Below are 112,813 nucleotides of genomic sequence, written 5' to 3' on the forward strand. Positions count from 1 at the left end.
AAAACAAGCAGCAGATGGAGGGACAACTGCGCCATCTGCTGGTTCATCAGGTACAACAGTCTGCCTTGGCCAAATTGGATTTGGAGCGCCACGAGGGCCAGGTGCTCAAGCAATTTGGTCGGGTCAAAGGATTGGAGTTGCTGCTGGATAAGCGTGACCTGACCCTGCGTCAGCAGCAGGAGTCACGGGATCAGCGACAGCTGGATGAGTTATCCAGTCTGCGTCATCAGAGGGATAAGGGTTAGTCCGGGAAGCGTTCCAGTTGGCCATAGGGCTGTTCTTGTCCCAATAGCGTGTTGATTGTTTCGATCTGCCCTGCCAGCAGGCGCCCATTGAGTTCGTTTTGGCGCAAGCATTGCTGTAACAACTGTTCAAGCTGTTGCCATTGGCTGGCAACGTTTTTTTGCAAACTGGCTGGCAGTTTTGCGATCAGTGTCGCCATCCCTTTTTCGTCCGGTTTCAATCCCAACGCGAGCAGATGTTGACAGCGTTGTTGTGCCTGCTGTTGAACCACAACCATCAGTTGGGTCTGCAGCTGATTGTGTTCAGCCAGCCCGTCAACATCGTGAGCGGCCAGCAGGCTGTGTTGGCGTAGCAGCAGCTGTTGCAGCTCGGCGTAGCGACCACAATCTTGCTGGATACCGATGATCAGTTGCTTGACCCGTAGCTTGGGATCCAGGCTCATCGGCGATGCATATCCAGAATGGCTTGGCTCAGCGCATCCATATCGAGTTCGAGCTTGCCGTCGCTGATGGCTTGGCGGATCTGGTTCACCTTCTCCATATCCACATCCGATGTAGTTGCCAGTTGCGATCTTGCCTGGTTTACAAACTGCGCCGTGGTGCTTATCTGGGCATCAGCCTGGCTGGCGCGTGCTTGTGGCTGTGCAGTCGCAGACTCCGGCTTGCGCTGCAGCTGGGTTTGAACATAGAGCGGGTCGGTGCGTGTGATTTTCATAACGTCAATTCCTGATGGTCTATCTCTGAAAAGCGACCCAAGGCCGGCCTAACTTAAATCAAACCCGCCCTTTGGGTTAAAAACGGGTTTCGACTTCACCTTTCTCGATCACCCAGGCCTGAATCTCTTTGCCTGAGCTGATATTTCTTACCTTAATGCCGTCGCCAATGGCGCCGTTTGCCAATGCTTTACCGCGGGTGGTTGCGGAAAAACTGTCGAGACCGGCTCTTATCAGCACCCCTTCCCCTTCCCGAACGGCCCAGGCCTTCTGCAAATCCAGCTCACCAATCAACTGACCCATTCTGAGATTCCGATTGCTCTTGCTCCCCACAAGGGATTCGGAGCTTGGAACAAACCCGCGTTGCAATCGACTGATATCAAGAGATTTCTCGACGAGATCTCCGGCACGAATGGTTTGGCCTTTCTGGATTTCTTGTGCCGTGACCCACACTGGCAACATGAGCGTCACTTCGACACGAGTCCTTAGTTGCCATGCAGGTTCCGTGCATTCAGCCAGATAGGGACGTCGCCCCCAAGGTTGCCGATATTGCCCTCCTGCTTGCAGACGAATGGCTTGGTGGCAGGGGGGCAAATGGGCCACTGCGGGAGAGAGCCAGACTTGGTAGTCGACTTCAGGTGCTGACCAGCCTTGTTGCTGCAAATAGGTATTCAGCGCTTCACTAGCATCCTCTTTCAGCTGGGTCTCCAAATGCCGCGACAAGTCTGTTGGTGCGGCTTGCAGCGGGTATGACAGCATCAGCAGGCACAACAGGCCTATGCGCTTCCATACGGGAAACAACACTTCCCCTTTTATCAGTGTTATCAGCCACTGCTGAAGCGGTAACCAGCGGGAATAAAGGATATTCATCATTGGCATGAGTCTTGATAAAGAATGCACCGGTCTGACAGATTCATAGAAGGATGAAGCATGAGTATCTCATTTGACAGCGCTCTTGGTGTACACCCTTATGCCCTCGATGTGCGAGCGGATCGGGCGCGTATTCTGGCAGGGAATCTGGCCAATGTGGATACCCCTGGCTATCTGGCCCGAGATGTCGATTATAAGACGATTCTGGGGCGTGTCGCGCAGCAAGTGGCGACGGGAGATGCGAGTGCAGCCATCAGTCAGGGCGTCATGGCCAATGATATGCAACATCCTCTGTATCGTATTCCCTATCAGGTTTCCATGGATGGCAATACTGCCGAGCTCAGCGTTGAACAAAGCAAGTTTGCCAATAATGCCACCGACTTTCAGACCAGTCTCACCTTCCTGAATATGAAAATCACCGGGATCGCCAAAGCGATCGAGGGCCGTTAATCATGTCGTTTAATCGAATCTATGACATTGCAGGCAGTGCCATGCGCGCGCAAACCGTACGCCTGGATACGGTGGCCTCCAATCTGGCAAACGTGGACAGTGCCGCAGGCAGTGAAGAGGCAGCTTTTCGTGCCATCAAGCCGGTGTTCTCCACCCTGTATCAACGAGTACAGGATGCTGACTCGCTGGGGGCGGCTCAGGTACAGATCGCAGGAATCGTGCAGTCTGATCGCCAAGTAGAGAAGCGCCTCGAGCCGACCAACCCCTTGGCCGATCAGGATGGCTTCGTCTATTACTCCAACGTCAACGCAGTTGAAGAGATGGCCGACATGATGAGCGCCTCGCGCGGTTTTGAAACCTCGGTCGAAGTGATCAATCGCATCAATAGCATGCAGCAGGGTTTGCTGCGCCTGGGCCAAGGAGTGTAAGCCATGAGCCTGCCTCAGGTGAGTAGCCTGGATACTGCGCGTAGCACCAGCCAGCGTACAGCAACACCGGATATAGCCCCCAATAGTGCGGCAGCGGGCCAGAACCCCCAAGGTGGCATGCAATTACGTAACGAATTCTTGCAGATGATGGTTGCCCAGATCCAGAACCAGGACCCGACCAATCCACTGGATGGTGCCCAATACGTCACCCAGCTGGCTCAGTTCAGCATGGTGGAAGGGGTTGAGAGCCTCAAAGTCCTGCAGCAAAAGTCGATCAACATGATGGATACCCAGCAGGTATTGCAGAGTACGGCTCTGATCGACAAGGAAGTAATGGTTCCCAGCAAGACACTGACCCAGAGCGCTGAAAAGACGATTCGTGGGCAGATTGAGCTGGCCGGCGCTGCGGATCAGGTTGAGCTCAAGGTATATGACGAACATGGCACCCTGGTTGCGACCAAAAATTGGGGTGATAGCAAGGCTGGGGGACTCGATTATGAATTGCCTCCCTTGCCTGCCGGTGAATATAGCTTCGAGGTAAAAGCCTCGCTCGATGGTGTGGCGACCACATCCAAGAATTTTGTGGCCAGCAAGGTGGAGCGTGTCACCTTGCCAGGCACAGGCGAGATCATGTTACAGGTGGCTGGAGTGGGTGATGTGCCTCTCTTCAGTGCCATCCAGTTTGGTAAATCGGCGTAATCAGATAGGAGCGAAACTGTGTCTTTCAGTATCGGATTGAGCGGCCTGCGCGCCGTGAACCAGGAATTGAGTGTTATCAGCAACAACGTGGCTAATGCCAGTACGGCTGGTTTCAAATCGAGCCGTGCCGAATTCGCCGCTATCTATGGTGGTGGACAGGCTGGTGGTGTTGAGATGAACAACGTCTCCCAGAACTTTGACCGTAATGGCGATGTGATGCGTACCGGTAAGGGACTGGATCTCGCCATCTCCGGCAGTGGTTTTTTTGTGTTGAAAGACAGCAATGGCCAGACTTCTTATACCCGTGCGGGTATGTTTCAACGGGATGCCAGCAACTATCTGACCACAGCCAATGGTACTCGCCTGCAAGGCTATACCACCAATGATGCGGGTGAGCTGCAATCCGGCGTGATTGGCGATATTCAGGTCAAGGCGGGCAGCTTGCCAGCCAAGGCATCTGACAAGCTGGAATTCGTAGCCAACCTCAAGGCGGATGCCAGTGTGATCGATCAGACTGCCCATCCGTTCGATCCTGCCAAATCTGACAGTTTTAGCTATTCACAATCCAGCAAGGTTTATGACTCGCTGGGGGTTGAACACACAGTGACCCAGTATTTTGTCAAAACGGCGGACAATACCTGGCAGGTCAACTACGCCTTCAATGGCACCAAGACGGGTTCGCCGGTCACCATGGAGTTCAATACCAACGGTACGCTGAAATCCCCGACCACTTCCCCTGTGCTGAATTTGACGCCCCCAGGCGCCGAGAAAATTGCTCTCAGTGTTGATGTCGCACGTGTCAGTCAGTATGCCTCCGACTTCAACGCAACCCGCAACCAGTCAAATGGTTATGCGGCCGGCGATCTGACCGGGGTCAAGGTCGATGCCGATGGTGGTGTGTATGCAACCTTCACCAATGGTCAGAGTTTGCTGCAGGGGCAAGTGGTGATGGCCAATTTCACCAACCCGAATGGCCTGATGCAAACCAACAACACCACCTGGCAACAATCCTTCAGCTCAGGTCAGCCTGTGTTGGGCGCCCCAGGAACCGGGACCATGGGTTCACTCACTGCGGGGGCTTATGAAAGCTCCAACGTGGACTTGACCGGTGAGCTGGTCAGCCTGATGACTTCCCAGCGTAACTATCAGGCCAACGCCAAAACCATCAGTTCAGCTGACAAGATGACTCAGGTCCTCTTCAACTCCTTCTAAGGCTTGATGCGTGGAAAAGCTTATCTATACCGCTATGTCGGGGGCGCAACATACCCTGATGGCCCAGCAAATTCGGGCGAATAACTTGGCCAACGTCAATACCGCCGGTTTTCGGGCTGATTTTGAGCGGGTTTCCGCTTATGCACTGACCGGTGATGGTTATCCAAGCCGGGTCATGGCGCGCGAAGAGATGGCCGGCACGGATTTTAAGGCGGGTGCTCTGATGCAAACGGGTCGCAAACTGGATGTGGCGGTGCGTGGTGAAGGTTTTATCACGGTGCAAACTGCCGATGGCAAAGAGGCCTATACCCGGGCAGGTAACCTGGAAGTGGATGCTGAAGGGCTATTAACCCTCAATGGTCGCCCTGTGCTGGGAGATGGTGGGGAAATGGTACTGCCTGCTTATCGCGACTTGAGCTTCGGCAAGGATGGTTCCCTCAGCATCACGCCACCGGGTGGTGGTGCCCGCTTGGATGTGGGTCGCCTCAAGCTGGTCAACCCGGATCCGGTCGAACTGGTAAAAGGTCCAGATGGCCTCTTCCGCTTACGTCAGGGGGGGGATGCCGAGACCAGCGAGCAGGTGGTACTGGCCTCAGGTTTTCTTGAGGGCGCCAATGTGAATGCGGTCGACGAGCTGATCAGCAGTATGTCATTGACCCGCAATTTCGAGCTTCAGGTCAAATTGATGAAAACCGCAGATGATCAGGCCCGGCAAGGGGCCAGACTTATTTCCGGCCAGGGCTAGCAGGTTCGCTCGTTAGAGCCACAAGACCCTTGATGGATGCGCGATAGCGCCCCGAATGAATTAGGTGGAGAAGCAAAGATGCATGCAGCACTTTGGGTGAGTAAAACGGGTCTGTCGGCACAAGATGCCAAGATGGCCAGCATTTCCAACAACCTGGCCAACGTGAATACGGTTGGTTTCAAGCGCGATCGCGTGGCCTTTGAAGACTTGTTCTATCAGGTACAGCGCCAGCCTGGCGCTCAGCAGGATCAGCAAAACCTGTCACCCATCGGCATTCAGATGGGTAATGGTGTGCGTGTGGTTGGAACACAGAAAGTGTTTACCCCTGGGCAGTTTCAGAATACCAACCAGGAATTGGATATGGCTGTTGTCGGTGCCGGTTTCTTTGGTGTCGAACGCCCTGATGGGGAAACGGCCTATACCCGTAATGGTCAGTGGCATCGCAATGCTGAAGGTTTGTTGGTGAATTCGGATGGGCTGCCCATGTTGCCGCAGATCCAGATCCCCGACAATGCGACCAAGGTTTCCATCGGTACAGATGGGACCGTAAGCGCAACGCTGCCAGGCCAGCAAGAAAATGTGGAGCTGGGGCGTATTACCTTGACCAATTTCACGAACCCCGCTGGGTTGGAAGCGCTTGGGGGCAACCTCTACCGTGCGACTGGTGCCTCCGGTGAAGCTATCGAAGGGGTACCGGGTGAGGAGGCAATGGGTGCCATCAAGCAGTTCACGCTGGAAAGTTCCAATGTCAACGTGGTGGAGGAGATGGTCGACATGATCACCACTCAGCGTGCCTATGAGATGAATGCCAAGGTAGTATCCGCCGCAGATCAGATGCTCAAGTTCGTCACTCAGGCGCTGTGATGATGAAGGCGATGTGGCGTTATCTTTGGGTGGTATTGCTGCTGGGTGGCTGTGCCACTTATGAGCTCAAGGCTCCTGAGCCAGGTGACGAAAAGTGGGCTCCTTCCCGGCCCAAGTTATCTGTCTCGGCTCGGGGAGAAGACGGTAGTCTTTATCGTGGCGACTACATGATGACTCTGTTTCAGGATCGTCGTGCCTATCGTATCGGCGATATTCTGACCGTGGTACTGGAAGAACGTACCCAGTCGAGCAAGAAAGCCAACACCAGCATGAGCAAGAACAGCAGCATGAACGTACCAGCACCCTCTATTGGTGGAAAAGTGCGTTCCGACTGGGGCGCCAGCCTGAGTGCTGATCGTGACTTTGATGGTGGCGCTACCTCCAGCCAGCAAAATACGTTAGCCGGCTCCATTACGGTAACGGTTGCCGAAGTGATGCCAAACGGGGTGCTGGGGATCCGGGGGGAGAAGTGGATCCGACTCAATCAAGGAGACGAATATATCCGTCTGGGTGGCATGGTGAGAGTGGAAGATATCGATCAGAGCAACCGTATTTCCTCTCAGCGAATTGCCGATGCCCGCATTACCTATGCAGGGCGTGGTGCCCTTGCCGACAGTAACCAGATGGGGTGGCTGGGGCGTTTCTTCAGTTCCGCATTCGCACCTTTTTGAGGGTTTACATGAACAAATGGTTTATCACCTTGCTCTGCCTGAGTCTGCCCTGGTGGGCTAATGCTGCGCCCCCTGCCAAGCGGGCCTTGCTGGATATTGCCGATGTGCAGGGAATGCGAACCAACCAGCTGGTGGGCTATGGCCTGGTCGTCGGCCTGTCGGGTACGGGAGATCGCAGCCAGGTCAAATTTACCGGCCAATCCATGGCCAACATGCTCAAACAGTTTGGCGTACAGTTGCCCGATGATCTCGACCCTAAGCTCAAGAACGTCGCGGCCGTATCGGTACAGGCGACGCTGCCGGCCTTGGCAGGCAAGGGGCAGTTGGTGGATGTCACTGTGACCTCAATCGGGGATGCCAAGAGCCTGCGTGGTGGCTCACTACTGTTGACGCCATTACGTGGTATCGATGGGGACGTGTACGCCGTTGCCCAAGGAAATCTGGTGGTCGCCGGGGTCAAGGCTGAGGGGCAATCCGGTTCTTCTGTGACCATCAATGTGCCGACGGCAGGCATCATTCCCAATGGCGCCATCATTGAGCGCGAGGCCGTCAGTAACTTTGCGGATAAACCCGAGGTGACGCTCAACCTGCACCAGCCTAATTTTAAAACGGCCCGCAATGTTGAGCGAGAAATCAACCGCCAGCTGGGTCCAGTTGCCAGAGCTGTGAGTGCAGGGCGGATCCAGGTCACAGCTCCCAAGGATGAGAGTCAGCGGATCTCTTTCATGGCGTTGCTGCAAGACATTCAAGTTGATATGGGCAAGGAGCGGCCCAGAGTTGTGTTCAACAGCCGGACCGGGACTGTGGTGATGGGGCAAGGGGTCAAGGTACACAAGGCTGCGGTTAGCCATGGCAGTCTGACCGTGACCATAGGCGAGAGCCAGAATGTCAGTCAACCCAATGCCTTCTCCAATGGGCAAACGACGACGACACCCAATTCAAAGGTCCAGGTGGATCGCGAACGAAACAACATGTTTGTCTGGCCGGATGGCACTTCGCTGGAGGTGATCGTCAAGGCAGTCAATTCACTCGGGGCAACTCCCGATGATGTCATGGCCATTTTACAAGCTCTCGATGAGGCCGGTGCCCTCGAGGGAGAACTGGTGGTCATCTAAGGATCGCTATGACCAGAATAACGTCAGAGCCTGGTTTTTATCAGGATCTCAATGAATTGCAGCAGATAAAGAGCAATCCGGATCAACGTGCGGCGCTGGATGCCGCGGCGGGCCAATTTGAGGTGAGCTTTTTACAGACTGTGCTCAAGCATATGCGTTCAGCCTCCGACGCCATGCAGGATGAAGATGACAGGATCATTAAAGGAGAAGAGCTATATCGCGACATGTATGACAGTCAACTGGCGATGAGCCTGGTCAAGCGTGGCGGTATGGGGCTGAAAGAGCAGATGGTCAGCCAATTGGCGCCGACATTAAAGAATGCCGAGCCTGTGGTCGCTTCAGAATCACAGACCCTGGCTGCCTTCAGTCAGCCTCTGAATTCGGCAACAATGAGGAAAGTTGACTGATGTCGATGCTCAATATCGGTTTTAGCGGACTTAACGCGGCCCAGATCGCGTTAAATGTCACCGCCCAGAATATCGCCAACGTCAATACCATAGGCTATAGCCGCCAGGAAGCCATGATGGGTAGCCTGTCCGGCTTTGGTCGATTGGACAACGGTATGGGGGTAGAGGTGACCGGTGTTCGCAGGATCACGGATGATTACCTGGTTTCACAGCATTGGCGCAGTCGCTCTTCCACTGGCGCCTCTTATTCCTTTCATCAGTACATCAATACCACCGAGCAGTTGTTGGGTAGCGAGTCGATGAATATCGCCAAGGGACTGGACAGTTTCTTTGCCTCCTTGAGTGCCGCACTCGACAGCCCGGAGACGCCAGCGCAGCGCAGCCAGATCGTTAGTTCTGCTGGAGCCTTGGCCAACCGTTTTGGCCAGTTGAACGAGAGCATGTTGACGCAAGAGAAGCAGATCGATGATCAACTGAACAGCACTGTCTCTCAGGTCAACAGCTATCTGAAACAAGTGGCCGAGTTGAATACCCAGATCGGTGAGCAGGTTTCCAAGGGGGTCAATACCTCGGTACTGGAAGACAGTCGCGAGCAGATCGTACGTGAGTTGTCGACCTTCATGGAAGTTAGGGTCAACCGGCAAAGCGACGGTTCATTTTCGTTAAGTCTGCCTCAGGGACAGCCCCTGGTATTGGCCGGTAGCAACAGTACTCTCTCTTTGGCCGGTGATTCGCTGAGTCTCAGCTTTGGTCCTCAGTCCTTCGATGTCCCCAAGCTGCATGGCGGCAGCCTGGCCGGGGTGATGGAATACAGGACGACAGTATTGCGCCCGCTGCGTGACGAGCTTAATCAGATAGCGAAGAAACTGGCGGATGACTTCAACGCCAAGCAGGCGGGTGGGATCGATCTGAACGGTGATCCGGGCAAGCCGCTGTTCAGCTATGACCCGCTCAATCCGTCCGGTACCCTCAAGGTGGCCAGCGGCTTCACCGGTGATCACCTGGCCTTTGCCAAGTCGGGCGGCGGTAAAGGCGATAACAGTAACTTGCAGGAGTTGTTGACCATCAAAGATAGCCAATATGATGCGTACAGTGCCTTGCTTGGTCGGATGGCGGTACAAAGTGGCCAGGCCAAGGCCACCATGGAGGCGGATGCCAATATGGAGAAGCAGCTGGCCACCAAACTGAGCAGTGTCAGTGGAGTCAACACGGATGAGGAAGGGGTCAAGATCATGGCCTATACCAAGGCCTATCAGGCCAATGCCAAAGTGATCAGTACCTCCGATCAGCTTTTCAATTCCATCCTGAACATGTTCTGACGGAGTGACCATGCGCATTAGCACCAACCAAATACAACTCAGCATGCTCGACAACCTGCAGCATGGTTTCGGTGAATATGCCCGGCTTGATCGCCAGATATCGGCTAACAAACGTATCCTGCAACCCTCGGATGATCCCGTGGGGAGTGTACGTTTGCTCGGGTTGAAGAAAGAGCAGGTGGCAATGGAGCAGTATCAGAAAAATATTGCCAATGCCAAAAGCCAGCTATCGCAAGGTGAGCAGCAGTTGGAAACAATGACCCACATGCTGATGCGGCTGCGCGAACTGACTCAAACTGCGGCAACGGGCTCACTTTCTGAAGGTGACCGTCGCGCGGTGGCCAGTGAAGCTGCTGTTATCAAGGATGGTTTGCTGGATCTGGCCAATGCCCGCAACGAGAGTGGTTCGAGCCTTTTTGCCGGCAGTCAGGTGAACCAGATTGCGATTGTTAAAACCCCTGCTGGTGATTACCAATATCAGGGAGATGCCTTGATAAGAGAGGTTGGGATCGCCAAGGGCGTTACTGTGGGGCTCAACCAGACTGCGGATCTGCTATTTATCCAGAACGGAGACTTCTTCAAGCAGCTGGACACCATGGTGGAAGCCATGGAAAGTGGTGCTCCCGATGCAGCGGATCAAGCCCGGAACATGCTGGATAGAAGCAAGACATTACAGGACGATATCAGCCAGATGGTGAGTTCTATTGGTGCTCGTATTAATTTGCTTGATCAAGTGGATGAAGGGCATGCCGAGAAGGGCGTCTATAGCAAGGAAGTGAGTAATCAGATAGAGTCCCTCGATTATGCCAGTGCCGTCACCCAGCAGGCTCATGTGCTGATGGCCTTGCAAGTGCAACAACAGGCATTTGCCAAGGTCAACGGCTTGAGCTTGTTCAACTACATGCCATAAATTCAGGTTCAGGGAGCCATGATGCAGATCCAACAAACCCGTTTGGGCGGAGTGGCCGAAACACCTGCCCAGCCCCGACTGCGCGGGCGCGTGGCTGCTCAAACTACGTCCCAGTCAGCCAGCAAAACGGAACGTCACCCCAATATTGTCCGACTGGATCGCTGGGCTCTGATCGGCACGGCTCAGCAGCGAATAGCCCATGCCCAGGGAGGGGAGCAAGCCTTGAGCCAGGTATGGGGGGAGCTCAAACGTCTGGAGCAGCAACTCGGCCAAAATCGTGCTGCGAGTGGGGATCTGGTATCGCGCCTGAAATTGTTAGAAGACAAGTTGACCCAACCTAAGGCACCCTTGACCTCCGAGTTGAGACCGCGTCTGCTGGCTTCTGCTACGGATAGCCGCGTTCATTACAGTTCAGAGCGACTCGATTTGCTTACCCCCAAGGCGAGTGCCGAGCGTCTTGTGTTCTCTTTTCCACAAACCAGTAGTGCAGCTGAAGTTATATTGCCTGCTGGAGCCAATGAGGCTGAAGTGGTCTCCAGGCTGGATCGGGCTCTGCGCAAAGAAAATATCCAGGTACGGTTAAACGAACTCGGCAAGCTTGAATTGAGCGTGCCTGATCAGCACAGACGTAAACTTGATGAACCCGTGTTGTTGAGTGGAGAAGGCATCCGGATCCCTGCGGGTAATCCGGTACCAGTTCAATTCAAACCCAAACCGGGGCAACTCACTCAACTGGGTGAGGGCATCGACAAGGGTGAACTCAAGCAGGAACAACAGCGCCTGAAGCGGCTGCTTGGCGAGATTGAACAGTCAGTGCGTGAGCTCAAGCAGTTTCGTCAGAAAATGGTCAAACAGCTCGATCGAGTGAAGGCGCGTAGCCAGAACCTTAAACAGGAAGAGCTCGAGCAGTTGCAAGGCAAGCTCAGCCAGCAGCTCAAGGAGGGTGGCTTCATGGGCACCATGGCCGGCTTGCTGGCTCAGGCAAATGTTTCCCGCCAGAATGTGGTGGCGTTGCTGACCTGAACACATTCTTCTCTTTTCCCGTTCCTTTTCTGCAAGTGACATAACACATCATGATCGACTATTTCCCCCAGCACGCAGAGCTCATCGCCCGCCGTTGGCCTGTTGTCTTGGCATGTCTGCAAGAACAGGATGTCAACAGCGTACCCGCCGAACTGGTTGAAGGGCTCAGCTCGACCCTTGCCATCAACGGTATTCAGCTGACTAGCCGCCATGACCGGATGCGGGAAGCTGAGCGGATTGCTGCCATGGCTCCAACGAAGGTGGCAGAGCTGACCCTGTATGGCACTGGGTTGGGTGATGTGCCGCGGGTGCTGCTGCAGCGAAAACGCCTGCGCCGGCTGAATGTGAAGATCATGAATGCCTCGATCTTTGCTCTGGTCTTGCACTTGACAGAGCAGCTGGACTGGCTGTCCGACCCCAGGGTCAACCTGTTGCTTGCGGAGGAAAATGAGCTGGTCATGACTCCATTTCTGTTTTTGAGTGCAGAACTGGAACTGGCTGACGAACGCAGTGCCAAGATCCGGGACCGGGTACTGATCCAGAGTCGGCTCGAGGCAATCAATGAACAATTCGGGCAAGACTGGGTATCCGAGCGCTTGTCAGGCAATCTGGATCTACTGCGCGAAGATGCCGATGTGGTGGAGCTGTTTGGCTCGTCTAGAGGGCGGGATGCCTATGTGTTGGCCACGGGGCCGACCTTGGCCCATCATCTGGCTACGTTGAAAGTGATTTATGAACGGCCGGACAGGCCCCTTTTCATCTGCGTCGATACGGCTCTTCGTCCTCTGATGGCACAAGGAATCAAGCCCGATATAGTAGTGACGATAGACCGGCATATCCACCTCGGCATCCTGGATCCTCGGCACTCTTTCGACATTGCTCTCGTCTATACCCCCATGGTGGACAACAAGGTGTTATCACAATGGCAAGGGCCACGCTACGGCGCTTATGAGGCGCTGGAGACCTATGCTGGCATGCAGAAAAAGTTGCGGCGTGCAGCGCTCTTTACCGGGGGGAGTGTCATCCATCCTGCCACGGATTTGGCTGTCCGGATGGGGGCACGCAATATCACGCTGTTTGGGGCCGACTTCTCCTTTCCTGAGGGCAGAACCCACACTGGATGGCATGATGGAGAACTGGGCAGCGATGCCCGCTATGGTCGCCGAACAGTACCCAATGGACATGGTCAACCAGTAAAAACCCTGCTCAGTTTTTGTATCTATCTGAACGGCATAGAAGTCTATATTCAGCGCCACCCAGAAGTGAATTTCATGAATAGTAGTCGCGATGGTGCTCGTATCCTGGGTACCCGCTACCACGAGGAATTTGCCGGATGATCGATGTGGCCAGTTTCAAGGCGGGGGCCGATGCGCTGGCAGCTATGCTGCGTGAGGGCAAGGATGAAGAGGCCTGCTTCGAATGCGGACGTATGTTGCAACTGCTGACGCCTCTGATGGTTAACTTGTCCGCCGAGCTGCAATCCTCGTTGCTGCTCCTGGCCACACAGTTGCTGCAATGTCAGGAGCGCCACGACTGGGCCGGGCTGTGCGACTATCTGGAGTTCGATCTGCCAGTCCTGTTGGATGATATCGATAGCGCGCTACGCTGATCTTCTCACTTATGTTTTGCGGGGTTGGCGGTTTGCCAGTCCCGATGTTTGTCTGCTGTTGAACGGGCATGTTTCAGGCAGGAAAAGAAAAATCCCCCTCTCCCGTTCAATTTTTTTCATTCCGTGGTCGTCTTTCTCTTTTGTCTACCTAACAAGCTGCAGTGCAGCGCCTAAATCGAGGAAATAACCATGGGCTTGTCCATTCATACCAACTTTGCTTCCATGACCACCCAGAACCAGCTGAACTCTACCAACAAGATGCTGGGCACCGCCATGCAGCGTCTGGGTACTGGTCTGCGCATCAACTCCGCTGCCGACGATGCTGCCGGTCTGCAAATCGCCACCCGTCTACAGGCTCAGTCCAATGGTCAGAAAGTGGGTATGCGCAATGCTCAGGACGCCATCTCCATGATCCAGACCGCTGAGGGCGCCATGGACGAGATGACCAACATCACCCAGCGCATGAAGGACCTGGCTACCCAGGCTGCCAACGGCACCAACAGTGACAAAGATATCTCCGCTATGGATGCCGAGTTCAAGGAGCTGGGTAAAGAGTTGGGCAACATCCGTGACAACACCACTTTCGGTGGCACCGCTCTGCTGAAATCCGCTGGTAAATTCGAAGCTGGTGCTGTTTCCTTCCAGATCGGTGCCAGTGCCACCGAGAAGCTGGATCTGAATGCATCCACCCAAGTGAAAGCGGTCAACACTGCCATTACTAGTGCCGCAGCGGTAACCCTGAGCTCCGGTAATGCGACTGCCCAGATCACCGCGATGGACGGCATGCTGGAGAAGATCGGTGAAGCCCGTTCTACCTTCGGTGCCAACATCAACCGTCTGGAGCATACCGTCAACAACCTTTCCAACATGAAAGAGAACACCGATATGGCGAATGGTCGCATCATGGATGCCGATTTCGCTCAGGAAAGCACCAATATGACCAAGAACCAGATGTTGATGCAGGCTGGCATGTCCGTTCTGTCCAACTCCAACCAGATGACCGGTATGGTAACTGGTCTGCTGCGTTAATGGATTGTATGGCCGCTCCTGTGGGGCGGCCTTTGTCTGATAAGGGTTTGTCGGTTGGAAAGAGTCGAAACGGTTTTTCCCAACAGGCATGCCAGTTGAGTGAAATGAAGAGGGATTAAGATGCAAATAGATCCGGCCAGTACGGCAATGCAACTGGTAGCTATCGAACGCAAGAACATGGATGCACTGCTGAAGAAGCAGATGGATGGTATCAAGGGTCAGCAGAGTGCGCTCAGCACGCTCAATACCAAGCTGTCGACCTTCCAGACCATGCTCAAAGATCTCAACAAGGCATCCAATTTACAGGCGCAGAAGGCGACCATGTCCCAGGACGGGGTCATGACTGTGACGAGTAACGGCAAGGCTAGCTCGGGGCAGTACAACTTCTTTGTGGAGCAGCTTGCCCAATCCCATCAGATCGGTCTCAGCCTGGATAGTGAAACGGCCCCCCTGCCTGCGGATGGTGTCTTTTCGCTCACCGTCAAGGGGAAGACCATCGACATCGATCTGGCCACCCTGCCGGCAGGCTCAACCGTCAAGGATCTGGTCTCCCACATCAACGATGCCAAAGACAATCCCGGCGTCAAGGCGACCCTGGTCCGAACCGACGGCAAGGTCAACATGGTGCTGACCAGCAAGGATAGCGGGTTGGAGAATGCCATCGCGGTCAATTACCGCGGGGATGCGAGTAATTCACTGGGAGCAGCGATAAGCGGCAAGACAGATATCACCAAAGCTCAGGATGCCAAGTTGCGGATGGGGGGGGACAATCCGTTGACCATCACCTCTGCCAGCAACAAGATTGAAAATGTGGTCGATGGTCTGACGCTGCAGCTGACCAAGGCTCAGAAGAGCGGTGATGCTCCCTTGCTGGTAAACATAGAGCAGGACAAGGAGGCCGTGACCGGCTCGCTCAAGAAGTTTGTCGACAGCTACAACGAACTGATCGATGAGCTGGCCAAGATGACCTCCAGCGATCCCAAGGCTCCTGGTGCGCTTTCTTCCGACAGCGGGGTACGCAGCCTCAAGAGCGTACTTTCCAACAGTGTGCGCGACCTGCCCAATGGCCTGAGTCTCAGCAGTCTCGGGATCAAGACCGACAAGGCAGGCAAGCTCTCTTTCAGTGAAACGGATTTCAACAAGGCGTTGGAGAAGGACCCCGAGTTACTCGGCAAGGCGCTGATGGGGGATGATGGTCTGCTCAAACGGATGAGTGACTCACTGGATCCTTATACCAAACGCGATGGTGCTTTGAAGGGGCGCAAGAGTGGATTGGAGGCCAGTGAAAAGCGTGTAAATGAGCGAATGGAAGCACTGGATCGTCGTATGGATTCCGCGTATAAGCGCTATCTCAACCAGTTCACCACCATGAACCAGATGCTGCAGACGATGGGCTCACTCTAAGCCAGAGTCAGTCCCACCATCCGCTGCGTCTTATCCCGAACAAGCGAGTTGTACATGTTTGAACACCAAGATGGCTACGATGCCTATCAGTTTGCTGCTACTCAGGCCAAGGCAGCCAGTGCCGATCCACATCAGCTGGTGCTGATGCTGATGGATGGTTTGCTTGATGAGATGGCCAGGGCGGAAGGCCATATTCTTGCCAAGCAATTTGAGCGTAAAGGGCAGACTATCAACAAGTGCCTGCAAATCCTGGGGGGACTTGATAGTGCTCTGGACATGGAGAAGGGCGGGGAGCTTGCAGCCAACCTGCATCGCCTTTACGACTACTGTGGGCAGCGTTTGTTTGAGATCAGCGTGTCCAACGATGTCGCCGGGTTTGCCGAGGTTCGTCGTATTCTGCTGGAATTAAAGGAAGGTTGGGAAGCGATGGCACAGCATCCTCGCTAATGCGGAAGCTATCCTTCCCCTGTTTCAACTCGATACCGCAGCCATTATCTGAAATTCCTCAGCTCCATATCTGGCCTGCTCCTTGCTAGTCGGTAAGGTCATCTTAATTAGGGGCCATTATCATGTCGATGACAGAGTCTAAGCCGCTCAGCACAGAACTCGAGACTCGCCAGCGTCAGCTGTTGGGGCTGGGTCGTCTGATCTTGCAACAGGCGCGTGCTGGCCAATGGGATGCTGTGCGTCTGACCGATAGCCGGTTGGCCCAATTCATTCAACACATGCTCAAGCAACCTGATTTGTGGTCATCATTGGAGCCAGCCCGTGCACAGGTGCGCAACTGGCAACAGGAGGCCTTGCTGTTATGTCAGCAAGAAACGGCACAGCGTGAGCAGGAATGGCACGATCTGTCTCGGAAACGGGAGGGGTTGCAGGCTTATGGTGAGGTACAAGAATGGGCATGATCCAGCTTGCCGGTGTCGACAGTTTAGCTAGCCTCGAATCGACCGGGTTCAACCGCCTTGCCCGTCAGCCTGACGAGCAAGGCGAGATGTACCAACCTCTGGACCTTCCGTTTACAGAAGAGCTCATTACTCTGCCGGCAGAGGTTGTTGACGACGCGGATGCGGATACTGATGTGGTCGATGCCGCGCCAGAAGATGCGACCGAACAATTGGAGTCCTTCACCAACATGCCACCCGTCTTCATCCTGAATGATGAAGTCACGAGGTTATCATCTGCACGACTTGCTCAGCCTGATGCGGAGATGAGCAGCGGGAAGGAGGGAGGAACCGTTCACGATCGCGCCCCCTCCATATCGGTGGCATTGCGTTCATTGTCGACCTATGGGCGGTCGGAGACGGCACTACCCCATGGTGTTGAACAGGCCACATTGGGCCAGGATAAACCTGTGCTCTCCAGAACTGATTTCTCCCGAATGATGGTGGGACAGCAAGCTGCCCAGACCGGCGACTTGCCATTGAGCAGCAAGCTGATAGCAAGTTTGCAGCCCTTGCTGGGCGGTGAGGTGCCAGTCGAGCAGGAGCCTGGTGTACCCGAGCTCAAGGGGGTGATGGGAAACCTGTTGTCATCGCCTCTTTCCAGGCCGGCGGAGTATCAATGGGCCCCCGCCAAGTTGGCCGATAACCCGGCGCAGTGGGGCCAGCAACTGGTAGATGTGTTGAAGGACAAGGTTGAGCTCCAGGTCAATCAACAGATCAAACAAGCACATATCCGTCTTGACCCGCCTGAGCTGGGGCGGCTTGAACTGACAGTTCGGGTCGATGGTGACCGTCTCAACGTTCAGCTCAATGTAAGCAATCCTGCTGTGCGAGATGCATTGATCCAGTCAATGGAGCGACTGCGAATGAGCTTGGCCCCCCATCATGCTGGTGGTGTCGAGGTCAATGTTGGTCAGGGAAGCGAGCAGGGGCAGCAGGAAAAATGGCAGCAACCGCAAATCATGGCCGGCAGGCGGCAGTGGCAAGAGGAGCTCGAGCCAACTGACGGCACTATGCAGGATTGGCTGAATACCCTGGTCTGATTTTTATTATCCGGCAATAGCGAGAGTGATTTCATATTATGCGGCGTGTCATGAAGTGGTTGATGGTGGTCGTGATGGCCCTGTGTCTATTAGCCGTGCTGGCCTATGGCGTTTATCTGAAGCGTGATGTGGTCGCAGTGTGGCTGGGGCTGGCCGAACCCAAGCCAGAGTTGAGTGCGACTCCATTGTTCAAGCCGATGGAGCGCTTTGTCATCAGTCTGGAAGGAGGCGCCGAGTCCCATTACCTCGTGTTGGAATTGGCTCTGGTTACTCACAATCCGGCACAATTGAATACCCTCAATGAGCTGACCCCGCTCATCCGCAATGCGATGGTGCAGTATTTCAGTCATCGTACGCACGATGATGTGAAAAAAGAGCTGCAAAACATCACGGCATTGCAAGGCTCTCTGCTCGGCAAACTGGTGATGACACTGCAGGGCTATGGGTACAAGACCTACCTGGATGAAGTGTTGATCACCAAGGTATTGGTGCAATAACACCGATATGATGAATACCGACTGGGATACGCCGCCTGAGTTTGCCACTTCACCTCCTCGCACGGGTGAGCAGGCAATATTGACTCGTTATCTGCCGTTAGTGAAACGGGCTGCCAGCCACCTTCGCAGTCAGGTCTCTGCCTGCTTCGATCAGGAGGATATGGAACAGGTTGGCATGATGGGGCTGCTGGAGGCCTGGCGTCGTTACGATAGTGAACCGGACCCCCAGTTTGAAAGCTACGCCTTCAAGCGTATCCGTGGTGCCATGCTCGATGAGCTTCGGCGTCTGGATTGGCGGCCTCGTCAACTACGCCAGCAGGTGCACAGCCACAATCAAGCCCAGCGAGAGCTGTATAACCGTTTGGGACGATCACCTACGGAGCAGGAACTGGCTGTGTCTCTGAATTGTACCGTGGAAGAAGTACGCCAATTGGCATATGCCAGTCAGGCTGAAGCGTTGCAGAGCCTGGAAGAGTGGCTGGAAAATGGAGGCAAGGTGCTGGCCACTGAATCTGATGATGTCGATATGGCCATGACCATCAGCAAGGTACTCACCTCATTGGACAAGCGAGAGCAACTGCTGCTCTCACTCTATTACCAGCAAGAGTTGAATATGAAAGAGATCGCGCTGGTGTTGGGCCTGACCGAATCACGAGTCTGCCAATTGCACAAACAGTGCGTCCTTCAGCTCAAGCAGCGTTTGGTCGACTCCATATATTAATGCTTCACCACTTGTGGTGAGGCTCCTTGAATTCTGCGGGAGCGTTCATGCAAAAACAGATTGGTCTTGGCGTCATTTTCATTTGTGTGCTGGGTGGTTTCATGATGGCGGGCGGCAAACCGATCGCCTTGTGGCAGCCCGCTGAGCTGATCATCATCATAGGTGCTGCAGTCGGCTCCATGTTTCTTGGTAACTCGAAAGAGGTGATGCATGAGATGTGGCGCCAGATGAAGCAGTGCTTCAAATCCAACAAGGATGAGAAAGAGATCTACCGCGAGTTGCTGACCTTGATGCACCAATTGCTGGAGGAGACCCGCAATAAGGGCATGAAGGCACTCGATGAACATATTGAGAATCCACAACAGAGCTCAGTATTTTTGATGTATCCCCAGATATCGGAAGATCCTCAACTGCTCGGTTTCATCATCGACAACCTGCGCCTGCTGGGCATGGGCAAGATTACGCCTCATGAGCTGGATACCATGCTGGAGCAGGAAATCATGGCTATTGAGGAGGACATGCTCAAACCGGCACATGCCCTGCACAAGACGGGCGAGGCATGCCCAGGGTTCGGTATTCTGGCTGCGGTGATGGGAATCATCATCACCATGCAGCAGCTGGATGGCCCCTTGAGCAATATCGGCGTCCATGTCGCGGCCGCGTTAGTGGGAACCTTCATCGGCATCTTCCTCTGCTACTGCTTACTGGAGCCCATCAGCAACGCCATGGAGGAGATGGTCAAGCGTCGGATCGGGCTGCTGATGTGTATCAAATCTATCCTGATCGCCCAGCTTCGTGGCAAGACACCGCTCATCTCGGTCGATTCGGGCCGCAAGATGTTGGAGCCTGACGTTAAACCCAGCTTCCTTGAATTGGAAGAGTGGGTGACGAACAGGGCCATGTAATGCGCAATCACGAGCAGATCATCATCAAACGCCAGCAACGGCGTAACAGTGCGCCCAAAGGCGGTGGAGCCTGGAAAGTGGCCTTTGCCGACTTCACCTTGGCGATGATGGCATTTTTCATGGTGTTATGGATCCTGGCTGTCTCAAGTCAGGAGGAGCGTGAGGTCGTCGCCAGTCGCCTACGTGACTACAGCATCATGGACAGTGAAGCTAACCCGTTCGACATCCGCAACAGCCCCTACCCGGTGGATCTGGGAGGCAACCCATCCGTGCTGGAAGAACTCAGTCCCAAGTTTGTCGAGGAAGGGCAGCGGATGCCAAAGCATATGGAGCGAAATCGCAGCATCTTTTCTGATGGGGCCAGCGGCGGTTACGAGAACCTGCTGGTGGGGAAAATTGAAGGCGAGGCACAGATGAAGCAACTGGCCGGGTTCATTGGCTCGCTGGCCGATCAGATGCAAGCCAAGAACAACCTTGAGCTGCAACTGGTACCACAAGGCTTGAGGATCCTCATTCGTGATGATGATGAGCGCGAGATGTACAGCCGTGGCAGTGCCCGGATCAGCCCCTTCTTTCGGCATATGCTGATGGCGTTGGCTCCTATATTTCAGCGAGTTGAAAACCGAGTTATGATCTCGGGCCACACCGATAGCACCCCCTTTGCGGGTGACAACTACAGCAACTGGGAGCTTTCATCCGATCGCGCCATGATGGCAAGGCGAGTCTTGCTTGCCGGAGGCATGCCCCCCGAGCGGGTGGGGCAGGTCGTGGCCATGTCAGATACCATGTTGGAGAATACAGCCGATCCCCGAGGCAGCCAAAACCGCCGTATCGAACTGCTGGTGATGACAAGCCAGGCGGAAAAAAATCTGGAACAATTATTCAGTGCGCAAACACAAGCCGCAGTGAAGCAAGCCAAGGACGACACTTCTCATGGACAACCTTGAAATGGATCTGCCGGGATCGGATACGCTGAGCGATCCTCGGCGTAAGGTCCCCCGCTGGTATCTGCATGACGGCAGTACCCCGCTGGAGTCACAGAGCTGTGGCATTGCTGCCCGTCTCATGGTGTCGGGTCTTCTGTTCGATAAGAGCATCGGCCGGGCTGTGATCAAGGATATAGGGCCGGGGGGGGTTGGTTTTTTGGCTCCTGCACGTTTTATCCTGCCCGAGATTGTCAGCCTGTCACTCTCTCCACGTATTGTGCTGGATTGCCAAATCACCCATCGGCGTTCAATTGGCCAATACCTGAGCTTCTATGGCGCCAGTTGGTCAGATCCAGAATCGGTAGACCTATCACCAGTGCTCAGCCATTGGCGACATTGCTTCATGGTGTCAGGAGGGGTCGCTTCGTCCCCAGTCCCAGTGGATCCGGTAACGACTCCAGTCTGATAGCGCCACGACTCATATCCAGCCCCCTTGCTGCATGCAGCAGCAAGGGATCGTGCAAGCTTTCCAATGAAATGGCTTTTTGAAGGAGGATCTGCCCCTTTTTGGTGACTGGGGTAGGGGATGTTCCACGGCTATAGACGATGGGACAGTTGGTTACCCCGAGTGCGTTGGGTAGCTGCCAGGCAGGGTTCCAGCGGCTGGCCTCATTCATGGCAACCCCTTTTGCCATCGCCCAATCCAGCAATGAGCAGCTATTCGGCTGCCGTATCACCTGCAAATTTTCCCCTTCTTGCCAAGATGGCAAAACAAATTGGTATTGTTCAGCACGAGCCAGCAGTTGAGATAGTGCAATGAAACGGGCCACATATAGCCGCGTTTCTGTCGGGAGCGATAGCTCCCACACATTGCGAGTACCTGCATCGAGCACTGCCTTCAACACCCGCCCTTCTCCCGCGTTGTAAGCCGCCAGAGCCAGTAGCCAGTCTTGACCAAAAAATTGATAGAGCCAACTGAGATAGGCGAGTGCCGCATCGGTTGCGAGTGGTAGTGAGTAGCGTCCATCGAAACCCGACATCATGGGAATGGAGAAGCGCGCCGCCGTCGCTGGCATCAACTGCCAAGGTCCGGCGGCTCCTGCCGCAGATACCACGTCCAGTCGATAACTGCTCTCAATCAAGGGAAGGAAAGCGAGCATGGCAGGTAGTTTGCGTGCCCGAACCTGTTGTTCGACCCACCGGATCATTGGCTGTGACTGAGTGATCCGTTTTTGCAGATGGTCACGTTGCTGCAGTAGAAACTGAGTCTGTTGAGTGACTAGTTCGGCTCCTTTTCCTTGTACAGGGGTAGGAAAACCAGCCTGCCAATGATAGTTATGATAGGAATAACAATAGGGAGAGGTCAGTAACAGAGTACCAACTAGCCAACAGAGTACCCGAGTCATGATTTCAGGGTGATGCAAGGAGGGCTGAACAATAAAAACATGATGTATCTCAACAGTTTTTGACAATTTTTGTCGACTGTTCATGTGGAATCCAGGACGTGATAAGCATGATAACACGAGTAAAAAAGACCCCGACAGCGGGCAAGGCGATCCAGAAATTTTTACTGTATTTGATTCTCGCCAATTTTGTGTTGATGGGCCTCTATGTCATGCATGCTGGGGAGCTGGCTTTTGGTACAAATCTCCTGCTGACATTTCTGCTGATCATCTACAACCTGTTGCTGTGCCAGCTGGTTTGCTTGCGGGCACGGCGAGCAGGGGATGACTACATCATCTACCCCGTGGTAGGCGTCAGCATCATTTTGTGCGCAGTTGTATTGTACCGCTTCATTATTTCTCCCTGATTATGGCGGTTTATACCCCAGTCCCTAATTAATCGATTTTATTTCTGCACAAATAACTTGTGGAAAATCAACTCATTTAATCAGTGCTACCCAAACACTGCGTCAATATGTTCCCCATGCCCGATATCCTCGCTTGAAAAGCCCTCAGCACGTCCTTAAACTTCAAGGTGGGGAAAAGTGGATCAAAGTGGTTTTTATCGGGCGATTTGCCCCCTTAACTCATTTTCAGGGACTGCAATTTGTTGCGTGGTGCTCACGCCATCAGCTTGGACAGCAAAGGGCGGCTGGCGATTCCGACCAAGTACCGTGATTGGCTGCGCGACGAAAGCGAGGGCCAGCTGGTCTGCACCATAGATATTGCTCATCCCTGCCTGCTGCTTTACCCCCTGAACGAATGGGAAGAGATAGAGCGCAAGCTCAAGATGCTCTCCAGCATGAACCCCGTAGAACGCCGCTTGCAGCGGCTGTTGCTCGGCCATGCGACCGAATGCGAGCTGGATGGCAATGGCCGTCTGCTGCTGAGCCAGCCACTGCGTAGCCACGCCGGGCTGGACAAGAAGATCATGCTGGTGGGCCAGCTCAACAAGTTTGAGCTGTGGGATGAAGCCCGCTGGCAACAACAGGTCAATGACGACATTCAGGGCCTGCCCGAGGACGACTGGGCAAGCTCGCCACGACTACAGGATTTTTCTTTATAAATGACCCAAGCCGTTGAACACATCACAGTGCTGTTGCACGAAGCCGTTGAAGGGCTGGCCATCAAGCCGGACGGCATCTACGTCGACGGTACTTTTGGCCGGGGTGGTCACTCTCGTCTCATTCTCCAGAACCTTGGCCCGAACGGCCGGCTGATCGCCATCGACCGGGATCCCCAGGCCATTGCCGAGGCGGCCAAGATCCAGGATCCCCGTTTCGAAATCGTGCACGGCCCCTTCTCCGGCATCACCACCTATCTGGCCGAGCGCGGTCTGCTGGGTAAGGTCGACGGCTTCCTGCTGGATCTGGGGGTTTCTTCCCCCCAGCTTGACGATGCCGAGCGCGGTTTCAGCTTCATGAAAGACGGCCCGCTGGACATGCGGATGGACCCCACCTCAGGCCAGAGCGCCGCACAGTGGCTGGCTCGTGCCGATGTGGATGACATCACCTGGGTATTGAAGACCTTCGGCGAGGAGCGTTTCGCCAAGAAGATTGCCCGCGCCATCGTCCACGATCGGGTTACTGAGCCCTATGTGCGTACTCGCCAGCTGGCGGAGATGATTGCCCGGGTCAATCCGAGCAAGGAGAAGGGCAAACACGCCGCCACCCGCAGCTTCCAGGCCATCCGCATCTATATCAACAGCGAGCTGGACGAGATCGAGACAGCGCTGGACGGTGCCCTGCAGGCGCTGGCTCCCGAGGGGCGTCTCTCCGTCATCAGCTTCCACTCGCTGGAAGACCGGCTGGTGAAGCACTTCATCCGCAAGCACGAGAAAGGCCCCGAGGTGCCGCGCGGCATTCCGTTGACCGAGGCCCAGCTGGCCGGTGGCCGCAAATTGAAGTCGGTCGGCAAGGCGCTCAAGCCTTCCGAGCATGAAGTCACCGAAAACAGCCGATCGCGCAGCTCAGTGCTGCGGGTCGCCCAGCGACTGGCGGAGTAAGTCATGAGCGAGGTGCGTGTTCATCTGGCCAGGGAGATCCTCGGCGATCTCTGGCGGCACAAGCTGCAGGTCGTGCTGGCCGTTGCCGTGCTGATCACCGCCTTTGCCGTGATCCTGGTCACCAACATGACCCGTGGCATGACCGCCAAGCAGAATGACCTGATGGCGGAAGAGGATCGGCTCAACATCGAATGGCGTCACCTCTTGCTGGAACAGGGGACGCTGGCCGAGCACTCCCGTGTCGCGAGTCTGGCCATGGATAAATTGCAGATGGCTCGCCCGCTGGTGACCACCGAGAAGGTAATAACACAACCATGAAACGCAAGGCATCTGCCAAGGCCCCACCCAAGGCGAAAGCACCGTCACTCTATCCGTGGCGCTTTCGCACGCTGGTGTTCTTCATCGGCATTGCGTTTGCTGGCTTGATCCTGCGACTGGCCTGGATCCAGGTGATAGATCCGGATCGGCTGCGTCAGGAAGGGGACATGCGTTCGCTGCGTACCACTGCCACCCAGGCGGTGCGTGGCATGATCACCGACCGCAACGGCGAACAGCTTGCCGTATCTGTGCCGGTGGAAGCCGTCTGGGCTGACCCCAAGACGGTGCACGAATCCGGCGCCATTCATAACGAGCGCGCCTGGCTGGCGCTCTCCGCCGTACTCAAGCTCGACATCAACACCCTCAAGCATCGCATCTCCAACCCGAGCAAGCGTTTCGTCTACCTGCAGCGCCAGGTGACGCCAGCGGTGGCGGAATACATCAAGGGCCTCAAGCTGGGTGGCATCTATCTGCGCCCAGAGGCGCGCCGCTTCTATCCGACCGGCGAGATCAGCGCCCACCTGGTGGGGGTCACCAACATAGATGGCAGCGGCATCGAAGGGATAGAGCGCAGCTACAACGAGTGGTTGACCGCGACCCCGGGCGAGATGCGGGTGCGTAAAGACCGTCAGGGTCGGGTCATCGAGCGGCTTGGCCTGGTCAAGGAGGGCAAGAACGCCAACGATCTGCAACTGAGCATCGACCAGCGGGTCCAGGCGCTGGCCTATCGGGCGCTCAAGCGGGCCACCGACGAGAACAAGGCGACTTCCGGCTCCATGGTGATGCTGGATGTGAAGACCGGCGAAGTGCTCGCCATGGTCAACACCCCCTCCTACAACCCGAACAACCGCGGTCAGTACCAGAGTTTCCGGGTGCGCAACCGGGTCGTGACCGATACCTATGAGCCGGGTTCGACCATCAAGCCCTTGATCCTGTTGAGTGCCCTGCAGGCGGGCGTCACCAGCTGGAAGGACACCATTCCGGGCGGGCCCCTGTATATCGGGGCCAAGCAGATCCGTGACGTGAGCATCCACAAGGCGACCAACCTGTACGACATTCTGCGCTACTCCTCCAATATCGGCATGTCGCGCATCGCGCTGCGGATGCCGGCACAGGAGATGATCAACACCCTCAGCATGGTCGGCTTCGGCATGGATACCGGCAGCGGCCTGATGGGCGAGAGCAGCGGCATGCTGCCCCAGCGTCGTCGCTGGTCCGATATCGAGCGGGCCACCCTCTCGTTCGGTTACGGTCTGCGGGTCACTCCGCTGCAGCTGGCCTCCGCCTATGCCACCCTGGCCAACAAGGGCAAGCGGGTGCCGCTCTCCATCGTCAAGGTGACCGAGCCGCCCAAGGGTGAGCAGGTCATCGACCACAACAACGCCAGCGCCATGCTGCAGGCGCTGGAGTACGTGGTGAGCAATGCCATTCCGAAAGCGCAGATCCCCGGTTACCGGGTCGGCGGCAAGAGTGGTACCGCCAAGGTCGCCGTCGCCGGCGGCTACGGCAAGGATTACATGGCCTGGTTTGCCGGTTTCGCCCCGGCCAGCAACCCCCGTTTCGTCATGGTAGTGGTGATCAACGAGCCCAAGGGCGATGCCTACTACGGTGGTGCCGTTGCGACGCCGCCCTTTGCCGAAGCCATGGGCGGTGTGCTGCAGCTCTTCAATATTCGTCCCGATGCGGTACCGCCTGCAGTACCCGCCAAACTCGCCCGTACGGAGGCCCCCCTTGCACCGCGCACTTGATTCATTACTGCGCCCCTTCGGCATCCGTGCCCCGGCGCTCGCCCTCACCGATATCCAGCTGGACAGCCGGCGGGTCGGGCCCGGTTGTCTCTTCGTGGCCATTCGGGGTCACCAGGTGGATGGCAGACGTTTCATGGAACAGGCGGTGGCTCAGGGAGCGACCGCCATCGTGTTTGAGGAGGACGGGGAATTCGTCGCCCCTCAGCTGGCTGTGCCCTGCATAGGTATCCCAAATCTGCCCGCCAGACTCTCCGAGCTGGCCGGTTACTTCTACCAGCAGCCTGCCAACAGGCTGGAACTGGTCGGCATCACGGGCACCAACGGCAAGAGCACCACTGCGCTGCTGGTCGCCAACTGGCGTACCCTGCTGGGTGGCCGGGCCGGGGTGATGGGCACCATAGGCAATGGCTTGTTCGGTGAGCTGGTGGAAGCCGAAAACACCACCGGCAGCGCGGTGCAGGTGCAGGCCAATCTGGCCGCCCTGCAACAGCAGGGGGCAGATCTGGTGGCGATGGAGGTTTCCAGCCACGGTCTGGTGCAGCATCGTGTGGCGGCCCTGCCGTTCGCGGCGGCCGTGTTCACCAACCTGAGCCGGGATCATCTGGACTACCACGGCACCATGGAAGCCTATGGTGCCGCCAAGGAAGAGCTGCTGAAACTGGTCGACGAGCCCTGCGCCGTCATCAATGCCGACGACCGGCTGGGGCGCCAGTGGCTTGCCGCCTATCCCGCCGCGGTGGCCTTCAGCGTGCACGGCCCGATTGAAAACCATCCGGGGCGACAGTTAACGGCGCAGGATCCCCACTTCCACCAACAAGGTTTTCACACACGCATTAACTCCAGCTGGGGGAATGGTGTATTATCCGCCCCCTTGCTCGGCCGCTTCAACGTCAGCAATGTGCTGGCGGCCATGGGCGCCATGCTGGTGCTCGGTTATGACTTCAACGAGTTGCTGGCAACTGCACCTCAATTGCAGCCGGTGACCGGCCGCATGGAGTGCTTCGGTGGCGGCAATGCGCCGCTCGCCGTGGTCGATTATGCCCATACCCCGGATGCGCTGGAGAAGGCATTGCAGGCCCTGCGGGTGCACTGCGAGGGCCAGCTCTGGTGTCTGGTGGGCTGTGGTGGCGACCGGGATCGTGGCAAGCGTCCCATGATGGCCGCCATGGCAGAGCAACATGCGGATCGCGTGATCCTGACCGACGACAACCCCCGTACCGAGGAGCCGGCCCAGATCATGGCCGACATGGTGGCGGGCCTTCGCGATCCTGCTGCCGTGCAGATCGAGCACGACAGGGTCAAGGCGATCACCCTGGCTCTCGGCCAGGCGAGCAAACAGGACATCATCCTGGTGGCCGGTAAGGGTCACGAGGATTATCAGATCATTGGAACCGACAAGCGGCACTACAGCGACCGGGAAACCGTCGCGGCCGCCTTGCACACATTATTGGAGTCATTCACATGATGACCCTCAGGCTTGCCGACCTGGCGCAGGTACTCGATGCCCGTCTGATCGGTGACGACGGCGAGATCACGGCTGTCAGTACCGACACCCGTACCTTGGGCGCGGGTGCCCTGTTTGTCGCGCTGCGCGGCGAGCGTTTCGACGCCCACGATTTCTGCGCGCAGGCGGTTGCTGCCGGGGCCTCTGCCCTGCTGGTCGAACGGGAATTGCCACTGGCCATTCCCCAGCTGGTTGTCACCGACAGTCTCAAGGGGCTGGGTCGCCTCGGCAAGCTGGTGCGCGAGCGCATCAACCCGAAAGTGCTGGCCATCACCGGCAGCTGTGGCAAGACCACGGTGAAAGAGATGGCGACTGCCATCCTGCGTCATGAAGGCGAGGTGCTGGCCACCGCCGGCAACTTCAACAACGAGGTGGGCGTGCCGCTGACCCTGCTGCGGCTCGAGCCGCAACACAAGTTTGCGGTGATGGAGCTGGGTGCCAACCATCCGGGCGAGATCGCCTGGACCACCTCACTGGCCCAGCCCGATGCCGCCCTCATCAACAACGTGGCGGCGGCTCATCTGGAGGGCTTCGGTTCTCTGGAAGGGGTCTTCCACGCCAAGAGCGAGATTTTTGAGGAGTTGGGCGAGGGCGGCACCGCCATCGTCAATGCCGACAACGAGTTCTGGCCCAAGTGGCAGCAGAAGGGCATTCGTTGCGCCTTCTCCCTCGCAGATCAGAGCCAACCCTTCCATGCCTGCAACATAGTGCTCAATGGGCAGGGCTGCGCCGAATTCGTGATGGTGACGCCGCAGGGTGAAATAAGCCTGACCCTGGCCATTCCAGGTCGCCACAACGTGGCCAATGCCCTGGCGGCCGCCGCCGGTTGTCTGGCGCTCGGTGCCTCGCTCGCCTCCGTCAAGGCGGGGCTGGAGCAGATGGCGCCGGTCAAGGGCCGCTTCTGCGTCCAGCGCTGGGGTGGTCTCACCCTGGTGGATGACACCTACAACGCCAGCGTGGAATCCGTGCTGGCGGGCATCGATGCCCTGACCGCCATGGGCGGCTACAAGGTGCTGGTATTCGGTGACATGAAGGAGTTGGGTGAGGAGTCTGCCGAGCAACACGCCCGGGTTGGACGCCACGCCCGTGAGCGCGGTCTGGATGCCGTGCTGACAGTAGGGGAACAGAGTCGCCACACCGCAGATGCCGCGGCTGGTCGACATTTCGATAACAAGGCGTCGTTGTTTGAAGTGCTTGCGCAAATGATAAATACACATCAAGAAATTTCGATTCTGGTCAAGGGCGCCCGCGGCTCCCGCATGGAAGATATCGTCAAGATGGTCGTTGACCGTCAGGAGTCGGCCACATGCTAGTCTGGCTGGCGGAACTGCTCACCCCGCACTTCACCTTCTTCAACGTCTTCTCCTACCTGACGTTTCGCGCCATCCTGTCGATCATCACGGGTCTGGTGGTGGCACTCTGGATGGGGCCGCGCCTCATCCGCCGCCTGCAGATCATGAAGTTCGGCCAGGTGATCCGCAACGACGGTCCTGAGTCCCACCTCAGCAAGAAAGGCACCCCGACCATGGGCGGCCTGATGATCATTGCCGCCATCTTCACCTCTGTGCTGCTCTGGTGCCGCCTCGACAACCCTTATGTGTGGCTGGTGCTGTTCGTGCTGGGTGCCTACGGTGCCATCGGCTTCGCCGATGACTACCTCAAGGTGGTGCGCAAGAATACCGACGGTCTGATCGCCCGCTGGAAGTACTTCTGGCAGTCGGCGGTCGCGCTGGGCGTGGCCGTGTTCCTCTACACCACGGCTACCCACGATGGTCAGACCCAGCTGGTGGTGCCCTTCCTCAAGGATGTGATGCCGCAGCTCGGCCTGATGTTCATAGTGCTGACCTACTTCGTGATCGTCGGCACCTCCAACGCGGTCAACCTGACCGACGGTCTGGATGGGCTGGCCATCATGCCGACCGTGATGGTGGCGGGGGGCTTCGCCCTGATCGCCTGGGCGACCGGCAACGTCAACTTCGCCAACTACCTGCACATTCCCTATGTGCCTTATACCTCGGAGCTGGTGATCGTCTGTACCGCCATCGTCGGGGCGGGTCTGGGCTTCCTCTGGTTCAACACCTATCCGGCCCAGGTCTTCATGGGGGACGTAGGTTCCCTGGCCCTCGGCGGTGCGCTTGGCACCATAGCCGTGCTGGTGCGTCAGGAGTTCCTGCTGGTGATCATGGGGGGCGTCTTCGTGATGGAGACCGTCTCGGTGATCCTGCAGGTGGGCTCCTATAAGCTGCGCGGCGTGCGGATCTTCCGCATGGCCCCGATCCATCACCATTATGAGAAGAAGGGTTGGCCGGAGCCGCGCGTCATAGTGCGCTTCTGGATCATCACTCTGATGCTGGTGCTGCTCGGCCTCGCCACCCTGAAGGTGAGGTAAGCCATGGTCATCATCATAGGACTCGGCAAAACCGGACTCTCCTGCGTCGATTACTTCCTCGGCCGTGGCGTCACGCCTCTGGTGATGGATACCCGCGCCAACCCGCCGGGCAAGGATCAACTGCCCGCCGAGGTCGAACTGATCCAGGGGCTGGACGGCGATCTGCTCAAGCAGGCCCACATGATAGTGGCGAGCCCGGGCATTGCCCTGGCGACCCCCGAGCTGAAAGCCGCGGCCGAGTTCGGGGTGAGCATAGTCGGCGATATCGAGCTGTTCGTGCGCGAGACCCAGGTGCCTGTCATCGCCATCACCGGCTCCAACGGCAAGAGCACTGTCACCACCCTGGTGGGCGAGATGATTGCCGAGGCGGGCCTCAAGGTCGGGGTCGGTGGCAACATAGGTACCCCGGCGCTGGAGCTGCTCAAGCAGCCGATGGATCTCTGCGTGCTGGAGCTCTCCAGCTTCCAGCTGGAGACCACCCACAGCCTGCGTGCCGCCGCCTCCGTGGTGTTAAACCTCAGTGAAGATCATATGGATCGCTATCAGGGCATGGCTGACTACCGCGCTGCCAAGATGGAGATCCATCAGCATTCCCAGCACATCCTGATCAACCGCGACGATGCCCAGACCCTGCCCGATGTGGGTCAGGTGTGGCAGAGCTTCGGCCTCGACTGCAACGGCTATGGCCGCTGCCTGCTGGAGGGCCGCCACTGGCTGACCCTGCATGGGGAGCCACTGCTCGCCGTGGACGAAATGAAGATTGTCGGTGCCCACAATCAGGCCAACGCGCTGGCGGCCATGGCCCTGTGCGATGCGGTGGGCATTCCCCGCGAGCCGCAACTCGCCGTGCTGCGCCGCTTCGAAGGCCTGCCCCACCGCGCCCGCTTCGTGCGGGAGGTGAACGGGGTGCGCTGGATCAACGACTCCAAGGCTACCAACGTGGGGGCGACCCTGGCCGCCGTGGCCGGTGTGCGTGAATCTGTGAAGGGCCGTCTGCTGCTGCTGGCCGGTGGCCAGGGCAAGGGCCAGGACTTTGGCCCTGTGCAGGCGCTGCTCGGCAGCCAGATCGATCACATGTACTGCTTCGGTCAGGATGCGGACGTGCTGCTCGCCCTCGGGGAGCAGACCGAACGGGTTGCGGATCTTGACGCCGCCGTCGCCAAGGCCGCGGCCGATGCCCGTCCTGGTGACTGGGTGCTGCTGGCGCCGGCCTGCGCCAGCCTGGATCAGTTCAAGTCTTTCGAAGCGCGCGGTGATCGTTTCACCGAGCTGGTGCAGACCTTATGAACGCCCTTGGCGCCATCGCAGGTGTGCTGCAACGCTGGTTGTTACCGGCGCGTCCGGCGGGTCTCTACGATCGGCAACTGGTGGTGCTGGCACTGGCCTTGATGGCGGTGGGTCTGGTGATCGTGGCCTCGGCCTCGATCCCGGAGGGGATCGCCATCAACAACGATCCCTTCATGTTCGTGAAGCGCCACGGTCTCTTCCTGGTGATGGCGCTCGGCATCTCCTGGTTCGTGCTGCAGGTGCCCATGGCCCGCTGGCAGCACTACAACGGCCCCATGCTGGTGCTCGCCATCATAATGCTGGTGCTGGTGCTGCTGGTGGGCCGCAGCGTCAACGGTTCCATCCGCTGGCTGCCGCTCGGCCCCTTCAACCTGCAGCCGGCCGAGTTCGGCAAGCTGGCCCTGTTCGTCTATCTGGCTGGTTACCTGGTGCGCCGTCAGAGCGAGGTACGCGAGCGCTTCATCGGCTTCATGAAGCCGATGGCCGTGCTGTTCGTGGTCGCCATACTGCTGCTGGCCCAGCCCGACCTGGGATCCGTGGTGGTGATGTTTGTGACCTCGCTGGGCATGCTGTTCCTGGCGGGGGCGCGGCTGGTGCAGTTCATCGGCCTCATCCTGGTGGGGGTGAGCGCGGTAGTGACCCTGATCATCGCCGAGCCTTACCGGATGCGGCGGGTGACCTCCTTCCTCGACCCCTGGGCCGATCCGTTCGGCAGCGGCTACCAGCTGACCCAGTCACTGATGGCGTTCGGTCGTGGCAGCTGGTTTGGCGAGGGGCTTGGCAACTCGATCCAGAAGATGGAGTACCTGCCGGAGGCGCACACCGACTTCGTGTTTGCGATCCTGGGCGAAGAGCTGGGCTACGTGGGCGTGCTGGGCGCGCTCTTCCTCATCTTCGCGCTGGCATTCAAGGCACTCAAGCTGGGGCACCAGGCGCTGGTGGCCGAGCGCTTGTATGAAGGCTATCTGGCCATCGGCATCGGCATCTGGTTCAGCTTCCAGACCTTCGTCAACGTCGGTGCCGCCAGCGGTATGATGCCGACCAAGGGTCTGACCCTGCCGCTGGTCAGCTACGGTGGTTCCAGTCTCATCATCATGATGGTGGCGGTGAGCATGTTGATTCGTATCGATTTCGAGTTGCGCCAGGCCAGTGCCCAGGCGCGCGTGCGGGAGGTTTCGTGAGCAAGACTCTGTTGGTGATGGCGGGTGGTACCGGGGGCCATGTGTTCCCCGGCCTGGCCGTGGCCGATCGCCTCAAGGCCCAGGGCTGGACCATTCACTGGCTCGGCACCGCCGACCGGATGGAGGCAGAGCTGGTGCCTGCCCATGGTTACCCCATCTCCTTCATCGACATTCAGGGGGTGCGTGGCAACGGCATCAAGCGTCTGCTGGCGGCCCCCTATCGCATCGTCAAATCCGTGCTGCAGGCGCGCCGTGTGCTCAAGACCATACGGCCCGACGTGGTGCTCGGCATGGGGGGCTTTGCCTCCGGCCCGGGCGGCGTGGCGGCCTGGCTGTCCGGCATTCCGCTGCTGCTGCACGAACAAAATGCCGCCGCCGGCCTGACCAACAAGCTGCTGGCTCGCCTCGCCAAGCGGGTGCTGATGGCGTTCCCGGGGGCGTTTGCACCGAGTCGTCGCACCGCCGTGGTGGGCAATCCGGTGCGCCCCGAAGTGGTGGCCCTGCCGGATCCCCAGCTGCGCAGCAGCGCAGAGCCGCTGCACCTGCTGATCGTCGGTGGCAGCCTGGGTGCCCGGGTGCTCAACGAGCAGGTTCCGCCAGCCGTTGCCGCTGCCGGTGTCCCCATTGCGGTGCGTCATCAGTGCGGCAAGGGCAACCGTGAGGCCGTCGCGCAGGCGTATGCCGGGCAGGGCGTCGAGGCCGAGGTGAGCGAATTTATCAAGGACATGGCCGATGCCTACGCCTGGGCCGATCTGGTGGTGTGTCGCGCGGGGGCCCTGACCGTCTCCGAAGTGGCTGCCGCCGGGGTCGCCGCCATTTTTGTGCCACTGCCCCATGCGGTGGATGATCACCAGACCCGCAATGCCCTGACCCTGGTCGACGGCGGCGGTGCTGAATTCCTGCCCCAATCAGAGCTGACCACGGCCTCGCTGGCCGCACGCCTCAGCTGGCTTGCCGGCCGCAGGGAAACCCTATTGAACATGGCCCAAGCTGCCCGTCGCGTCGCTATTACCGATGCCGCCGAGCGGGTTGCCGATGAGTGTAAACGACTCGCCGCTGGGCAGACTGAGAGAGAACTATGACCAAGGTTGAACTGGCAAAACTGCGTACCGTGATCCCCGAAATGCGTCGCGTGCGTCGCATCCACTTTATCGGCATAGGTGGCGCCGGTATGGGCGGGATCGCCGAGGTGCTTGCCAACGAAGGGTATCAGGTAACCGGCTCGGATCTGGCCCGCAATGCGGTGACCGAGCGGCTGGCGTCGCTGGGGGCCCATATCTTCGTGGGCCACAGCGCCGAGCATGTGAGCGAGGCGAGCGTGGTGGTGGTCTCTACCGCCATCAAGCAGGACAACCCCGAGCTGCTGGCCGCCCGCGAGCTGCGCATCCCCGTGGTGCGCCGCGCCGAGATGCTGGCCGAGCTGATGCGTTTCCGTCACGGCATCGCCATCGCCGGCACCCACGGCAAGACCACCACCACCAGCCTGGTGGCGAGCATCTATGCCGAAGCCGATCGTGATCCGACCTTCGTCATCGGCGGCCTGCTCAACAGCGCCGGCACCAATGCCCGTCTGGGCAGCAGCCGTTATCTGATCGCCGAAGCGGACGAGAGCGACGCCTCCTTCCTGCATCTGCAACCCATGGTCTCCATCGTGACCAACATCGAAGCGGATCACATGGACACCTATGGCGGTGACTTCTCCCGCCTGAAGGCCACCTTCATCGACTTTTTGCACAACCTGCCCTTCTACGGTCTGGCCGTGGTGTGTGTGGACGACCCAGTGATCCGTGGCATGCTGCCGGAGATCGCCCGTCCGACCATCACCTATGGCCTCTGCGATGATGCTGACGTGCAGGTGCTGGACTTCGTGCAGACCAGCAACCGCAGCCGTTTCCGGGTCCGTCGCGCGGGCGCCGGTGAGCTGGAAGTGACCCTGAACCTGCCGGGTATCCACAATGCGCTCAATGCCGCCGCAGCGATTGCGGTCGCTACCGAAGACGGGATCGGCGATGATGCCATCATCCGTGCGCTGGCCAAGTTTGAAGGCGTGGGTCGCCGCTTCCAGCAATATGGCGAATTCGAGACCGGCCGTGGCAAGGCCATGTTGGTGGACGACTACGGTCACCACCCGAGCGAAGTCAAGGTGACCATCAACGCCGCTCGTGCCGGCTGGCCCGAGAAGCGCCTGGTCATGGTATTCCAGCCGCACCGCTACACCCGTACCCGCGATCTCTATGAAGATTTTGCGGACGTGCTCTCCAAGGTGGATGTGCTGGTGATGCTGGAGGTCTATGCCGCCGGTGAAGAGCCCATCCCGGGGGCCGATGGCCGCGCCCTGTGCCGCTCCATCCGCTCCCGTGGCAACCTGGAACCCATCTTTGTCGCTACCCCGGACGACGTACCCGCCGTGCTGGCAGGACTGGTTGGCGAGGGGGATCTGGTGCTGACCCAGGGCGCGGGGAACGTAGGCGCACTGGCACGCCGTCTCGGCGAGATGAAATTGAGCATAGAGAGCATGAAATCCGGCGCCTGAGGGCCCAATGAGTATTTTGACCGCCAAGCCGGGGCCTATATAATGGCGGACCGGTCTGCAAAGGGCCGGCATGGCGCGTTAAACGGGGAAAGATCGGGTGGAGGCAAGGGCACAAGGGCGCACCAAGGGTGGCTTCATTGCAGGGGTGGGATTTTTCATCCTGGTCATGTGGGGCTTCTACCAGACAGCGCTGGATGTTAAAGGTTGGCTGACGGATGCCAATCGGTTGCCCATGAGCGAGCTGTTGCTGCAGGGGCAACACCAGTATTTGCAGACCGACGAGTTGCGTAACGCCGTGCTGGATGGTGCCGAGCTGCGTAACTTCTTCGAGCTGGATGTAAACGAATTGCAGGCGCGATTGAACGCCTTGCCTTGGGTGGCCCAGGTCTCTGTACGCAAGAAGTGGCCCAACAAGATCAAGGTCTATCTCACCGAGCAGGCGGTAGCGGCACGCTGGAATGGCAACCGCTTCGTCAACACCAAGGGTGAGGTGTTCAGTGCGCCGGACAGGGTGAAGAGCCCCCTGATGCAGCTATCCGGGCCGGAAGATCAGGCCGTCAAGGTACTGGAAGCCAGCCGTCAGTACGAGGCGCAGCTGGCGGCCAAGGGATACAAGCTGCTGGGAGTGAATCTGACTCCCCGCCATGCCTGGGAACTGACCCTGGATGGCAACATTCAGCTGTTTTTGGGGCGCTCGGATATAGCGCTTCGACTGCAGCGGTTTATCGATGCTTTTCCGATCATCGAACCCCGTGAGCAGGTTGCTTATGTGGATCTTCGATACGACACCGGAATGGCAGTTGGCTGGAAGAAGAACGAAGAGAAAGTGAATGACCAAAACCGCAGATAGAAATCTGATTGTCGGACTGGATATCGGCACAACCAAGGTGGCGGTTCTGGTTGGCGAAGTGCTGCCAGACGGTGAGCTCAATGTCATCGGCATGGGCAGTCACGCCTCTCGTGGCATGGATAAGGGCGGGGTCAACGATCTCGATTCCGTGGTCAAGTCCCTGCGTCGCGCGGTGGAAGAGGCCGAGATGATGGCCGACTGCCAGATCAGCTCCGTGTATCTGGGGCTGTCCGGCAAGCACATCGATTGCCGCAATGAAACCGGCATGGTGCCCATCTCCGATGAGGAGGTGACTCAGGAGGACGTGGACAACGTCATCCACACCGCCAAATCGGTGCGCTTGTCCGATGAGCTGAGGGTGCTGCACGTGCTGCCCCAGGAGTTTGCCATCGACTATCAGGAAGGCATCAAGAACCCGGTCGGTCTGTCCGGGGTCCGGATGGCCGCCAAGGTGCACCTGATCACCTGCCACAACGACATGGCCCGCAACATTGAGAAATGTGTGGAGAAAGTCGGTCTGCGGGTGGATCAGCTGATCTTCTCCGCGCTGGCTTCCAGCTATGCCGTGCTGACCGAAGACGAGAAAGAGCTGGGTGTCTGCGTGGTGGACATAGGTGGCGGTACCATGGACATGTCGCTGTTTACCGGCGGTGCCCTGCGCCACACCAAGGTGATCCCGTACGCCGGCAGCACTGTGACCAGCGACATCGCCTACGCCTTCGGCACACCGCCGCTGGACGCAGAAGCGATCAAGGTGCGCTACGGCTGCGCCCTCGGCCGTCTGGTCAGCAAGGAAGACAATATTGAAGTACCCAGTGTCGGCGGTCGTCCGGCGCGTAGCCTGCAACGGCAGACACTGGCCGAAGTGATTGAGCCCCGTTACACCGAGTTGCTCTCCATGGTGAATGATGAGCTGGTGCGGGTACAAAGCGAATTGAAAGCGCAGGGGGTCAAGCATCAGCTGGCTGCCGGTGTGGTCTTGACCGGCGGCGCTGCCCAGATCGAAGGCATTGTGGAGTGCGCAGAGCAGATATTCCAGAGCCAGGTCCGGGTAGGAGAGCCCATGAACATACGTGGTTTGAGTGATTACGTGCAGGCGCCTGTGTACTCGACTGCGGTCGGGTTGCTGCAGTATGGCCGCACCCATCAAGCCACTGGTAGCAACAAAGAATATGCCGCCAAGGCAAGCGTCGGTGGCCTGGTCAAACGGGTTAGCAACTGGCTGCGTGGCGAGTTCTAAGAATTTTGCTGAGTCAGGCAAATAAAGCGGAGAGACAACATGTTTGAATTTATGGATAGCCACACTGACGAAGCCGTCATTAAAGTGATTGGTGTGGGTGGCGGCGGCGGTAACGCGGTCGAGCACATGGTTCGTCAAAACATCGAAGGTGTCGAGTTCATTACCGTCAACACCGACGCCCAGGCTCTGCGTAACTCCAGTGCCAACACAACCCTGCAGATCGGCGGTGGCATCACCAAGGGTCTGGGTGCCGGAGCCAATCCGGAAGTGGGTCGTGATGCGGCCATGGAAGACAGGGAAGCGCTGCGTGAGCTGCTGACCGGTTCCGACATGGTGTTCATCGCCGCCGGCATGGGGGGTGGTACAGGTACAGGTGCTGCGCCTATCGTGGCCGAAGTGGCCCGCGAGATGGGCATACTGACAGTTGCTGTCGTAACCAAGCCGTTCTCCTTCGAAGGGAAGAAGCGGATGGGCTTCGCCGCCCACGGCATCGAAGAGTTGTCCAAGAACGTCGACTCCCTGATCACCATCCCCAACGACAAGTTGCTGAAGGTGCTGGGTCGTGGCATCTCCCTGCTGGACGCCTTCAAGGCAGCCAACGATGTGCTGCTGGGTGCGGTACAGGGCATTGCCGAGCTGATCACCCGTCCGGGCTTGATCAACGTCGACTTCGCGGACGTACGTACCGTGATGCGTGAAATGGGTACCGCCATGATGGGTACAGGTTCCGCCTCCGGTGATGACCGTGCCGAAGAAGCGGCCGAGAAAGCCATCTCCAGCCCGCTGCTGGAAGACGTGGATCTGGCCGGTGCCCGTGGCATCCTGGTCAACATCACCGCCGGCATGGACATGACCATCGAAGAGTTCGAAACCGTGGGTAACGCGGTCAAGGCCTTCGCCTCCGAGAACGCCACCGTGGTGGTGGGTACCGTAATCGACCCGGAAATGCACGACGAACTGCGTGTGACCGTGGTTGCCACCGGTATCGGTGCCGAGCGCAAGCCCGACATCACGCTGGTCAAGAACAACATGGTACAAGAGCGTCCGGCCCGTCAGCCCCTGATCAGCGAAGCCCTGCAGTCTCGCGTGATGGAAGAGGCTCCGGCCAAGGTGGTCAACGCCGAGCCGCAAGCTCGTCGCGAACCGGATTACCTCGATATTCCTGCGTTCCTGCGCAAGCAAGCTGACTAAGCCTCTAATGGCACTAGTTTGTTTGTTGCTTAAGGAATGTGCTAAGATGGCCTGCCAACGACCATCTGGTCCGGAATATGAGCTGTTAAGCGGATACGCCCATGATTAGACAAAGAACCTTGAAAACGAGTGTCCAGGCCACCGGTGTGGGCCTGCATTCGGGCCGGAAAGTCACAATGACGTTCCGTCCGGCGCCTGTTAACACAGGGATCGTTTACTTGCGTACCGATCTTGATCCTGTGGTAGCGCTGCCAGCCAATGCCGATCAGGTGCGTGATACCGTGCTTTGTACCGCTTTGGTCAACGAAGCCGGTGTCCGTGTCTCTACCATTGAGCACCTCTCTGCCGCGCTGGCCGGGATGGGGATCGACAACCTCTATGTCGAGGTTGACGCGCCCGAGATCCCGGTGATGGACGGCAGTGCGCACCCCTTTATCTACCTGCTGCAAGAAGTCGGCATCCGTGAGCAAAATGCGGCCAAGCAGTTTGTGCGGATCAAGCAGAGCATCCGGGTTGAAGACGGCGACAAGTGGGCGGAATTCCACCCCTATCGCAACGGCTTCAAAATGGATCTCGAGATCGACTTCCAGCATCCGGTATTTGAAGGACGCAATCAGCGTTGCGTGCTGGATTTCTCCGGTGCCTCTTTCGTGAAAGAGATCAGTCGTGCCCGTACTTTCGGTTTCATGCGTGACATCGAGTACCTGCGTTCCCAGAATCTGGCGCTGGGCGGAAGCCTGGAAAACGCCGTGGTGCTGGATGACTATCGGGTACTGAACGAAGATGGTCTGCGTTATGAAGACGAATTCGTCAAACACAAGATGTTGGATGCGATCGGTGACCTGTACATGTGTAACCGCAGCATCATTGGCGAATTCCGTGCCTACAAGACGGGTCATGCCCTGAACAACAAGCTGCTGCGTGCCTTGCTGGCCAAGCAGGAGGCCTGGGAACTGGTGACCTTCGAGGGTGAGGGCGACAAAGCGCCCATCGCTTACTACGATAACGGTCTGGTTCTGGCCTGATAGCTGTGCAACGGAACGTCGGTCCTCTCTCCGCACCGACGTTCCGTCATTTGTTTACTCCATCCTTTAATACCGATTATCTCCCGGTTTTATTCCCCGTGCTGGCTCCTGGCCTCACCTGACCGAGCAGACTGATTTCTATGAGCATTACCCTGATCCTCAACGGCAAGCAGCGACGCAAGTTGCACTTACCCAAACAACGTCTGGCCTGGGTCGGCGGTATCCTCTTCACTGTATTGGCCCTGGGTGGTGGTTGGCTCTGGCAGAGCTGGCACCAGAAAATGGAGGCGCTGGAAGTCGCGCTGGCCATGGCCGAACAGCAAAAATCCACGCAAGGGGCCGATGAAGCCCGCGAACAGCTTGCCATGCTGGCCGCCCAGGTGGGCACCATGCAGGGGCAGCTGGGTCGTCTCAATGCGCTCGGCGAGCGGCTGACCGAGAAGGCAGACCTGGATCCCGAGGAGTTCAATTTCAAGGAGTTGCCCCCCATGGGCGGCCCTTCCTATGATGCGGATCTGGAAGTCAGCCTCAACGAGCTGCAGGATTCCATGAAGCATCTCAGCCAGCAGCTCAGCAGTCGTGAAGAGCAGCTGTCGGTACTTGAATCTTTCATCATGAATCACCATATAACCGATGCCGGTTTTATTTCCGGTTCGCCGGTCAAGCAGGAGCGAGTTTGGGTCTCCTCTGGCTTCGGTGGTCGGGTTGATCCGTTCAACGGTCGCGCCAAGATGCATAAAGGGGTGGATTTCCGTGGCAAGCCCGGCACTCCCATCCTGGCCACGGGCCCGGGCATCGTCAGCTGGGCAGGCCGTCATCCGGAATTTGGCAACATGGTGGAGATCAACCATGGCAATGGTTTGGTGACCCGCTATGCCCACAACTCCAAGTTGCTGGTCGAAGTGGGCACCCTGGTCGATGAGGGCCAGAAGATTGCCTTGATGGGACGCACCGGTCGCGCGACCGGGGTCCATTTGCATTACGAAGTGTTGAAAGACGGTCGTCAGGTCAACCCCGCACGCTTTCTTAATGCCAGACGGGGTTAGGTTTTTTTCTCCAGGTTCCAGTGACGGAACACTTATATAACCAGAAATAGTTGGTACCCATGATTAGCACACTGCTCACCAAGATTATCGGCAGCCGGAACGACAGAACGCTCAAGGCTTTGCGCAAAATTGTAAAACAGATCAATGCGATGGAGCCTCAGCTCGAGGCCCTGTCCGATCAGGAGTTGCAGGCCAAGACAGCTGAATATCGTCAGCGTCTGGAGCAGGGTGAGACGCTGGAGCAGTTGCTGCCGGAAGCGTTCGCCACCGTGCGTGAAGCCTCCCGCCGGGTGTTTGGCATGCGCCACTTCGACGTGCAGCTGATCGGTGGCATGGTGCTGAACTCCAACCGCATCGCCGAGATGAAGACTGGTGAAGGCAAGACCCTCACCGCGACCCTGCCGGCCTATCTGAACGCCCTGAGCGGTCGCGGCGTGCACGTGGTGACGGTGAACGACTATCTGGCCAAGCGTGATGCCGAGGCGAACCGCCCCCTGTTCACCTTCCTCGGCATGACGGTCGACTGCAACGTGCCTGGCATGGATGCGTCCCAGAAGCGTGACGCCTACGCCGCCGACATCACCTACGGTACCAACAACGAATTCGGTTTCGATTACCTGCGCGACAACATGGCGTTTTCGCCGGAGCAGCGCGTGCAGCGTCCGCTCAACTATGCGCTGGTGGATGAGGTGGATTCCGTGCTCATCGATGAAGCCCGTACCCCGCTCATCATCTCCGGTCCGGCCGAAGACAGCTCAGCCCTCTATATCCAGGTCAACAAGCTGATCCCCGAGCTGATCAAGCAGGACAAGGAAGACACCGAGGAGTACACGGGTGAAGGTCACTACACGGTTGACGAGAAGAACCGTCAGGCCCTGTTGACCGAAAACGGCCAGATCTTCGTGGAAGAGCTGCTCAAGCGAGAGGGCCTGCTGGCAGAAGAGGACTCCCTGTTCTCCGCCACCAACATCAGCCTGCTGCACCACGTCAACGCCGGTCTGCGCGCCCACACCCTGTTTGAGCGCAACGTCGACTACATAGTGCAAAAAGACGAGATCGTCATCGTTGACGAACACACGGGTCGCACCATGCCGGGCCGTCGCTGGTCCGATGGTCTGCACCAGGCTGTCGAGGCGAAGGAAGGGGTCAAGATCCAGAACGAGAACCAGACCCTGGCCTCCATCACCTTCCAGAACTACTTCCGTCTCTATGACAAGCTGGCGGGCATGACGGGTACTGCGGATACCGAAGCCTTTGAATTCCAGCAGATTTATGGCCTGGATACAGTCGTTATCCCGACCAACAAGCCGATGGTGCGCAAAGACATGGGCGATCTGGTCTATCTGACCGCCAATGAGAAATACGCCGCCATCATCGAAGATATTCGTCAGTGCGTGGCCAAGGGCCAGCCGGTACTGGTCGGTACCGTCTCCATCGAGAACTCGGAGCTGCTCTCCGGCATCCTGACCAAGGAAGAGATCCCGCACAAGGTGCTGAACGCCAAGTTCCACGCCATGGAAGCTGAGATAGTCGCTCAGGCGGGTCAACTCGGCGCCGTCACCATAGCGACCAACATGGCCGGTCGTGGTACCGACATAGTGCTGGGTGGCAACTGGCAGGCAGAGATTGCCCAGCTGGAGAATCCGAGCGACAACCAGATCAGCGAAATCAAGGCCGCCTGGCAGATCCGCCACGATGCCGTGCTGGCTGCCGGTGGTCTGCACATCATAGGTACCGAGCGCCACGAATCCCGTCGTATCGACAACCAGCTGCGCGGTCGTTCCGGTCGTCAGGGCGACCCGGGTTCCTCCCGCTTCTATCTCTCCATGGAAGATACCCTGATGCGGATCTTCGCCTCCGATCGTGTCACCGGCATGATGAAGAAGCTGGGGATGGAAGAGGGCGAAGCCATCGAGCACCCCTGGGTGACCAAGGCCATCGAAAACGCCCAGCGCAAGGTGGAGGGTCGCAACTTCGACATCCGCAAGAGCCTGCTCGAGTTTGATGACGTGGCCAATGACCAGCGCAAGGTGGTCTATGAGCAGCGCAACGAGCTGCTGGACACCAACGATATCTCCGACACCATTCACGTCATCCGTGACGACGTCTACGGCGCCGTGATCGACGAGTACATTCCGCCCCAGTCTCTGGAAGAGATGTGGGATGTGCCCGGTCTGGAAGCGCGCCTGAAGGCTGACTTCGCACTGGATCTGCCGCTGCAGCAGTGGCTGGCGGAAGATGACAAGTTGTATGAAGAGAAGCTGCGCGAGCGCATTCTGGAAGAGGCCACCAAGCTCTATGCCCACAAGCAGGAGATGGTCGGTATCGATGTGCTGCGCAACTTCGAGAAAGCCGTGATGCTGCAAACCCTGGATGGCTTGTGGAAGGAGCATCTGGCGGCCATGGATCACCTGCGTCAGGGCATCCATCTGCGCGGTTACGCCCAGAAGAACCCCAAGCAGGAGTACAAGCGCGAATCCTTCGATCTGTTCACCCAGATGCTGGAAACCCTCAAGCGCGACGTGGTCAGCATACTGAGCCGGGTACAGGTGCAGGGTCGTGACGTGGAGGCGCTGGAAGAACAGCAGCGTCAACAGGCTGAAGCCGCTCCCCACACTTATACCCATGCCGCCGCAGAGAGCCAGCTGGCCGATGAAGAGGCCGCTGCCGAAGAGGGTCACACCACCTTCGTGCGGGACGAGCAGAAGGTCGGGCGCAACGATCCCTGCCCCTGCGGCTCCGGCAAGAAATACAAGCACTGCCACGGTCAGTTGACCTGATCGATCCGATGCCATCACAAGGCGGGCCCAGTGCCCGCTTTGTTATTAGTGGCGATGAATACCGTGGCAGCAAGTGACAGAGGTAATAGAGATGGAACAGAAAAAACGGCTCTGGGTGGCGGTTGGCGTCATCGAGAATGAACGGGGCGACATCTTCATCGCCAAGCGCTCTTCAGACCGCCATCAGGGCGATCGCTGGGAGTTTCCGGGTGGCAAGGTGGAGGCGGGGGAAGACCTGCTCACCGCGCTGGACAGGGAGCTGTGGGAAGAGATTGGCATCCGGGTGCTGGATTGTGCCCCCTTCATGGAGCTGCACCACGACTACCCGGAGAAGCAGGTGTTGCTGGATATCTGGAAGGTGACCCGTTTCAGCGGCGAGCCGTTCGGCAAGGAGGGGCAGGAGTGTCTGTGGGTGCCGCTGGTGTCGCTGCATGAATACCGGTTCCCGGATGCCAACGGTCCTATCGTGGCGCGGCTGCAAGCCTCTCTGACCACCTGATGCGGTGTAGCTGAGTCGCGCGGATATGACGACGATTAAAAAAGGGCCTTGCAGGCCCTTTTTTGTGCGCGGCTCATTGCCACTGCTCACCCTCTTCCGGGTAAGGCAGCAGATCCGGATTGATGGGGCCCGGGATGCGTTTCTCCTCGTTGGCCCACTCGCCCAGATCGATCAGCTGGCAGCGTTTGCAACAGAAGGGCCGGAACGGGCTCTGGGGGCCCCACTCCAGCTCGGTTTTACAGGTCGGGCATTTTATCTTGGTGACCATTCTTGCTCCTTAGCAGCAGGCGAGCTGGAAGGGGACATCGCCAATCTGCTGCTCCGTGGTTGGCAGGAAGCGCAGGGCGAAACGGTTCTTGTGGCCGCTCAGCGTCGGATAGCACTGCTGGGCGCCTGGCAGGCGGATCCGGATCAGCTCGGCACTCTCGGCGGTATCCTGGAAGAAACCGTTGGTGGCGATCTGATCGCTGAAATTGCCGGACTCGCGCCACAGCCGCAGCAGCAGGGAGATGGCATTCATCAGCAGGTTGATGTCGCTGAGCCACAGCTGCATCTGCTGATGGCGAGCGACAGCCGGGGTACCGAGCCAGTGGTGCAGCTGCGGCACATCGAATGCGCACAGACCGCCAGGGATGGAGAAGCGCTGGCGGATGGAGCCGAGCAGCCGATCTTCTTTCAATCTGGCACCGGGACGCGGGGCACTGAGCAGGTTGCGAGAGAGTTGGGTGCTCTCCTGCTGCATCTGCTTGATCTGCTCCAGGTCGACATCTGGCAGGCTGGCCCAGTGGCTCAGACGCTGGCCTAGACGTTCCAGATCCTTGATGAGATCGGCACGCAGATCGCCACGTTCCAGCAGCTCCTGCAGATCGAACAGCCCCTTGAAGAAGGCGATGTGTGCCCAGGACTGGTCACTCTCCAGATTGTCGCGGATCTGGGAAAACAGGGACTCCAGACGAAGATAGGTCCGGCTTTTTTCATTGAGGGGGAAATCGTAAATCATGCCTAATCCTGGCCAGCCATAAACCGGCCTAGTGTACTCACACTTGGCTGGCTTGTTGAGAGGCAAATGCCATATATGTCTCGTGCAGCGCTAAAATACGCGGCTTTATGGTCTCGGGTGCGCCATTTTTGTTATCCAGCACGTCATCGGCTGCTGCGAGCCGTTCCGCACGACTCGCCTGGGCGGCCAGAATGGCCTGCGCCTGTGCCCGGCTCACGCCGTCCCGACGGCAGGTTCGCTCAATCTGGGTCGCCTCGTCCACGTCGATCACTAGCACCCGGTTGGCAAGGCCGGTGAGCTTGTTTTCCACCAGCAGCGGCACCACCAGCAGGCAATAGGGGGAGTGAGCGGCGGCGCACCGGCGCAGCATCTCCTGGCGGATCAGGGGGTGGAGCAGGGCATTGAGCCAGGTCTTGGCGTCCGGGTCGCTGAATACCCGCTCCCGCAGGCTGCGTCGATCGAGCTGGCCATCAGCGGCGATAACATCCGGGCCAAAATGGGCCGCGATGGCGGCCAGGGCAGGGGCGCCGGGTTCCACGACTTCGCGAGCGATGACGTCCGCATCCACTACGTCTATGCCCAGCTCGGCAAATTGATTGGCTATGGTGGTTTTACCGCTGCCGATGCCACCTGTGATTGCAACTACATACATGGCTCAGAACACCCTTTTTCTCAGAGGAAATTTGTGAGGTACCAGCGGGTGATGCTATTGCCCCACAGCAGCGCAATCCAGCCCGCGATGGCGAGATAGGGGCCAAAGGGAATGGGTTTGCTCTGATGGTGATTGCGCAGCAGGATCAGGCCTATGCCCATGAAGGCGCCAACCAGGGAGGAGAGCAGCAGCACTATGGGCAGCGCCTGCCAGCCCAGCCAGGCGCCCAGCGCGGCCAGCAGCTTGAAGTCGCCATAACCCATGCCCTCCTTGCCGGTGAGCAACTTGAAGGCCCAATAGAGGCTCCATAGCACCAGATAACCGGCCATGGCGCCGATCACCGCATCGCCAAGCGACACAAAACCGCCCAGCAAGTTGAACAGCAGCCCACCCCACAGCAGGGGCAGGGTGAGCTGGTCCGGCAGCAGCATCTTGTCGAGATCGATGAAGGTGAGTGCCACCAGTACCCAGGTCAGCAGCAGGGCCGCCAACGTGCCCCAGCCGGGTGCGAGTGTCATGGCAACGGCTACCGAGAGCAGCGCCGTCAGCAGCTCGACCAGCGGATAGCGGGCCGATATGGGAGCCTGGCAGCCTCGGCAGCGACCCCTGAGCCAGAGCCAGCTCAGCAGGGGGATGTTTTCCAGTGCCGTGATGGGGTGATTGCAGTGGGGGCAGCAGGAGCGTGGCACCATCAGGTTGTAGGGCGGCTCGTCGACTCCCTCGTCATCAGGGTTGAAGTAGCTGCGATATTCGGCTTGCCATTCCCGTTCCAGCATGATGGGCAGGCGATGGATCACCACGTTGAGAAAACTGCCGATCATCAGGGAAAAGAGAAATACCAGCGAGAGATAGAGCCAAGGCAAGCCGTGTGCCAGCTCGAGGAGAAGTGTCATAACCAACCGTCTGTCATTAAATGGGGGGAAGGGCATGCGTTGTGAGCGCATACCCTCGTGAATCAGCCTACTACGTCTCCCAGCTTGAAGATGGGCAGGTACATGGCCACGACCATGCCACCAACCAGTACCCCCAGCACTACCATGATGAGGGGCTCGAGCAAGCTGGTGAGGCCGTCGACCAAGTCATCAACCTCTTGTTCGAAGATGGTCGCGACCTTGGAGAGCATATCATCGATGGCGCCTGACTCCTCGCCGATCATCACCATCTGGATCACCATGTCGGGGAAGAGATCCACTGTGCGCATGGCCACGTTGATCTGCATGCCGGCGACCACCTCGTTGCGAATGGCCATGACGGCGGTGCGATAGACATAGTTCCCTGAAGCACCGGCGGCCGAGATCAGCGCATCCACCAGGGGGATGCCCGCCGAGAAGGTGGTGGAGAGGGTGCGGGCGAAGCGGGCCATGGCCGCCTTGTGCAGTATCATGCCGACCACGGGTATGGTGAGGATGAACTTGTCGGTGTTGTCTTTGACCTTCTGGGACGCGCGCCATGCCCGTACATAGAGGAAAATGGCGAACGCTGTGCCGCCAAAGATGACATACCACCAATGCTGCATGAAGCGGGAGATGCCGATGACAAACTGGGTGAAGATGGGCAGCTCGGCGCCGAAGCTCTTGAAGATGTCCTCAAACTGCGGGATGACGAACAGCAGCAGTATGGAGGTGACGACGATGGCGACCAGGATGACCATGGCCGGATAGAACATCGCCTTCTTGATCTTGGACTTGAGCGCTTCCGACTTTTCCCGATAGGTGGCGATGCGGTCATAGATGGTCTCCAGCGCACCGGATTGCTCCCCCGCCTCCACCAGATCACAATAGAGCGCATCAAAGTGGCGGGGATGGCGGCGCAGCGCCTCGGACATGGGGGTGCCGGTTTCCACGTCGGCGGCGATCTGCCCCATGAGCTCACGCATCGAGGCTTTTTCGTGGCTGCGGGCTATGATCTGCAGGCTCTGTACCAGGGGGACGCCAGCGGAGAGCATGGTGGTGATTTGACGGGAGACGATGGCAATATCCATCGGCTTGATCTTGGCGCCGCCCTTGGAGAATAACCCCTGGCTCTTCTTGCTCACCTTGGTGACGTTGACGCCCTGCTTGCGCAGTTCAGCCTTGACCGTGTTGATACTGTCGGCCTGCAATTCACCTGAGACCTTCTGGCCCTTGCGGTTCACTCCGCTCCAGCGGAAGGCGAAGACTTTCTTGGGGGCATTCTGTTTCTGCGTTAGCGTTGCCATCACTGCGTCCTGCAATTGGGCTCTGGTATCCCGCTCAATACCTTGCTATGCGGGTTGCCTTGGCCTGATGGAAATCCTCAGGGGCGCCGGCTTGGCGACACCTGGATGAATCAGCTCGATCGATATGCACTGTCAGTTGGTGGTCACCCGATTGATTTCTGCCAGGCTGGTTACTCCAATACGAGCCTTCTCAAGACCGGATATACGCAGAGTGCGCATCCCCTCTTTTTGAGCAATGGCCGCAATTTGCAGAGAGTTGGCACCTTGCATAATCAATTTTGCAATGTTTTCAGACATTAGCATGATTTCGTAGATACCGACCCGCCCTTTGTAGCCGCCCGAGCAATCCTTGCACCCCACGGGTTTGAACAGGCGCAGTCCGGCGGCCAGCTGCTGCTGGGTGAATCCCAGCTCCAGCAGCTCGGCTTCGGGTACCACCTCGGCGGCCTTGCAGTGATCGCACAGCTTGCGGGCGAGCCGCTGGGCCATGATCAGGGTCACTGAGGAGGCGATGTTGAAGGCGGGCACCCCCATGTTCATCATGCGGGTCAGGGTTTCAGCGGCCGAGTTGGTGTGCAGGGTGGAGAGCACCAGATGGCCTGTCTGGGCAGCCTTGATGGCGATCTCGGCGGTTTCCAGATCCCGGATCTCCCCCACCATGACCACGTCGGGATCCTGGCGAAGAAAGGAGCGCAGGGCGCTGGCGAAGGTCAGCCCCGCCTTGGGGTTGACCTGTACCTGATTGACGCCTGGCAGGTTGATCTCCACCGGATCTTCGGCGGTGGAGATGTTCACCTCCGTGGTGTTGAGAATATTGAGACCGGTATAGAGAGAGACCGTCTTGCCCGAGCCGGTGGGGCCTGTTACCAAGATCATCCCCTGCGGCTTGGAGAGGGCGCGCAGATATTGGGCCTTCTGCCGGTCGTCGAAGCCGAGCTGCTCTATGTTGAGCCGCGCCGCCGAGGAATCCAGCAAGCGGATGACGATCTTCTCTCCCCACATGGTGGGCAGGGTGTTGACCCGCATGTCCATGGACTTGTTGCGAGACAGCTTCAGCTTGATGCGGCCATCCTGCGGCAGCCGCCGTTCGGCGATGTCGAGCCGCGCCATGACCTTGAGACGGGCGGAGAAGCGGTTGGCCAGATTGACCGGTGGTGTCGCGATTTCGTGCAATATGCCGTCGATCCGAAAGCGGATGCGGTATTTGGTCTCATAGGGTTCGAAGTGCAGGTCGGATGCGCCACGTTTGATGGCATCCATCATGATTTTATTGATGTATTTGACGATGGGGGCATCGTCATCGGCGGTGTTGACGCTCTCATCGAGTCGCGAGTTTTCGTCCGCGACTTCCAGCTCGGAGATCTCGGACTCGTCGATGTCCTCCATGCCGAGGGCATCCTGATCGCTCTCCAGCAGCTTGCCGATGGCGGTCGTCAGCTTGTTCTCTTCGACCAGCAGCGCCTCGGTATGCAGCCCGAAGCTGAAGCCGAAATCCTCCAGCGCCGAGACGTTGGTCGGATCCGACATGGCAATATAGAGGGTATGGCCCTGGGTATAGATGGGCAGCACATGGTGTTTCTCAATCAGCTTCTGATTGAGGTATTTCTGCGGGATCTCGGCCAGGTCGAAGGCGGCAAGATCCAGCAGAGGTACCCCATACTCCAGCTCGCAGAAATCCGCCAGCGCCTTGCTGTCGAGGATCTCGTTTTCTATCAGAAAGGTCACAAAGGGCTTGCGCTGGGCCTTGGCTTGGCTCAGGTAGCGCTGTGAGTCGGACTCACTGAGCAGGGAAGAAGCGGCCAGGCTTAACGCCAGGCCGCTATTGGGGCTAGAGGTCATTATTTAGCCGGACAGTAGTCGGCAGCACCAGCAGCACAGGTCAAAGCCCAAGTTAATGGATCAGTATTTGTGGGCGCTGAACTGGTTAAAATAGTCGTATCGGTGGTCGCTAAGGGCGCCAACACGGTGCCATCTTTTGGCGCTGAGGTGACGACCCAGGCATTCGTACCGCCACCGGTGACGGCTGTGGTGATATTACCAGCGGTGACTGCCCCACTTTGAATATCAGCAAGGACACATGCAGTACCTTTAGTTTGTACACACACCTCAATGGAGGTTTTGTACTTACCCGTCGCAGATGCAACCTCAGTCATTTTCGCTTTTTTGGTGTAGTTCTGATACGCCGGCAGTGCAATGGCCGCCAGGATGGCGACGATCGCGACCACGATCATCAATTCGATAAGGGTAAAGCCTGATTGTTTCTTCATGTCAAATATCCTTTTGTCCTTGGTTCCTGGGAAGTGCCGGTGGAAAACTATCCACACGTCAATATCTTATCCGAGCTGTCCGGCTTGGCAACAGAGGTTGTGGCCTTTGTTAACCACTTTTCTATCATTTACTGATAACTTGATATAAATCATAGACAAAGAGTCTCTATCGACTCTTTTTAACTGGCGGGACTGGGTCCATCATCACACTCCTTTGCTGAGGGATCCTGCATAAAGAAAAGGCGCCCGTGGCGCCTTTTGCAAGTCCTTCATCTTGTTATATGTCACCGGCGCCATCCTGCGATTGTGACACCTCCCCGACTAGACAAAGCGCATCGAGAGATCCAGCGCCCGCACATGCTTGGTCAGCGCCCCGACCGAGATGAAATCGACGCCGGTGGCGGCATAATCTGCAAGCGTGTCCAGGGTAACATTGCCGGATACCTCCAGCTTGGCACGGCCCCGATTGAGGGCCACGGCGTCGCGCATCATGGGCACATCGAAGTTGTCCAGCATCACTATGTCGGCGCCGGCCAGCAGCGCCTGTTCCAGCTCGGCCAGGGATTCCACCTCCACCTCGACCGGTTTGCCTGGATTGAGGCGGCGCGCTGCGCTGATGGCCTCGCTTATGCCGCCGCAGGCGAGGATATGGTTCTCCTTGATGAGGTAGGCGTCGAACAGGCCGATTCTGTGGTTCTTGCCGCCACCGCAGGTCACGGCATATTTCTGGGCGCTGCGCAGCCCCGGCAGGGTCTTGCGGGTATCGAGCAGGCGGCAGTCGGTGCCCGCCAGCTCGGCCACGTAGCGGGCAGTGAGGGTGGCGACGCCGGAGAGCGTCTGTACGAAGTTCAGTGCGTTGCGCTCGCCGGTCAGCAGCACGCGGGCCGGGCCATGCAGGCGGAACAGCTCCTGATTGGGGGAGAGCAGTTCGCCATCCTGTACCAACCACTCCACTTTTACCTCGCCACCGAGCTGGACGAACACCTCATCCACCCAGGGCTGGCCACAGAATACGCCAGCCTCGCGGGTGATGACCCGGGCGCTGGCCAGGCGATCCGCCGGGATCAGCTGGGCCGTGATATCGGCGCTGGCATCCGGTTGGTCCAGCGTGGTGAGGGCTTGACCTAAGTCTTCGAGTAGTGCGGCGCGCACGGCGCGGCGGATGTCCTGTTGTAACATGCCTGTTATTCCTGCAAGGGTCTGAGAAGCAACTGTCTGTCTTTCTGGCGCAATTCCAGCCGGCCCAGGGCATTCATGCCCACCAGGATCTCGTCCCCGTCGGCCGCCGGATTGATATAGATGGGCAAATCGTACAAGGTCAGCGGACCCATCACCAGCGTTTCAATCTGGCCGGTCTGCACCTGGATAGTGCCTGCTGCCGTGTTGACCAGGCTGTTGCCGTTGGGGCTCAGCCCGATGCGCTCGGCCACCTGACGTGGCACAGTGACCCGGGTTGCCCCTGTGTCCAGCAGCAGTTGCACCGGTTGGCCGTTGATGGCACCCTCCAGTCGATAGTGGCCGCTGGCATCGGCCTTGAGCAGCAGTTCGCCGCTGGCGGTGACTGTGGGTTGCGAGCGGGCGTGAAAATAGAGGGTCAGCAGCCCCATCAGAGAGAGCCAGGCCAGCAACCAGAAGCGGCGTGCCATCGGGTGCATATCCTTTCCAGAGTTGAGCAGAAGATGGTCCAGCCTATCACAGTTGCCTGGGGGGATTGAGACGATTGCGACGAGCCTGAGAGGTGGATCGCTTGGTTGCCCATCCGGCTTTATCCCATGCGTCATTCCATTGCAGATCGAGTAGATGATGACCCAGCCTAAAACAGTTTTTTCCATTGATTCAGACGGTTGGTGTGAGCAGGCCCGCAAGGTCCCGTCACCGCACCACAACGAGCGAGCCAGTTTGGACGATATATCCCTGCTGGTGGTACACGGCATCAGCCTGCCGCCGGGGGAGTTTGGTGGGCCCTGGATCGACGATCTCTTCATGGGACGGCTGGACCCCGAGGCGCACCCTTACTTCGCCGACATTCATCAGTTGCGGGTCTCGGCCCACTGCCTGATCCGGCGCGATGGCGAGCTGGTGCAATACGTGCCGTTTGGCGCACGTGCCTGGCATGCCGGGATATCGAGCTGGGAGGGGAGGGAGGCCTGCAACGATTTCTCCATCGGCATCGAGCTGGAGGGAACCGATGAGCTGCCCTACAGCGATGCGCAATATGAGGTGCTGGCGGGGCTCAGCCGAACCATATCCAGCCATTACCCTGCCATTACGGCACAGCGAATTGTCGGCCATTGTGATATAGCGCCAGGGCGCAAGACGGATCCGGGGGGCAGCTTCGAATGGCAGCGATATCGAAAAGCGCTCAACTTTAAGTAAATATTCTAAAGATAAGTTAGTGTTTTTAAAATCAATGGCTTGCCTTTATGGCAGGCCATTTTTTCCTGCTGTTGATCAAATGTTGCCTGTGAGCCAGCTCAAAAATATTGGTCAGACCAATTTCTATGAGCTAAATCATAAATCCCTCTCTTTACCCCTTTAGTGGCAAGGCTGAACCTTGATTCAGATCATCTTTTGGGTGGACTTTTCCCAACTCCTCTGCTAATTTTCGCCCCATTCATGAAATTGGTAATACCAATTTAACAAAGTAGCCTCATGCCCTATCTCAAGATAACTCAACCCAAGCTGGCCGACGCCATCGTCGCCGAGCTGGAAAGCATGATTCTGGAAGGCAGTTTGCAGCCGGGCCAGAAGTTGCCGCCCGAGCGGGAACTTGCCATCCAGTTTCAGGTATCGCGCCCCTCCCTGCGCGAAGCCATCCAGCGCCTGGAAGCCAGAGGACTCTTGTATCGCCGTCAGGGCGGTGGCACTTACGTACAAAATGCCTTGAGCAAGGGGATCGCAGATCCCCTGTTCGAGCTGCTCAGCACCCACCCCGAAGCCCAGTATGACCTGCTGGAGTTTCGTCACGCGCTGGAAGGCATCTGTGCCTACTATGCTGCGTTGCGGGGGACGGAAGCCGATGCCGAGCGTATTCGTCAGGCGCAGTCCGCCATCGAGGAAGCCGGCCAGCAAGGTTCGCTGGTCACCGAATCCGCCGCCGTGACCCAGTTCTATCTGGCGGTGGCCGAGGCGTCCCACAACGTGGTGCTGCTGCACCTGTTGCGGGCCATGGGCCCCATGCTCGAGCAGAATATTTTACGCAATAACGAAATTTTGAATCGCCGTCCGGGAGTGGTAGCCAAGATCCGTCGTCATCGTGCGCATCTGATCGAGGCTATCCTGTCGGGGGCTCCGGAGCGGGCCAGGGCTGCTTGTCATGAGCACCTGGCCTTTATCGAGGACACCTTGTTGGATATGCAGAGGGAAGACAGCCGGATCCAGCGATCCATGCGTCGGATCCGTCAGCAGGAAAACTAATCCCACAAGGCTTTATTGTCGAATTCTTGCGCATCTTAACCGCCGTGCAATAACAATAGGAACCAGCCATGTCTGATATCCTGAAGAACGATGTGGACCCGATAGAAACGCTGGAGTGGCTTGCCTCTCTGGAATCCCTGCTGCGTGAAGAGGGTCCACAACGCGCTCAGTTCATTCTTGAACAGCTTGCCGAAAAAGCCCGCGTAAGCGGCGTGGACGTGGCTGCCAAGGCGAATCGCGACTACATCAACACCATCCCGTCCAGTGACGAACCGGCTTACCCGGGCGATCTGGAGATGGAACGTCGCATCCGCGCCATCATCCGCTGGAACGCCATGATGATAGTGCTGCGCGCCTCCAAGAAAGACCTGGACCTCGGCGGTCACATGTCTTCCTTCGCTTCTTCCGCGACCATCTACGAAGTCTGCTACAACCACTTCTTCCGCGCTCGCAGCGAGAAGGACGGTGGTGATCTGGTCTACTTCCAGGGTCACATCTCTCCGGGCATCTATGCCCGTGCGTTCGCTGAAGGTCGTCTGACCGCAGATCAGCTGGACAACTTCCGTCAGGAAGTGGACGGCAAGGGTATCCCTTCCTATCCGCACCCGAAACTGATGCCGGACTTCTGGCAGTTCCCGACCGTCTCCATGGGTCTGGGTCCCATCGCCGCCATCTATCAGGCTCGCTTCCTGAAGTACCTGACCGACCGTGGCATCAAGGATTGTTCCGAGCAGACCGTTTACGCCTTCCTGGGTGACGGCGAGATGGACGAGCCGGAAGCCAAGGGCGCCCTGACCGTTGCCGTGCGTGAAAAGCTCGACAACCTGGTGTTCGTGGTCAACTGCAACCTGCAGCGTCTGGACGGTCCGGTCGTGGGTAACGGCAAGGTCATCAACGAGCTGGAAGGTCTGTTTGCAGGCGCCGGCTGGGATGTCACCAAGGTTATCTGGGGTCGCAAGTGGGATGAGCTGCTGAAGAAAGACACGTCCGGCAAGCTGATCCAGCTGATGAACGAAACCGTGGACGGCGACTATCAGACCATGAAGTCCCGCGATGGCGGCTACGTGCGTGAGCACTTCTTCAACCGTTACCCGGAAACCGCCGCGCTGGTCAAAGACATGACCGACGAGGAGATCTTCGCCCTGAACCGCGGTGGTCACGACCCCCGTAAACTGTTCGCCGCCTTCTCCAAAGCCGCAGCGACCAAGGGCAAGCCGACTGTCATCCTGGCCAAGACCATCAAGGGTTACGGCATGGGCGAAGCGGCCGAAGGCAAGAACATCGCTCACCAGGTCAAGAAGATGGATCTGGGCTCGGTGCGTCACCTGCGCGATCGTTTCAACCTGCCGGTCACCGACGAGCAGCTGGAAGCGCTGCCGTACCTGAAGATCGAAGAGGGTACCGAAGAGCACAAGTATCTGCACGCCCGTCGTGCCGCGCTCAAAGGCTATGTACCGACCCGTCTGCGTGAGACCACCACTCAGCTGGAAATCCCGGCGCTGGAGACCTTTGGTCCCCTGCTGGGCGAGCAGGCTCGCGAGATCTCCACCACAATGGCGTTCGTGCGTTCCCTGAATGTGCTGCTGAAAGACAAGTCCATCGGCAAGCGCATAGTACCGATCCTGGCTGACGAAGCCCGTACCTTCGGTATGGAAGGCCTGTTCCGCCAGATCGGCATCTACAGCCCGCACGGTCAGCAGTACACCCCGCAAGACCGCGACATCGTCTCCTACTACAAGGAAGACAAGCAGGGTCAGGTTCTGCAAGACGGTATCAACGAGCTGGGCGCCATGTCCTCCTGGCTGGCTGCTGCGACCTCTTACAGCACCAACGACTGCCCGATGATCCCGTTCTACATCTACTACTCCATGTTCGGCTTCCAGCGAGTCGGCGACATGGCGTGGGCAGCCGGTGACCAGCAAGCCCGTGGCTTCCTGCTGGGCGCGACCTCGGGTCGTACCACCCTCAACGGCGAAGGTCTGCAGCACGAAGATGGTCACAGCCATATCCTGGCGAACACCATCCCGAACTGCGTCTCCTATGACCCGTCCTATGCCTATGAAGTGGCAGTGATCGTGCAGGACGGTCTGCGTCGCATGTACGGTGAGAAGCCGGAGAACGTCTTCTACTACATCACTACCCTGAACGAGAACTACGCCATGCCGGCCATGCCGCAAGGCGCCGAGGAAGGTATCCGCAAGGGTATCTACAAGCTGGAAACCGTGGCCGGCAACAAGGCCAAGGTACAGCTGCTGGGCTGTGGTTCCATCCTGGGTCATGTGCGCACCGCCGCCCAGATCCTGGCGAGCGAATACGGCGTGGGTTCCGACGTGTTCAGCGTCACCTCCTTCAACGAACTGGCCCGTGATGGTCAGGACGTGGATCGCTGGAACATGCTGCACCCGACTGCTGAGGCTCGCGTGCCTTACATCGCCACCGTACTGGGTTCCGATGCCACCATAGCCGCGACCGACTACATGAAGTCCTTCGCCGATCAGGTGCGTGCCTTCGTACCGACCGAGAACTACCGCGTGCTGGGTACCGACGGTTACGGCCGTTCCGACAGCCGTGCCAACCTGCGTCGTCACTTCGAAGTGAACGAATTCTACGTGGTGGTTGCTGCCCTGACCGAACTGGCCAAGCGCGGCGAGATCGACAAGCAGGTTGTGGCCGATGCCATCACCAAGTACGGCATCGATGCCGACAAGGTCAACCCGCTGTACGCGTAAGAGGATCGAGTGCAGTGCCGGGACACATTGCCCGGCACTGCCTTGCAAAGGTTAACGCGACAGACGCGTAAGAGGATAAAGCACTATGTCCAAACAGATTATGGTTCCGGATATCGGCGCCGATGAAGTTGAAGTCACCGAGATCATGGTGGCCGTGGGTGACAAGGTCGAGCTCGACCAGTCCCTGATCGCCGTGGAAGGTGACAAAGCCTCCATGGAAGTCCCGGCTCCGGCTGCCGGTATCGTCAAAGAGATCCTGATCAAGGTGGGCGACAAGGTTGCCACCGGTTCCCAGATCATGATCTTCGAAGCGGAAGGCGCTGCCGCGCCGGCGCCGGTTCAGGCTGCCGCCCCGGTTGCCGCTGCTCCGGCCGCCCCTGTGGCCGCCGCTCGCAAAGACGTCCATGTCCCTGACATAGGTGACGACGAAGTGGATGTGACCGAGATCATGGTTGCCGTGGGCGACATGGTTGAAGCCGACCAGTCCATCATCGCCGTGGAAGGTGACAAGGCCTCCATGGAAGTACCGGCGCCGTTCGCGGGCCGCGTGGTCGAGATCAAGGTTGCCGCCGGCGCCAAGGTTGCGACCGGTTCCCTGGTGATGGTATTTGAAGTGGCCGGTGCCGCTCCTGCCGCCGTTGCCGCGCCGGTTCAGGCTGCCGCTCCCGTGGCTGCTGCACCTGCCGTTGCCGCCGCCAAAGAGGTCAATGTACCCGACATCGGCGGTGACGAAGTCGAAGTGACCGAAATCATGGTCGCCGTGGGTGACAAGGTCGACGCCGACCAGTCCCTGATCGCGGTGGAAGGCGACAAGGCCTCCATGGAAGTGCCAGCACCGTTCGCCGGCATCGTCAAAGAGATCAAGGTGAAGGCGGGTGACAAGGTCTCCACCGGTTCCCTGATCATGGTATTCGAAGTGGCTGGTGCTGCTCCGGCCGCTGCCGCTCCGGTTGCTCAGGCCGCCGCCCCGGTCGCTGCTGCACCTGTTGCCGCGGCTCCGGCTCCGGTTGCCCAGGCTGCAGCCTCCTCCGACTTCGTTGCCAACGACGCCTACGTACACGCCGCCCCGGCCGTACGTCGCCTGGCCCGTGAGTTCGGTATCAACCTGGCCAAGGTGAAAGCCTCAGGTCGCAAGGGTCGCATCGTCAAAGAAGACGTGCAGGCCTATGTGAAGGATGCGGTCAAGCGCGCCGAGTCCGCCCCGGCTGCAGGTACCGGTACTGGCAACGGCATGAGTGTCCTGCCGTGGCCCAAGGTTGACTTCAGCAAGTTCGGCCCGGTCGAAGAGCTGGAACTGACCCGGATCCAGAAGATCTCCGGTCCTGCCCTGCATCGCAACTGGGCCATGATCCCGCACGTTACCCAGTTCGACGAAGCCGATACCACGGATCTGGAAGCGTTCCGCAAAGAGCAGAACCTGCTGGCCGAGAAGCAGAAGCTGGATGTGAAGATCACCCCGCTGGTGTTCATACTGAAAGCCGCCGCCAAGGCCCTGGAAGCACACCCACGCTTCTGCAGCGCCCTGTCCGAAGACGGCAGCAAGCTGATCATGAAGAAGTACATCCACATCGGTGTGGCGGTAGACACCCCAGGGGGCCTGGTGGTGCCTGTGGTGCGTGACGTCAACAAGAAGGGCATCTACGAGCTGTCTCGCGATCTGGCCGAGATCTCCAAGAAGGCACGTGCCGGCAAGCTGACCGCTGCCGACATGCAGGGCGGTTGCTTCACCATCTCCAGCCTGGGTGGCATCGGCGGTACCAGCTTTACCCCGATCGTCAACGCGCCGGAAGTGGCCATCCTGGGCGTATCCAAGTCCGAGATGAAGCCGAAGTGGAATGGCAAGGAGTTCGTGCCGCGCCTGATGCTGCCGCTGGCCCTGAGCTATGACCACCGCGTCATCGATGGTGCCGATGGAGCCCGCTTCATCACCACCATGAGTGGCGTGCTGTCCGACATTCGTCGACTGGTCCTGTAAGTGAGAGGGCGGGCCCAGAGCCTGCCCTTTTTACTTCTCATTTCATTAACAGGATTGTAAACTTGCCCCGTTTTTTCACGGTTGCAGCCGCCTTGTTTGGCATTGAGTTGGCATAAGACTGCGCCGTCCGGGGATATATAAGAACGACAAAGAGGTCATGATGAGTAAAGAAATCAAAACTCAGGTCGTAGTACTGGGTGCTGGCCCTGCCGGTTATTCCGCTGCTTTCCGTGCCGCCGATCTGGGTCTGGATACCATTATCGTCGAGCGTTACTCCACCCTGGGTGGCGTCTGCCTGAACGTGGGTTGTATCCCGTCCAAGGCACTGCTGCACGTAGCCAAAGTCATTGAAGAAGCCAAGGCGCTGTCCGAACACGGCATCATCTTCGGTGCCCCGCAGACCGACATCGACAAGGTGCGCCTGTGGAAAGAGAAGGTCATCAACCAGCTGACCGGCGGTCTGGCCGGCATGGCCAAGATGCGCAAGGTTCAGGTTGTTAACGGCTTTGGCAAGTTTACCGGCCCGAACACGCTCGAAGTGACCGGGGAAGACGGCAAGACGACCGTGACCTTCGACAACGCCATCATAGCGGCCGGCTCCCGTCCGGTGAAACTGCCCTTCATCCCCCATGATGACCCGCGCGTATGGGATTCAACCGATGCGCTGGAGCTGACTTCCGTGCCGGGCAAGCTGCTGGTGATCGGTGGTGGCATCATAGGTCTGGAGATGGGTACAGTGTACTCCTCCCTGGGTTCCGAGATCGACGTGGTGGAATTTGCCGACCAGCTGGTACCGGCTGCCGACAAAGACATCGTCAAGATCTACACCAAGCGCGTTGCCAAGAAATTCAACATCATGCTGGAGACCAAGGTCACCGCAGTTGAAGCCCGTGCAGACGGCCTGTACGTCTCCTACGAAGGCAAGCACGCCCCGACCGAGCCGGTACGTTACGACAACGTGCTGGTGGCGGTAGGTCGTGTGCCGAACGGCAAGCTGATGGATGCCGAGAAGGCCGGCGTTGCCGTGACCGAGCGCGGTTTCATCGAGGTGGACAAGCAGCTGCGTACCAACGTGGCCCATATCCACGCCATCGGTGACATAGTCGGTCAGCCTATGCTGGCCCACAAGGGTGTCCACGAAGGCCACGTCGCGGCCGAAGTGATCGCCGGCAAGAAGCACTACTTCGACCCGAAAGTGATCCCGTCCATCGCCTATACCGAGCCGGAGATGGCCTGGGTTGGCCTGACCGAGAAGGAAGCCAAGCAACAAGGGCTGAACTTCGAAGTCGCCACCTTCCCGTGGGCGGCTTCCGGCCGTGCCATCGCCTCTGATTGCTCCGACGGCATGACCAAGCTGATCTTCGACAAGGAGAGCGGCCGCGTCATCGGTGGTGCCATCGTGGGTACCAACGGTGGTGAACTGCTGGGTGAAATCGGTCTGGCCATCGAAATGGGTGCCGACGCCGAAGATATCGCGCTGACCATACACGCTCACCCGACTCTGCACGAGTCCGTGGGTCTGGCTGCCGAAGTGTTCGAAGGCTCCATCACCGACCTGCCGAACGCCAAGGCCAAGAAGAAGAAATAATCCTCTTCTCGCAGCCAACATTGAAAAAGCCGCTCACTCGAGCGGCTTTTTGTATATGGCTGAGATTTGTTCGGAGCTGGTTGCTATGCTAATGACTTCCATATCACTTGCTGGAGTCCGCCATGCAAACACCGGCCACCCCTGACAACGAGCACCTGCGCCTCGATGCGCTGCGCCGCATCACCATTCTGGATACCTCTGCCGAAGAAAGATTCGACCGGATCACCCGCATGGCCCGCAACATGTTCGATGTGCCCATTTCGCTGGTGTCGCTGGTGGATAAGGATCGGCAGTGGTTCAAATCCTGCTGCGGTTTGCCCGTGCTGGAGACGCCGCGGGACATCTCCTTCTGCGGTCATGCCATTCTTGGTGATGGCCTCTTCGTGGTGGAAGATGCGACCCGGGATCTGCGCTTTGCCGACAACCCGCTGGTATCCGGGGATCCCCACATACGTTTCTATGCGGGCAGCCCGCTGCAGATTGCGGAGGGGTACAAGCTGGGGACCCTGTGCATCATAGATCGCAAGCCGCGCCTGCTGGATGAACGGCAGCGGGACTTGCTGACGGATCTGGCCGGCATGGTGGAGCGCGAACTGGCGGCGATCCAGCTGGCTACCATGGATGAGCTGACCGGTATCACCAACCGGCGCGGTTTCATGCTGCTGGCACACAAGTGTCTGCAGCTCGCTCATCGTCAGGGGCGAGCGGCAACCCTGTTGTTTCTCGATCTCAACCGGTTCAAGGAGATCAACGACCGGCTGGGGCACGACGTCGGTGACGATGCCCTGCAACAGATGGCGTGCCTGATGTGTGGCGTTTTTCGGGATGCGGACATCTTTGCCCGACTGGGTGGGGATGAGTTTGCGGTATTGCTGCCGGGCACGGGGCCGGCAGAGGTGCCACGGGTGCTGGCACGGCTCGATGAGGCCCTGGCCGGGTTCAACCGGGAGAGCGGAAAACCCTATCGACTGACCTGCTCGACCGGGGTGGGGCACTATGATGCGCTTTCGCCACCGGCGCTGGATCTGCTGCTGCAACAGGCGGACAAGCAGATGTACGATTGTAAAAAAGGGCGCTAGCAGCGCCCTTTCTTGGCTTGTCCCGGCGGACAGAAGGTGCCATACCCTCCGCGATCGCCATCACTGACCCGGATCCGGGTATCGTCCACGCTGACATCGGCCCCGTGCACTCGCACAGGCCCGCTGCTGCAGGCGCAGAGCAGACTCCCCAGCAACATAGTCACAACCAGCTTGCCCATAATGCCTCCTGTTATTTCCCTGATTATGGGGCATTTCCAGGCTGGGGCGGAGGCGAGTTTGCGAGTATGCGTCACGGCTTGCCGCTGATATGACAGGGAGCGCGGCTGCGCTCCCTGAGTTGGGGGATAAAGGGCTGGAAAGGGTTACAGCCGGAAATGGCCGACCAGCTTGTCGAGCTCGCCGGAGAGCTGTTGCAGGCCGCGACTGGCGTCGGTCAGCTGGTGGGCTATGTCGGCCGTCTCCATGGTGAGCTGGTTGATGTCCTCCACGTTGCGATTGAGCTCGCCCACCACGCTGGACTGCTCCTCGGTGGCGGTGGCGACCTGGATGTTCATGTCGTTGATCTGGGTGATGTAGGCGGTGATCTGGCCGAGCGCTCCGTTGGCCTCATCGGCCTGGGTTACCACCGCCAGACTCTGGCTGCGGCCCTGGGTCATGGCGCTGACCGCGCGGGCACTCTGCTCCTGCAGCCGATGGATCATGCCCTGGATCTCGGCGGTGGAGGCGGCGGAGCGGTTGGCGAGGTTGCGCACCTCGTCGGCCACCACGGCGAAACCGCGGCCCTGTTCACCGGCGCGGGCCGCCTCGATGGCGGCGTTGAGCGCCAGCAGGTTGGTCTGCTCCGAGATGCTGCGGATGGTCTCCAGAATGCTGCCGATGGAGTCGGTCTGGGTGGCCAGCGACTCTATCACCCCGGCTACCTGCGCGATCTCGTCGGAGAGGCCGACTATGCCGTGGCGGGCCTGAGCCACCACGCCGGCGCCCGTTTCGGCCTGATCGTTGGCCTGCCTGGCCACTTCGGCCGCCTGCGAGGCATTGCCGGCAATCTCGCTCACCGTTGCCCCCATCTCGTGGATGGCGGTGGCCACCTGCACGGTACGATCGCGCTGGGCGGTGCAGTTTTGCAGGGTCAGCTGGGCCTTGTTGGCGACCTCGTCGGCGGTGGCTGCCAGCTGGTGGGAGTTGCGGGCCACCTGCTCGATGGCGCTGTGGATCTTGCCGACGAAGTGATTGAAGCTCACTGTGATCTCCGCCAGTTCGTCGTTGCCGCTCAGCTGGGCACGGGAGTCCAGTGCCAGATGCTCGGCGGCATAGCCTATGTATTGCTGCAGGAAACCGACCCGGCGCTTGAGGTTCATCAGAATGAGTACCGAGACCAGCAGCGAGATGAGGATGGCGCCACTGATGATGGTGATCATCTGCATCCGCCCGCTGGCATAGCTCTGCTCACCCAGCTGGTGGCGCTGCTGGGCCTGCTGGATCAGGCCGTCGAGCAGGGCGTTGGCATCCTTGCGCATGGTGCCATAGGTGACTGTGTAGCGATCCCGATAGATGCCTCTTGCCGCTTCCATGTCCCCCTGCTCCAGCGCCTGCAGCATGGGAGCCAGCTCGTTGCTCGCCATGCCCTCGAACTGGCTCAGCAGTTGCTGTGCATTGGCCCTGGCCGCCGGATCCGTCTGGGCGGTGACCGCCTGCTGCATGGCCTGGCGCATCTCGGGTATGTCCTCCTCCCGGCTCTCCTTGACCCGGGTGATCACCCCTTTCGCATCCTTGAGGGAGGTATCCTGCAACAGCATCATGTCGATGCCGACTCGCATGCGGGGAATGCGCGACACCACCTCAGCCATGGCGCGCATGGGGGTGGCCGTGTTCTGGTAGAGCTCGGTGGATTGCTGCTGGATGGAGCCCATGCTTCGCAGGCTGGCACCCCCCACGAGCAAGAGGGCGAGGCAGGGTACTGTGACAGCCAGGATCAGCTGCAATTTGAGCGTCAGTTTACCTTCTAGCAAGGGAGTGCTCCTTCATGGCTGGCCATGATGTGGTCCAGGTGGTTTGTTGCCAGTATAGATATGAATTGGCCGACTCCCTGGCAAAGGGCAGAACGGCAGAGCGGATAGCGAAAGGGAGCGCCATGGCGCTCCCTTGTTGATGGCTGCCGATGGGTTACAGCCGGAAGTTGCCGACCAGTTTGTCGAGCTCGCCGGAGAGCTGTTGCAGGCTGCGGCTGGACTCGGTCAGCTGGTGGGCTATGTCGGCCGTCTCCATGGTGAGCTGGTTGATGTCCTCCACGTTGCGGTTGATCTCGCCCACCACGCTGGATTGCTCCTCGGTGGCGGTGGCGACCTGGATGTTCATGTCGCTGATCTGGGTGATGTGGGCCGTGATATGGCCGAGGGCGGCATTGGCCTCGTCAGCCTGAGCCACCACGTCCAGACTCTGGCTGCGGCCCTGGGCCATGGCGCTGACGGCGCGGGCGCTCTGCTCCTGCAAGCGGTTGATCATGCCCTGGATCTCGGCGGTGGAGGCGGCGGATCGGCTCGCCAGGTTGCGTACCTCGTCGGCCACCACGGCGAAGCCACGGCCCTGTTCACCGGCGCGGGCGGCCTCGATGGCGGCGTTCAGTGCCAGCAGGTTGGTCTGTTCCGAGATGCTGCGAATGGTGTCGAGTATGCTGCCGATGGAGTCGGTCTGGCTGGCCAGCGACTCGATAACGCCCGCCACCTGCTCTATTTCGCCGGAGAGCCCGACTATGCCGTGGCGGGCCTGGGCTACCACCAGGGCGCCGGCATCGGCCTGATCGTTGGCCTGCCTGGCCACGTCGGCCGCCAGCGAGGCGTTGCCGGCTATCTCGCCGACTGTGGCCCCCATCTCGTGGATGGCGGTCGCCACCTGCACTGTGCGGTCGCGCTGGGCGGTACAGTTGTGCTGGGTCAGCTGCGCCTTGCTGGCCACCTCGTTGGCGGTGGCGGCCAGCTGGCGGGAGTTGCTGGCGACCTGCTCGATGGAGGCGTGGATCTTGGCGACGAAGTTGTTGAAGCCGGTGGCGACCTGGGTCAGTTCATCGCGACCTTCCACCTTGAGACGCTGGGTCAGATCCCCGTCGCCACTGCCCAGTTCACGGAACAGGCGGGCCAGTTCGTTGAGCGGGCGGCTGACCGAGCCGGCCAGCAGCATGCCGAGCAGCCCCATGCCGGCGGCGATGGCCAGACTGACCAGCAGTATGTGCAGCCGCGCCTTGTCCAGCTCGGCATAGATCTCGGCTTCCGGCACCTGGGCCACCAGATACCAGTCGAGCAGGGGGATGTAGCTGGTGGCCAGCACCACGGCCTGGCCATCGACCTCGGCATGGGTGGCGGCGAACGCCTGCTTGCTCAGCAGATTGGTACTGCTGCCGCTGGCCAGCTGGGCCAGCTGGGCCAGGTTGTCCCGGTCGATGCGGGCGGCATCCGGGTGCAGCTTCACCTTGCCGCTGCCATCCGTCATGAACACGAAGCCGCTGTCGCCGATGCGGAAGTTGGCGAGCATGCTGACCATGCTGTCGAGGGACTTGGCGAGCCCCGCCAGCCCACGGCCGTTGAGCTGCTGGAAGTTGACGAACAGCTTCACCTCGCCGTTGGTCTCGCGGAAGATGCTGAGCATCAAGTCTTGCGGGCTCTTGGTATAGCCGTAGAACCAGGCGTCCTGCTCCGGGGTCAGGTTGCGCAGGAAGCCGTCCTGGTTGTAGTAGGCGGCACTCTGCCGGTCGGCGAAGGAGGCGGTGACCAGCCCGTACTGGGTCGTCATGTCCTTGAGCTGATCGATGAGGATGGACTCCTGCTCCTTGGGCATGCCGCGGGCGACCCAGTCCAGCACGAAGCGATCATTGGCCAGCTGCCTGGCGGCGCTCGCGACCGAGGTGAGATCCTTCTCGATCTCCTTGCCGATGCGCTGGGTCAGGTTGGGCAGCTCCTGCTCGAACATGCGGGTTTCGATCAGCTGCTGGGCCGAGCGCTGGCTGAAATAGCCCACCAGCAGGCAGGAGAGCACCACGGCCAGGGTGACTGTGGCCAGAATTTTCTGTTTGAGTGTCAGGCTTGCAAGCATAGGAGTGGCTCAGGAGTGTGGACACGGGATTGAGCCCATATTAGCGGCAGCGCCGGGGTGCCCTTGAGAGGCTTGCCGGTTTTATTGGCAGATTGCGTTTGCGCTCACAGGGCAGTGCCGGATTGTTCAGCCCCATTGGCGGCTCGGCGAGTGCGCCATATCGCTGTCGTGGCGGTTGCGGTTCCTTTTTCGCACCTTATAGTAGGCTTCATTGCTCACTTGGCTCGCACTGGATTCAATGGAAAATCATATGCGCATCTTTCGTCGGGGATGGACCCACCTGCTTCTGGTTTTGCTGGCTTGCCTGCCGTTCATGGCAGCGGCCCAGTCCGATCGGCCCAGGATTGCTCTGGTACTGAGTGGCGGCGGCGCCAAGGGGGCGGCCCATATCGGCATCCTCAAGGTGTTGGAGGAGAAGCGCATTCCGGTCGACATCATAGTGGGCACCAGCATGGGCTCCTACGTGGCGGGCATGTACGCCATGGGGCTCAGCGCCGAGGAGGTGGAGCGCACCACGCTCGCCATCGACTGGAACAAGGGCTATCAGGACAAGGTCGGTCGTGACGAGCTCTCCCTGCGCAAGAAGCAGCAGAGCGAGAAGTACCAGCTGCGCACCGATATTGGCATCAACGGTGACTCGGTCCAGTTCCCGGATGGTTTCTTCCAGGGGCAATCCATGGCCAGCCTGTTGCGCCACGCCACTTCCAACCTGCCGGCGCAGAAGAGCTTCGACGACCTGCCCATTCCCTATCGCGCCGTGGCGACCGACATGGAGACTGTGACCCCCTTCGTGCTGGAGAGCGGCAGCCTCGCCAAGGCGATGCAGGCCTCCATGTCCATTCCCGGCGCCCTCAAGCCGGTGGAGTGGGAGGGGCATATCCTGGCCGACGGCGGCACAGTCAACAACATGCCGGTGGACGTGGCCAAGGCGATGGGGGCCGACGTGGTGATCGCGGTGGATATCAGCGCCAAGCTGCGTACCAGGGAATCCCTCAAGTCCGGCCTCGCCATGATAGATCAGCTCACCACCTACATGACCCAGGTCGGTACCGACAAGCAGAAGGCGCTGCTGGGGCCGAAAGACATACTGCTCACCCCTGAATTCGGCGGCATGGGCATAGCCGATTTTGCCCTGATGCCGGAAGGGATCAAGCGGGGGGAAGCGGTGGCCAATCGCGCCTCCGCCCAGCTCGACGGGCTCTCCCTCTCGCCTTCCGCCTACACCGCCTATCGCAATCAGAAGCTGAGCCGGCGCGCCGAGCGCAGCGGTCAGCCCGCCTACTACATCGACAAGGTGGAGATCCTCAACAAGTCACGCCTCTCCGACGAGACGGTGCGCGCCATGCTGAAGGTGCGACCGGACAAGGTGCAGACCAACGAGAGCCTGGAGGCGGGCATTCGCCGTCTCTACGCGCTGGAGTCGTTCGATCGCATCACCTATGAGGTGGAGGAGCGTGAAGGCGAGAACGTGCTGGTGGTGGATGCCAGCGAGAAGAACTGGGGACCGGGCTACCTCAACTTCCAGTTCGGCTTCTCCGACGATTTCGAGAGCAGCTCCAACTACAACGTCGGCATGTCCTACACCCTCACCAACGTCAATGACTGGGGGGCCGAGTGGCTGACCGAGGCGTCGCTCGGCACTGCCAAGCACCTCAAGACCGACTTCTACACCCCGCTGGAGCCTTCCCAGACCTTCTACGGCGAGGCGAGTCTGGCCTATGACAAGACCCAGCGCCGCATCTTCACTCCCGAGGCGACGAGGACGGAAGATGGGGTGAGCTATATCGATTCCGAATACAGCTTCACCAGCGCCGACTTGGCGGTGGGCTGGAATCGCCAGCCCTGGAGCCGCCTCTCGCTGGGGCTGGAGGGAAAAGTGGGCGCCATCGACATTCGCAACGTGGCGGATGCCAAGGTGGATGCCTCCTCCTGGGGCCCTTATGTCCGCTTCGAGCACGACACCCTGGATAGTCGCTACTTCCCCTATCAGGGGGTCTACTGGGACGTCAAGAGCGGCTACTCCCACGTCAAGATAGAGCCGACCGGCGATCCGACGGAGAACGCCGAGGGGGTCAACTACCACCTGACGATGATCAAGCCCTGGTCCTGGGACAGGCACAGCCTGAACCTGATGCTGGAAGGGGGCGGCTCCACCTCGCAGGAAGAGTACCCGCTGTTCGTGCAGGATCTGGGTGGCTTGTTCCGGCTGTCCGGCTTCCAGCACTACCAGCTCAGCGGTCGCTACAGCCTGTTTGGCGGCCTGCGCTACATCTACCGGGTGGCGGACAACGACTTTGGCGCGCTGCGGGCCCCGCTCTACCTGGGGGGCTCCCTGGAGCAGGGCGGGGTATGGGACAAGGGGGAGGACATCAACATGGAGAGCTCCTTCACCGCCGGCTCCGTCTATGTGGGGGTGGAGAGCTTCCTCGGCCCCATCTTCCTCGGTTACGGCATGGCGGAGGGGGGCAACAACATGTTCTATCTGCAATTGGGCACCACATTCGAATAACGGTCAAATGATGCCTTTTTGTTAACTTATTTCTGGCGCGTCTTTTATATGCTGACAAAACCTGAGCAAGTTTAAATGGTTATGTTGTTTTGATGAATATGTGTACAGGGTTTGGATTTTAATTAGTCGTTAAAACTTATATAGTGGGGGGCACCCTACGGGTGTCCCGCAAGGACGATCGCCGCGAGCGTGGGCGAACCCCAAAAAAAGACCAAAGAGGAATTAGTCGTGCTTGAAACATACCGTAAACACGTCGCAGAACGTGCCGCCGAGGGCGTGGTCGCCAAACCTCTGGATGCAGAGCAGGTCGCCGCCCTGGTTGAGCTTCTCAAGAACCCGCCCGCTGGCGAACAAGACTTTCTGAAAGAGCTGTTGTCCTCCCGTATTCCCCCTGGTGTTGATGAAGCGGCCTATGTCAAAGCCGGTTTCCTCACCGCCATCGCCAAGGGCGAAGCCCACTCTCCCATCCTGACTGCCGCGCAAGCCGTTGAGCTGCTGGGCACCATGCAGGGTGGTTACAACATTCAGCCGCTGATCGATCTGCTGGACCACGACACCCTGGCCCCTCTTGCCGCCAAGGGTCTCTCCCACACCCTACTGATGTTTGACTCCTTCCACGACGTGGAAGAGAAGGCCAAGGCGGGCAATGCTCACGCCAAGCGGGTGATGCAATCCTGGGCCGACGCCGAGTGGTTCCTCTCCCGCCCCGAACTGGCAGAGAAGATCACGGTTACCGTGTTCAAGGTGACCGGCGAAACCAACACGGATGACCTGTCACCGGCGCCGGACGCCTGGTCCCGTCCCGACATTCCGCTCCATGCCCTGGCCATGCTGAAAAACGCCCGTCCCGGCATCACCCCGGACAATGACGGCACCATAGGTCCCATCAAGACCATAGATGCCCTGAAAGAGAAAGGCTTCCCGCTGGCCTATGTGGGCGACGTGGTCGGTACCGGCTCTTCCCGCAAATCCGCCACCAACTCTGTGCTCTGGTTCATGGGCGACGACATTCCGTTCGTGCCGAACAAGCGCGCCGGCGGTGTCTGCCTCGGCGGCAAGATTGCCCCCATCTTCTTCAACACCATGGAAGATGCCGGCGCCCTGCCCATCGAAGTGGATGTCTCTGCGCTTGCGATGGGCGATGTGATCGACATCTACCCCTATGCCGGCAAGATCTGCAAGCACGGCACCGAGCAGGTGCTGGCCCAGTTTGAACTCAAGACAGAGGTGCTGATCGACGAGGTGCGTGCCGGGGGCCGTATTCCGCTGATCATAGGCCGTGGCCTGACCGACAAGGCGCGGGAAGTCATGGGTCTGCCGTTCTCCACCGTGTTCCGCCGTCCTGTGCCCGTGGCCGATACCGGCAAGGGTTACACCCTGGCCCAGAAGATGGTCGGCAAGGCGTGCGGCGTGAAGGGCATTCGCCCCGGCACCTACTGCGAGCCCAGGATGACCACGGTCGGCTCCCAGGACACCACGGGCCCCATGACCCGCGATGAGCTGAAAGACCTGGCCTGCCTCGGCTTCTCCGCCGATCTGACCATGCAGTCCTTCTGCCACACCGCCGCCTATCCCAAGCCCATAGACGTGCAGACCCATCACACCTTGCCGGACTTCATCATGAACCGCGGTGGCGTCTCCCTGCGTCCGGGTGACGGCGTCATCCACTCCTGGCTGAACCGCATGTTGCTGCCGGATACCGTGGGTACCGGTGGTGACTCCCACACCCGTTTCCCCATCGGTATCTCCTTCCCGGCGGGTTCCGGTCTGGTGGCTTTTGCCGCCGCCACCGGCGTCATGCCGCTGGACATGCCGGAGTCCGTGCTGGTGCGCTTCAAGGGCGAACTGCAACCTGGCATCACATTGCGTGATCTGGTTCATGCCATCCCCTACGCCGCCATCCAGAAAGGGCTGCTGACCGTCGAGAAAGCAGGCAAGAAGAACATCTTCTCCGGCCGCATCCTCGAAATCGAAGGCTTGCCGACCCTGAAGGTGGAGCAGGCATTCGAGCTGGCCGATGCCAGCGCAGAGCGCTCCGCCGCCGGTTGCACCATCAAGCTGGATCAGGCGCCGATCATCGAGTATCTGAAGTCCAACATCGTGATGCTGAAATGGATGCTCTCCGAAGGCTACGGCGACCCGCGTACCATCACCCGCCGCATCAAGGGGATGGAAGAGTGGCTGGCCAACCCTGTGCTGATGGAAGCGGACAAGGATGCCGAGTACGCCGAAATCATCGAGATCGATCTGGCCACCATCAAGGAGCCCATCCTGTGCGCGCCGAACGATCCGGATGATGCCCGTCTGCTCAGCACTGTGGCGGGTGACAAGATCGACGAGGTGTTCCTCGGCTCCTGCATGACCAACATCGGCCACTTCCGCGCCGCCGGCAAGCTGCTGGAGAAATTCCAGGGCGAGCTGCCGACCCGCATGTGGATAGCCCCGCCCACCAAGATGGACAAGGATCAGCTGACCGAAGAGGGCTACTACGGCATCTTCGGCCGGGTCGGTGCCCGCATCGAGATCCCGGGTTGTTCCCTGTGCATGGGCAACCAGGCGCGCGTGGCGGAAGGGGCCTCGGTGGTTTCCACCTCCACCCGCAACTTCCCGAACCGTCTGGGCAAGGGTGCCAACGTCTATCTGGCCTCTGCCGAGCTGGCTGCTGTGGCTGCCATCATAGGCAAGATCCCGACCGTGGCCGAGTACCTGCAGTACGCCAAGACGCTGGATGCCACTGCGGCTGACACCTATCGCTACCTCAACTTCAACGAGATCGCCTCCTACACCAAGAAGGCCGATGCGGTGATCCTGCAGCAAGCGGTATAAGGATTGGCGCCGGTATGGCGCAGACAGTCCACTAAAAAGCCCCGGCTCATGCCGGGGCTTTTGTTTGTGACGTTGTGCCGAGAGTCAGGCGGAGAAACCACCGTCTATGGTCAGGCTGGCGCCTGTGATATAGCCCGCTTCGGGCCCGGCCAGGTAGGCGACGAAGCTGGCGATCTCCTCATCCTTGCCGTAACGGGCCAGCGCCATCATCCCCTTGAGCTGTTCTGCAGATTCCCCGTCAGCCGGGTTCATGTCGGTATCGACCGGGCCAGGCTGCACATTGTTCACCGTGATGCCCCTCGGGCCCAAATCCCGTGCCATGCCTTTGGTCAAACCGACCAGGGCCGATTTGCTCATGGCGTAGACGGACCCACCCGCCATGGGGATACGGTCTGCGTTGGTGCTGCCGATGTTGATGATGCGCCCCCCTTTGCCCATATGATGGGCCGCCTCCTGGCAGGCCACGAACACGCTGCGGATGTTGACGGCCAGGGTGCGATCGAGATCGTCTAGGGTCAGCTCTTCAATGTTGCCCCATACCAGCACCCCGGCGTTGTTGACCAGGATGTCCAGTCGACCAAAGGTGGTGACTGTCTGGCGGATGGCGTGCTGCAAAGAGGCGGCATCCGCACTGTCGGCACGGATGGCCAGCGCCTTGCCGCCTGCCGCCGTGATGGTCGCGACTATCTCTTCTGCCTTGATGGCCGAGGAGACATAGGTGAAGGCCACGGCGGCACCGTCACGGGCGAGGCGTTTTACAATGGCGGCGCCAATGCCGCGCGAACCACCTTGTACGAAGGCAACTTGTCCACTGAGGGGGGTAAGGGTCAACATCCAATCTCTCCTGTCTGGTCATGAAGTCGTGTCTGAGCGAGTTGGGAACTCGAGGTCATCCGATCCATCACCTGCAAGATGTGGCGTTGAATGAGCCTGTAAACAGTGTGATTGATTCCTTGAAATTGATTAAGTGGCTATTATTCCAATCTCTATTTCCTTCAGGGACTGAATCCATGGCAGTACAAGACCCTTTCCTGAGTGTCAGGCACTTTGTCGCCGTGGCGCAGTCGGGCAGCTTTACCGTGGCGGCATTGGCGCTGGGGCTGACCGGCTCGGCGTTGAGCAAGAGCATAGTGCGCCTGGAGGCGCGACTGGGGGTCAAGCTGTTGCACAGAACAACCCGCCGGGTGAGTTTGACCCGGGAGGGGGAGGCGTATCTGGCCAGTTGTCTCCAGGCGATCCGGGTGCTGGAGGAGACGGAGCAGAGCTTTGCATCGGGACAACAGAGTCCGTCGGGTCGCGTTCGAATCGATCTTCCCGCTGCGTTCGGCCGCCGGCACGTGCTGCCGATCCTGCTGGATCTGGCTGGCAGCCATCCGCAGCTGGATCTGTCGGTGACCTTCAACGAGCGCAAGGTTGATCTCATTCATGCCAACATCGATCTAGTTGTGCGCATAGGTGCGCTGGAGGATCAGGCCGATCTCGTTGCGCGTCGTCTGGGAGAGCAGAAGCTGGTCATCTGCGGGGCCCCTTCCTATCTGGCCCGACGCGGGGTTCCCCTGACCCCGGATGAGTTGTCACGGCACGACTGCATCATCGACTGGCGATCTGGGCATCGCCATAGCTGGCTGCTCAGGAATGGGGCGGGCCGGACTGAGGCTTACGACATCCCGGTACGCTACGAGATGGGAGATGGTGAGGCCGTACTGGCGGCGGCGCTGGCTGGCCTTGGCCTAGTTCAGGTGCCGACCTGGCTGGCCAACGAGCAGCTGGACTCGGGAGCGCTGGTCAGCGTGCTTCATGACCAGTCCGGTGGCGAGATGCCGATCAATGTCATCTGGGCCAGGAGCCAGCACATGCAGCCCAAGCTGCGCGTCGTGGTCGATGCCTTGTTGCTGGCGGCGCAAAAGAGTGGCAGTGGTTTCCGGGCCCGCTGAATCCGTGTCGTCACTGTCGGGTGGCCACACGCGAGCCAGGGAAGCAGGTTGGGCCCGCGAGGTGTCGTGACCTATTTGCTCAGGGATTGCAGCCAGTTCGCCAGCTTCTCATGGGGGCTGCCGGGAATCGGTGGCGCGGGGGCGAGCAGGTGATAGCCGGTGCCATCCGGGATGAATCCGAGCGGGGCGACCAGCAGGCCGGCGGCGACATCGTCGCACACCAGCCGGTAGGGGCCTATGGCGACGCCAAGGCCCGCCACGGCGGCCTGCAGGCTGAAGTAGAAGTGCTCGAAGGTCTGGGTCGGCGCCTCGTCGCTCGCACCCTGTCCGGCCTGCACCTGCCAGCTTTGCCAGGCGGCGGGACGGGTCCTGGTGTGCAGGCGGGGGGCCGAGGGGCGCAGAGCCGGCAGCTCTCCTTGTTGCTCGAAAAACTGCGCCACCTTGCCCGGCTGACAGACTGGCCCGGTCCGCTCCTCGAACAGCAGCTGGCTGTAAAGGTCATCAGGCCAGTGGAAGTCGTTGCGCCGAATGGCGAGATCTATGCCGTTGCCAAAGCTGAGGGCGCCACCGCCCGCCATCAAATGGACGTCCAGCTCGGGGTGCAGGGCCTGGAAGGCGGGCCAGCGCGGGATCAGCCAGCGCATCAGCAGGGTGGGCTCGCAGGAGATGACCAGCGACTGGGGCTTGCTCTGCTGGCGCAGCGCCTGCGCCGTCTGCCGGATCCTGCCCAGCCCTTCCCTGACGGCCTCATGGAGCCTGCTACCCGCCTCGGTCAGAAAGACCCTGCGCTGGCGGCGTTCGAACAGCGGGATCCCCAGATCCTCCTCCAGCAGGCGCACCGCCCGGCTGATGGCGCCATGGGTGAGGTGCAGCTCATCGGCGGCGCGGCTGAAGTTTTCGGTGCGGGCAGCCACCTCGAAACAGCGCAGGGCCGTCAGGGAGGGGAGGGAGAGGCCTTTCTGTGAGTTATTATCACCATTCATGTCAGAAGTTATCGTTCGTTATTGGTGTTGATGCCAAATAAAATAGCCGATATCTCTCTGCATCAGGACTTTTTTCATGACTGAACTGTTAGCCGTAGTGGCCATTACCTTCTTTGCCGTCATCAGCCCGGGGCCCGATTTTGCCATGGTGTCGCGCAACAGCCTGCTGCTCTCCCGTCGCACCGGCGTGCTGACGGCGCTCGGCATTGCGGCCGGGGTCTGCGTCCATGTGACCTACACCCTGCTGGGGGTCGGCCTGTTGATCCAGCAGTCGCTCTGGCTGTTCAACCTCATCAAGCTGGCGGGGGCCGCCTACCTCATCTTCCTCGGCATCAAGATGCTGCGCGCCAGGCCTGTGACCCATGAGGAGGCGGTCAGCCAGCCAACCCTCTCCAGCCTGGGGGCACTGCGCACCGGGTTTCTGACCAATGTGCTCAACCCCAAGACCACCATCTTCATCGTCAGCCTCTTCATGCAGGTGGTACAGCCGCAGACGCCGCTGGCGGTCCAGCTCGGCTATGGCGCCTTCATAGTGCTGGCCCACGCCCTCTGGTTCAGCGCTGTGGCGATCTTCTTCTCCACCGACTCGGTACGAGCCCGCTTGCTGGCGGTGCGCCACTGGATCGACCGGGTGTTTGGCGGCTTGCTGGTGGGATTCGGCATGCTGCTGGCACTGACCCAGCAATCGCGCTGAGGGAGCGGGGGAGTCATCCCCCTTATCCACCCCCGACTGTAGGGGCTTGTTTTTCATGCCTTGGCGCTCGCTTTTCGGTAGAATTGCCGCTCATTTTGAAGTCAGATGAGGCGCGGTATGACGGTCAAGTTCCAGGCATTTCACAGCATCAAGGCGATCAACAATCGGGAGGTGCTGTTCAACTGGTCCAGGACCAACCCCCTCGGCGCCCTGGATCAGGTGTGGCGCCCGACCCATAGCGACGAGCTGCAAGCGCTGCTGCGCGAACACCCCGAGCGCAAGCTGCGGCTGATCGGCTCAGGCCTCTCCTTCGAACCCATCCACAGCGTCTATGCCGAGGGCAGTCAGGCGCTGCTGGTGGACCTGTACCACCTGCGCGGTCAGCTGGCGAAAACCGCGGATACCGTCACCTATCAGGCGGGCACGCCGCTCGACACCGTCTACGCCGATCTCATCGCCATGGAGCGGATGCTGCCGGCATCCCCCGGCGTCATTGGCATCCAGACCCTGGGCGGTGCGCTCAGCACAGGCACCCACGGCCAGGGGCTGCACCAGTCCGCCCTGTGCGATGCGGTGGAAGCCATGGCTGTGATGCTGGCCAATGGCGACATCATCCGGGTGGATCGCACCGATCCGCGCTTCGGCGCCTTCGTGATGGGCATGGGCATGCTCGGCATACTGCTCGACGTCACCCTGCGCACAGTGCCCAACCGCATCATGCGCTGCACCAAGTTCACCACTGACTATCCCTTCCTGCTGGAACACAACGAGCGGCTCAACCGCGAGCACGGCTTCGTGAAGAGCTGGTGGTTCGCCTGGACCGGCGAGAGCCACATCTGGCTGGTGGATCCCGCCTCCGAGGAGGAGGTGGCCCGCTACCGCGCCGCCGGCAGCGAGCCGCTGCTGCTGGAGGGGGATATTGACGCCCGCATGAACGCCACCATAGATGCCACCCTGCAGAAGATGGCGAAAGACACCAAGGATGAGGCGCTGGCCGGCGAGCACTTCGAGACGGTGCGCCGCTTCAAGGATGCTTCCGATCTGGTGGGCAACGTCTACCAGATCCTCTGCAAGGGGATACCCGCACCCCAGATCAACTGCGAGGTGGCGGTGCCGCTGCATCGCATGAACGAGGCGCTGGCGATCCTGCAGGCCTGGCAGCAGGCCAACCCCGGCGTGCTGCACTATCCCTTCATCCTGCGCTGCACCGGCCCTTCCGAGGCCTGGCTCAGTGCCGCCTATGATCAGTCGGTCTGCTGGGTCGGTTTTCTGGTCTATCTGGCGGCGGACGGCACCTTCGTCAACGGCTCCATGGAGCAGATGCGCGAGCTGCAGCAACTGCTGGTGCCGCTCGGCGGCATTCCCCATTTCGGCAAGCACCTGGCGATGGATCTCTACGACTTCCCGGCCCTGCTGCCGCGCTGGAATGACTTCCTGGCCCTCAAGGGCGAGCTCGATCCCCATGGCCGCTTCGAGAACCGCTGGCTCAGCGATCTGTTCGCCAACCGGTAAGGATTGAACATGACCCATATGCAAGATACCCGCGTACTCATCACCCTGCCGACCAGAGGGGAGTCATCCATATGACAGACATGCAAGACACCCGAATTCCCGTGACCCTGCTGACCGGCTTCCTCGGCAGCGGCAAGACCACACTGCTCAACCACTGGGTCAAGCAGCCGGAGCTTGGCGAGTGCGCCGTGCTGATCAACGAGTTCGGCTCTGTGGGGCTGGATCACCATCTGGTGCAGCAGGTAGACGAGCAGGTGGTGCTGCTCGATTCCGGCTGCATCTGCTGCTCGGTGCAGGGCTCCCTGGTGGAGGCGTTGCAAGGGCTGTTCATGAAGGCCATTCAACGCAAGATCAAGCCGTTCAAGCGGCTCATCATAGAAACAACCGGCCTGGCCGACCCGGCCCCCGTGCTGTTTACCCTGCGTGAAGAGGGCTTTATCGCCCAGCGTTACCGCTTCGACGGTACAGTCACAGTAGTGGATGCCGGCCATATCGAGCAGCAGCTGGCGGCTCAGTATGAAGCGGTGAAACAGGTGGCGCTGGCGGATCTGCTGGTGGTGAGCAAGGGGGATCTGGTGGATGGCGAGCAGCTGGAGCGGGTCGAGGCCCAGCTGGCGGCCCTCAATCCGGCGGCCCCCATCGAGCGGGTCTGCAACGGCGAGCTGTCGCCTGCGGTGCTGGATAAGCTCGGCGCCTACAACGAGGCGGCCGGGCGCGACGTGCGCCAGCTGTTGGCCTGGCTGCGCACCGAATCCCCCAAGCAGGGGCTGGCCTCGCCGATGCAGCCGAAGATGAAGCCGTTCGCCGCCAAGGTGGGCACGGCCACGCCGACTCATTTCGAGCACGGCAACATTGAAAGTTTCTCCCTGCGCATCGGCGAGCCGCTCAAGCCGTCTCGCCTGCTGGCCGCCATCGATGCGGTGCAGGTCCAATATGGCGATGCCCTGCTGCGGCTCAAGGGGATCTTGCAACTGGAGGGGGAGAGCCAGCCCGTGGTGATCCACGGCGTACACGGCCAGCTCTATCCGTTGCAGGCATTGGGAGATTGGCCGGAGGGCAAGGCCCAGTCCCGGCTGGTGTTTATCGTGAAAAGTCAGGACAAGGTGGGGATAGAGCGGCTGTTCCTGGATACGCTCAAGGCTCCCGAGCCCAGTCTGGAAGAGCAGCTCAGAGCCATGCTCGGCCAGCCGGATGCCTGATATCCTGATATGACCCGCTTTCGTGCGGGTCTTTTTTTATCTGAAGAGGAGGTGGCTGCTCATGCCCGATAGCACACACATGGTTACGCCTGCCCAGCGCAAGTGGCTGCCGCCGCTGACGGCGGTCGGCTTCTTCATGCAGACCCTGGATGGCACCATACTCAACACCGCCCTGCCCAGCATGGCCGAGACCCTGGGCGAGAGCCCGCTGCAGATGCAGTCGGTGATCATCGCCTACATGCTGACGGTGGCACTGCTCATTCCGGCTTCCGGCTGGCTGGCGGACCGATTCGGCACCCGCCGCATCTATCTGGCCGCCATACTGCTGTTCACCCTGGGATCGCTGGCCTGCGCCGCCTCCAATACCCTGCCCATGCTGGTGGCTGCCCGTGTGCTGCAAGGCATAGGCGGCGCCCTGCTGATGCCGGTGGGGCGCCTCGCCGTGCTGCGGGTCTACAGCAAGCACGAGCTGTTGCGGGTGATGTCGTTCGTCACCATCCCCGGCCTGGTGGGGCCGCTGATCGGCCCGGCACTGGGCGGCTGGCTGGTGGAGGTGGCGAGCTGGCACTGGGTGTTTCTCATCAATCTGCCGGTGGGCATACTCGGCTTTATCGCCAGCTGGCACTTCATGCCCGACCTGCGCCAGAGCACGGCCAAGTTCGACTGGCAGGGTTTCGTGATGTTCAGCGCCGGCATGGTGCTGGTGTCGGTGGGCTTGCAGGGGCTGGGCGAGCACAGCATCTCCACCGGCTGGGCACTGTTTGCCCTGCTGTTCGGGCTGGCGGCGATGGCGAGTTACTGGCTCTATGCCGCCAATGCCGAGGAGCCGCTGTTCAGTCTGGCGCTGTTCAAGACCAGCACCTTCGCCATCGGCGTCTGGGGCAACCTGTTTGCCCGCCTCGGCAGCGGTGCCATGCCCTTCCTCACTCCGCTGTTCCTCCAGCTGGGGCTCGGCTTCTCGCCGAGCAAGGCGGGTATGACCATGATCCCCACAGTGCTCGGCGCCATGCTGACAAAGACGCTGGTGAACAAGCTCATTCCGAAGGTGGGTTATCGGCGCATCCTGATCGGCAATACCCTGGCGCTGGGGGCCATGATCGCCAGCTTCTACTTCATCGACAACCAGCTGCCCTACGGGGTGCTGCTGGGCTGGCTGATGGTGTTTGGCGCCATCAACTCGCTGCAGTTCTCCGCCATGAACACGCTCACGCTGCAAGACTTGAGCGCCGAGCATGCCAGCAGCGGCAACGGCCTGCTGTCGGTGGTGATGCAGCTCTCCATGAGTCTTGGGGTGGCGATTGCCGCCAGCCTGCTGGGGCTATTCTCGGCCGGTTCGTCGGCGGCGGATGGGCAGTGGCTGGGGGGCTTCCACCTCACCTATCTCTGCATAGGTCTCATGTCCATGCTGGCGGCGCTGATCTTTGCCCAGCTGGCGCGGGACAAGGGGTGAGCGGGGTTGTGCCGTCGGCAGTCAGGCTGATGGCGCAGGCAGGTAGCGGACCTGACAGGGCAGTTGCTCCAGCACCCGGGCCAGATGGGCCGTTTCCAGCAGAAAGGTCTGCTCCGGGTGGCCCGGCGTCCAGGTGAAGGCGTGATGACCCATCAGTTGAGGGTCTACCAGCAGCGGTATATCGGCGCGGGGCAGGAAGGGGCAGACGGCGCCCGGCAGGCAGCCGATCTCGGCCTGCATCTCCTCGGCGGTGCAGATGGAGGGCTTGGCACCGAGTGCGGCCTTGACTGCCTTGTTGTCCAACCGCCCGTCCCTGTGGGTCAGCAGCAGGGCGAAGCGGCCATCCTTGAACTTGAGGAAGAGTGTCTTGCTGAATTCGGCCTGCCAGCACAGGCGGGCCCTGACTCTTTCGTCGGTGGCATAATCCAGAATGGGTTCATGCTGGTAGCGCTGATGGGGCAGCCCGGCCAGCAGCCGGCAGTTGAAGTCGTGAATGGTATCGAGCTGCATGGGGGTCTCCTGTGGCGAGCCTTATCTTGCCAGTCATGGCGGGCCGGGCCCAATCACACTTTCTGATGGCGGATAAGCCGCCTTGCAAGATGCAACAAGGGCACCCTCGGGTGCCCTTGTTGATTCAGTGATGTTGCAGCTCGCACGCTTCCCAGTGAAAGGGGATGGGACAGAGTCGCTGGGAGGCCTTGTCGTAACCCTGCCACAGCTGGCCCAGCGTGCGACCATCGACCGGGTGGCGCAGGCTAGGTGCCAGTTCGGCCAGCGGCCAGAGCACGAAGGCGTTGGTGAGGATCTCGCCGCGGGGCAGAGCGACCGGCGTCTCGCAGACCAGATCGCCATAGAGCAGCAGATCCAGATCCAGAGTGCGCGGAGCGAATTTCTTGGCATCCGGTTCGCGGCCGTGGGCGAACTCCATGGCACGCAGCTGTTGGCACAGGGTTGCCAGCGGCAGGTCTGTGTCGGCACCGACCACCAGGTTGTAGAAGGGGCGGCCATTGAAGCCCACCGCCTCGCTCTCGAATACCCGGGAGACAGCCAGCTCGCCAAACTCCGCCTGCAGGGCATCGAGGCCGGCGCGGATATGGTGCTCCCGCTCTATGTTGGATCCCAGGCTGATATAGATACGGGTCATCAGTTGGCGCTCGTGGCCGGAGTGCGGTGGCGCAGGATCTCGACCCCGACGCCGGCGGCATTGGGCACGGCGCCCGGTTTGGTCAGGGTGACTTTGACCCATTGCACCCGCTCGTCGGCCAGCACCAGCATGGCGACCTGCTCGGCCATGGTTTCGACCAGCTCCACCACCTTGCTGGAGGCGTGATCACAAATCTTGCGCGAGAGGGTGGCGTAATCCAGTGCCAGATTGATATCGTCGGTTGCTGCGGCGGGACGGTTGTCAAAGCCCATTTCGAGGTCGAAACAGAGCTTCTGGCGAATGCCTTTCTCCCACTCATAGACACCAATAGTGGTCAAAACCTCGAGTCCGCGAATAAACACCTTGTCCATGACAGTACTTCTTCTTTACTCTTGATGGGCTGTGATAACAGCGCAGGGATGCAGGCCTGGCAACCAGTTTGCCGCGCGGTCGGTTTGGACGACACGCTTTTGGGCAACGCCAAGCCAGAGAATGTGGCCCGCATCATACCCCATTCATATCGTGGTAAAAACGACCAAGATGACGGCCCTGACGATTTTGATGATTATTCTGGCCTACCTGGGCGGCTCGCTGTCCAGTGCCGTGCTGGTTTCCCGCATCACGGGTCTGCCGGATCCTCGCGATCATGGCTCCCACAATCCGGGTGCGACCAATGTGTTGCGCCTCGGTGGCCGTGTGGCTGCCGTTGTGGTGTTGCTGCTCGACGTGCTCAAGGGCACGGCCCCCGTCTATCTCGCCTGGTATCTGCAAATCAAACCCGTCTACCTCGGCTTCATCGGGGTGGCAGCCTGCCTCGGCCACATGTACCCCATCTTCTTCCACTTCCGGGGCGGCAAGGGGGTGGCGACGGCACTCGGCACCATGATGCCCATCGGCTTCACCATGGGCGGGGCCGTCATCGGTACCTGGCTGGTCGTGCTGCTGGTGAGCGGCTACTCGTCGCTGGCCTCCATCATTACCGTGCTGCTGACACCGCTCTTTACCTACCTGCTCAAACCCGAATACACGCTGCCGGTCTCGTTGCTCTCCTGCCTCATTCTGATCCGCCATCATGAGAACATTGCCCGCCTGCTGAAAGGGGAGGAGCCCAGAGTCTGGGGCCGCCCGGCGCAGCCCGGCCAGGAAGAAGTAGGGGAAATGGATGATGTTGCGCAAAAAAGAGACGAACGAGACAAAAAGTGAAATTTCCCGTTGACCACCTGCCTTAAAATCCGTTTAATAGCGCCCACGCCCAGATAGCTCAGTCGGTAGAGCAGGGGATTGAAAATCCCCGTGTCGGCGGTTCGATTCCGTCTCTGGGCACCAAAATTTGGTGCCATGAAATAAAAATGTGTTCATGCACAGAGGTTTAAAGTGTGCCGGCTTAGCTCAGTAGGTAGAGCAACTGACTTGTAATCAGTAGGTCACCAGTTCGATTCCGGTAGCCGGCACCATTTATATATTGCCCAGATAGCTCAGTCGGTAGAGCAGGGGATTGAAAATCCCCGTGTCGGCGGTTCGATTCCGTCTCTGGGCACCAAGTACAATTCCTCCTTAGTTCAGTCGGTAGAACGGCGGACTGTTAATCCGTATGTCGCTGGTTCAAGTCCAGCAGGAGGAGCCAACACAAAAGCCCAGCAGCAATGCTGGGCTTTTTCTTTGCCTGTTTGCCACGGTCATTGCCACCCAGGCGTTGCGCAATAAGTGTGCGCCTCAGGGGCAAGCTGTCGCATCCATCCCCCTTATTCCTTCCCTGTCAGTGACTTGCCTTCTGTTTCTCGCCTAGTATGGTGACGTGACGGGCGTTTTGCCGCGCCGCTTTTCCTGCGTCTGACCCGCCGTATCCGCCAGGGCTTTGTGCACCATGACTCTCTATCTGGCGAGGGCGGGACATCTTTGTGATCGAGGTAATGTATGAATGCAACCGAGCTTTGGCAGCTTTCTCCCGAGCAGTTCAACGAATGGCGCCGGGAGAATGACTATCCTCTGATTTGGGACCTGCTGGTGGCCTCGCTGCCCTATTTCGGCGATTGGATGACGGAGCAGAAAATAGAGAAAAGCGTCATCTTCCAGATCGGCATAGCTCGTTTCATCAGCTCGCGATCCGTGCTCAGCCTCTGCGTCTACATGAGCGACGACAAGACAAGGCTGTATGAAACCGCCTCGAGCGCGCTGGAGTCCCTGCGCAAGAGCGGCCTCATCCGCTCGGAGGTGCGTTTTGAACCCTACAGCATGTGGTTGGCCGGCAAGCATGGCAAAGATGAGGTGAAGCGGGTGCAGAGCCTGCTATCGGTCTCCGAGAACAACAAGGGGGAGGCGCAGGTGCTGGGCAAGCATCGCCTGCTCAACATCGGCGGCGTCGAGCTGAAGAGCCCCATCATCTCCGGCAGATTGCTCGATTTCACCTGCCTCGACGAGCTCTCGCTGGATGGCGCCGTCAACAATTCCAAGGTCTATCTGTGGCACTGCTCGGCCAAGGGGGTGCGGGTCAATGGCGGCGTGATCGGGCTCGATCTGTTCGATTCCCTGCTGTGGGATCACAGGGCCTGGGCCAAGAAGCGGGAGCTGGCGCTGGAGGACGGGGTGTTTCAGGACTTCACCATAGAGTGCGAGGAGATCCGTTTTCACTCCTCCCGGGCCGTGCTGAAAAACTTCAACGTGCGCGCCAAGAACTTCGACGCCACCATGGAGCACACCAATCTGGACAAGGTGCAGGTGGCCTATAACGAGAACGGCCGGATCGATCACAGCGAGGCCAGCAAGCTCTACCGCAACGCCAAGCGCCTCTTCTCCAGCGTGGGGGATACCGTCGATGCCGGTGAGTGCTATTACCAGGAGAAGCTGCATGAGATGAAGTCCCTGGCCAGCCCGAGGGAGCTGTTCAAGGAGCGCTGGCTGCGCAGCGGCCCGCTGAGAAAGGGGTGGCTCTCCCTGCTCTGTTATTTGAAGTGTGGCTCCAAGTTTGTCAGCTTCATCACCTGGGGCTTTGGCGAGCGGCCTATAAGAAGCCTGCTGATGTCGATGGGGGTCATACTGCTGGCGACCCTGACCTATTTTCTGGCGCCCGCCTCGGTCACCTATCACCACCTGGGACGCTCGCTCTACTTCAGCATCGTGACCTTCGTGACGCTCGGCTATGGGGATATCTCCCAGACCTCTTCCCCGCTGCAACTGCTGTCGGCCATCGAAGCCTTCAGCGGCATGTTTCTGACCGGTCTGTTCCTCGCGGGGTTTGCGTCGAAAACCAAGCAGTATTGATGACGCTGCCGACCTGTCGGTGCTGCCAAGCTCCGACAGGCGGTGCTCCCTCAGCAGCACCGCAGAGGGCTGGATCTTGCCGAGCAAGCCGCCGCAATCGCCCCGTATCGGGCTCACCCCCCCAGGTCAGTCTCTTGTCATCTTGCCGGCGTGATGTCCTGCATCTTCAGCCAGAACGCCTCCTGACAGGGGTTGTGAAACAGCTTGCGTGGCGGTGTGATGGGGATGGGGCTGGTGTCGACCCGATAGCTTATCCAGCATTCGGCGCACAGCTGCGGCGAGGAGACCTGGTCCTGCTCTCTCTGATGACAGATGACGACCCCATTGGCGAACCAATAGCGGGTTTGCTGGTGCTGGATCAGGGTGCCACTCTCGTCATGCTCGCTATAGTGTTCGCTCTGCTGGCGAATGATGGTCGCCGGCCCAGGTTGCCGATGGATGGCCTTGATATAGGTAATGAGCTGATTCATCGCCGTGCTTGCTTGTGATGGGAGCGGCGGCGTTGGGACACCGGCCGCAGATGTCGCGAGCTTAGCGCTCGGCGCCGCTGGCGGCAATCCCGAGCGGGCGGCAGGGTGACAGGCATGAAGGAGGACAGTGATGGGGATCCCCAGCAACAAGGCCGAGCTGCTGCTCGCCATCGACACGCATTTTGGCAAGCTGCTCAAGGCCTTGCAGGCGGTACCCGAGAGCCGGGTGCAGGAGCAGGTCATGGAGGGGCACAGCAAGGGCACCCGCATGAGCGTGGCCAATCTGGTGGCCTATCTCATCGGCTGGAATGAGCTGGTGATCAAGTGGATCGAGCGGGACGCGGCGGGCCTGCCGGTGGATTTTCCCGAGACTGGCTTTAAGTGGAACGAGCTGGGCAGGCTGGCCCAAACGTTCTATCGGGATCATGAGGGGCTGGCCTATCCGGTACTGCTGGCCCGGCTGATGGCGGCCAGGGGCCGCATCGTCGAGCTGATTGCGGAGCGCGGCGATGACCAGCTGTATGGTCGCCCCTGGTATGAGCAGTGGACTCTGGGGCGGATGATCCAGTTCAATACCGCCTCTCCCTACCACAATGCCAACGGCCGGTTGCGCAAGTGGTTGAAGGGGGCGGGTGTGAAGCCGTAGCTCCCGCCTTTGAGCGCCGATGGCGCGTCTGGCCTTGGGGTCAGGCCGACCCGCATTGTTTCACTGACAAGCCCCAGTTGTTATACTGCCGCCCCGTCCTCTCGCCGGGCAGGCCGTGGGCCGGTGCGCCGGCGCGAGACAGGCAGACTGGACAGGATCGTCCGGCAACCCATTTTTTCCTCCCAGCTTCAGCCGGCAGAACGGCGGCCCGTCAATCCGTATGCCACGGGTTCGAGCCCAGCAGGAGGAGCCATTCAAGGAGCCCTTGTCGCGAGACAAGGGCTCCTGCTTTATGGGTGCCATAACAACAATACTCACCACACAGCGACAGACTTCAGGATTGGTATGGAAAATCAAGTAGTTAAAGATTCTCACCAGGGTATCACCTCCCTTCGCAGCTGGCTGGAGCCGGTACTGGTGCTGGCCATTCTGGGCAGCCTGTTCGGCTACCTCGGCAGCCAGATGGGGCTCTCCGCCCTGGTCAACACCCTGTTCAACACCGCCCATCAGCTGCTGCTCAATACAGTGCTCTTCATCATGGGGATTACCGTGCTGTCGGGGGCGCTGAGCCAGCTGCTCAGCGAGTTCGGGGTGATCCGCCTGCTGGAGGTGCTGCTGGCACCCTTGATGAAGCCCATCTTCCGCCTGCCCGGGCGCACCGCCCTGGCGGCCCTGATGACCTTCTTCTCCGACAATCCGGCGGTGATCAGCCTCGCCAAGGACAGCCGTTTTCGCAAGGGCTTCACCCCCTGGCAGCTGGTTTCGCTCACCAACTTCGGTACCGCCTTCGGCATGGGGCTGATAGTGGTGACCTTCATGGCCACCCTGCAACTGCCGAGCGGCGAATCGACCGCCAGTGCGGCCCTGATCGGCCTGCTCGGCGCCCTCATCGGCTCAGTGGTCTCGACCCGGCTGATGCAACGCATGATCCGCCCGCTGGTGGGGGAAACCCTGATTGATGACGAGGTCGTGAGCGTAGGCGCCAAGCCGGGTCTGAGTCAGGAAGCGGCCCCCACCTGGCTGCGGGTGCTCAATGCCCTGCTCGATGGCGGCAAGTCCGGGGTGGAGCTGGGGATGGCGGTGATCCCGGGGGTACTCATCATCAGCACCTTCGTGATGCTGCTGACCTTCGGCCCTGGCGAGCAGGGTTACAGTGGGGAGGCCTTTCAGGGGGTGGCGCTGCTGCCCGTGCTGGCGGCCAAGGTGGGCTGGTTGTTCGAGCTGCTGTTCGGCTTCACCCATGCCGAGCTGGTGGCCTTCCCCGTGACCTCGCTGGGAGCGGTCGGGGCGGCCATGTCGCTGGTGCCGCCCTTCATCGGCAAGGGCTGGATCACCGGCAACGAGGTCGCGGTATTCACCGCCATGGGCATGTGCTGGAGCGGTTTTCTCAGTACCCATACCGCCATGCTGGATGCGCTCGGCTATCGCCATCTCACCTCCCGCGCCATAGTGGCCCACACCATAGGTGGCCTGTGCGCCGGGGTGGCGGCCCATCAGCTCTACCTGCTGCTGGGCTGAGTCGGGTTCTGACAACAAAAGAGGCTCTTCGGAGCCTCTTTGCATTGCTCGTTGCGATCACGCGGACAGCATAGAGACGGCCAGTCCGGCGTTGTGGTCACTCGACATGGCCAATGACGGTTTGTTCTATCACGGCTCCGGGCATCATCTGTTGTATGCCTGCAATCAGCTTGTTCCCGGCTGCTTGCAAAGCTTCCAGGGGCATTTCGGGCAAGCTCTCCAGAATGAACCACATCATGCTCGATTCCACATTGAGCCTGGTCCTGACTCCCTGTCTCCAGTTCCAGCGTCGACATGTCACCCCCTTGTCATCCCGCCATACCACTTCACCGGGTTCTGGAGATTCATGAGCCACTTCGCCGCCCTTCATTGTGTCGAATAGCTCGCTGCCATCGGCAACCACCAACCTCGGCGTCCCTTCATAGGTGGTCAGGTTTTCGCCCCCTACCGGTATGGCGTACTCAATGCTGATGGCGTTATAGAGGTCAACGACAGGATCGATACTCGGCAGGCTGCCATCACGGGCAACCCGTTTTCTCAGGGCTTCGGCGGAGCAGGGAGTGCGCTGTGGTTTGGCGCCAAACTTTCTAAAGAGATCCGCCCAGGCGGAGAGGTGTGCATCGGCCCAGGGTGCATCTTCTCTGGCCATGGCAAGGGAGGCTTGTTCCAGAGCCCGCGTTCCCACTGTGGGGTCTGCAATGGCAGCCGCCTGGACAGTGATGCTCAAGGCCCGGAATCCGGGAGCCATATCGGTTACTTCAGGGGTGATTAACGGCTTGAACAACGGCATAGCGACTCCAGAAAATTCATTGATAGAGACGACATTTGATGTCTCGATAGCGCATGGCATCAGCCACATCAAACTCAATTTGAGAGCCATCTTGCTTGGGCGATGGCAATAAGAAAATTTACAAAATCTTAAGGCCAATAAGGATTTGGAATGACAAGCAGCCTGTCAGTGAAGGATTGGCATGGGAGCTCGAGCCAGAAAGAAGCTCTGCCTTTTCGTTGATCTCTCGCGAAATGGGATGAGCGGCTCAGGAGCGCTATCTCTGATGCTGCTGAAAAACATCAACAACAAGGGCGCCGAGGCGCCCGTTTGTTTGAGTGTCAGGCTGACGGCATTACAGATTGCCAGGTTTGGGGATGGGGATGCCGAGCAGGAAGTTGTCCATCATGCCGACCATGCGTCCCAGCTCGGGTTTGGTGATGGTGTCGTTGGCCCCCAGCTGCAGCGCCTTCTGGCGGTTGTCGTCACTCATCAGCGACGAGAACATGACGATGGGGGTGGTCTTGAAGGCAGGGGTATCCCGCAGCCGTTTGAGCAGGTGCATGCCGTCCATGCGGGGCATCTCGACGTCTGTGATGATGCCGCTGACAAACTCGGCTACCGGGATCTTCTCCTCCTGCGACAGGCGGTCGAACTCCATCAACATCTCCAGCCCGTCGCCCCCATCCTTGGCGGTCACCACGTTGTAGCCCGCGGTGCGCAGCGTGGTCTCTATCATCTTGCGGATGAAGGCGGAGTCGTCGACCACCAGCACCGTCTTGGCCTGGCGCAGTGCCATCATGCGATCGTCTATGAGGACCTTGCGATCCTGGGTCACATCGTACTTCTCCATGCTCAGCTCTGGGTTGATGTCGGCGATGATCTTCTCGAAGTCGAGGATCATGATGAGGTTGCCATCGCGCCTGACCACGGCCACCACGCAATCATTCTCGCCCGCCTCCAGAAACTGGCTGGGGGACTCCACATCCTCCCAGGAGACCCGGTGGATCCTGCTGACACTGTCGATGAGGAAGCCGTTCGCCATCTTGTTGAAGTCGGTGACTATGACCACCTTGTTGTTGGGATCCGGGTTGGTCTTGATGCCAAGCCAACCCGCGAGATCCACCAGCGGGATCAGCCGCTCGCGCAGGGAGAATACACCCACCATGTGGCGCTGGGCGTTGGGGTAGTCTGTGGTGTCAGGTACCCGGATCACCTCGCGCACCTTGGCGACGTTGATGCCGTAATAGGCGATCTTTTCCCTGCCATCGGGTAGCTGCTTCTTGAGGTGAAATTCGATGATCTCGAGCTCGTTGGTACCGCTCTCGGTCAGGATGGATTTACGCTCTTCCCCGTCTTTGGACATCATGGCGACTCTCGTGCTTCTGGTTGCGCTGGCAGCACCGGCTGCGGTTTTCCCTCAGTATAGGAATGGATCCGCCCACACCGGGGAGATCCACACAAGATGGCCCTCATAACTGCTTGATCCGGCAGACAGGAAGGCGCGTAACAGCTTAACAGGGAAAGAAAGAGGTGATGGAGAAGGGCATCACACTCACCGCAAACAGGAGCCGAGCATGAACGAGGGCATAGTGGTGATAGGAGCTGGGGGCGCTATAGGTCAGGCGCTGGTTGCCCACTGGCTGGCGACAGGGGCCGGTTCCGTCATGGCGGTCAGCAGGCAGCCGGCCCCAGTAGGGTGTGAGGATCCCCGCCTGCATTGGCTGGCTTGTGATTACAGCGATCAGCAGATGGCTGACGTGGTGGCCCGTATCACCACTCTGGCCCCGAGACCGCAGCGGCTGGTGATCTGCAATGGCATCCTGCATCAGGGGGAGATCAAGCCGGAAAAGCGGCTGGAAGCACTCGATGTCGAAGCCATGACCCGCCTCTACCAGATCAATGCCTTGCTGCCGCTGCGCTGGATCAAACAGCTGTTCCCGCTGCTTGGCACCACGCCCTGCACCCTGGCGGTGCTCAGTGCACGGGTCGGCAGCATAGGCGACAATCGGGCGGGGGGCTGGTATGGCTATCGCGCCTCCAAGGCGGCCCTCAACATGCTGCTCAAGTGCGCCGCCATCGAGCTTGCCCGGCGAGCCCCGGGCGTCAAGCTGCTGGCGTTTCATCCGGGGACTGTGGATACCCAGCTCTCGCGCCCGTTTCACGCCAATCTGCCGGCCGGCAGCTTGCAGACGCCAGAGCAGGTAGCCCGTCAGCTGGTGAGTCTGATGGCGCGGCTGATGCCCGACGGAGAACTCGGCTATCTCGACTGGCGAGGCGAGCCTATCGAGTGGTAGGGGTATCCAGCAGGCGAGCCAGCAGGGTGCGCAGCGCCTTGATGATGGCCGGCTTGCCCGCCAGTTGCAGCCGATTGGCCAGATGCCCCCAGTCCGCATATTGCCAGATGGTGGCGATCAGCAGCTGACGTTCGGCGGGGGTGAGCGATGTCAGTCGTGGCAGATTGCCGGCCAGCCAGCGCTGCAGGCTGGATTGGCACAGCTCGAACGGCTTGTGGTGGTGAGCGAAGCACACCAGTTCATCGTGCTCAAACTCATCCTGCATCGGCACGGCAGGGCTCCCCTCCAGAGATTGCCACACCAGTTCGGGTTCCAGCTCTTTCAACTCACCTGCTAGCAGGGTTGGCAGCTGGCACGCGAAGCGCTGGTGCCACCGGGCCAGCTCTGCTTCCCACTCGGGTTTCAGCGCCTTGAGCAGCAGGGCGGCATGGCTGCCGCTGGCGGCATCCCGTTGCAGGCCGATGCGCAGCACCCGCAGCCCGGCCCTGCGCCAGAAGGGCAGCAGATCGGCGCTGGCCGAGAAGGCCGAGCCCAGATAGTCGAGCCCTTCCTCCCGGTAGTAGTCCTCCAGCTGGCCGAGCAGTCGCGAGCCGAGCCCGTGGCGATGCAGCGCCGGGTGGATGGCGATGCGCATCACCCGGGCGTAGCTGCGCGCCCCTGCCGTCTTGAAACCGGCGTGGGTCAGCAGGGACTGGGGCAGCAGATGGCCGCGCGGGCGCCGTCGGCCCGCCCAGATCTGCTTGGCCAGCTCGGGAGCTATGTTGCCCTCCCGTGCCACCAGCGCCACCCCGAGCAGGCTCTGCTCCTGCTCCAGCAGGTGGATGTCGAGATCCGGGCTCTCCAGCAAAGACCTGAGATCGCTCGGCGTGGTCTGGTAGTGCGCCAGCACCAGCAGGCCGAACAGCTGATTGAGCAGTCCCTCGTCGTTCACCAGCGCATCCTGCCCGATCAGCCGCCAGCCCGGGCTGGTCGGCGGCAGGGGCGGATCCACCTCGGCATTGAGGCCAAGCAGCCGGAATACCAGCGGCTCCAGCGGATCGCCAGGGCTCCAGCGGATCGGCTCGGCCAGGTGGATCTCCTGCCAATCCGGCGTCTGACGGTCCAGCACTCGCTTGAAACGCAGGTGAAAACCGCGCCCCGTGCCCTCGTAGCCGTGCTCCGTGGTGGCGAAGACGATACGGCTGTGGCGGGCCAGCATGGCCTCCAGCAGCGGCGTGGGGATGGCGGCGGCTTCGTCCACCAGCAACAGATCGGGTTGCAGGGCTTCCTGTACCAGTCGGGCCGGTGAGCAGAACTCGAGGCCAGCCAGCCGTTCCACTTCTGTACCCAGCGACTGTGCCGCGTGGGCAAACAGGGTGGCAACCGTGGCCTGGGAGGGGGCCGTTACCACTATCTTGAGGTCGGGTTGCTGGCGCAGCAGCTCGGCGGCGGCGAGGCCCAGCAGGCTGCTCTTGCCGCGCCCCCGATCGGCGCTCAGCACCAGGGGGCGGCGACGATGGCCGTGCAACACCCTGTGAATGGCGGGCAGGGCGCCGGCCTGATCATGGCTCAGCCGCCGCTGCTCACCGATCGGCTGCCAGGGCTCTGTGCTGGTGGGCGGGAGCAGGGAGAGCGCAGGATCCCCCGCCAGCAGGTGCACCAGTCGGGCGATGAAACCGTGGCCGGCCCGATCAGCCTCTTCTGGCTGGGCGATCAGCCGCACCCTGTCCGGATCCGGATACTCGGGCCATTGCGCTCTGGGGGGGGTCAGCAGCAGCAGCAGGCCGCCCGCCCTCAGTGTGCCCGCCAGCGCGCCGAAGGCGTCGGGATGAAAGCCGCTGAAAGCGTTGAAGACAAGGGTGTCGCACTCCTGACCGAGCCGTTGCAGCGCCTTGGCGGCGGGAACCGGCCCATGGCAGGCCGGACCTTCTCCTAGCCAATAGATGACGCCGCCCAGCAGTGCTTCGGCACGGGCGATGCAATCGGCCTCGTCCCCTTCCAGCCAGACCAGGCGCCGTTCACCTGCACGGGCCAGGGCCTGGCGCAGTGCTTTCACCTCGGCAGGGCTCATGAGGCTGAACTGTCGCCCGCTTTGACGCGGGGTTCAAACATGCGATCCCCCATCTGGTCGATGAAGGTGTGCGCCTTCTGCACCATGAAACGCTCCGCATCGGCCGGATTGGCGAACAGATCGGAGCGGATGAAGATGTGGGTCTGCAGCGCGCCATCCATCTCTTTGGTGATGCGACCCGCCAGCCGGTACTGGCCCCCTTCCGCCATGGGCTCGGGGTAGATGAGATAACCGGCGTACTCGGTGGGAGTCACCTCAACGACAGGGGCTGGCTTGCTTGCGAACAGGGCAGTGAACAGTTTCTTGAGCATGATGTTTTCCTCTGTGACGGGACATTGTCACCAAGGGGTTGATGGCTGGCAAGCAGGGGATCTTATTACTAATTGTTATTTGCACTACGAACCATTCTCATTTAGATTTCATGGCATTCCAGCACGAGGTAAACACTATGTACGTCTGTTTGTGCCGCGGCATCACAGATACCCAGATCCGCAAGGCGGTACAGGCAGGCAAGACCGAGTTCCGTCAGCTCAAGCAGTCGCTGGAGGTGGGGGCCCAGTGTGGCAAGTGTGTGCGCATGACCATGGAGATCATCGCCGCCGAACTCGACAAGGTCGAGCTGGAACAGGCCCCGCTCTACTACGAGGTGGCCTGACCCGGACCGATCTTTTTCTGACTCGACCCGCCAACAGGGTCACCCTTCCTCTCAGGCGAGCTGGCTCGCCAGACCTCTTGTTGTCACTTTTCTGGACTAAGCTCTAACGATCGAGGCCTCAGGCACGAACCAAGGAGCACTGTCGATGAAAGGAGATCCCAAGATCATTGCCCACCTCAACAAGGTGCTGGCCAATGAGCTGATTGCCATCAACCAATACTTCCTGCACGCCCGCATCTACGATGACTGGGGCCTCAAGGCGCTCGGGCACAAGGAATATCACGAGTCCATCGATGAGATGAAACACGCCGACGAACTGGTCAAGCGGGTGCTGTTTCTGGAGGGGCTGCCCAACTTGCAGGACTTGGGCAAGCTGCGCATCGGTGAAACGGTGGAGGAGATGCTGCGCTGCGATCTGTCGCTGGAGATGGACGCCATCCCGGACCTGAAAGTGGCCATCGCCTACGCAGAGTCGGTGCAGGACTACATCAGCCGCGACCTGTTCCAAGACATTCTGGAAGATGAAGAGGAGCACGTGGACTGGCTGGAGACCCAGCTCGATCTCATCGATCGCATCGGGCTGGAGAACTACCAGCAGTCCCAACTGCATCACGGCTCATCCTGAATAGTTATGGCATGAAAAGCCGATTCAAAAACCCGCTCAGGCGGGTTTTTTCATGTCCGGCTGCATAGCTTTTCATCGCTGTCATCTGTATGAAAAACAAGCTTATTTTTGTTAATCAGGTCGCAAAAATGCGGGCGGGAGAGATGCACTATTGGAGCCCCTGATCGGGGGCACACAATAACAACAGGTTAAAGGACTACACCATGCACTTCTTGCCCAACAAGCTGGCGCTTGCCTGCGCCATCGCACTCTCCCTCGCTGCCTGCAACGACAACAGCTCCAACGCGCCGGCGGATCCCGCCGCCACCAAGGCCTCCCTGATGCAAACCATGGACGAGGCCCTGCGCGAGAGTCAGGCGCTGGATCCCTACGGTTTTGCCATCGATGCGTCCAGCATTGCCAAACGCAAGGCGCTCGACAGTGCGCTGCTCAGCCGGCTGGATGCCCTGGACCCGAGCGTGTTGAGCGAGCGGGACCGGTTGTTCTACGACATGATCCGCTGGGATCTGCAGATCAATCTGGCGGGCTACGAGCTGCCCCAGTCCCAGATCCCGATCCACCACTTCCGCAACCAGGTGGTGGAGCTGGCCGATGACGTGGGGATGGCTCCCGCTAGCGGCAAGGCCGCCCGCACCGTCAGCAGCGGCTTCGATTACTTCGAGCAGAGCTCGGCCGAGCGGGTCGCGCCTGGAGATGCCGTCTGGCGGCGGGATCTCGACCGCCCGGCCAAGGCCCCGGCGCTGGCCACTCAGGCCAGGGCAACGACGGCCCCGCTGGCCTGGTATCAGGAGCACCTTGTCTGGCTCAAGGCCTATGACGGCTACCTGGCCGAGGTGAAGCACCAGTTCGAGCTGGGCAGCGCCCAGGGCAACACCCTGCCGGACGAGCTGGTGGACCGGCTGCTGGCCCAGCTCAACAGCAAGCTGGATGGCGAGGCGATCGCCGGTGCCTACCTCGGCTGGCAGCAGTTGCCGGGAGAGGCCGACGAGGCGCTGCGCACCGAGTACAAAGGGGTGCTGGACAGCATCAACGGCCGCTATCTGGCACTGCGGGACTATCTGGATTACCAGCATGGCGGCGCCTATGCGGTGCGCCTTGGCAGTGGCGAGTGTGACGACGGCTTCTGCGGCATGACCAATGGTCGCGACTGGTATCGCTGGCTGCTTAAGAAGCACACCACCACCAATATGACGCCGGAGCAGGTGCATGAGCTGGGGCTGAGCGAGGTGGAGCGGATATTCGGTGCCATGGTCAAGGTGTGCCATACCGTCGGCAAGTGCGACAGCGATGAGGTGGCCCAGAGCAAGCAGAGCGGCCAGATCTATGACTTCTTCCGCTATCTGAACGAGCCGGCCTTCTTCTACCAGAATCCGCTGGCTGTCTGGTCCGCCAATCTCAACCCGGGCAATGCGGCCGGCGCGGCCCTGAGCGAGCCGCAGCAGCAGGCGCTGGCCGAGCATGAGCGGGCGTTGCGGGAGTACAACGGCTTCAAGAGCAAGGCGGCGCTGGTGTTGCCGGACTTCTTCGATGCCGAGCGCACCATTCCCAAGCTGGATTACGAGGTGGTGCCCGTCTCCTATGACGAGGCGCCTTATGGCGGGGTCGCCTGGTATCAGGACGGCAACCCGCAGACCGGCCGTAAAGGGCAGTTCGTCCTCAACACCTACTATCCCTATGGCCTGCAGAGCTGGAACATCAGCACCCTGCTGGCCCACGAGGCGGCGCCGGGCCACCACTTCCAGATCACCATAGCCCAGGAGCTGGCGGCCAAGGATCCCGACTTCCCGCAGTACGTGGCGAATGCTTCCTATACCGCCTATGCGGAGGGCTGGGCGCTCTACACCGAATACCTGGCGGATCACGACATGGGGCTCTATCAGGGGCGCGGCCTCTATGATCCCGCCGTGGGGGATGTGAAGGTAGAGGGCTCGTCCGCCTTCAACAACCAGCTGCAGTACTTCGGCCGCCTCAACGAGGAGATGCTCAGGGCCATGCGGCTGGTGGTGGATACCGGCATTCACTGGTACGGCTGGAGCCATGACAGGGCCGTCGGCTACATGAAGGAGAACTCGGCACTGGGGGCGGGGGACATCAGCTCCGAGGTGCCGCGCTACATGGCCTATACCGGTCAGGCAACCTCCTACAAGGCGGGCCAGCTGGCGCTGATCCGGATGCGGGAGTCTGCCGAGCAGGCCCTTGGCGGTCGCTTTGACCTCAAGGCGTTCCACCACCATGTGCTGGAATACGGCATGTTGCCCATCTCCGTGCTGGAGCAGAAGAACCAGCAGTGGATTGAACAGTCGAAGTGATCACAGTTACGGCGCCCGGCAAGGCAGCGGGCGCCGCTTTCGATTAGGATACGGCTCTCTTCCCATCACAATGCTACGGATGAATTCCATGGAACTGATTGCACGTGAGATGGCGCCCCACAAGCGGGTGGCGCTGGTGGCTCACGACAACATGAAGACCCCTCTGCTGAACTGGGTGATGCGCCGCAAGGAGGAGCTCAAGCTCCACCATCTCTACGCGACCGGCACCACAGGCACCATGCTCGGCAAGAAGGCGCAACTGCCCATCACCTGCCTCTTCTCCGGCCCCATGGGGGGCGACCAGCAGCTCGGTGCCCTGATTGCCGAAGGCAAGATAGACGTGCTGATCTTCTTCTGGGATCCCCTCAATGCGGTGCCCCACGATCCGGACGTGAAAGCGCTGCTGCGCCTGGCGGCCGTGTGGAACATACCGGTTGCCACCAACGAGGCCACCGCGGACTTCATCATGGACAGTCCTCACATGCAGCAGGCGTTCAGCGTGCAGATCCCGGATTATGCCGGCTATTTGAAGGCCAGAACCGAATAAGGTCAGCTCCACCAATCTGCGCCGGTTGCTGGAAAGCCAGAACCGAATAAGAGCATATCCGCCAATCTGCGCCGGTTATTTGAAGGCCAGAACCGAATAAGGGCAGATCCGCCAATCTGCGCCGGTTATTTGAAAGCCAGAACCGAATAACGGCAGATCCGCCGGTCTGCACCGGTTGTCTCAAGGACAGAACCGAATAAAAACAGCCAGATAGCAAAGAGCCGGACACAGTCCGGCTCTTTTATTTGAAGGATGGCAGCAAGTTAGCGCTGGAAGCCCTTCTGGGCGAACTTGGGTCTGGCGCTCATGATCTGCTCCACCTGTTCGTCGCTCATCTTGCCACGGGAGAGGCCCAGCACCTTGTAGGTGAGCAGCGGCCGCGCGGGCAGCGCTATCATCAGCGCCCGGATCTGGTTCTCGTCCTCTTTCTCCCGCACCGGCTTGCCGTAGGCGTAGGTGAGTACGCCGGCGTCCATCAGGTTTTTGACGGCAGGCTCGGTGATCGGCAAGTTTATGACGCTTTTGCGTTGCAGCACGAACTCGCGCAGCACCGCCTTCTCGTTGAAATCGAGGAAGGCGATCATCTGGGCCAGCTGATCCTGCTGGCGACGGGATTGCCATTCGTCACAGGCCCACTCCCAGGCGATCAGGAAGCCCTGGCTGCAGAAGTAGGAGATGGCGATCAGCATGCCGACCCCGAGCCAGGCGGCGTGGGTCGTGGCCCACTGGCTGACGGCTCCCTTCATCAGGCCGGCCGGAAACAGCAATATGATGCTGCAGCAGAGTAGCAACCAGACCATGAGCCAGTTGAGGCGGTTCAGTTGATAGAAATGTTGGATCCACCGTTTCATCGTTCATCCTTCCCAAACTATTGTGGACAGTAGACAACTCATAGCAATCGTTGTGCCAAGGCGCGGATGCCGGGGGAAAGAGTGGGGATCCGGACGGAAAAATCGGGGGTGCTGACCGAGGAGATCGTTACATTCCCTTACAACTTACTGAGTGGATGATCATTAATTTGCCTTGTGAGGCGGCGGTCAACTTGGTAAAAAGCCCGCACTGTCATTGGGGAGTAGCAACCCGCCCGTGATCCGGGCAGGGCTCATGTCAACATTCTTGGATTTTCAGATCCATGGCATGAGCGGCGATAGCATCTATCGCTCTGCAAGACCTTTGGCCTCGATACGCAAGCCAGCCGGGCGAGCCGTATCGGGTCCATCGGTTGTTCTGCTCGCCTGGCGGTTGCCTATTATGTTGATCACCCTGCTGTTATTTCTGCTCTCTGCCGTCACCATCTACCTGGCCTGCGAATATTTCGTCAACGGTATCGAATGGACCGGCCATCACTTCAAGTTCTCCCAGAGTGCCACCGGCTCCCTGCTGGCGGCCCTCGGCACTGCCTTGCCCGAATGTATAGTTACCCTGACCGCGCTGCTGATGGGGGATGCCCCCGCCCAGCAACAGATTGGGATAGGCGCCGCCCTCGGTGGCCCCCTGGTGCTCTCCACCATAGGCTATGCCGCCGTCGGCGTAACCCTGCTGCTGTGCATGAGCCGTGAGCACAGGGTCATAGATGGCGAGGTGCAGCGCGAGATAGGCCGGGATCAGGCCTGGTTTGTCGGTATCTTCCTGGTGGCGGTAGCCCTCGGCATGGTGGCCTTCACCGGCAAAACCTGGCTGGCCCCGCTGTTCGTGCTGGTTTATCTGGTCTATGTGCGGCGCGAGCTGAAACAGACCGACAGCCACGAGGTCGAGTTGCCAGAGCCCCTCAAGCTGGATCCCAAGGCCGAGATCCCGGCGCTCGGCAAGGTGCTGCTGCAGACCCTGGTGGCATTGGTGGTGGTCGCGCTGGCGGCGCAGCTGTTCGTTCATCAACTGGAGAGCATGGGTGAGCTGTTCGGCCTCTCTCCCGTGCTGGCGGCCCTGCTGCTGAGCCCGGTGGCGACCGAAATGCCGGAGCTGATGAACGTACTGATCTGGGTACGTCAGGGCAAGAACCGGCTGGCGCTGGCCAACATCTCCGGTGCCATGATGATCCAGGGCACCATACCCAAGGCATTCTGCCTGTTGTTCACCCCCTGGTTGCTCGACAGCACCATGATGGTCTCCTCGTTGGTGACCCTGCTGGCTGTGGTACTGCTGTGGTGGGGCTTCAGCCGTGGGCGGATGACGGCGGGTAGGCTGGCCTGCGTGGGGCTGGTGTACCTGGGTTTCTGCGGCTGGCTGATGGTGAGCTGACGGCGCGCGCTATGTGAAGATGACGCAACGAACAAGGGCAGGATCCGATCCTGCCCTTTTTTCATGGGTGTATGTTAGCGGGTTGAGCCCCGGGATCAGAACTGCTGGAACCAGCGCTGGATCTGGGCCGGATCCTTGCTCTGGGTCAGGGAGAGCATCAGCAGGATGCGCGCCTTCTGCGGGTTCAGGGTGCCGGCGGCCACGAAGCCGTACTTGGCGTCATCGATCTCGGCATCCAGGGTGGTGGCGCCGGTCGGCACGCGGGCGGAGCGTACCACCCGGATGCCGTCCTTGCTCGCCTTGGCCAGGGTGTCGAACAGTGTGTGGTAGAGGTTGCCGTTGCCCACCCCGGCGCTGACGATGCCGTCAAACTTGGCATCCACCATGGCCTTGGCCGGCAGATCGGTGGCGTTGGCATAGTTGTAGACGATGCCCACTTGCGGCAGCTTGTCGAGCTTGCTCACGTCGAACGGCGTCTTGCTGGTGTGCAGGCGGGCCGGGCTGCGTTGGTAGTCGATCTTGCCGTTGTGGATGTAACCCAGCGGGCCGAAGTTCGGGGCGGCAAAGGTCTGCACCCCTGTGGTGTTGGTCTTGGTGACGTCGCGGGCATCCAGCACGGTATCGTTCATGGCGACCATGACGCCACGGCCCTTGGAGCTGGGGTCGGAGGCGGTAACCACGGCGTTGTAGAGGTTGAGCGGGCCATCGGCACTCATGGCGGTGGAGGGGCGCATGGCGCCGACCAGCACCACCGGCTTGTCGCTCTTGACGGTCAGGTTGAGGAAGTAGGCGGTCTCTTCCATGGTGTCGGTGCCGTGGGTGATGACGATGCCGTCCACGTCATCCTTGGCCAGCAGCTCGTTGACCCGCTTGGCCAACTTGAGCCACACCTCGTCGTTCATGTCCTGGGAGCCGATCTTGACCACCTGCTCCCCCTGCACGTCGGCCACGTTCTTCATCTCGGGCACGGCGGCGATCAGGGTCTCGATGGCCACCTTGCCCGCTTCATAGTTGGATTGGGTGGCGGACTGTCCCGCACCGGCTATGGTGCCACCGGTCGCCAGGATATGAACCTGCGGCAGTGCCATGGCCAGGGGGGAGAGGGTCAGGCCAACGACGGCGGCGAGCAGTGTCTTGCGGATAGGGAGAGTCATGCTGCAAATCCTTCTGAGTGATAAAAATTGCAGCAAGTTTGCGCTTTCTGTTGAGGGGGTCTGTGATGACTCTCACCAAAAAACAGCTGGATACAGAACCTTAACCTGTTTTATACCTCTATAGAGATAATTTAACTTGCCGAGAAGCCCTTGGCTTCAATCAGGGCGATCAGCTCCGCCTTGCTCAGTTCGCTCTCGATGACGGCCTTGCTGCTGGCAAAATCCACCTGGGCCTGGGTTACTGCACTCTGGGCCAGCAGGGCTTTTTGCAGGCTGGCGGCGCAGCCACCACAGGACATGCCGGACACAGTGAGTTCGATGGTCATGGGATATCTCCTCTGTTGATGTGTTGTCAGCCTAAAGCTGCCGCCCGCGGCAAGGTCAAGGGGGTGATGAGGGGATGAGAGGCAGCACGTTTTCTGCTGGCTATCCCATCAGCCCGAGGTAGTTCATCAGAGCGGCACCCAGGCTGGTACTGATCAATGAGCCCTGGGTGGTGGTGGCGATGAGAGTGTGGATGGCCAGCACGCTCCCCACTAGCCCATCAACCCCAGGTAGTTCATCAGGGCGGCGCCCAGGCTGGTGCTGACCAGAGAACCCAGCGTGGTGGTGGCTATGATGTTGGCTGCCAGCACGCTGTCGCCGCCCATGGCGCGGGTCATCACATAGCTGGCGGCGGCGGTGGGGGTGGAGCTGATGAGAAACAGTATGCCGAGGGCCTGCGGGCTGAAGCCGAGCGCCCAGGCCCCCGTTACCAGCAGCACAGGGATAAAGAACAGCCGGTTGGCGGTGGCCCAGCCGGTCAGCATGGCGCCGCCGCGCAGGGCTTTGAGGTTGAGGCTGGCGCCGGTGCAGAGTAGGGCCAGCGGCAGCGTCATGTTGGCGAAGTAGTTGCCCGTTGTGATCACCAACTGGGGCAGCTCGATACCGAGCAGGCCGAACGGCAGGGCGGAAAGAATGGCGATGATCAGCGGGTTTTTGGCGATCCCCTTGAGGATCGGCTTGATCCCCTTGCCGCCTCCCAGACTGCGGGTCAGGGTGATCACGGCGAGTATGTTGTAGAGCACGGTCACCGAGCCCACCAGCAGGGCGGCGGCGCCTATCCCCTCGGCGCCATAGGCGTTTTGCACGTAGGCCAGCCCCATGATCCCCATGTTGCCGCGAAAGCTGCCCTGTACGAAGATGCCGCGCTGATGCCGCTCCGGGATGAAGCGGGCAGCCAGTGCCTCAAGGATCAGAAAGCCGGCTAGGGTGCCGAGCAAGCCGTAGAGGATGAGCCAGGGGCTCGGCATGGTGGAAAAATCGGTGCGCACCATGCTGAGGAACAAGAGGGCCGGCAGTGTGACCTGAAACACCAGACGGGAGGCGGACTCGACGAAGCTGTCGGGCAACAGACCCAGCTGCTTGAGCCAGATGCCGAGCAGCAGCACCACGCAGATGGGGCCCGTGATGGAGAGGGAGAAGTGCAGACTGGCCAAGAGACTCATAATGGATGTCCTGTGCGATAGACGGGGCCGGTGATGGAGAGGAAGAAGATCAGACTGGCCAGCAGACTCATGATGGATGTCCTGTGCGATAGACGGGGCCCGTGACGGAGAGGGATAGAAGCAGACTGACCAACAGACCCATGATGCGCGTCCTGTGCGATGGCGAGCGGCACGACGTTCGCCGGGGCAAAAAAGGCATTCTAACGCCATGGGCTTGTATTCACAGGGCTTAATCACAACAATGTGGGCAATTCCACCGCCGAGCCTCCTGTGAGCCAATTCATGGACAAGAAACTGACCATCCTCGATATCGCCCGCCTCTCGGGCGTCGGCAAGTCGACCGTCTCCCGGGTGCTCAATCAGGATCCCAAGGTGAAACAGGCGACCCGTGAGCGGGTGGAGCAGGTCATCGCCGAACACGGCTTCGTGCCGAGCAAGTCGGCGCGGGCCATGCGCAGCCAGAGCCAGCAGGTGGTGGGGATCATAGTCTCCCGGCTCGACTCCAGTTCCGAGAATCAGGCGGTGCGGGGCATGCTGGAGACCCTCTACCGGCGTGGCTATGACGCCGTGCTGATGGAGAGCAAGTTCTCCCCCGCCAAGGTGCAGGAGCATCTGGCTGTGCTGGATCGGCGCGGGGTGGATGGCATCATACTGTTTGCCTTCAACGATCTGGACTACGACGCCATGGTGCCGCTGAAAGAGAAGCTTGTGCTGGTGGCCCGGGACCATCCCGGGTTCTCCTCTGTCTGTTTCGACGATGCCGGGGCTGTGCGCACCATGCTGGCCGAGCTGGCGACCCGCGGCATTCGCGACATTGCCTATCTGGGGGTGGATACCTCGGATCTCACCACGGGTCAGCGCCGGCTTGATGCCTATCTCGGCTACTGCGCCGAACAGGGATTGACGGCGCGCAGTGCCCTCGGCGATCTCAGCCTGCAGAGCGGCTACCGGCTGGCGGCCGAGCTGCTCACCCCCGCCACCCAGGCGCTGGTCTGCGCCAGCGACACCCTCGCCATAGGTGCTGCAAAATACCTTCAGGAACAAGGGCGTAGCGAGGTGCTGGTAACAGGCCTTGGCAACAACCCCATGTTCAGTTTCCTCTTTCCCAACGCCCTCAGCCTGGATCTTGGCTACAAGGGCGCGGGGGAGCAGGCGGCCCGCCAGCTGCTCGGCCAGATCGAGCAGGATCACCGCCCGCTGGCGACCATAGCCCCCAGCCACACACTGTGAGCCCCATCACTTAGCCCTGCACAAAAAACGCGCCTTTTGTGATGTTGACCACGAAATGGGAACGTTCCCATTTCGATCCGTTCAAATTGGCTGCATGCTAAATGGGAACGATACCAAAAACGCTCAGACCAGCAGACTGGTTCAAAAGGGCGATGCAGACCAATATCAATGGAGTCACAGAGGGAAGACTCATGTCCAAGATCAACGCACAGCAGCTTGCCACCCTGATCGACAAGATCGGCGGCAAGGAGAACATCGCCACCGTCAGTCACTGCCTGACCCGATTGCGCTTCGTCCTGAACGATCCGGCCAAAGCCGACAGCAAGGCCATCGAAACCATACCTGCGGTGAAGGGGAGCTTCACTCAGGGCGGCCAGTTCCAGGTGGTGATCGGCAACGAGGTGGAGCAGTGGTACAAGGCGCTCACCGAGGAGATAGGTGTCAGCGGTGGCAGCAAGGATGCCGCCAAGCTGGCTGCCCGTCAGAACATGAATCCGCTGGAGCGCGGCATCTCCCACCTGGCGGAGATCTTCGTGCCCCTGTTGCCCGCCATCATCACCGGCGGCCTGATCCTGGGCTTTCGCAACGTCATCGGCGACATCAAGATGTTCGACGATGGCACTCATACCCTCACCGAGATCAGCCAGTTCTGGGCTCAGGTCCACGCCTTCCTCTGGCTGCTGGGCGAGGCCATCTTCCACTTCCTGCCGGTTGGCGTCTGCTGGTCTGCGGTGAAGAAGATGGGCGGCTCCGAGATCCTCGGCATAGTACTGGGCATCACGCTGGTGTCGCCGCAACTGATGAACGCCTATGGCATTGGTCAGCAGACCCCAGAGGTGTGGGACTTCGGCCTGTTCGTCATCCAGAAGGTGGGTTATCAGGCCCAGGTCATTCCGGCCCTGCTGGCGGGGGTATTCCTCGCCTGGGTGGAGACCAACCTCAAGCGCATCATTCCGGCCTATCTCTATCTGGTGATTGTGCCCTTCGTCTCGCTGCTGTTGGCGGTGATAGTGGCCCACGCCTTTATCGGCCCGTTCGGTCGCTGGATTGGTGAAGGCGTCGGCTTCGCCGCCAAGGCGGCCATGACGGGTTCCTTCGCTCCCATAGGCGCTGCCCTGTTCGGCTTCTTCTATGCGCCCCTGGTCATCACGGGTATCCACCACACCACCAACGCTGTGGATCTGCAGTTGATGCAGAGCATGGGTGGCACCCCGATCTGGCCGCTGATCGCCCTCTCCAACATAGCGCAAGCGTCGGCTGTGGTGGGCATCATCCTTATCAGCCGCAAGGAGAACGAGCGGGAGATTTCCGTGCCTGCCGCCATCTCCGCCTACCTGGGCGTGACCGAACCGGCCATGTACGGCATCAACCTCAAATACAAGTTCCCCATGCTGTGCGCCATGGTGGGCTCGAGCCTGGCGGCGCTTATCTGCGGCTTCGCCGGTGTGATGGCCAATGGCATAGGGGTGGGTGGCTTGCCGGGCATCCTCTCCATCCAGCCCCAGTATTGGGCCGTTTACTCAGTCGCCATGCTGGTGGCCATAGTAGTGCCAGTGGTGCTAACTCTGCTGGTCTACAAGCGCCAGCAGGCGGCCGGCAAGCTGGCCCAGGCCAGCGCCTGACTCCACGCATCAGGGCGACCCGCAGGGGTCGCCCTCTCCCTTTTCATTCGAGACAAGAGCAAGACCCATGAGCCAAACACCCTGGTGGCAGAGCGCCGTGATTTACCAGATCTATCCCAAGAGCTTTCAGGATTCCGCTGCCCGTGGCACCGGCGATCTCAAGGGGATCATGGCCCGCCTCGACTATCTCAAGACCCTGGGGGTCGATGCCCTCTGGCTGACTCCGGTTTACGTCTCCCCGCAGGTAGACAACGGCTACGACATCGCCGACTACCTTGCCATCGATCCCGCCTACGGCACCATGGCCGATTTCGAGGCGTTGCTGGCTGCCGCCCACGCGCGCGACATCCGCATCGTGATGGACATAGTTGTCAACCACACCTCCACCGAGCACGCCTGGTTCAAGTCGGCGCTGGGGGACAAGAACAGCCCCTACCGCGACTACTACATCTGGCGCGATCCGGTGGATGGCGGCGTGCCCAACAACTGGCAGTCCAAGTTTGGCGGCAGCGCCTGGGAGCTGGATCAGGCCACCGGCCAGTACTATCTGCACCTGTTTGCCCGCGAGCAGGCGGATCTCAACTGGGAAAACCTGGCGGTGCGTGCCGAGGTCAAAAACATCATTCACTTCTGGGCGCAGAAGGGGGTGGACGGTTTCCGCCTCGACGTCATCAACCTCATCTCCAAGGATCAGGCGTTCCCGAACGACGAGATTGGCGATGGCCGTCGCTTCTATACAGACGGGCCGCGTATCCACGAATTCCTGCAAGACGTTAGTCGCGATGTCTTTGCCCCCGTAGGGGCCATGACGGTGGGGGAGATGTCATCGACCAGTCTGGAACATTGCCAGCGCTACGGCGCCCTCGATGGCTCTGAGCTCTCCATGGTGTTCAACTTCCACCATCTGAAGGTGGATTACCCCAACGGCGACAAGTGGACGAAAGCGCCGTTCGATTTCCTCGAACTCAAGCGTATCTTCAACCACTGGCAGAGCGGCATGCACGGCAAGGGCTGGTCGGCGCTGTTCTGGTGCAACCACGATCAGCCGCGCATCGTCTCCCGCTTCGGCGACGAGGGCGAGCATAGGGTAGTGGCCGCCAAGATGCTGGCCAGCACGCTGCACGGGTTGCAGGGCACCCCCTACATCTATCAGGGGGAGGAGATCGGCATGACCAATCCGGGCTATCAGTGCATCGACGACTATCAGGATGTGGAGAGCCGCAACATCTTCGCCATCAAGCAGGCGGAAGGCATGGCGGAGGCCGAGATCCTCGCCATTCTCGGCGCCAAGTCCCGCGACAACTCCCGTACCCCCATGCAGTGGAGCGCCGCTCCCAACGCCGGTTTCACCCAAGGTTCGCCCTGGCTCAAACCTGCCGCCAATTACCCCGAGATCAACGCCGAGGCCGCGCTGGCCGACCAGAACTCGGTGTTCTGGCACTATCGGGATCTCATCGCGCTTCGCAAGGCACACCCCATCTTCACACAGGGGGATTATCAGGAGCTGCTGGTGGGTCATCAGCGGATCTGGGCCTATACCCGCAGTGCCAACGGCCAGACCCTGCTGGTAGTGAGCAACTTCTATGGCGAGCCGACGGAGTTCGTGCTGCCTGCGCAGAGGCTGGCTGGCGAGGGGCGTCTGCTGCTTGGCAACTACCCCGATAGCCCGGCTCGGCCGCAGTCCTGTATGCTGCGCCCTTATGAATCCCTTATCTGGCTGGTGGAATAGACGATGACACAGGCAACGCCCATGGTGGCAACAGAGGCTCGGCAAGCCGTATGTGGCCCCGAGTGGCAGAAGATGGTGGCGGGTCAGCCCTATGATGCGGGTGACCCCGAGCTCAAGGCGGCGCGCGAGCGCTGTCGCTTCCTCTATCACAGCTTCAACACCAGCTGGCAGGAGAAACCGGCGCGGGACGCCCTGCTGCGGGAACTGCTCGGCAGCCGCGGCGCTTCCTGTGCCATCAACCCGCCCTTCTTCTGCGACTATGGCGCCAACATCTTCGTGGGGGAGAACTTCTACGCCAACGTCAACTGCACCATCCTAGACGTGTGCGAGGTACACATCGGTGACAACGTGCTGCTGGCGCCCGGGGTGCAGATTTACACCGCAGCCCACCCGGTGGCGGTGGTGCCGCGGGTGGCCGGAGTCGAGTTCGGCAAGCCGGTGCGCATCGGTAACAACGTCTGGATCGGTGGCAGCACCGTCATCTGCCCCGGCGTCACCATAGGGGACAACAGCGTCATAGGTGCGGGCTCTGTGGTCACCAGGGATATCCCGGCCAACGTGGTTGCCGTCGGCAATCCCTGCAAGGTGCTGCGGCCCATGACGGCAGAGGAGCTGGCGGGCTGCTAGTGCTTCTGTCAGCGCGTACTTTCCAACACCAAGGGCAGGCTCTCCTGCCCTTTTCTTTGGCCGTTGTTCGCTGAACTCGGGATGTACATCCATTTCAGATTTTTTGAACATCTAGGCCAGTTTATCTCGCTAACAAAGGTCGGCAGAGGTGTTTAATATTCACTCAACGCTTAGGCAGGAACGCCAAGCGGCCAAATAACAGGTCGTTCCAGGCTGTGACACCATCAAACGGGGTGTCGGATGTCGGTGAAAGAACAACATACTATTTGAATAACCTCTTGCACGGATGCATTGATTCAGGCCGACACGGCCTTGGCAATGACATAAAAAACAAGAGAGTGAATGAACATGAAAAACGTAATCAAGATGCTGGCCGTTGCAGGCCTGATGACCGCCGGTTTCGCCCAGGCTTCCGTCCCCGCTGACTTCAATGCCGCGCCGGGCGTGCTGTTTGTAAACTGGCATGCGACCGCCGCCGTGGATGGCAAGGCCAACCCCATGCTGGAAGTGCGTGACGAGTCTGGCGATGTCGTGGCCTCAGTCCACGCCAATCTGGTAGGTACCCAGCAAGTTCGCATACCAAGCCGCGCTCAGGGCAACCTGACCGTCAGCCTGGGTGAGCAGAGCAGCGACTACCGCATCCCGTTTGGTATCGGCAGCGGTAAACAGCGCTAATTGTCGTTATCCACTCGGTGGCTGATCAGCAAGGTCATTGGAGTGAGGCAATGTCTGGGTTGTTTGAGGTTGCTCGTACTTTTGTCGCAGTCAATGCTGAGCGAGTGATGCAATTCAGCCCAATAACAAAGGCGCCATAAAGGCGCCCTTGTCATTTCTGGTGATGGCTGACCATAGAGCGGATGCTGCTGTGGCCAGGGTGCTATTGCGTAAAGACGGGGCCAAAACCTGAACCCCACAGAATGGCCGTGGTTGCCAGCACGCAGACCAGCAGCACCAATCCGACCGTTACTACAGAGCTGGCATAGATGAACCCTTGCTCCTTGGGGATGTGCATCAGTATTGGCACGCCGACGTAGAGCAGGTAGATGGAATAGCTCAGCCCTATCAGGCCAATGATCATGACAAACCAGAGGTGCGGGAAAAAGGCCGAGAAGCCAACCATAAACAGGGGGGTAGAGGTATAGGCCGCCAGTTCGAGCGCCGTCGTATAGCTGGGATCAGAGCCAAAGGTGTGTCCCATCCAGTGTGCCAGATAGGCCAGTGCAAACACGCCAGCGATGAGCGCAATATACATGGCTACCGATAGCATGAATGCACTCTCTGCGGTCAGGGTAATGGGATCACCCACACCGATACTCCAGCCGATGTGAACGGCGGAGTAGTAGGCGCAGACCGAGGGGATAAGGGCCACGACAAGAATATGGGTCAGACTGTTTCTGAAGCTGTCGTGACCTTCGTCTATGGTATGCCATTCGGTGTGAGGATGGGCATACAATCCCCATAAGTGATTTAATATCATAGCGTTATTCCTTCTCTACTTGAGTTTGTGGATCGTCGTATCCCGTTTTTCTCCTCTGTATCAGGTTGGCATCACCGGGTGAGCCATTCATATGCAGCCGCCACTGACAGTTTTAAATAAAGCTGTCCCAGCCCCCCTACGTCAAGGTTCCCACCTCCAATCCCTGCTGTTGATGTTTATTGCCATCCTGTGAGCCATGAATTGATACAAACTGCTCTGATGAGTCCAGGATCATCGACATCATGGTGGCTTTTTCAAAATATGGACTAATACTTGTTTGTGAGAGTGATTTTAATAAATTCATTATTTTCATATAGTTATATGCTTTACTTGGCGAGGTTTGCGGTCCTTTCCAGCGTGCACAGGGAGTGCAAAGTGGGAAAAAGTGCGATCAGGCATGGCGTGTGGATGATGTGCCTTGCTGGCAAGAGCGTTTTTGCCAGCGAGATAACATTCAACATGACGCGGGGGGTGACGGCCATCAGTCAGCAGGTCTATGACCTGCATATGACCATCTTCTATATCTGCTGCCTGATCGGTCTGCTCGTCTTTGGCGCCATGCTCTGGTCCATTATCCATCATCGAAAATCACGTGGCGCCCAAGCCGCCCAGTTTCATGAGAGCACCCGGATTGAATTGTTGTGGACTGCCATTCCTGTGCTGATCCTGGTGGCGATGGCCACGCCGGCCACGTCGACGCTATTGAAGATGGAAGATACTTCCAAAGCCGATCTGACAGTGCTCATCACGGGATCTCAATGGAAATGGCACTACAAATATCTGGAGCATCCGGTGGCCTTTTACTCCTTGCTGGCGACCAGCAAGAAGCAGATCTCCGGCGATCAGCCCAAGAGTGACACCTATTTACTGGAGGTCGATCAGCCGCTGGTGCTGCCTGTGGGTAAGAAAATTCGCTTCTTGATGACATCGGATGATGTCATTCACTCCTGGTGGGTGCCCGCCTTTGCGGTAAAGAAAGATGCCAATCCCGGCTACATCAATGAGTCCTGGACCAGGATAGACAGGCCCGGCACCTATCGGGGGCAATGTGCCGAGCTATGCGGCAAGGATCATGGCTTCATGCCCATAGTGGTGGTCGCCAAAACCGCCGAGGAGTTTGAGGGCTGGATTGCCAGAACGGCGGAAGCCCAGGCTGCTGCCAAGGCTCAGCAGCGGGAGCAGGCCAGTACGATCATGACCCTGCCGCAGGCCATGGCGTTGGGAGAGAAAATCTTTTTGGGTCATTGCTCGGCCTGCCATCAGCCAGGAGGAACCGGATTACCCGGGATCTTCCCAGCATTGAAGGGCAGCAAGATCACTACCTTGGCGGAAAATCGTGCCCAGCACCTGAACCTGGTCCTGCATGGCAAGAGCGGGACCGCCATGCAGGCATTCGGCAAGCAGCTCACGGTTCAGGAGCTTGCCGCCGTGGTGACTTATGAGCGCAATGCCTGGGGCAACAACACGGGCGATGTCATTCAGGCTGCGGATGTGCAGTCCATTCTGAAAAATGACAAATAAGGAGTCGGCATGAGCGATGGCATCATCGAGACCCTGCACGCAGGCCACTCCCATGGACCGGCAGCAGGCCTGAGGCGCTGGTTATATACCACTAACCATAAAGATATTGGCACCCTCTATCTGCTCTTCGCCCTGACCATGTTTTTTACCGGTGGCACCATGGCCATGGTGATCCGGGCCGAACTGTTTCAGCCCGGGTTACAGCTGGTCGAGCCCCTGTTCTTCAACCAGATGACCACAGTACATGGTCTGGTCATGGTCTTTGGCGCCGTGATGCCGGCGTTCACCGGCCTGGCCAACTGGTCGATCCCCATGATGATTGGGGCCCCTGACATGGCCCTGCCCAGGATGAACAATTGGAGTTTCTGGATCCTGCCGTTTGCCTTTCTGATCCTGCTGTCGAGTCTGTTCATGGATGGTGGTGGGCCGAGCTCGGGTTGGACCTTCTATGCCCCCTTGTCGACCAAATACAGCGGCAACAGTACGGCGTTGTTTGTCTTCGCAATCCATATCATGGGCATCTCATCCATCATGGGGGCCATCAATGTCATCGTCACCATCTTCAATTTACGGGCACCTGGCATGACCTGGATGAAGATGCCGTTATTTGTATGGACCTGGTTGATCACGGCTTTTCTGTTGATTGCTGTGATGCCGGTATTGGCAGCGGCCGTCACCATGGTATTGACGGACAAGTATTTTGGTACCAGTTTCTTCGATGCCGCAGGAGGGGGGGATCCTGTGATGTTCCAGCATATATTCTGGTTCTTTGGTCACCCTGAGGTGTACATCATGATACTGCCCGCCTTTGGCATAGTATCCAGCATTATTCCCACCTTCTCTCGCAAGAAACTCTTTGGCTATCGCTCCATGGTTTATGCCACCAGCAGCATAGCGATATTGTCTTTTCTGGTCTGGGCTCATCACATGTTTACGACGGGACTGCCCGTGGTCGCCGAGCTCTTCTTCATGTACGCCACCATGTTGATCGCGGTGCCGACCGGTGTGAAGGTATTTAACTGGGTGGCGACCATGTGGCGAGGTTCCTTGACGTTCGAGACCCCCATGATGTTTGCCATCGCCTTTATTACCCTGTTTACCATAGGCGGTTTCTCGGGGTTGATGCTGGCCATGATCCCGGCCGATTTCCAATATCACGATACCTATTTTGTCGTGGCCCATTTTCATTACGTATTGGTTACCGGGGCGGTATTTTCCATTCTCGCTGCGGCCTATTACTGGCTGCCAAAATGGACCGGCCATATGTATGACGAGCGACTGGGACAATGGCATTTCTGGTGCTCGCTTATTTCGGTCAATGTGCTGTTCTTTCCGATGCATTTCGTCGGCCTGGCGGGCATGCCTCGCCGGATACCCGACTATGCACTGCAATTCGCAGACTTTAATGCGCTGATCAGCGTTGGTGGTTTTGCTTTCGGGTTGTCACAGTTGCTGTTCGTCTGGGGTGTCATCAAATGCATCCGTGGTGGCAATAAGGCTACGGCACAGGTGTGGGAAGGTGCGGAAGGGCTGGAATGGACCTTGCCCTCTCCGCCCCCTTATCACAGTTTCCAGTCACCACCAGATATCAAGTAGGAGGCGCATATGACACAAATCAATCATGGGCCTCTGCTGAAAAAGCTGATCCTGGTCATCACCGTCATGTTTGGTTTTGCATTTGCGTTGGTGCCGCTGTATGACGTTCTTTGCCGGATCACAGGCCTCAACGGCAAGACCGCCGAGCAGCCGGCCAGCGCGGATCGCGCCGTGATCGATAGCAAACGTACCATACAGATGGAGTTTCTTGCTCATGCGGACACCCAGATGCCATGGCAGTTTACTCAGGAGACAGATCGGCTATCGATACGGCCTGGCGAAATGAAACTGGTCAATTACCGGGTATTCAATCCAACGGATCGCACCATGATTGGCCAGGCTGTCCCATCCGTTTCCCCCGGACCCGCCGCCGCCTATTTAAAGAAGGTGGAATGTTTTTGCTTCCATCGTCAGGAATTGCGGGCAGGGGAAAGCAAGCTGATGCCACTCAAGTTCTATGTCGATCCCGCCCTGCCCTCCGACATCAACACCATCACGCTCTCTTATTCGCTCTATGACATTACGCAGTCCAAGCCAGCCGATGCGTTGGCGCAGAGGAAATAATCATGGCCAAGGTGAACTCGCATTATTACGTCCCTGAGCAGAGTCATTGGCCCATTATCGGCGCCCTGGCACTGTTTCTCCTGGCCTTCGGTGCGGGCCATCTGGTGAATGAAATAGCACACAAGCAATCGGGCATTGGCCGCTATCTGATGATGGCGGGCGTCATATTGCTGGTGTTCATGTTTTTTGGCTGGTTCCGTCACATTATCCATGAGTCCATGACTGGGTTGTACAGTCCCCAGATGGATCGCTCCTTCAGGCAAGGGATGGTCTGGTTCATCTTTTCCGAAGTGATGTTCTTCCTGGCATTTTTTGGTGTGCTGTTTTATGCCAGACAACTCGCCATGCCATGGCTGGACGGTGCAGGAAACAAGGCAATGACGGCGCAGCTGTTGTGGCCGGACTTTTCCGCGCACTGGCCCATGCTCAAGACCCCGGGGGGCACCCAAACCCAGGCCATGCCCTGGCATGGGATCCCGCTCGTCAACACTCTGGTGTTGCTGAGCTCTTCCGTGACGCTGCTGTTTGCTCATACAGGGTTGGAGCAGGGTAGAAGAGAACTGCTCAAATGGATGCTGCTGAGCACAGTGTTGCTTGGCCTGACCTTCTTGTGGCTGCAAGGCTATGAATACATGCATGCATACCGGGAGCTGGGTTTGCGGCTGGACTCCGGAATATATGGCAATACCTTCTTTATATTGACCGGCTTCCATGGTTTGCATGTCACCCTGGGGACTGTATTCCTCCTGATCATCTGGCTGCGCATCGTGCTGAAGGATCATTTTACCGCCGAGCGGCACTTCGCCTTTCAGGCCGCCGCCTGGTACTGGCATTTCGTTGACGTTGTCTGGCTATGCCTCTTTGTCTTTGTATATCTGCTCTGATATTCGTCTAGTAGGGGCGTGGATTGGGCTCAATCCAGCCCATTGCCAGCGAGAGCAGCAAGATGGCGACCACCAGCAGAGAGAACAGGACGCGGCGACCCAGTGGAACCGACATCTTCTGAGCTGCCTGACCCGTGCTCAACATCAGCCAGAGAGCATGGAACAGCTGTCCTATGATGAGCAGCAACATGAGCACCAGCACTATCTTGATCAACATGTTAGGGCCCTCCAAAAGATGCGCGACATGGCGACGTGGCATAAGCAGCGACCATTCCATCACAGGCGCTGGATCCTGCTGATATTCACTCTGGGTGTGTCTGCCGGTTTGTGCAAGCTGGCACTCTGGCAATGGCAGCGCGCGGCTGAAAAGGAGGAGTGGCTGGCCCGTGTGGCCACCCTGCAGCAGGCGGTGCCATTGACGCTGACCGAGATCGACTGGCGGCAGGCCGAGCGTCTGGACGGTGCACCATTGCGGGGAAAGGTGGAGTGGGTGGCCCCCTATATCTGGCTGCTGGACAATCAGCTGGTCGCGCACGAGGCCGGATATGATGTGCTCATCCCGGTACGCGCCGACAGCCACTCCCCCCCGTTGCTGGTGAATCTGGGCTGGCTTCCTGCCCCTGCGCAGCGTCAGCAGTTGCCACTCCCCGTCATTCCGGCAAGGTTCGAGCTTAACGGCCTGCTGCGGATCAAGCCCGGCGGCTTCTTGCTGGGACAGAACATAGAAGCGGGTCCCTATCCGAACCGGCTGCAAGCCATCAGGGTGGATAGCCTGAACCGGATCAGTGGCTTGTCCCTCGTCGATGCCGTTTTTTACCAGCAGACGTCTCCTTTTATCTACCACTATCAACAGCATGTGATGCCGCCAGAGAAGCACAGGGCCTATGCGGTGCAGTGGTTGGGACTGGCGCTGGTAACGCTGTGTGGCGGTTGGGTGTTGAGCAGGAGGTCCGATGGATAAGTGGAAGGTGCCTGTCGCATTTGCGTTGGTGATCCTGTTGCCTGTGGTGCTGGCCGCACTGACGTTGCGACAGGGCTGGTATGAACCCGGCACTCGCAACAAGGGACAATGGCTGAGCAAAGACGTCTACCTGCTGCAACCACTCCCGTCGAGCCAGACCAAATGGCGGCTGGTTTATCTGGAGGCCAGGCAGTGTGAGGCTGTATGTCAGCAGGTACCGGTGCTGATGCAGCGGATCCGGAGCGCATTGGGCCGCAACCTGGACAAGCTGGCGCTAGTGCAACTGGTTGATGAGCCAGCGCCCGAGGCAGGCGCAGAGATCAAAACGGGGGACATCATGCTGGTGGACTCACAGGGGTTGGCCATACTGCGTTACGAGGTGCCGGCCAACACGGCGCAGTGGCCGCTGTTTGGCAAGGCAGTGCTGTCGGATGTGCAACAGTTGCTCAAATATCAGCGAGGCCCTGAATGAAGAGTCAGAAGATGCTGGCGTCGATCGCCATCGCCCTGGCGACGCTGGTCATACTGCTCGGTGCCTATACCCGGCTGACCGATGCCGGACTCGCGTGTCCCGATTGGCCGGGTTGTTACGGCTCCCTGGCCGTCCCTCAATCTGCACATATCGATCGAGCCGCCCAGCTCTACCCGGAGAGCCCGCTGGAGCCCCACAAGGCGCGCAACGAGATGGTGCATCGCTATTTCGCCGGTGCATTGGGTTGCGTCATCGGGAGCCTGTTCATGCTGAGCTGGCGTTGCGGACAACGCCTGCGCCGCATCGCCAGCGCGTTGCTCATTCTGGTGCTGGGTCAGGCCATGCTGGGCATGTGGACTGTGACGCTGGCCCTGCATCCTCTGGTCGTGATGGCTCATCTGCTGGGTGGATTCGCCATCCTGACCCTGCTGTGGTTGTATCGGGTCAACGTGACGGCCGACCCCGCCAGGGCAAGCCCTGTCATCTGTGGTCAGGGCTTGCCCTGGCTGGGCAATCTGGCGTGCGCCGTGCTGCTGGTGCAGATTGCCTTGGGTGGCTGGACCTCGGCCAATTATGCCGCCATGGCTTGTGTTGAACTGCCGGTCTGCCAGGATGGCTGGCAAAACCAGCTGGCATGGGGAGAGGCTTTTCATCTGCCCCTGGGTCATGGCAGCTATGAGTTTGGTGTGCTGGGCAAGGAGGCGCGTCAGACGATCCACATAGTTCACCGCCTCGGAGCCCTGGGCACTGTCTTGCTGGTCGGAGCCTTCGCGCTCGGGCTGATCCGCCAGGGGCACCTCTTGCGCCCCCTGGGGGTATTGTTGCTGGCCTTGTTGCTCATGCAGATAGCCCTGGGGCTGGCGAACGTCCATCTGGCCCTGCCACTGGCCAATGCTCTCGCGCACAACCTGGTGGCGGCACACCTGCTGGTGTGTTGTGTGCTGGCCCGTGGGCGGCTCTCTCGCCCCCATCTTTCCCCCTTGCTGTCGCCCGGGGCGATCAGGAGTCAGACATGAACAGCAAGTCATTGGCCCGCATCATAGACATCCGGTTGCTGCGGGACTATTACCAGCTGACCAAACCCAAGGTGGTGGCACTGCTCCTGCTGACGGCCTGGGTCGGCA

General features: G+C 59.5%; 111 protein-coding genes, 4 tRNA genes and 1 riboswitch (2 of these 116 only partly in view). Of the genes, 83 read left to right on the plus strand and 32 right to left on the minus strand.

Annotation, left to right across the window (positions count from 1 at the left end; all coding sequences use genetic code 11):
• Positions 1-245: the 3' portion of a lateral flagellar protein LfiJ gene (gene lfiJ / locus AACQ95_RS19785; protein ID WP_241279526.1), read on the plus strand. It extends 169 nt beyond the left edge of the window; the window shows 245 of its 414 coding nt (coding positions 170-414); its start codon lies beyond the left edge, outside the window; it ends in the stop codon at positions 243-245.
• Here the strand turns inward: lfiJ and lfgN are convergent.
• The 3 genes from lfgN to lfgA form a co-directional block, all read right to left on the minus strand.
• Positions 242-685, minus strand: a complete 444-nt coding sequence (gene lfgN, locus AACQ95_RS19790) for a lateral flagellar protein LfgN (protein ID WP_059112796.1) — start codon at positions 683-685, stop codon at positions 242-244. The two genes, lfiJ and lfgN, sit on opposite strands and share 4 nt — an antisense overlap.
• Positions 682-957 (minus strand): flagellar biosynthesis anti-sigma factor FlgM, encoded by a 276-nt coding sequence (gene flgM, locus AACQ95_RS19795; protein WP_042867924.1) that lies wholly within the window; start codon positions 955-957, stop codon positions 682-684. The genes lfgN and flgM overlap by 4 nt, the downstream gene beginning before the upstream one ends.
• A gap of 76 nt (positions 958-1,033) precedes the next feature.
• Complete coding sequence (lfgA, locus tag AACQ95_RS19800) at positions 1,034-1,828, minus strand: lateral flagellar basal body P-ring formation protein LfgA (RefSeq protein WP_241279527.1); 795 nt, start codon at positions 1,826-1,828, stop codon at positions 1,034-1,036.
• A gap of 57 nt (positions 1,829-1,885) precedes the next feature.
• Between lfgA and lfgB the strand changes: the two genes are divergently transcribed.
• The 23 genes from lfgB (at position 1,886) to lafU (ending at position 20,767) form a co-directional block, all read left to right on the plus strand.
• Positions 1,886-2,275: a lateral flagellar basal body rod protein LfgB gene (lfgB, locus tag AACQ95_RS19805; RefSeq protein WP_042867927.1), complete on the plus strand. Its 390-nt coding sequence runs from the start codon at positions 1,886-1,888 to the stop codon at positions 2,273-2,275.
• 2 nt (positions 2,276-2,277) lie between these two features.
• On the plus strand, positions 2,278-2,703 hold the full coding sequence (gene flgCL / locus AACQ95_RS19810) for a lateral flagellar basal body rod protein FlgCL (protein WP_059112799.1): 426 nt from the start codon (positions 2,278-2,280) through the stop codon (positions 2,701-2,703).
• A gap of 3 nt (positions 2,704-2,706) precedes the next feature.
• A complete protein-coding gene (locus AACQ95_RS19815) occupies positions 2,707-3,402 on the plus strand; it encodes a flagellar hook assembly protein FlgD (RefSeq protein WP_065402449.1) in 696 nt (231 codons plus the stop codon).
• Between the two features lie 18 nt (positions 3,403-3,420).
• Positions 3,421-4,614 (plus strand): lateral flagellar hook protein FlgEL, encoded by a 1,194-nt coding sequence (flgEL, locus tag AACQ95_RS19820; protein ID WP_042867933.1) that lies wholly within the window; start codon positions 3,421-3,423, stop codon positions 4,612-4,614.
• 10 nt (positions 4,615-4,624) lie between these two features.
• On the plus strand, positions 4,625-5,359 hold the full coding sequence (gene lfgF, locus AACQ95_RS19825) for a lateral flagellar basal-body rod protein LfgF (protein WP_042867935.1): 735 nt from the start codon (positions 4,625-4,627) through the stop codon (positions 5,357-5,359).
• Positions 5,360-5,437: 78 nt separating this feature from the next.
• Entirely contained in the window at positions 5,438-6,223 is a 786-nt protein-coding gene (lfgG, locus tag AACQ95_RS19830) for a lateral flagellar basal-body rod protein LfgG (protein ID WP_005314259.1), read from the plus strand.
• The gene (flgH, locus tag AACQ95_RS19835; protein ID WP_005314257.1) at positions 6,223-6,894 is read left to right on the plus strand and encodes a flagellar basal body L-ring protein FlgH; all 672 of its coding nucleotides are present in this window, start codon (positions 6,223-6,225) and stop codon (positions 6,892-6,894) included. Before lfgG ends, flgH begins: the two co-directional genes overlap by 1 nt.
• 8 nt (positions 6,895-6,902) lie before the next feature.
• Entirely contained in the window at positions 6,903-8,009 is a 1,107-nt protein-coding gene (gene fgIL / locus AACQ95_RS19840; RefSeq protein WP_005314254.1) for a lateral flagellar basal body P-ring FlgIL, read from the plus strand.
• An 8-nt stretch (positions 8,010-8,017) separates the two neighbouring features.
• Positions 8,018-8,416: a rod-binding protein gene (locus AACQ95_RS19845; protein WP_241279529.1), complete on the plus strand. Its 399-nt coding sequence runs from the start codon at positions 8,018-8,020 to the stop codon at positions 8,414-8,416.
• Entirely contained in the window at positions 8,416-9,735 is a 1,320-nt protein-coding gene (gene lfgK, locus AACQ95_RS19850) for a lateral flagellar hook-associated protein LfgK (RefSeq protein WP_241279532.1), read from the plus strand. Before AACQ95_RS19845 ends, lfgK begins: the two co-directional genes overlap by 1 nt.
• A gap of 10 nt (positions 9,736-9,745) precedes the next feature.
• Positions 9,746-10,645 (plus strand): lateral flagellar hook-associated protein LfgL, encoded by a 900-nt coding sequence (lfgL, locus tag AACQ95_RS19855; protein WP_103472073.1) that lies wholly within the window; start codon positions 9,746-9,748, stop codon positions 10,643-10,645.
• A gap of 21 nt (positions 10,646-10,666) precedes the next feature.
• Positions 10,667-11,668, plus strand: coding sequence for a hypothetical protein (locus tag AACQ95_RS19860; RefSeq protein WP_241279534.1), 1,002 nt, complete (start codon positions 10,667-10,669; stop codon positions 11,666-11,668).
• Between the two features lie 50 nt (positions 11,669-11,718).
• Positions 11,719-13,005, plus strand: a complete 1,287-nt coding sequence (locus AACQ95_RS19865; RefSeq protein WP_241279535.1) for a motility associated factor glycosyltransferase family protein — start codon at positions 11,719-11,721, stop codon at positions 13,003-13,005.
• The gene (locus AACQ95_RS19870) at positions 13,002-13,277 is read left to right on the plus strand and encodes a hypothetical protein (protein WP_241279537.1); all 276 of its coding nucleotides are present in this window, start codon (positions 13,002-13,004) and stop codon (positions 13,275-13,277) included. Before AACQ95_RS19865 ends, AACQ95_RS19870 begins: the two co-directional genes overlap by 4 nt.
• A 189-nt stretch (positions 13,278-13,466) precedes the next feature.
• Positions 13,467-14,306 carry a lateral flagellin LafA gene (lafA, locus tag AACQ95_RS19875; RefSeq protein ID WP_241279539.1) on the plus strand — a complete coding sequence of 280 codons (840 nt, stop codon included), beginning with the start codon at positions 13,467-13,469 and terminating at the stop codon, positions 14,304-14,306.
• 120 nt (positions 14,307-14,426) lie between these two features.
• Entirely contained in the window at positions 14,427-15,710 is a 1,284-nt protein-coding gene (lafB, locus tag AACQ95_RS19880; RefSeq protein WP_241279541.1) for a lateral flagellar capping protein LafB, read from the plus strand.
• Positions 15,711-15,764: 54 nt separating this feature from the next.
• Complete coding sequence (gene lafC, locus AACQ95_RS19885; RefSeq protein WP_042867958.1) at positions 15,765-16,157, plus strand: lateral flagellar export chaperone LafC; 393 nt, start codon at positions 15,765-15,767, stop codon at positions 16,155-16,157.
• A gap of 122 nt (positions 16,158-16,279) precedes the next feature.
• The gene (locus AACQ95_RS19890) at positions 16,280-16,618 is read left to right on the plus strand and encodes a hypothetical protein (RefSeq protein ID WP_042867960.1); all 339 of its coding nucleotides are present in this window, start codon (positions 16,280-16,282) and stop codon (positions 16,616-16,618) included.
• Positions 16,609-17,697, plus strand: a complete 1,089-nt coding sequence (gene lafE / locus AACQ95_RS19895; protein WP_241279543.1) for a lateral flagellar hook-length control protein LafE — start codon at positions 16,609-16,611, stop codon at positions 17,695-17,697. Before AACQ95_RS19890 ends, lafE begins: the two co-directional genes overlap by 10 nt.
• 38 nt (positions 17,698-17,735) lie before the next feature.
• Positions 17,736-18,194 carry a lateral flagellar basal body-associated protein LafF gene (gene lafF, locus AACQ95_RS19900; RefSeq protein ID WP_042867963.1) on the plus strand — a complete coding sequence of 153 codons (459 nt, stop codon included), beginning with the start codon at positions 17,736-17,738 and terminating at the stop codon, positions 18,192-18,194.
• A 7-nt stretch (positions 18,195-18,201) separates the two neighbouring features.
• Entirely contained in the window at positions 18,202-18,915 is a 714-nt protein-coding gene (lafS, locus tag AACQ95_RS19905) for a lateral flagellar system RNA polymerase sigma factor LafS (protein WP_241279546.1), read from the plus strand.
• Positions 18,916-18,962: 47 nt separating this feature from the next.
• Positions 18,963-19,820, plus strand: coding sequence for a lateral flagellar motor stator protein LafT (lafT, locus tag AACQ95_RS19910; RefSeq protein WP_005314215.1), 858 nt, complete (start codon positions 18,963-18,965; stop codon positions 19,818-19,820).
• Positions 19,820-20,767 carry a lateral flagellar motor protein LafU gene (gene lafU, locus AACQ95_RS19915; RefSeq protein WP_241279547.1) on the plus strand — a complete coding sequence of 316 codons (948 nt, stop codon included), beginning with the start codon at positions 19,820-19,822 and terminating at the stop codon, positions 20,765-20,767. The genes lafT and lafU overlap by 1 nt, the downstream gene beginning before the upstream one ends.
• 380 nt (positions 20,768-21,147) lie before the next feature.
• On the opposite strand, the gene AACQ95_RS19920 is transcribed toward lafU, so the two are convergent.
• The gene (locus tag AACQ95_RS19920) at positions 21,148-22,002 is read right to left on the minus strand and encodes a lytic transglycosylase domain-containing protein (protein WP_241279684.1); all 855 of its coding nucleotides are present in this window, start codon (positions 22,000-22,002) and stop codon (positions 21,148-21,150) included.
• A gap of 257 nt (positions 22,003-22,259) precedes the next feature.
• On the opposite strand from AACQ95_RS19920, the gene AACQ95_RS19925 reads away from it, so the two are divergent.
• The 19 genes from AACQ95_RS19925 (at position 22,260) to mutT (ending at position 43,784) form a co-directional block, all read left to right on the plus strand.
• Positions 22,260-22,556 carry a hypothetical protein gene (locus AACQ95_RS19925; protein ID WP_042867971.1) on the plus strand — a complete coding sequence of 99 codons (297 nt, stop codon included), beginning with the start codon at positions 22,260-22,262 and terminating at the stop codon, positions 22,554-22,556.
• Positions 22,557-22,795: 239 nt separating this feature from the next.
• Positions 22,796-23,254, plus strand: a complete 459-nt coding sequence (gene mraZ, locus AACQ95_RS19930) for a division/cell wall cluster transcriptional repressor MraZ (RefSeq protein WP_043139962.1) — start codon at positions 22,796-22,798, stop codon at positions 23,252-23,254.
• Positions 23,255-24,193: a 16S rRNA (cytosine(1402)-N(4))-methyltransferase RsmH gene (gene rsmH, locus AACQ95_RS19935; protein WP_241279549.1), complete on the plus strand. Its 939-nt coding sequence runs from the start codon at positions 23,255-23,257 to the stop codon at positions 24,191-24,193.
• A gap of 3 nt (positions 24,194-24,196) precedes the next feature.
• Positions 24,197-24,511 carry a cell division protein FtsL gene (gene ftsL / locus AACQ95_RS19940; protein ID WP_043139958.1) on the plus strand — a complete coding sequence of 105 codons (315 nt, stop codon included), beginning with the start codon at positions 24,197-24,199 and terminating at the stop codon, positions 24,509-24,511.
• Positions 24,508-26,259: a penicillin-binding transpeptidase domain-containing protein gene (locus tag AACQ95_RS19945; protein ID WP_043139955.1), complete on the plus strand. Its 1,752-nt coding sequence runs from the start codon at positions 24,508-24,510 to the stop codon at positions 26,257-26,259. Before ftsL ends, AACQ95_RS19945 begins: the two co-directional genes overlap by 4 nt.
• Complete coding sequence (murE, locus tag AACQ95_RS19950) at positions 26,192-27,724, plus strand: UDP-N-acetylmuramoyl-L-alanyl-D-glutamate--2,6-diaminopimelate ligase (protein ID WP_241279551.1); 1,533 nt, start codon at positions 26,192-26,194, stop codon at positions 27,722-27,724. Before AACQ95_RS19945 ends, murE begins: the two co-directional genes overlap by 68 nt.
• Positions 27,721-29,076, plus strand: coding sequence for a UDP-N-acetylmuramoyl-tripeptide--D-alanyl-D-alanine ligase (locus tag AACQ95_RS19955; RefSeq protein WP_241279553.1), 1,356 nt, complete (start codon positions 27,721-27,723; stop codon positions 29,074-29,076). The genes murE and AACQ95_RS19955 overlap by 4 nt, the downstream gene beginning before the upstream one ends.
• Positions 29,070-30,152 (plus strand): phospho-N-acetylmuramoyl-pentapeptide-transferase, encoded by a 1,083-nt coding sequence (gene mraY / locus AACQ95_RS19960; RefSeq protein WP_042867986.1) that lies wholly within the window; start codon positions 29,070-29,072, stop codon positions 30,150-30,152. The genes AACQ95_RS19955 and mraY overlap by 7 nt, the downstream gene beginning before the upstream one ends.
• Positions 30,153-30,155: 3 nt before the next feature.
• Positions 30,156-31,439, plus strand: coding sequence for a UDP-N-acetylmuramoyl-L-alanine--D-glutamate ligase (murD, locus tag AACQ95_RS19965; protein ID WP_241279555.1), 1,284 nt, complete (start codon positions 30,156-30,158; stop codon positions 31,437-31,439).
• A complete protein-coding gene (ftsW, locus tag AACQ95_RS19970; RefSeq protein ID WP_042867991.1) occupies positions 31,436-32,620 on the plus strand; it encodes a cell division protein FtsW in 1,185 nt (394 codons plus the stop codon). The genes murD and ftsW overlap by 4 nt, the downstream gene beginning before the upstream one ends.
• Positions 32,617-33,702, plus strand: a complete 1,086-nt coding sequence (gene murG, locus AACQ95_RS19975) for an undecaprenyldiphospho-muramoylpentapeptide beta-N-acetylglucosaminyltransferase (protein ID WP_043554335.1) — start codon at positions 32,617-32,619, stop codon at positions 33,700-33,702. The genes ftsW and murG overlap by 4 nt, the downstream gene beginning before the upstream one ends.
• On the plus strand, positions 33,699-35,153 hold the full coding sequence (gene murC / locus AACQ95_RS19980; RefSeq protein WP_042867995.1) for a UDP-N-acetylmuramate--L-alanine ligase: 1,455 nt from the start codon (positions 33,699-33,701) through the stop codon (positions 35,151-35,153). The genes murG and murC overlap by 4 nt, the downstream gene beginning before the upstream one ends.
• Positions 35,154-35,250: 97 nt before the next feature.
• A complete protein-coding gene (locus AACQ95_RS19985) occupies positions 35,251-36,003 on the plus strand; it encodes a cell division protein FtsQ/DivIB (RefSeq protein ID WP_172955262.1) in 753 nt (250 codons plus the stop codon).
• On the plus strand, positions 35,984-37,243 hold the full coding sequence (gene ftsA / locus AACQ95_RS19990; RefSeq protein ID WP_042867998.1) for a cell division protein FtsA: 1,260 nt from the start codon (positions 35,984-35,986) through the stop codon (positions 37,241-37,243). Before AACQ95_RS19985 ends, ftsA begins: the two co-directional genes overlap by 20 nt.
• 39 nt (positions 37,244-37,282) lie before the next feature.
• Complete coding sequence (ftsZ, locus tag AACQ95_RS19995; protein WP_005305686.1) at positions 37,283-38,434, plus strand: cell division protein FtsZ; 1,152 nt, start codon at positions 37,283-37,285, stop codon at positions 38,432-38,434.
• Positions 38,435-38,535: 101 nt separating this feature from the next.
• Positions 38,536-39,459 carry a UDP-3-O-acyl-N-acetylglucosamine deacetylase gene (lpxC, locus tag AACQ95_RS20000; protein ID WP_043139938.1) on the plus strand — a complete coding sequence of 308 codons (924 nt, stop codon included), beginning with the start codon at positions 38,536-38,538 and terminating at the stop codon, positions 39,457-39,459.
• 140 nt (positions 39,460-39,599) lie between these two features.
• Positions 39,600-40,505, plus strand: a complete 906-nt coding sequence (locus AACQ95_RS20005) for a M23 family metallopeptidase (protein ID WP_042868002.1) — start codon at positions 39,600-39,602, stop codon at positions 40,503-40,505.
• Between the two features lie 59 nt (positions 40,506-40,564).
• A complete protein-coding gene (gene secA / locus AACQ95_RS20010; protein WP_241279558.1) occupies positions 40,565-43,285 on the plus strand; it encodes a preprotein translocase subunit SecA in 2,721 nt (906 codons plus the stop codon).
• A gap of 91 nt (positions 43,286-43,376) precedes the next feature.
• The gene (gene mutT / locus AACQ95_RS20015; protein ID WP_241279560.1) at positions 43,377-43,784 is read left to right on the plus strand and encodes an 8-oxo-dGTP diphosphatase MutT; all 408 of its coding nucleotides are present in this window, start codon (positions 43,377-43,379) and stop codon (positions 43,782-43,784) included.
• Positions 43,785-43,857: 73 nt separating this feature from the next.
• Here the strand turns inward: mutT and yacG are convergent, their stop codons facing one another.
• The 9 genes from yacG to AACQ95_RS20060 all read right to left on the minus strand — a co-directional run bounded on the left by yacG (position 43,858) and on the right by AACQ95_RS20060 (position 51,555).
• Positions 43,858-44,052 carry a DNA gyrase inhibitor YacG gene (gene yacG, locus AACQ95_RS20020; RefSeq protein WP_042039030.1) on the minus strand — a complete coding sequence of 65 codons (195 nt, stop codon included), beginning with the start codon at positions 44,050-44,052 and terminating at the stop codon, positions 43,858-43,860.
• A gap of 9 nt (positions 44,053-44,061) precedes the next feature.
• Positions 44,062-44,784, minus strand: a complete 723-nt coding sequence (gene zapD, locus AACQ95_RS20025) for a cell division protein ZapD (RefSeq protein WP_043139926.1) — start codon at positions 44,782-44,784, stop codon at positions 44,062-44,064.
• Between the two features lie 37 nt (positions 44,785-44,821).
• A complete protein-coding gene (gene coaE / locus AACQ95_RS20030; protein ID WP_241279562.1) occupies positions 44,822-45,436 on the minus strand; it encodes a dephospho-CoA kinase in 615 nt (204 codons plus the stop codon).
• Positions 45,437-45,456: 20 nt separating this feature from the next.
• Positions 45,457-46,329 carry a type IVa prepilin peptidase/methyltransferase TapD gene (gene tapD / locus AACQ95_RS20035; RefSeq protein WP_241279563.1) on the minus strand — a complete coding sequence of 291 codons (873 nt, stop codon included), beginning with the start codon at positions 46,327-46,329 and terminating at the stop codon, positions 45,457-45,459.
• Positions 46,330-46,391: 62 nt separating this feature from the next.
• Positions 46,392-47,633, minus strand: coding sequence for a type II secretion system F family protein (locus tag AACQ95_RS20040; RefSeq protein WP_098981882.1), 1,242 nt, complete (start codon positions 47,631-47,633; stop codon positions 46,392-46,394).
• Between the two features lie 132 nt (positions 47,634-47,765).
• Positions 47,766-49,472: a PilB family type IVa pilus assembly ATPase TapB gene (tapB, locus tag AACQ95_RS20045; RefSeq protein WP_241279566.1), complete on the minus strand. Its 1,707-nt coding sequence runs from the start codon at positions 49,470-49,472 to the stop codon at positions 47,766-47,768.
• Positions 49,472-49,900, minus strand: a complete 429-nt coding sequence (locus tag AACQ95_RS22645; protein ID WP_241279568.1) for a prepilin-type N-terminal cleavage/methylation domain-containing protein — start codon at positions 49,898-49,900, stop codon at positions 49,472-49,474. The genes tapB and AACQ95_RS22645 overlap by 1 nt, the downstream gene beginning before the upstream one ends.
• A gap of 321 nt (positions 49,901-50,221) precedes the next feature.
• A complete protein-coding gene (nadC, locus tag AACQ95_RS20055; protein ID WP_241279570.1) occupies positions 50,222-51,079 on the minus strand; it encodes a carboxylating nicotinate-nucleotide diphosphorylase in 858 nt (285 codons plus the stop codon).
• A 5-nt stretch (positions 51,080-51,084) separates the two neighbouring features.
• The gene (locus AACQ95_RS20060; protein WP_181003660.1) at positions 51,085-51,555 is read right to left on the minus strand and encodes a retropepsin-like aspartic protease family protein; all 471 of its coding nucleotides are present in this window, start codon (positions 51,553-51,555) and stop codon (positions 51,085-51,087) included.
• 148 nt (positions 51,556-51,703) lie between these two features.
• Here AACQ95_RS20060 and ampD point away from each other — a divergent pair, with 148 nt between their 5' ends.
• The 6 genes from ampD to AACQ95_RS20090 all read left to right on the plus strand — a co-directional run bounded on the left by ampD (position 51,704) and on the right by AACQ95_RS20090 (position 60,688).
• Positions 51,704-52,276, plus strand: coding sequence for a 1,6-anhydro-N-acetylmuramyl-L-alanine amidase AmpD (gene ampD, locus AACQ95_RS20065; protein WP_241279572.1), 573 nt, complete (start codon positions 51,704-51,706; stop codon positions 52,274-52,276).
• A gap of 276 nt (positions 52,277-52,552) precedes the next feature.
• Complete coding sequence (pdhR, locus tag AACQ95_RS20070; protein ID WP_042039018.1) at positions 52,553-53,317, plus strand: pyruvate dehydrogenase complex transcriptional repressor PdhR; 765 nt, start codon at positions 52,553-52,555, stop codon at positions 53,315-53,317.
• Positions 53,318-53,385: 68 nt separating this feature from the next.
• Positions 53,386-56,046: a pyruvate dehydrogenase (acetyl-transferring), homodimeric type gene (aceE, locus tag AACQ95_RS20075; RefSeq protein WP_042868032.1), complete on the plus strand. Its 2,661-nt coding sequence runs from the start codon at positions 53,386-53,388 to the stop codon at positions 56,044-56,046.
• Between the two features lie 85 nt (positions 56,047-56,131).
• On the plus strand, positions 56,132-58,021 hold the full coding sequence (gene aceF / locus AACQ95_RS20080; protein WP_241279573.1) for a pyruvate dehydrogenase complex dihydrolipoyllysine-residue acetyltransferase: 1,890 nt from the start codon (positions 56,132-56,134) through the stop codon (positions 58,019-58,021).
• Between the two features lie 160 nt (positions 58,022-58,181).
• Positions 58,182-59,609, plus strand: a complete 1,428-nt coding sequence (lpdA, locus tag AACQ95_RS20085; RefSeq protein ID WP_241279575.1) for a dihydrolipoyl dehydrogenase — start codon at positions 58,182-58,184, stop codon at positions 59,607-59,609.
• A 122-nt stretch (positions 59,610-59,731) separates the two neighbouring features.
• Positions 59,732-60,688: a GGDEF domain-containing protein gene (locus AACQ95_RS20090; protein ID WP_098981898.1), complete on the plus strand. Its 957-nt coding sequence runs from the start codon at positions 59,732-59,734 to the stop codon at positions 60,686-60,688.
• On the opposite strand, the gene AACQ95_RS20095 is transcribed toward AACQ95_RS20090, so the two are convergent.
• The 3 genes from AACQ95_RS20095 to AACQ95_RS20105 all read right to left on the minus strand — a co-directional run bounded on the left by AACQ95_RS20095 (position 60,685) and on the right by AACQ95_RS20105 (position 64,732).
• Positions 60,685-60,867, minus strand: coding sequence for a hypothetical protein (locus AACQ95_RS20095; RefSeq protein ID WP_043137314.1), 183 nt, complete (start codon positions 60,865-60,867; stop codon positions 60,685-60,687). The genes AACQ95_RS20090 and AACQ95_RS20095 overlap by 4 nt on opposite strands.
• A 144-nt stretch (positions 60,868-61,011) precedes the next feature.
• Positions 61,012-62,658, minus strand: a complete 1,647-nt coding sequence (locus AACQ95_RS20100; RefSeq protein WP_241279577.1) for a methyl-accepting chemotaxis protein — start codon at positions 62,656-62,658, stop codon at positions 61,012-61,014.
• A gap of 154 nt (positions 62,659-62,812) precedes the next feature.
• Positions 62,813-64,732, minus strand: a complete 1,920-nt coding sequence (locus AACQ95_RS20105; protein ID WP_241279579.1) for a methyl-accepting chemotaxis protein — start codon at positions 64,730-64,732, stop codon at positions 62,813-62,815.
• A gap of 250 nt (positions 64,733-64,982) precedes the next feature.
• Between AACQ95_RS20105 and AACQ95_RS20110 the strand changes: the two genes are divergently transcribed.
• Both AACQ95_RS20110 and acnB read left to right on the plus strand, forming a co-directional pair.
• Positions 64,983-67,241 carry a patatin-like phospholipase family protein gene (locus AACQ95_RS20110; protein WP_241279581.1) on the plus strand — a complete coding sequence of 753 codons (2,259 nt, stop codon included), beginning with the start codon at positions 64,983-64,985 and terminating at the stop codon, positions 67,239-67,241.
• Positions 67,242-67,469: 228 nt separating this feature from the next.
• On the plus strand, positions 67,470-70,067 hold the full coding sequence (gene acnB / locus AACQ95_RS20115) for a bifunctional aconitate hydratase 2/2-methylisocitrate dehydratase (RefSeq protein WP_241279582.1): 2,598 nt from the start codon (positions 67,470-67,472) through the stop codon (positions 70,065-70,067).
• Positions 70,068-70,151: 84 nt separating this feature from the next.
• Here the strand turns inward: acnB and AACQ95_RS20120 are convergent, their stop codons facing one another.
• Positions 70,152-70,901, minus strand: coding sequence for a 3-oxoacyl-ACP reductase family protein (locus AACQ95_RS20120; RefSeq protein ID WP_241279584.1), 750 nt, complete (start codon positions 70,899-70,901; stop codon positions 70,152-70,154).
• Between the two features lie 176 nt (positions 70,902-71,077).
• On the opposite strand from AACQ95_RS20120, the gene AACQ95_RS20125 reads away from it, so the two are divergent.
• Positions 71,078-72,001, plus strand: a complete 924-nt coding sequence (locus AACQ95_RS20125; protein WP_241279586.1) for a LysR family transcriptional regulator — start codon at positions 71,078-71,080, stop codon at positions 71,999-72,001.
• 71 nt (positions 72,002-72,072) lie between these two features.
• Here AACQ95_RS20125 and AACQ95_RS20130 read toward each other — a convergent pair whose 3' ends face one another.
• Positions 72,073-72,984 carry a LysR family transcriptional regulator gene (locus AACQ95_RS20130; RefSeq protein ID WP_241279587.1) on the minus strand — a complete coding sequence of 304 codons (912 nt, stop codon included), beginning with the start codon at positions 72,982-72,984 and terminating at the stop codon, positions 72,073-72,075.
• A 76-nt stretch (positions 72,985-73,060) separates the two neighbouring features.
• Here AACQ95_RS20130 and AACQ95_RS20135 point away from each other — a divergent pair, with 76 nt between their 5' ends.
• From AACQ95_RS20135 to mdtD, 4 genes are all read left to right on the plus strand, one after another.
• On the plus strand, positions 73,061-73,678 hold the full coding sequence (locus AACQ95_RS20135) for a LysE family transporter (RefSeq protein WP_241279589.1): 618 nt from the start codon (positions 73,061-73,063) through the stop codon (positions 73,676-73,678).
• Between the two features lie 117 nt (positions 73,679-73,795).
• Positions 73,796-75,190, plus strand: coding sequence for a D-arabinono-1,4-lactone oxidase (locus AACQ95_RS20140; RefSeq protein ID WP_241279591.1), 1,395 nt, complete (start codon positions 73,796-73,798; stop codon positions 75,188-75,190).
• 71 nt (positions 75,191-75,261) lie between these two features.
• The gene (locus AACQ95_RS20145; RefSeq protein WP_241279593.1) at positions 75,262-76,389 is read left to right on the plus strand and encodes a CobW family GTP-binding protein; all 1,128 of its coding nucleotides are present in this window, start codon (positions 75,262-75,264) and stop codon (positions 76,387-76,389) included.
• A gap of 61 nt (positions 76,390-76,450) precedes the next feature.
• A complete protein-coding gene (mdtD, locus tag AACQ95_RS20150; protein WP_241279595.1) occupies positions 76,451-77,839 on the plus strand; it encodes a multidrug transporter subunit MdtD in 1,389 nt (462 codons plus the stop codon).
• Positions 77,840-77,860: 21 nt separating this feature from the next.
• On the opposite strand, the gene AACQ95_RS20155 is transcribed toward mdtD, so the two are convergent.
• The 3 genes from AACQ95_RS20155 to folB form a co-directional block, all read right to left on the minus strand.
• The gene (locus tag AACQ95_RS20155) at positions 77,861-78,349 is read right to left on the minus strand and encodes a YbaK/EbsC family protein (protein WP_241279596.1); all 489 of its coding nucleotides are present in this window, start codon (positions 78,347-78,349) and stop codon (positions 77,861-77,863) included.
• Between the two features lie 124 nt (positions 78,350-78,473).
• The gene (gene folK, locus AACQ95_RS20160) at positions 78,474-78,983 is read right to left on the minus strand and encodes a 2-amino-4-hydroxy-6-hydroxymethyldihydropteridine diphosphokinase (protein WP_241279598.1); all 510 of its coding nucleotides are present in this window, start codon (positions 78,981-78,983) and stop codon (positions 78,474-78,476) included.
• A complete protein-coding gene (gene folB / locus AACQ95_RS20165; protein ID WP_043137290.1) occupies positions 78,983-79,354 on the minus strand; it encodes a dihydroneopterin aldolase in 372 nt (123 codons plus the stop codon). The genes folK and folB overlap by 1 nt, the downstream gene beginning before the upstream one ends.
• A 169-nt stretch (positions 79,355-79,523) precedes the next feature.
• Here folB and plsY point away from each other — a divergent pair, with 169 nt between their 5' ends.
• From plsY to AACQ95_RS20195, 6 genes are all read left to right on the plus strand, one after another.
• Positions 79,524-80,186, plus strand: a complete 663-nt coding sequence (gene plsY, locus AACQ95_RS20170) for a glycerol-3-phosphate 1-O-acyltransferase PlsY (RefSeq protein ID WP_157774602.1) — start codon at positions 79,524-79,526, stop codon at positions 80,184-80,186.
• Between the two features lie 47 nt (positions 80,187-80,233).
• Positions 80,234-80,309: transfer RNA gene (locus AACQ95_RS20175), tRNA-Phe, on the plus strand.
• Between the two features lie 52 nt (positions 80,310-80,361).
• A tRNA-Thr gene (locus AACQ95_RS20180) sits at positions 80,362-80,437 on the plus strand.
• Between the two features lie 10 nt (positions 80,438-80,447).
• Positions 80,448-80,523 (plus strand) — tRNA-Phe (locus AACQ95_RS20185).
• Between the two features lie 8 nt (positions 80,524-80,531).
• Positions 80,532-80,607: transfer RNA gene (locus tag AACQ95_RS20190), tRNA-Asn, on the plus strand.
• Between the two features lie 290 nt (positions 80,608-80,897).
• The gene (locus AACQ95_RS20195; protein ID WP_241279600.1) at positions 80,898-82,241 is read left to right on the plus strand and encodes a potassium channel family protein; all 1,344 of its coding nucleotides are present in this window, start codon (positions 80,898-80,900) and stop codon (positions 82,239-82,241) included.
• A 137-nt stretch (positions 82,242-82,378) separates the two neighbouring features.
• On the opposite strand, the gene AACQ95_RS20200 is transcribed toward AACQ95_RS20195, so the two are convergent.
• The gene (locus tag AACQ95_RS20200) at positions 82,379-82,711 is read right to left on the minus strand and encodes a hypothetical protein (protein WP_241279602.1); all 333 of its coding nucleotides are present in this window, start codon (positions 82,709-82,711) and stop codon (positions 82,379-82,381) included.
• A 130-nt stretch (positions 82,712-82,841) separates the two neighbouring features.
• Here AACQ95_RS20200 and AACQ95_RS20205 point away from each other — a divergent pair, with 130 nt between their 5' ends.
• A complete protein-coding gene (locus AACQ95_RS20205; RefSeq protein ID WP_241279604.1) occupies positions 82,842-83,357 on the plus strand; it encodes a ClbS/DfsB family four-helix bundle protein in 516 nt (171 codons plus the stop codon).
• Positions 83,358-83,702: 345 nt separating this feature from the next.
• Positions 83,703-84,875, plus strand: coding sequence for a CD0519/CD1768 family membrane protein (locus tag AACQ95_RS20210; protein WP_043137282.1), 1,173 nt, complete (start codon positions 83,703-83,705; stop codon positions 84,873-84,875).
• Between the two features lie 97 nt (positions 84,876-84,972).
• On the opposite strand, the gene AACQ95_RS20215 is transcribed toward AACQ95_RS20210, so the two are convergent.
• Together AACQ95_RS20215 and AACQ95_RS20220 are read right to left on the minus strand one after the other, a co-directional pair.
• A complete protein-coding gene (locus AACQ95_RS20215; RefSeq protein ID WP_241279606.1) occupies positions 84,973-85,665 on the minus strand; it encodes a B3/B4 domain-containing protein in 693 nt (230 codons plus the stop codon).
• Positions 85,666-85,999: 334 nt separating this feature from the next.
• Positions 86,000-87,013: a chemotaxis protein gene (locus AACQ95_RS20220; protein WP_043554378.1), complete on the minus strand. Its 1,014-nt coding sequence runs from the start codon at positions 87,011-87,013 to the stop codon at positions 86,000-86,002.
• Between the two features lie 208 nt (positions 87,014-87,221).
• On the opposite strand from AACQ95_RS20220, the gene AACQ95_RS20225 reads away from it, so the two are divergent.
• Entirely contained in the window at positions 87,222-87,941 is a 720-nt protein-coding gene (locus AACQ95_RS20225; RefSeq protein ID WP_241279608.1) for an SDR family NAD(P)-dependent oxidoreductase, read from the plus strand.
• Here AACQ95_RS20225 and AACQ95_RS20230 read toward each other — a convergent pair.
• Positions 87,928-89,991 carry a tRNA(Met) cytidine acetyltransferase TmcA gene (locus tag AACQ95_RS20230; RefSeq protein WP_241279610.1) on the minus strand — a complete coding sequence of 688 codons (2,064 nt, stop codon included), beginning with the start codon at positions 89,989-89,991 and terminating at the stop codon, positions 87,928-87,930. The genes AACQ95_RS20225 and AACQ95_RS20230 overlap by 14 nt on opposite strands.
• Positions 89,988-90,302, minus strand: a complete 315-nt coding sequence (locus AACQ95_RS20235; RefSeq protein WP_043554382.1) for an HlyU family transcriptional regulator — start codon at positions 90,300-90,302, stop codon at positions 89,988-89,990. The genes AACQ95_RS20230 and AACQ95_RS20235 overlap by 4 nt, the downstream gene beginning before the upstream one ends.
• 137 nt (positions 90,303-90,439) lie before the next feature.
• Here AACQ95_RS20235 and AACQ95_RS20240 point away from each other — a divergent pair, with 137 nt between their 5' ends.
• From AACQ95_RS20240 to AACQ95_RS20255, 4 genes are all read left to right on the plus strand, one after another.
• Complete coding sequence (locus AACQ95_RS20240; protein WP_172955265.1) at positions 90,440-90,646, plus strand: bacterioferritin-associated ferredoxin; 207 nt, start codon at positions 90,440-90,442, stop codon at positions 90,644-90,646.
• Between the two features lie 145 nt (positions 90,647-90,791).
• The gene (gene bfr / locus AACQ95_RS20245) at positions 90,792-91,271 is read left to right on the plus strand and encodes a bacterioferritin (protein ID WP_005314068.1); all 480 of its coding nucleotides are present in this window, start codon (positions 90,792-90,794) and stop codon (positions 91,269-91,271) included.
• Between the two features lie 203 nt (positions 91,272-91,474).
• The gene (locus tag AACQ95_RS20250; RefSeq protein ID WP_241279613.1) at positions 91,475-93,580 is read left to right on the plus strand and encodes a DUF885 domain-containing protein; all 2,106 of its coding nucleotides are present in this window, start codon (positions 91,475-91,477) and stop codon (positions 93,578-93,580) included.
• Positions 93,581-93,668: 88 nt separating this feature from the next.
• A complete protein-coding gene (locus tag AACQ95_RS20255; RefSeq protein ID WP_043554384.1) occupies positions 93,669-94,127 on the plus strand; it encodes a methylglyoxal synthase in 459 nt (152 codons plus the stop codon).
• Positions 94,128-94,390: 263 nt separating this feature from the next.
• Here AACQ95_RS20255 and AACQ95_RS20260 read toward each other — a convergent pair whose 3' ends face one another.
• Positions 94,391-94,978 (minus strand): superinfection exclusion B family protein, encoded by a 588-nt coding sequence (locus AACQ95_RS20260; RefSeq protein ID WP_042868087.1) that lies wholly within the window; start codon positions 94,976-94,978, stop codon positions 94,391-94,393.
• A gap of 204 nt (positions 94,979-95,182) precedes the next feature.
• A riboswitch (yybP-ykoY riboswitch) is annotated at positions 95,183-95,290 on the plus strand.
• 88 nt (positions 95,291-95,378) lie between these two features.
• Between AACQ95_RS20260 and AACQ95_RS20265 the strand changes: the two genes are divergently transcribed.
• Positions 95,379-96,365 carry a sodium:calcium antiporter gene (locus AACQ95_RS20265; RefSeq protein ID WP_043554385.1) on the plus strand — a complete coding sequence of 329 codons (987 nt, stop codon included), beginning with the start codon at positions 95,379-95,381 and terminating at the stop codon, positions 96,363-96,365.
• Positions 96,366-96,460: 95 nt separating this feature from the next.
• On the opposite strand, the gene ansB is transcribed toward AACQ95_RS20265, so the two are convergent.
• The 3 genes from ansB to AACQ95_RS20280 all read right to left on the minus strand — a co-directional run bounded on the left by ansB (position 96,461) and on the right by AACQ95_RS20280 (position 99,006).
• A complete protein-coding gene (gene ansB / locus AACQ95_RS20270; RefSeq protein WP_043137257.1) occupies positions 96,461-97,519 on the minus strand; it encodes an L-asparaginase 2 in 1,059 nt (352 codons plus the stop codon).
• Positions 97,520-97,650: 131 nt separating this feature from the next.
• The gene (locus tag AACQ95_RS20275) at positions 97,651-97,845 is read right to left on the minus strand and encodes a heavy-metal-associated domain-containing protein (protein ID WP_043137256.1); all 195 of its coding nucleotides are present in this window, start codon (positions 97,843-97,845) and stop codon (positions 97,651-97,653) included.
• 210 nt (positions 97,846-98,055) lie between these two features.
• Positions 98,056-99,006: an AEC family transporter gene (locus tag AACQ95_RS20280; protein ID WP_241279614.1), complete on the minus strand. Its 951-nt coding sequence runs from the start codon at positions 99,004-99,006 to the stop codon at positions 98,056-98,058.
• Between the two features lie 282 nt (positions 99,007-99,288).
• Here AACQ95_RS20280 and treR point away from each other — a divergent pair, with 282 nt between their 5' ends.
• The 5 genes from treR (at position 99,289) to AACQ95_RS20305 (ending at position 104,889) form a co-directional block, all read left to right on the plus strand.
• On the plus strand, positions 99,289-100,236 hold the full coding sequence (treR, locus tag AACQ95_RS20285; RefSeq protein ID WP_241279617.1) for a trehalose operon repressor TreR: 948 nt from the start codon (positions 99,289-99,291) through the stop codon (positions 100,234-100,236).
• Between the two features lie 191 nt (positions 100,237-100,427).
• Positions 100,428-101,858 carry a PTS trehalose transporter subunit IIBC gene (gene treB / locus AACQ95_RS20290; protein WP_043137250.1) on the plus strand — a complete coding sequence of 477 codons (1,431 nt, stop codon included), beginning with the start codon at positions 100,428-100,430 and terminating at the stop codon, positions 101,856-101,858.
• Positions 101,859-101,925: 67 nt separating this feature from the next.
• On the plus strand, positions 101,926-103,587 hold the full coding sequence (gene treC / locus AACQ95_RS20295) for an alpha,alpha-phosphotrehalase (protein ID WP_241279619.1): 1,662 nt from the start codon (positions 101,926-101,928) through the stop codon (positions 103,585-103,587).
• A 3-nt stretch (positions 103,588-103,590) separates the two neighbouring features.
• Entirely contained in the window at positions 103,591-104,214 is a 624-nt protein-coding gene (locus tag AACQ95_RS20300) for a sugar O-acetyltransferase (protein WP_277604412.1), read from the plus strand.
• A gap of 342 nt (positions 104,215-104,556) precedes the next feature.
• Entirely contained in the window at positions 104,557-104,889 is a 333-nt protein-coding gene (locus AACQ95_RS20305) for a hypothetical protein (RefSeq protein ID WP_043137244.1), read from the plus strand.
• Positions 104,890-105,091: 202 nt separating this feature from the next.
• On the opposite strand, the gene AACQ95_RS20310 is transcribed toward AACQ95_RS20305, so the two are convergent.
• Positions 105,092-105,691, minus strand: a complete 600-nt coding sequence (locus AACQ95_RS20310; RefSeq protein WP_043137242.1) for a Yip1 family protein — start codon at positions 105,689-105,691, stop codon at positions 105,092-105,094.
• Between the two features lie 375 nt (positions 105,692-106,066).
• On the opposite strand from AACQ95_RS20310, the gene coxB reads away from it, so the two are divergent.
• Genes coxB through AACQ95_RS20330 form a run of 4 tightly spaced genes read left to right on the plus strand, consistent with a single transcriptional unit; the run spans position 106,067 to position 110,256 of the window.
• Entirely contained in the window at positions 106,067-107,212 is a 1,146-nt protein-coding gene (coxB, locus tag AACQ95_RS20315) for a cytochrome c oxidase subunit II (protein ID WP_339357916.1), read from the plus strand.
• 9 nt (positions 107,213-107,221) lie between these two features.
• Positions 107,222-108,808, plus strand: a complete 1,587-nt coding sequence (gene ctaD / locus AACQ95_RS20320) for a cytochrome c oxidase subunit I (protein WP_241279620.1) — start codon at positions 107,222-107,224, stop codon at positions 108,806-108,808.
• Positions 108,809-108,817: 9 nt separating this feature from the next.
• Positions 108,818-109,372 carry a cytochrome c oxidase assembly protein gene (locus AACQ95_RS20325; protein ID WP_241279623.1) on the plus strand — a complete coding sequence of 185 codons (555 nt, stop codon included), beginning with the start codon at positions 108,818-108,820 and terminating at the stop codon, positions 109,370-109,372.
• A 2-nt stretch (positions 109,373-109,374) separates the two neighbouring features.
• Entirely contained in the window at positions 109,375-110,256 is an 882-nt protein-coding gene (locus tag AACQ95_RS20330) for a cytochrome c oxidase subunit 3 (protein ID WP_241279625.1), read from the plus strand.
• Positions 110,257-110,263: 7 nt separating this feature from the next.
• Here the strand turns inward: AACQ95_RS20330 and AACQ95_RS20335 are convergent, their stop codons facing one another.
• A complete protein-coding gene (locus AACQ95_RS20335; protein WP_241279627.1) occupies positions 110,264-110,473 on the minus strand; it encodes a DUF2909 family protein in 210 nt (69 codons plus the stop codon).
• Between the two features lie 27 nt (positions 110,474-110,500).
• On the opposite strand from AACQ95_RS20335, the gene AACQ95_RS20340 reads away from it, so the two are divergent.
• The 4 genes in view from AACQ95_RS20340 to cyoE are tightly spaced (each overlapping or abutting the next) and all read left to right on the plus strand, a layout consistent with a single transcriptional unit that may run on beyond the window.
• The gene (locus AACQ95_RS20340; RefSeq protein WP_241279629.1) at positions 110,501-111,217 is read left to right on the plus strand and encodes an SURF1 family protein; all 717 of its coding nucleotides are present in this window, start codon (positions 110,501-110,503) and stop codon (positions 111,215-111,217) included.
• The gene (locus AACQ95_RS20345; protein ID WP_240485611.1) at positions 111,210-111,689 is read left to right on the plus strand and encodes a hypothetical protein; all 480 of its coding nucleotides are present in this window, start codon (positions 111,210-111,212) and stop codon (positions 111,687-111,689) included. The genes AACQ95_RS20340 and AACQ95_RS20345 overlap by 8 nt, the downstream gene beginning before the upstream one ends.
• Positions 111,686-112,705 carry a COX15/CtaA family protein gene (locus AACQ95_RS20350; RefSeq protein ID WP_241279631.1) on the plus strand — a complete coding sequence of 340 codons (1,020 nt, stop codon included), beginning with the start codon at positions 111,686-111,688 and terminating at the stop codon, positions 112,703-112,705. The genes AACQ95_RS20345 and AACQ95_RS20350 overlap by 4 nt, the downstream gene beginning before the upstream one ends.
• On the plus strand, positions 112,702-112,813 hold the start of the coding sequence (gene cyoE / locus AACQ95_RS20355) for a heme o synthase (RefSeq protein ID WP_241279633.1). It continues 794 nt past the right edge of the window; the window shows 112 of its 906 coding nt (coding positions 1-112); it begins with the start codon at positions 112,702-112,704; its stop codon lies off the right edge, out of view. The genes AACQ95_RS20350 and cyoE overlap by 4 nt, the downstream gene beginning before the upstream one ends.

This window comes from Aeromonas sp. MR19, assembly GCF_963899305.1.
Taxonomy (GTDB): Bacteria; Pseudomonadota; Gammaproteobacteria; order Enterobacterales; family Aeromonadaceae; genus Aeromonas; species Aeromonas bestiarum.

Bases quoted from the DNA above. Each gene is read 5' to 3' on its own strand.
- lfgN (WP_059112796.1), bottom strand. From the start codon at position 685: ATGAGCCTGGATCCCAAGCTACGGGTCAAGCAACTGATCATCGGTATC.
- flgM (WP_042867924.1), bottom strand. From the start codon at position 957: ATGAAAATCACACGCACCGACCCGCTCTATGTTCAAACCCAGCTGCAG.
- lfgA (WP_241279527.1), bottom strand. From the start codon at position 1,828: ATGATGAATATCCTTTATTCCCGCTGGTTACCGCTTCAGCAGTGGCTG.
- lfgB (WP_042867927.1), top strand. From the start codon at position 1,886: ATGAGTATCTCATTTGACAGCGCTCTTGGTGTACACCCTTATGCCCTC.
- flgCL (WP_059112799.1), top strand. From the start codon at position 2,278: ATGTCGTTTAATCGAATCTATGACATTGCAGGCAGTGCCATGCGCGCG.
- AACQ95_RS19815 (WP_065402449.1), top strand. From the start codon at position 2,707: ATGAGCCTGCCTCAGGTGAGTAGCCTGGATACTGCGCGTAGCACCAGC.
- lfgG (WP_005314259.1), top strand. From the start codon at position 5,438: ATGCATGCAGCACTTTGGGTGAGTAAAACGGGTCTGTCGGCACAAGAT.
- flgH (WP_005314257.1), top strand. From the start codon at position 6,223: ATGATGAAGGCGATGTGGCGTTATCTTTGGGTGGTATTGCTGCTGGGT.
- fgIL (WP_005314254.1), top strand. From the start codon at position 6,903: ATGAACAAATGGTTTATCACCTTGCTCTGCCTGAGTCTGCCCTGGTGG.
- AACQ95_RS19845 (WP_241279529.1), top strand. From the start codon at position 8,018: ATGACCAGAATAACGTCAGAGCCTGGTTTTTATCAGGATCTCAATGAA.
- lfgK (WP_241279532.1), top strand. From the start codon at position 8,416: ATGTCGATGCTCAATATCGGTTTTAGCGGACTTAACGCGGCCCAGATC.
- lfgL (WP_103472073.1), top strand. From the start codon at position 9,746: ATGCGCATTAGCACCAACCAAATACAACTCAGCATGCTCGACAACCTG.
- AACQ95_RS19860 (WP_241279534.1), top strand. From the start codon at position 10,667: ATGCAGATCCAACAAACCCGTTTGGGCGGAGTGGCCGAAACACCTGCC.
- AACQ95_RS19865 (WP_241279535.1), top strand. From the start codon at position 11,719: ATGATCGACTATTTCCCCCAGCACGCAGAGCTCATCGCCCGCCGTTGG.
- AACQ95_RS19870 (WP_241279537.1), top strand. From the start codon at position 13,002: ATGATCGATGTGGCCAGTTTCAAGGCGGGGGCCGATGCGCTGGCAGCT.
- lafA (WP_241279539.1), top strand. From the start codon at position 13,467: ATGGGCTTGTCCATTCATACCAACTTTGCTTCCATGACCACCCAGAAC.
- lafB (WP_241279541.1), top strand. From the start codon at position 14,427: ATGCAAATAGATCCGGCCAGTACGGCAATGCAACTGGTAGCTATCGAA.
- lafC (WP_042867958.1), top strand. From the start codon at position 15,765: ATGTTTGAACACCAAGATGGCTACGATGCCTATCAGTTTGCTGCTACT.
- AACQ95_RS19890 (WP_042867960.1), top strand. From the start codon at position 16,280: ATGTCGATGACAGAGTCTAAGCCGCTCAGCACAGAACTCGAGACTCGC.
- lafE (WP_241279543.1), top strand. From the start codon at position 16,609: ATGGGCATGATCCAGCTTGCCGGTGTCGACAGTTTAGCTAGCCTCGAA.
- lafF (WP_042867963.1), top strand. From the start codon at position 17,736: ATGCGGCGTGTCATGAAGTGGTTGATGGTGGTCGTGATGGCCCTGTGT.
- lafS (WP_241279546.1), top strand. From the start codon at position 18,202: ATGATGAATACCGACTGGGATACGCCGCCTGAGTTTGCCACTTCACCT.
- lafT (WP_005314215.1), top strand. From the start codon at position 18,963: ATGCAAAAACAGATTGGTCTTGGCGTCATTTTCATTTGTGTGCTGGGT.
- lafU (WP_241279547.1), top strand. From the start codon at position 19,820: ATGCGCAATCACGAGCAGATCATCATCAAACGCCAGCAACGGCGTAAC.
- AACQ95_RS19925 (WP_042867971.1), top strand. From the start codon at position 22,260: ATGATAACACGAGTAAAAAAGACCCCGACAGCGGGCAAGGCGATCCAG.
- rsmH (WP_241279549.1), top strand. From the start codon at position 23,255: ATGACCCAAGCCGTTGAACACATCACAGTGCTGTTGCACGAAGCCGTT.
- ftsL (WP_043139958.1), top strand. From the start codon at position 24,197: ATGAGCGAGGTGCGTGTTCATCTGGCCAGGGAGATCCTCGGCGATCTC.
- AACQ95_RS19945 (WP_043139955.1), top strand. From the start codon at position 24,508: ATGAAACGCAAGGCATCTGCCAAGGCCCCACCCAAGGCGAAAGCACCG.
- murE (WP_241279551.1), top strand. From the start codon at position 26,192: ATGCGGTACCGCCTGCAGTACCCGCCAAACTCGCCCGTACGGAGGCCC.
- AACQ95_RS19955 (WP_241279553.1), top strand. From the start codon at position 27,721: ATGATGACCCTCAGGCTTGCCGACCTGGCGCAGGTACTCGATGCCCGT.
- mraY (WP_042867986.1), top strand. From the start codon at position 29,070: ATGCTAGTCTGGCTGGCGGAACTGCTCACCCCGCACTTCACCTTCTTC.
- murD (WP_241279555.1), top strand. From the start codon at position 30,156: ATGGTCATCATCATAGGACTCGGCAAAACCGGACTCTCCTGCGTCGAT.
- ftsW (WP_042867991.1), top strand. From the start codon at position 31,436: ATGAACGCCCTTGGCGCCATCGCAGGTGTGCTGCAACGCTGGTTGTTA.
- murC (WP_042867995.1), top strand. From the start codon at position 33,699: ATGACCAAGGTTGAACTGGCAAAACTGCGTACCGTGATCCCCGAAATG.
- ftsA (WP_042867998.1), top strand. From the start codon at position 35,984: ATGACCAAAACCGCAGATAGAAATCTGATTGTCGGACTGGATATCGGC.
- ftsZ (WP_005305686.1), top strand. From the start codon at position 37,283: ATGTTTGAATTTATGGATAGCCACACTGACGAAGCCGTCATTAAAGTG.
- lpxC (WP_043139938.1), top strand. From the start codon at position 38,536: ATGATTAGACAAAGAACCTTGAAAACGAGTGTCCAGGCCACCGGTGTG.
- AACQ95_RS20005 (WP_042868002.1), top strand. From the start codon at position 39,600: ATGAGCATTACCCTGATCCTCAACGGCAAGCAGCGACGCAAGTTGCAC.
- secA (WP_241279558.1), top strand. From the start codon at position 40,565: ATGATTAGCACACTGCTCACCAAGATTATCGGCAGCCGGAACGACAGA.
- mutT (WP_241279560.1), top strand. From the start codon at position 43,377: ATGGAACAGAAAAAACGGCTCTGGGTGGCGGTTGGCGTCATCGAGAAT.
- yacG (WP_042039030.1), bottom strand. From the start codon at position 44,052: ATGGTCACCAAGATAAAATGCCCGACCTGTAAAACCGAGCTGGAGTGG.
- zapD (WP_043139926.1), bottom strand. From the start codon at position 44,784: ATGATTTACGATTTCCCCCTCAATGAAAAAAGCCGGACCTATCTTCGT.
- coaE (WP_241279562.1), bottom strand. From the start codon at position 45,436: ATGTATGTAGTTGCAATCACAGGTGGCATCGGCAGCGGTAAAACCACC.
- tapD (WP_241279563.1), bottom strand. From the start codon at position 46,329: ATGACACTTCTCCTCGAGCTGGCACACGGCTTGCCTTGGCTCTATCTC.
- AACQ95_RS20040 (WP_098981882.1), bottom strand. From the start codon at position 47,633: ATGGCAACGCTAACGCAGAAACAGAATGCCCCCAAGAAAGTCTTCGCC.
- tapB (WP_241279566.1), bottom strand. From the start codon at position 49,472: ATGACCTCTAGCCCCAATAGCGGCCTGGCGTTAAGCCTGGCCGCTTCT.
- AACQ95_RS22645 (WP_241279568.1), bottom strand. From the start codon at position 49,900: ATGAAGAAACAATCAGGCTTTACCCTTATCGAATTGATGATCGTGGTC.
- nadC (WP_241279570.1), bottom strand. From the start codon at position 51,079: ATGTTACAACAGGACATCCGCCGCGCCGTGCGCGCCGCACTACTCGAA.
- AACQ95_RS20060 (WP_181003660.1), bottom strand. From the start codon at position 51,555: ATGCACCCGATGGCACGCCGCTTCTGGTTGCTGGCCTGGCTCTCTCTG.
- ampD (WP_241279572.1), top strand. From the start codon at position 51,704: ATGACCCAGCCTAAAACAGTTTTTTCCATTGATTCAGACGGTTGGTGT.
- pdhR (WP_042039018.1), top strand. From the start codon at position 52,553: ATGCCCTATCTCAAGATAACTCAACCCAAGCTGGCCGACGCCATCGTC.
- aceE (WP_042868032.1), top strand. From the start codon at position 53,386: ATGTCTGATATCCTGAAGAACGATGTGGACCCGATAGAAACGCTGGAG.
- aceF (WP_241279573.1), top strand. From the start codon at position 56,132: ATGTCCAAACAGATTATGGTTCCGGATATCGGCGCCGATGAAGTTGAA.
- lpdA (WP_241279575.1), top strand. From the start codon at position 58,182: ATGAGTAAAGAAATCAAAACTCAGGTCGTAGTACTGGGTGCTGGCCCT.
- AACQ95_RS20090 (WP_098981898.1), top strand. From the start codon at position 59,732: ATGCAAACACCGGCCACCCCTGACAACGAGCACCTGCGCCTCGATGCG.
- AACQ95_RS20095 (WP_043137314.1), bottom strand. From the start codon at position 60,867: ATGGGCAAGCTGGTTGTGACTATGTTGCTGGGGAGTCTGCTCTGCGCC.
- AACQ95_RS20105 (WP_241279579.1), bottom strand. From the start codon at position 64,732: ATGCTTGCAAGCCTGACACTCAAACAGAAAATTCTGGCCACAGTCACC.
- AACQ95_RS20110 (WP_241279581.1), top strand. From the start codon at position 64,983: ATGCGCATCTTTCGTCGGGGATGGACCCACCTGCTTCTGGTTTTGCTG.
- AACQ95_RS20120 (WP_241279584.1), bottom strand. From the start codon at position 70,901: ATGTTGACCCTTACCCCCCTCAGTGGACAAGTTGCCTTCGTACAAGGT.
- AACQ95_RS20125 (WP_241279586.1), top strand. From the start codon at position 71,078: ATGGCAGTACAAGACCCTTTCCTGAGTGTCAGGCACTTTGTCGCCGTG.
- AACQ95_RS20130 (WP_241279587.1), bottom strand. From the start codon at position 72,984: ATGAATGGTGATAATAACTCACAGAAAGGCCTCTCCCTCCCCTCCCTG.
- AACQ95_RS20135 (WP_241279589.1), top strand. From the start codon at position 73,061: ATGACTGAACTGTTAGCCGTAGTGGCCATTACCTTCTTTGCCGTCATC.
- AACQ95_RS20140 (WP_241279591.1), top strand. From the start codon at position 73,796: ATGACGGTCAAGTTCCAGGCATTTCACAGCATCAAGGCGATCAACAAT.
- AACQ95_RS20145 (WP_241279593.1), top strand. From the start codon at position 75,262: ATGACAGACATGCAAGACACCCGAATTCCCGTGACCCTGCTGACCGGC.
- mdtD (WP_241279595.1), top strand. From the start codon at position 76,451: ATGCCCGATAGCACACACATGGTTACGCCTGCCCAGCGCAAGTGGCTG.
- AACQ95_RS20155 (WP_241279596.1), bottom strand. From the start codon at position 78,349: ATGCAGCTCGATACCATTCACGACTTCAACTGCCGGCTGCTGGCCGGG.
- folK (WP_241279598.1), bottom strand. From the start codon at position 78,983: ATGACCCGTATCTATATCAGCCTGGGATCCAACATAGAGCGGGAGCAC.
- folB (WP_043137290.1), bottom strand. From the start codon at position 79,354: ATGGACAAGGTGTTTATTCGCGGACTCGAGGTTTTGACCACTATTGGT.
- plsY (WP_157774602.1), top strand. From the start codon at position 79,524: ATGACGGCCCTGACGATTTTGATGATTATTCTGGCCTACCTGGGCGGC.
- AACQ95_RS20195 (WP_241279600.1), top strand. From the start codon at position 80,898: ATGAATGCAACCGAGCTTTGGCAGCTTTCTCCCGAGCAGTTCAACGAA.
- AACQ95_RS20200 (WP_241279602.1), bottom strand. From the start codon at position 82,711: ATGAATCAGCTCATTACCTATATCAAGGCCATCCATCGGCAACCTGGG.
- AACQ95_RS20205 (WP_241279604.1), top strand. From the start codon at position 82,842: ATGGGGATCCCCAGCAACAAGGCCGAGCTGCTGCTCGCCATCGACACG.
- AACQ95_RS20210 (WP_043137282.1), top strand. From the start codon at position 83,703: ATGGAAAATCAAGTAGTTAAAGATTCTCACCAGGGTATCACCTCCCTT.
- AACQ95_RS20215 (WP_241279606.1), bottom strand. From the start codon at position 85,665: ATGCCGTTGTTCAAGCCGTTAATCACCCCTGAAGTAACCGATATGGCT.
- AACQ95_RS20220 (WP_043554378.1), bottom strand. From the start codon at position 87,013: ATGATGTCCAAAGACGGGGAAGAGCGTAAATCCATCCTGACCGAGAGC.
- AACQ95_RS20225 (WP_241279608.1), top strand. From the start codon at position 87,222: ATGAACGAGGGCATAGTGGTGATAGGAGCTGGGGGCGCTATAGGTCAG.
- AACQ95_RS20230 (WP_241279610.1), bottom strand. From the start codon at position 89,991: ATGAGCCCTGCCGAGGTGAAAGCACTGCGCCAGGCCCTGGCCCGTGCA.
- AACQ95_RS20235 (WP_043554382.1), bottom strand. From the start codon at position 90,302: ATGCTCAAGAAACTGTTCACTGCCCTGTTCGCAAGCAAGCCAGCCCCT.
- AACQ95_RS20240 (WP_172955265.1), top strand. From the start codon at position 90,440: ATGTACGTCTGTTTGTGCCGCGGCATCACAGATACCCAGATCCGCAAG.
- bfr (WP_005314068.1), top strand. From the start codon at position 90,792: ATGAAAGGAGATCCCAAGATCATTGCCCACCTCAACAAGGTGCTGGCC.
- AACQ95_RS20250 (WP_241279613.1), top strand. From the start codon at position 91,475: ATGCACTTCTTGCCCAACAAGCTGGCGCTTGCCTGCGCCATCGCACTC.
- AACQ95_RS20255 (WP_043554384.1), top strand. From the start codon at position 93,669: ATGGAACTGATTGCACGTGAGATGGCGCCCCACAAGCGGGTGGCGCTG.
- AACQ95_RS20260 (WP_042868087.1), bottom strand. From the start codon at position 94,978: ATGAAACGGTGGATCCAACATTTCTATCAACTGAACCGCCTCAACTGG.
- AACQ95_RS20265 (WP_043554385.1), top strand. From the start codon at position 95,379: ATGTTGATCACCCTGCTGTTATTTCTGCTCTCTGCCGTCACCATCTAC.
- ansB (WP_043137257.1), bottom strand. From the start codon at position 97,519: ATGACTCTCCCTATCCGCAAGACACTGCTCGCCGCCGTCGTTGGCCTG.
- AACQ95_RS20275 (WP_043137256.1), bottom strand. From the start codon at position 97,845: ATGACCATCGAACTCACTGTGTCCGGCATGTCCTGTGGTGGCTGCGCC.
- AACQ95_RS20280 (WP_241279614.1), bottom strand. From the start codon at position 99,006: ATGAGTCTCTTGGCCAGTCTGCACTTCTCCCTCTCCATCACGGGCCCC.
- treR (WP_241279617.1), top strand. From the start codon at position 99,289: ATGGACAAGAAACTGACCATCCTCGATATCGCCCGCCTCTCGGGCGTC.
- treB (WP_043137250.1), top strand. From the start codon at position 100,428: ATGTCCAAGATCAACGCACAGCAGCTTGCCACCCTGATCGACAAGATC.
- treC (WP_241279619.1), top strand. From the start codon at position 101,926: ATGAGCCAAACACCCTGGTGGCAGAGCGCCGTGATTTACCAGATCTAT.
- AACQ95_RS20300 (WP_277604412.1), top strand. From the start codon at position 103,591: ATGACACAGGCAACGCCCATGGTGGCAACAGAGGCTCGGCAAGCCGTA.
- AACQ95_RS20305 (WP_043137244.1), top strand. From the start codon at position 104,557: ATGAACATGAAAAACGTAATCAAGATGCTGGCCGTTGCAGGCCTGATG.
- AACQ95_RS20310 (WP_043137242.1), bottom strand. From the start codon at position 105,691: ATGATATTAAATCACTTATGGGGATTGTATGCCCATCCTCACACCGAA.
- ctaD (WP_241279620.1), top strand. From the start codon at position 107,222: ATGAGCGATGGCATCATCGAGACCCTGCACGCAGGCCACTCCCATGGA.
- AACQ95_RS20325 (WP_241279623.1), top strand. From the start codon at position 108,818: ATGACACAAATCAATCATGGGCCTCTGCTGAAAAAGCTGATCCTGGTC.
- AACQ95_RS20330 (WP_241279625.1), top strand. From the start codon at position 109,375: ATGGCCAAGGTGAACTCGCATTATTACGTCCCTGAGCAGAGTCATTGG.
- AACQ95_RS20335 (WP_241279627.1), bottom strand. From the start codon at position 110,473: ATGTTGATCAAGATAGTGCTGGTGCTCATGTTGCTGCTCATCATAGGA.
- AACQ95_RS20340 (WP_241279629.1), top strand. From the start codon at position 110,501: ATGGCGACGTGGCATAAGCAGCGACCATTCCATCACAGGCGCTGGATC.
- AACQ95_RS20345 (WP_240485611.1), top strand. From the start codon at position 111,210: ATGGATAAGTGGAAGGTGCCTGTCGCATTTGCGTTGGTGATCCTGTTG.
- AACQ95_RS20350 (WP_241279631.1), top strand. From the start codon at position 111,686: ATGAAGAGTCAGAAGATGCTGGCGTCGATCGCCATCGCCCTGGCGACG.